The 112,129-nt window shown below is 69.0% G+C and carries 105 protein-coding genes, 2 tRNA genes and 2 pseudogenes (1 of these 109 cut by a window edge); 29 read left to right on the top strand and 80 right to left on the bottom strand.

Features of this window, described 5'->3' with window-relative positions; genetic code table 11:
* The 3 genes in view from F1599_RS16590 to F1599_RS16580 are tightly spaced (at most 50 nt apart) and all read left to right on the top strand, a layout consistent with a single transcriptional unit that may run on beyond the window.
* Positions 1-8, top strand: the final stretch of a protein-coding gene (locus F1599_RS16590) for a branched-chain amino acid ABC transporter permease (RefSeq protein WP_150083797.1). The gene continues 868 nt to the left of window position 1, outside the view; 8 of the gene's 876 nt are visible here — the last part of the coding sequence; its start codon lies beyond the left edge, outside the window; the stop codon is at positions 6-8.
* Positions 5-2,683, top strand: coding sequence for a branched-chain amino acid ABC transporter ATP-binding protein/permease (locus F1599_RS16585; protein ID WP_150083796.1), 2,679 nt, complete (start codon positions 5-7; stop codon positions 2,681-2,683). Before F1599_RS16590 ends, F1599_RS16585 begins: the two co-directional genes overlap by 4 nt.
* 50 nt (positions 2,684-2,733) lie before the next feature.
* Positions 2,734-4,284 (top strand): gamma-glutamyltransferase family protein, encoded by a 1,551-nt coding sequence (locus F1599_RS16580; RefSeq protein ID WP_150083795.1) that lies wholly within the window; start codon positions 2,734-2,736, stop codon positions 4,282-4,284.
* Between the two features lie 16 nt (positions 4,285-4,300).
* Here the strand turns inward: F1599_RS16580 and F1599_RS16575 are convergent, their stop codons facing one another.
* From F1599_RS16575 to F1599_RS16560, 4 genes are all read right to left on the bottom strand, one after another.
* A complete protein-coding gene (locus tag F1599_RS16575) occupies positions 4,301-4,735 on the bottom strand; it encodes a RidA family protein (protein ID WP_223819723.1) in 435 nt (144 codons plus the stop codon).
* A 155-nt stretch (positions 4,736-4,890) separates the two neighbouring features.
* Positions 4,891-6,024 carry a DSD1 family PLP-dependent enzyme gene (locus F1599_RS16570; protein WP_223819697.1) on the bottom strand — a complete coding sequence of 378 codons (1,134 nt, stop codon included), beginning with the start codon at positions 6,022-6,024 and terminating at the stop codon, positions 4,891-4,893.
* 41 nt (positions 6,025-6,065) lie between these two features.
* Positions 6,066-6,515: a Bug family tripartite tricarboxylate transporter substrate binding protein gene (locus F1599_RS16565; protein ID WP_223819696.1), complete on the bottom strand. Its 450-nt coding sequence runs from the start codon at positions 6,513-6,515 to the stop codon at positions 6,066-6,068.
* Positions 6,516-6,579: 64 nt separating this feature from the next.
* Positions 6,580-7,278 carry an HAD family hydrolase gene (locus F1599_RS16560; RefSeq protein WP_395896143.1) on the bottom strand — a complete coding sequence of 233 codons (699 nt, stop codon included), beginning with the start codon at positions 7,276-7,278 and terminating at the stop codon, positions 6,580-6,582.
* A 97-nt stretch (positions 7,279-7,375) separates the two neighbouring features.
* Here F1599_RS16560 and F1599_RS16555 point away from each other — a divergent pair, with 97 nt between their 5' ends.
* Entirely contained in the window at positions 7,376-8,380 is a 1,005-nt protein-coding gene (locus F1599_RS16555; RefSeq protein WP_223819695.1) for a LysR family transcriptional regulator, read from the top strand.
* A gap of 126 nt (positions 8,381-8,506) precedes the next feature.
* Here F1599_RS16555 and F1599_RS16550 read toward each other — a convergent pair whose 3' ends face one another.
* Together F1599_RS16550 and F1599_RS16545 are read right to left on the bottom strand one after the other, a co-directional pair.
* On the bottom strand, positions 8,507-8,755 hold the full coding sequence (locus tag F1599_RS16550; RefSeq protein WP_149316114.1) for an RNA recognition motif domain-containing protein: 249 nt from the start codon (positions 8,753-8,755) through the stop codon (positions 8,507-8,509).
* Positions 8,756-8,915: 160 nt separating this feature from the next.
* Entirely contained in the window at positions 8,916-10,058 is a 1,143-nt protein-coding gene (locus F1599_RS16545; RefSeq protein WP_150083792.1) for a CaiB/BaiF CoA transferase family protein, read from the bottom strand.
* Between the two features lie 157 nt (positions 10,059-10,215).
* Here F1599_RS16545 and F1599_RS16540 point away from each other — a divergent pair, with 157 nt between their 5' ends.
* Positions 10,216-10,887 (top strand): nitroreductase, encoded by a 672-nt coding sequence (locus tag F1599_RS16540; protein WP_150083791.1) that lies wholly within the window; start codon positions 10,216-10,218, stop codon positions 10,885-10,887.
* Between the two features lie 15 nt (positions 10,888-10,902).
* Here F1599_RS16540 and F1599_RS16535 read toward each other — a convergent pair whose 3' ends face one another.
* The 5 genes from F1599_RS16535 to F1599_RS16515 form a co-directional block, all read right to left on the bottom strand.
* Positions 10,903-11,721, bottom strand: a complete 819-nt coding sequence (locus F1599_RS16535; RefSeq protein WP_149316117.1) for an enoyl-CoA hydratase — start codon at positions 11,719-11,721, stop codon at positions 10,903-10,905.
* A gap of 78 nt (positions 11,722-11,799) precedes the next feature.
* Positions 11,800-13,215, bottom strand: a complete 1,416-nt coding sequence (locus F1599_RS16530; RefSeq protein ID WP_149316118.1) for an aldehyde dehydrogenase family protein — start codon at positions 13,213-13,215, stop codon at positions 11,800-11,802.
* Entirely contained in the window at positions 13,212-13,997 is a 786-nt protein-coding gene (locus F1599_RS16525; RefSeq protein ID WP_149316119.1) for an enoyl-CoA hydratase/isomerase family protein, read from the bottom strand. Before F1599_RS16525 ends, F1599_RS16530 begins: the two co-directional genes overlap by 4 nt.
* A 139-nt stretch (positions 13,998-14,136) precedes the next feature.
* Entirely contained in the window at positions 14,137-16,260 is a 2,124-nt protein-coding gene (locus F1599_RS16520; RefSeq protein ID WP_223819694.1) for an acetate--CoA ligase family protein, read from the bottom strand.
* A 47-nt stretch (positions 16,261-16,307) separates the two neighbouring features.
* Complete coding sequence (locus F1599_RS16515) at positions 16,308-17,309, bottom strand: Bug family tripartite tricarboxylate transporter substrate binding protein (RefSeq protein WP_149316121.1); 1,002 nt, start codon at positions 17,307-17,309, stop codon at positions 16,308-16,310.
* Positions 17,310-17,476: 167 nt separating this feature from the next.
* Here F1599_RS16515 and F1599_RS16510 point away from each other — a divergent pair, with 167 nt between their 5' ends.
* From F1599_RS16510 to dkgB, 5 genes are all read left to right on the top strand, one after another.
* On the top strand, positions 17,477-18,406 hold the full coding sequence (locus tag F1599_RS16510; protein WP_149316122.1) for a LysR family transcriptional regulator: 930 nt from the start codon (positions 17,477-17,479) through the stop codon (positions 18,404-18,406).
* An 82-nt stretch (positions 18,407-18,488) separates the two neighbouring features.
* A complete protein-coding gene (locus tag F1599_RS16505) occupies positions 18,489-19,418 on the top strand; it encodes a LysR family transcriptional regulator (RefSeq protein WP_150083790.1) in 930 nt (309 codons plus the stop codon).
* Positions 19,419-19,700: 282 nt separating this feature from the next.
* Positions 19,701-20,144: a LysR family transcriptional regulator gene (locus F1599_RS16500; RefSeq protein ID WP_150083789.1), complete on the top strand. Its 444-nt coding sequence runs from the start codon at positions 19,701-19,703 to the stop codon at positions 20,142-20,144.
* An 89-nt stretch (positions 20,145-20,233) separates the two neighbouring features.
* Positions 20,234-21,118, top strand: coding sequence for an oxidoreductase (locus tag F1599_RS16495; protein ID WP_150083788.1), 885 nt, complete (start codon positions 20,234-20,236; stop codon positions 21,116-21,118).
* A 253-nt stretch (positions 21,119-21,371) separates the two neighbouring features.
* Positions 21,372-22,181, top strand: a complete 810-nt coding sequence (dkgB, locus tag F1599_RS16490) for a 2,5-didehydrogluconate reductase DkgB (protein WP_149316126.1) — start codon at positions 21,372-21,374, stop codon at positions 22,179-22,181.
* A gap of 70 nt (positions 22,182-22,251) precedes the next feature.
* On the opposite strand, the gene F1599_RS16485 is transcribed toward dkgB, so the two are convergent.
* The 3 genes from F1599_RS16485 to F1599_RS16475 all read right to left on the bottom strand — a co-directional run bounded on the left by F1599_RS16485 (position 22,252) and on the right by F1599_RS16475 (position 26,626).
* Positions 22,252-23,700 (bottom strand): nucleobase:cation symporter-2 family protein, encoded by a 1,449-nt coding sequence (locus tag F1599_RS16485; RefSeq protein WP_223819693.1) that lies wholly within the window; start codon positions 23,698-23,700, stop codon positions 22,252-22,254.
* Positions 23,701-23,927: 227 nt separating this feature from the next.
* Positions 23,928-26,153, bottom strand: coding sequence for a xanthine dehydrogenase family protein molybdopterin-binding subunit (locus tag F1599_RS16480; protein WP_150083787.1), 2,226 nt, complete (start codon positions 26,151-26,153; stop codon positions 23,928-23,930).
* Positions 26,150-26,626 (bottom strand): (2Fe-2S)-binding protein, encoded by a 477-nt coding sequence (locus tag F1599_RS16475; protein ID WP_149316128.1) that lies wholly within the window; start codon positions 26,624-26,626, stop codon positions 26,150-26,152. Before F1599_RS16475 ends, F1599_RS16480 begins: the two co-directional genes overlap by 4 nt.
* Before the next feature lie 108 nt (positions 26,627-26,734).
* On the opposite strand from F1599_RS16475, the gene F1599_RS16470 reads away from it, so the two are divergent.
* On the top strand, positions 26,735-27,853 hold the full coding sequence (locus tag F1599_RS16470; protein ID WP_190286382.1) for a LysR substrate-binding domain-containing protein: 1,119 nt from the start codon (positions 26,735-26,737) through the stop codon (positions 27,851-27,853).
* On the opposite strand, the gene F1599_RS16465 is transcribed toward F1599_RS16470, so the two are convergent.
* The 9 genes from F1599_RS16465 to F1599_RS16425 all read right to left on the bottom strand — a co-directional run bounded on the left by F1599_RS16465 (position 27,828) and on the right by F1599_RS16425 (position 40,926).
* Complete coding sequence (locus F1599_RS16465; protein ID WP_150083785.1) at positions 27,828-29,009, bottom strand: zinc-dependent alcohol dehydrogenase; 1,182 nt, start codon at positions 29,007-29,009, stop codon at positions 27,828-27,830. The two genes, F1599_RS16470 and F1599_RS16465, sit on opposite strands and share 26 nt — an antisense overlap.
* 157 nt (positions 29,010-29,166) lie before the next feature.
* Complete coding sequence (locus F1599_RS16460; protein ID WP_223819692.1) at positions 29,167-31,578, bottom strand: CHASE2 domain-containing protein; 2,412 nt, start codon at positions 31,576-31,578, stop codon at positions 29,167-29,169.
* Entirely contained in the window at positions 31,568-33,316 is a 1,749-nt protein-coding gene (locus tag F1599_RS16455) for a FecR domain-containing protein (RefSeq protein WP_149316131.1), read from the bottom strand. The genes F1599_RS16460 and F1599_RS16455 overlap by 11 nt, the downstream gene beginning before the upstream one ends.
* Positions 33,306-34,010, bottom strand: coding sequence for a response regulator transcription factor (locus F1599_RS16450; RefSeq protein ID WP_149316132.1), 705 nt, complete (start codon positions 34,008-34,010; stop codon positions 33,306-33,308). Before F1599_RS16450 ends, F1599_RS16455 begins: the two co-directional genes overlap by 11 nt.
* A 157-nt stretch (positions 34,011-34,167) precedes the next feature.
* Positions 34,168-35,601 carry an exopolysaccharide Pel transporter PelG gene (pelG, locus tag F1599_RS16445; RefSeq protein ID WP_150083784.1) on the bottom strand — a complete coding sequence of 478 codons (1,434 nt, stop codon included), beginning with the start codon at positions 35,599-35,601 and terminating at the stop codon, positions 34,168-34,170.
* Positions 35,601-37,511 carry a GT4 family glycosyltransferase PelF gene (pelF, locus tag F1599_RS16440; protein ID WP_150083783.1) on the bottom strand — a complete coding sequence of 637 codons (1,911 nt, stop codon included), beginning with the start codon at positions 37,509-37,511 and terminating at the stop codon, positions 35,601-35,603. Before pelF ends, pelG begins: the two co-directional genes overlap by 1 nt.
* Before the next feature lie 2 nt (positions 37,512-37,513).
* Entirely contained in the window at positions 37,514-38,653 is a 1,140-nt protein-coding gene (locus F1599_RS16435; RefSeq protein WP_150083782.1) for a lipopolysaccharide N-acetylglucosaminyl transferase, read from the bottom strand.
* On the bottom strand, positions 38,646-40,127 hold the full coding sequence (locus F1599_RS16430; RefSeq protein WP_223819691.1) for a PelD GGDEF domain-containing protein: 1,482 nt from the start codon (positions 40,125-40,127) through the stop codon (positions 38,646-38,648). The genes F1599_RS16435 and F1599_RS16430 overlap by 8 nt, the downstream gene beginning before the upstream one ends.
* A gap of 46 nt (positions 40,128-40,173) precedes the next feature.
* The gene (locus F1599_RS16425) at positions 40,174-40,926 is read right to left on the bottom strand and encodes a hypothetical protein (RefSeq protein WP_150083781.1); all 753 of its coding nucleotides are present in this window, start codon (positions 40,924-40,926) and stop codon (positions 40,174-40,176) included.
* Positions 40,927-41,360: 434 nt separating this feature from the next.
* Here F1599_RS16425 and F1599_RS16420 point away from each other — a divergent pair, with 434 nt between their 5' ends.
* Positions 41,361-42,671, top strand: coding sequence for a GGDEF domain-containing protein (locus F1599_RS16420; protein WP_190286381.1), 1,311 nt, complete (start codon positions 41,361-41,363; stop codon positions 42,669-42,671).
* Between the two features lie 210 nt (positions 42,672-42,881).
* On the opposite strand, the gene F1599_RS25930 is transcribed toward F1599_RS16420, so the two are convergent.
* Genes F1599_RS25930 through F1599_RS16405 form a run of 3 tightly spaced genes read right to left on the bottom strand, consistent with a single transcriptional unit; the run spans position 42,882 to position 46,245 of the window.
* Positions 42,882-43,817 carry a c-type cytochrome gene (locus F1599_RS25930; RefSeq protein WP_190286380.1) on the bottom strand — a complete coding sequence of 312 codons (936 nt, stop codon included), beginning with the start codon at positions 43,815-43,817 and terminating at the stop codon, positions 42,882-42,884.
* A complete protein-coding gene (locus F1599_RS16410) occupies positions 43,814-45,583 on the bottom strand; it encodes a GMC family oxidoreductase (protein ID WP_150083779.1) in 1,770 nt (589 codons plus the stop codon). The genes F1599_RS25930 and F1599_RS16410 overlap by 4 nt, the downstream gene beginning before the upstream one ends.
* Positions 45,580-46,245, bottom strand: coding sequence for a gluconate 2-dehydrogenase subunit 3 family protein (locus F1599_RS16405; RefSeq protein WP_223819722.1), 666 nt, complete (start codon positions 46,243-46,245; stop codon positions 45,580-45,582). Before F1599_RS16405 ends, F1599_RS16410 begins: the two co-directional genes overlap by 4 nt.
* Between F1599_RS16405 and F1599_RS26285 the strand changes: the two genes are divergently transcribed.
* From F1599_RS26285 to F1599_RS26620, 3 genes are all read left to right on the top strand, one after another.
* Positions 46,199-46,465, top strand: coding sequence for a hypothetical protein (locus F1599_RS26285; RefSeq protein ID WP_223819729.1), 267 nt, complete (start codon positions 46,199-46,201; stop codon positions 46,463-46,465). The genes F1599_RS16405 and F1599_RS26285 overlap by 47 nt on opposite strands.
* Positions 46,466-46,535: 70 nt before the next feature.
* Positions 46,536-46,925, top strand: a complete 390-nt coding sequence (locus tag F1599_RS25925) for a hypothetical protein (protein ID WP_190286379.1) — start codon at positions 46,536-46,538, stop codon at positions 46,923-46,925.
* Positions 46,926-47,022: 97 nt separating this feature from the next.
* Positions 47,023-47,262 carry a hypothetical protein gene (locus F1599_RS26620; RefSeq protein ID WP_223819690.1) on the top strand — a complete coding sequence of 80 codons (240 nt, stop codon included), beginning with the start codon at positions 47,023-47,025 and terminating at the stop codon, positions 47,260-47,262.
* On the opposite strand, the gene F1599_RS16395 is transcribed toward F1599_RS26620, so the two are convergent.
* A complete protein-coding gene (locus F1599_RS16395) occupies positions 47,241-48,086 on the bottom strand; it encodes an oxidoreductase (RefSeq protein ID WP_150083778.1) in 846 nt (281 codons plus the stop codon). The genes F1599_RS26620 and F1599_RS16395 overlap by 22 nt on opposite strands.
* A 419-nt stretch (positions 48,087-48,505) precedes the next feature.
* Here F1599_RS16395 and F1599_RS16390 point away from each other — a divergent pair, with 419 nt between their 5' ends.
* Together F1599_RS16390 and F1599_RS16385 are read left to right on the top strand one after the other, a co-directional pair.
* Positions 48,506-49,570 (top strand): AraC family transcriptional regulator, encoded by a 1,065-nt coding sequence (locus tag F1599_RS16390; protein ID WP_150083777.1) that lies wholly within the window; start codon positions 48,506-48,508, stop codon positions 49,568-49,570.
* A gap of 227 nt (positions 49,571-49,797) precedes the next feature.
* Positions 49,798-50,690 (top strand): annotated as a pseudogene (locus tag F1599_RS16385) (SDR family NAD(P)-dependent oxidoreductase).
* Positions 50,691-50,724: 34 nt separating this feature from the next.
* On the opposite strand, the gene F1599_RS16380 reads toward F1599_RS16385, so the two are convergent.
* The 6 genes from F1599_RS16380 to F1599_RS16355 all read right to left on the bottom strand — a co-directional run bounded on the left by F1599_RS16380 (position 50,725) and on the right by F1599_RS16355 (position 56,404).
* Positions 50,725-52,104 carry a type II toxin-antitoxin system HipA family toxin gene (locus F1599_RS16380; protein ID WP_149316143.1) on the bottom strand — a complete coding sequence of 460 codons (1,380 nt, stop codon included), beginning with the start codon at positions 52,102-52,104 and terminating at the stop codon, positions 50,725-50,727.
* Between the two features lie 11 nt (positions 52,105-52,115).
* Entirely contained in the window at positions 52,116-52,397 is a 282-nt protein-coding gene (locus F1599_RS16375; RefSeq protein WP_187829061.1) for a helix-turn-helix domain-containing protein, read from the bottom strand.
* A 237-nt stretch (positions 52,398-52,634) separates the two neighbouring features.
* On the bottom strand, positions 52,635-53,009 hold the full coding sequence (locus tag F1599_RS16370; protein ID WP_150083775.1) for a hypothetical protein: 375 nt from the start codon (positions 53,007-53,009) through the stop codon (positions 52,635-52,637).
* A 158-nt stretch (positions 53,010-53,167) separates the two neighbouring features.
* Positions 53,168-54,118: a Bug family tripartite tricarboxylate transporter substrate binding protein gene (locus F1599_RS16365; protein WP_223819689.1), complete on the bottom strand. Its 951-nt coding sequence runs from the start codon at positions 54,116-54,118 to the stop codon at positions 53,168-53,170.
* 182 nt (positions 54,119-54,300) lie between these two features.
* The gene (locus tag F1599_RS16360; RefSeq protein WP_150083774.1) at positions 54,301-55,587 is read right to left on the bottom strand and encodes an alkyl sulfatase dimerization domain-containing protein; all 1,287 of its coding nucleotides are present in this window, start codon (positions 55,585-55,587) and stop codon (positions 54,301-54,303) included.
* A 100-nt stretch (positions 55,588-55,687) separates the two neighbouring features.
* A complete protein-coding gene (locus tag F1599_RS16355) occupies positions 55,688-56,404 on the bottom strand; it encodes a TetR family transcriptional regulator (protein ID WP_150083773.1) in 717 nt (238 codons plus the stop codon).
* Positions 56,405-56,650: 246 nt separating this feature from the next.
* On the opposite strand from F1599_RS16355, the gene F1599_RS16350 reads away from it, so the two are divergent.
* On the top strand, positions 56,651-57,805 hold the full coding sequence (locus F1599_RS16350) for a porin (protein ID WP_150083772.1): 1,155 nt from the start codon (positions 56,651-56,653) through the stop codon (positions 57,803-57,805).
* Between the two features lie 20 nt (positions 57,806-57,825).
* On the top strand, positions 57,826-59,175 hold the full coding sequence (locus tag F1599_RS16345) for a DUF1254 domain-containing protein (protein ID WP_223819688.1): 1,350 nt from the start codon (positions 57,826-57,828) through the stop codon (positions 59,173-59,175).
* A gap of 37 nt (positions 59,176-59,212) precedes the next feature.
* Here F1599_RS16345 and F1599_RS16340 read toward each other — a convergent pair whose 3' ends face one another.
* The 3 genes from F1599_RS16340 to F1599_RS16330 all read right to left on the bottom strand — a co-directional run bounded on the left by F1599_RS16340 (position 59,213) and on the right by F1599_RS16330 (position 62,784).
* A complete protein-coding gene (locus F1599_RS16340; protein WP_223819721.1) occupies positions 59,213-59,704 on the bottom strand; it encodes a GAF domain-containing protein in 492 nt (163 codons plus the stop codon).
* A 122-nt stretch (positions 59,705-59,826) separates the two neighbouring features.
* Positions 59,827-60,804, bottom strand: a complete 978-nt coding sequence (locus tag F1599_RS16335) for a Bug family tripartite tricarboxylate transporter substrate binding protein (protein ID WP_149316149.1) — start codon at positions 60,802-60,804, stop codon at positions 59,827-59,829.
* 150 nt (positions 60,805-60,954) lie between these two features.
* Positions 60,955-62,784 carry a gamma-glutamyltransferase family protein gene (locus F1599_RS16330; protein WP_150083771.1) on the bottom strand — a complete coding sequence of 610 codons (1,830 nt, stop codon included), beginning with the start codon at positions 62,782-62,784 and terminating at the stop codon, positions 60,955-60,957.
* Between the two features lie 243 nt (positions 62,785-63,027).
* On the opposite strand from F1599_RS16330, the gene F1599_RS16325 reads away from it, so the two are divergent.
* Complete coding sequence (locus F1599_RS16325; RefSeq protein ID WP_150083770.1) at positions 63,028-63,969, top strand: LysR family transcriptional regulator; 942 nt, start codon at positions 63,028-63,030, stop codon at positions 63,967-63,969.
* Between the two features lie 131 nt (positions 63,970-64,100).
* Here the strand turns inward: F1599_RS16325 and F1599_RS16320 are convergent, their stop codons facing one another.
* From F1599_RS16320 to F1599_RS16310, 3 genes are all read right to left on the bottom strand, one after another.
* Positions 64,101-64,508 (bottom strand): VOC family protein, encoded by a 408-nt coding sequence (locus F1599_RS16320; protein ID WP_149316152.1) that lies wholly within the window; start codon positions 64,506-64,508, stop codon positions 64,101-64,103.
* Positions 64,509-64,631: 123 nt separating this feature from the next.
* The gene (locus tag F1599_RS16315) at positions 64,632-65,078 is read right to left on the bottom strand and encodes a VOC family protein (protein ID WP_149316153.1); all 447 of its coding nucleotides are present in this window, start codon (positions 65,076-65,078) and stop codon (positions 64,632-64,634) included.
* On the bottom strand, positions 65,075-65,374 hold the full coding sequence (locus F1599_RS16310; protein ID WP_150083769.1) for a hypothetical protein: 300 nt from the start codon (positions 65,372-65,374) through the stop codon (positions 65,075-65,077). The genes F1599_RS16315 and F1599_RS16310 overlap by 4 nt, the downstream gene beginning before the upstream one ends.
* A gap of 54 nt (positions 65,375-65,428) precedes the next feature.
* On the opposite strand from F1599_RS16310, the gene F1599_RS16305 reads away from it, so the two are divergent.
* Complete coding sequence (locus tag F1599_RS16305; RefSeq protein ID WP_149316155.1) at positions 65,429-65,887, top strand: fumarate hydratase; 459 nt, start codon at positions 65,429-65,431, stop codon at positions 65,885-65,887.
* A gap of 281 nt (positions 65,888-66,168) precedes the next feature.
* Entirely contained in the window at positions 66,169-66,441 is a 273-nt protein-coding gene (locus F1599_RS16300; protein ID WP_149316156.1) for a hypothetical protein, read from the top strand.
* A 106-nt stretch (positions 66,442-66,547) separates the two neighbouring features.
* Here F1599_RS16300 and F1599_RS16295 read toward each other — a convergent pair whose 3' ends face one another.
* Positions 66,548-67,090: an Lrp/AsnC family transcriptional regulator gene (locus F1599_RS16295; protein WP_223819687.1), complete on the bottom strand. Its 543-nt coding sequence runs from the start codon at positions 67,088-67,090 to the stop codon at positions 66,548-66,550.
* A gap of 160 nt (positions 67,091-67,250) precedes the next feature.
* On the opposite strand from F1599_RS16295, the gene F1599_RS16290 reads away from it, so the two are divergent.
* On the top strand, positions 67,251-67,601 hold the full coding sequence (locus tag F1599_RS16290; RefSeq protein WP_150083768.1) for a hypothetical protein: 351 nt from the start codon (positions 67,251-67,253) through the stop codon (positions 67,599-67,601).
* 159 nt (positions 67,602-67,760) lie between these two features.
* Here F1599_RS16290 and F1599_RS16285 read toward each other — a convergent pair whose 3' ends face one another.
* The gene (locus tag F1599_RS16285) at positions 67,761-68,594 is read right to left on the bottom strand and encodes an IclR family transcriptional regulator (protein WP_150083767.1); all 834 of its coding nucleotides are present in this window, start codon (positions 68,592-68,594) and stop codon (positions 67,761-67,763) included.
* A gap of 237 nt (positions 68,595-68,831) precedes the next feature.
* Between F1599_RS16285 and F1599_RS16280 the strand changes: the two genes are divergently transcribed.
* On the top strand, positions 68,832-69,812 hold the full coding sequence (locus tag F1599_RS16280; RefSeq protein ID WP_149316159.1) for a Bug family tripartite tricarboxylate transporter substrate binding protein: 981 nt from the start codon (positions 68,832-68,834) through the stop codon (positions 69,810-69,812).
* A gap of 64 nt (positions 69,813-69,876) precedes the next feature.
* On the top strand, positions 69,877-72,285 hold the full coding sequence (locus tag F1599_RS16275) for a cytochrome P450/oxidoreductase (protein WP_150083766.1): 2,409 nt from the start codon (positions 69,877-69,879) through the stop codon (positions 72,283-72,285).
* A 132-nt stretch (positions 72,286-72,417) separates the two neighbouring features.
* Here the strand turns inward: F1599_RS16275 and F1599_RS16265 are convergent, their stop codons facing one another.
* A complete protein-coding gene (locus F1599_RS16265) occupies positions 72,418-73,440 on the bottom strand; it encodes a LysR family transcriptional regulator (protein WP_223819686.1) in 1,023 nt (340 codons plus the stop codon).
* Between the two features lie 211 nt (positions 73,441-73,651).
* Here F1599_RS16265 and metE point away from each other — a divergent pair, with 211 nt between their 5' ends.
* Positions 73,652-76,009 (top strand): 5-methyltetrahydropteroyltriglutamate--homocysteine S-methyltransferase, encoded by a 2,358-nt coding sequence (gene metE / locus F1599_RS16260; RefSeq protein ID WP_150083765.1) that lies wholly within the window; start codon positions 73,652-73,654, stop codon positions 76,007-76,009.
* Between the two features lie 242 nt (positions 76,010-76,251).
* Here the strand turns inward: metE and F1599_RS16255 are convergent, their stop codons facing one another.
* Both F1599_RS16255 and F1599_RS16250 read right to left on the bottom strand, forming a co-directional pair.
* Positions 76,252-77,697, bottom strand: coding sequence for a DUF1254 domain-containing protein (locus F1599_RS16255; RefSeq protein WP_150083764.1), 1,446 nt, complete (start codon positions 77,695-77,697; stop codon positions 76,252-76,254).
* A 248-nt stretch (positions 77,698-77,945) separates the two neighbouring features.
* A complete protein-coding gene (locus F1599_RS16250; protein WP_150083763.1) occupies positions 77,946-78,584 on the bottom strand; it encodes a type III secretion system chaperone in 639 nt (212 codons plus the stop codon).
* 225 nt (positions 78,585-78,809) lie between these two features.
* On the opposite strand from F1599_RS16250, the gene F1599_RS16245 reads away from it, so the two are divergent.
* On the top strand, positions 78,810-79,544 hold the full coding sequence (locus F1599_RS16245) for a response regulator (RefSeq protein ID WP_223819685.1): 735 nt from the start codon (positions 78,810-78,812) through the stop codon (positions 79,542-79,544).
* A 62-nt stretch (positions 79,545-79,606) separates the two neighbouring features.
* Here the strand turns inward: F1599_RS16245 and F1599_RS16240 are convergent, their stop codons facing one another.
* The 30 genes from F1599_RS16240 to F1599_RS16095 all read right to left on the bottom strand — a co-directional run bounded on the left by F1599_RS16240 (position 79,607) and on the right by F1599_RS16095 (position 103,888).
* The gene (locus F1599_RS16240; RefSeq protein ID WP_150083762.1) at positions 79,607-80,194 is read right to left on the bottom strand and encodes a hypothetical protein; all 588 of its coding nucleotides are present in this window, start codon (positions 80,192-80,194) and stop codon (positions 79,607-79,609) included.
* A gap of 6 nt (positions 80,195-80,200) precedes the next feature.
* Positions 80,201-80,815 (bottom strand): hypothetical protein, encoded by a 615-nt coding sequence (locus F1599_RS16235; RefSeq protein WP_149316166.1) that lies wholly within the window; start codon positions 80,813-80,815, stop codon positions 80,201-80,203.
* A 95-nt stretch (positions 80,816-80,910) separates the two neighbouring features.
* A complete protein-coding gene (gene sctE, locus F1599_RS16230) occupies positions 80,911-82,374 on the bottom strand; it encodes a type III secretion system translocon subunit SctE (RefSeq protein ID WP_187829062.1) in 1,464 nt (487 codons plus the stop codon).
* Positions 82,375-82,508: 134 nt separating this feature from the next.
* The gene (locus F1599_RS16225; RefSeq protein WP_150083761.1) at positions 82,509-83,147 is read right to left on the bottom strand and encodes a SycD/LcrH family type III secretion system chaperone; all 639 of its coding nucleotides are present in this window, start codon (positions 83,145-83,147) and stop codon (positions 82,509-82,511) included.
* A gap of 28 nt (positions 83,148-83,175) precedes the next feature.
* Complete coding sequence (locus tag F1599_RS16220) at positions 83,176-83,799, bottom strand: hypothetical protein (RefSeq protein ID WP_150083760.1); 624 nt, start codon at positions 83,797-83,799, stop codon at positions 83,176-83,178.
* Positions 83,800-83,846: 47 nt separating this feature from the next.
* A complete protein-coding gene (locus tag F1599_RS16215) occupies positions 83,847-84,248 on the bottom strand; it encodes a hypothetical protein (protein ID WP_149316170.1) in 402 nt (133 codons plus the stop codon).
* Positions 84,249-84,415: 167 nt separating this feature from the next.
* Positions 84,416-84,679 carry an EscE/YscE/SsaE family type III secretion system needle protein co-chaperone gene (locus tag F1599_RS16210; RefSeq protein WP_149316171.1) on the bottom strand — a complete coding sequence of 88 codons (264 nt, stop codon included), beginning with the start codon at positions 84,677-84,679 and terminating at the stop codon, positions 84,416-84,418.
* Entirely contained in the window at positions 84,679-85,902 is a 1,224-nt protein-coding gene (sctD, locus tag F1599_RS16205; protein ID WP_150083759.1) for a type III secretion system inner membrane ring subunit SctD, read from the bottom strand. The genes F1599_RS16210 and sctD overlap by 1 nt, the downstream gene beginning before the upstream one ends.
* 7 nt (positions 85,903-85,909) lie before the next feature.
* Positions 85,910-87,415 (bottom strand): EscC/YscC/HrcC family type III secretion system outer membrane ring protein, encoded by a 1,506-nt coding sequence (locus F1599_RS16200; protein WP_150083758.1) that lies wholly within the window; start codon positions 87,413-87,415, stop codon positions 85,910-85,912.
* Complete coding sequence (locus F1599_RS16195; protein WP_150083757.1) at positions 87,412-87,843, bottom strand: hypothetical protein; 432 nt, start codon at positions 87,841-87,843, stop codon at positions 87,412-87,414. Before F1599_RS16195 ends, F1599_RS16200 begins: the two co-directional genes overlap by 4 nt.
* A 101-nt stretch (positions 87,844-87,944) precedes the next feature.
* Entirely contained in the window at positions 87,945-89,468 is a 1,524-nt protein-coding gene (locus tag F1599_RS26615) for a lytic transglycosylase domain-containing protein (protein WP_395896293.1), read from the bottom strand.
* A 41-nt stretch (positions 89,469-89,509) separates the two neighbouring features.
* Positions 89,510-90,898 carry an EscU/YscU/HrcU family type III secretion system export apparatus switch protein gene (locus tag F1599_RS16185; RefSeq protein ID WP_150083756.1) on the bottom strand — a complete coding sequence of 463 codons (1,389 nt, stop codon included), beginning with the start codon at positions 90,896-90,898 and terminating at the stop codon, positions 89,510-89,512.
* A complete protein-coding gene (sctT, locus tag F1599_RS16180; protein WP_150083755.1) occupies positions 90,895-91,686 on the bottom strand; it encodes a type III secretion system export apparatus subunit SctT in 792 nt (263 codons plus the stop codon). The genes F1599_RS16185 and sctT overlap by 4 nt, the downstream gene beginning before the upstream one ends.
* Positions 91,687-91,956, bottom strand: coding sequence for a type III secretion system export apparatus subunit SctS (gene sctS, locus F1599_RS16175; protein WP_149316177.1), 270 nt, complete (start codon positions 91,954-91,956; stop codon positions 91,687-91,689). It abuts the gene before it with no gap.
* Positions 91,953-92,603 carry a type III secretion system export apparatus subunit SctR gene (gene sctR, locus F1599_RS16170; RefSeq protein ID WP_150083754.1) on the bottom strand — a complete coding sequence of 217 codons (651 nt, stop codon included), beginning with the start codon at positions 92,601-92,603 and terminating at the stop codon, positions 91,953-91,955. The genes sctS and sctR overlap by 4 nt, the downstream gene beginning before the upstream one ends.
* Before the next feature lie 81 nt (positions 92,604-92,684).
* The gene (gene sctQ, locus F1599_RS16165; protein WP_150083753.1) at positions 92,685-93,929 is read right to left on the bottom strand and encodes a type III secretion system cytoplasmic ring protein SctQ; all 1,245 of its coding nucleotides are present in this window, start codon (positions 93,927-93,929) and stop codon (positions 92,685-92,687) included.
* Positions 93,916-94,464 (bottom strand): hypothetical protein, encoded by a 549-nt coding sequence (locus tag F1599_RS16160; RefSeq protein WP_150083752.1) that lies wholly within the window; start codon positions 94,462-94,464, stop codon positions 93,916-93,918. Before F1599_RS16160 ends, sctQ begins: the two co-directional genes overlap by 14 nt.
* Positions 94,461-94,856 (bottom strand): hypothetical protein, encoded by a 396-nt coding sequence (locus tag F1599_RS16155; protein WP_150083751.1) that lies wholly within the window; start codon positions 94,854-94,856, stop codon positions 94,461-94,463. The genes F1599_RS16160 and F1599_RS16155 overlap by 4 nt, the downstream gene beginning before the upstream one ends.
* A complete protein-coding gene (locus F1599_RS16150; protein WP_223819684.1) occupies positions 94,856-96,178 on the bottom strand; it encodes an EscN/YscN/HrcN family type III secretion system ATPase in 1,323 nt (440 codons plus the stop codon). Before F1599_RS16150 ends, F1599_RS16155 begins: the two co-directional genes overlap by 1 nt.
* Entirely contained in the window at positions 96,165-98,225 is a 2,061-nt protein-coding gene (locus tag F1599_RS16145) for an EscV/YscV/HrcV family type III secretion system export apparatus protein (protein ID WP_190286378.1), read from the bottom strand. Before F1599_RS16145 ends, F1599_RS16150 begins: the two co-directional genes overlap by 14 nt.
* On the bottom strand, positions 98,222-98,440 hold the full coding sequence (locus tag F1599_RS16140) for a hypothetical protein (protein WP_150083750.1): 219 nt from the start codon (positions 98,438-98,440) through the stop codon (positions 98,222-98,224). Before F1599_RS16140 ends, F1599_RS16145 begins: the two co-directional genes overlap by 4 nt.
* Entirely contained in the window at positions 98,437-98,805 is a 369-nt protein-coding gene (locus F1599_RS16135) for a hypothetical protein (RefSeq protein ID WP_149316183.1), read from the bottom strand. The genes F1599_RS16140 and F1599_RS16135 overlap by 4 nt, the downstream gene beginning before the upstream one ends.
* A gap of 126 nt (positions 98,806-98,931) precedes the next feature.
* Complete coding sequence (locus tag F1599_RS16130) at positions 98,932-100,023, bottom strand: TyeA family type III secretion system gatekeeper subunit (RefSeq protein ID WP_190286377.1); 1,092 nt, start codon at positions 100,021-100,023, stop codon at positions 98,932-98,934.
* Positions 100,020-100,952 (bottom strand): hypothetical protein, encoded by a 933-nt coding sequence (locus F1599_RS16125; RefSeq protein WP_150083748.1) that lies wholly within the window; start codon positions 100,950-100,952, stop codon positions 100,020-100,022. The genes F1599_RS16130 and F1599_RS16125 overlap by 4 nt, the downstream gene beginning before the upstream one ends.
* Positions 100,949-101,569 carry a type III secretion system domain-containing protein gene (locus tag F1599_RS16120; protein ID WP_149316186.1) on the bottom strand — a complete coding sequence of 207 codons (621 nt, stop codon included), beginning with the start codon at positions 101,567-101,569 and terminating at the stop codon, positions 100,949-100,951. Before F1599_RS16120 ends, F1599_RS16125 begins: the two co-directional genes overlap by 4 nt.
* Positions 101,562-102,302, bottom strand: a complete 741-nt coding sequence (gene sctJ, locus F1599_RS16115) for a type III secretion system inner membrane ring lipoprotein SctJ (protein WP_149316187.1) — start codon at positions 102,300-102,302, stop codon at positions 101,562-101,564. The genes F1599_RS16120 and sctJ overlap by 8 nt, the downstream gene beginning before the upstream one ends.
* The gene (gene sctI, locus F1599_RS16110; protein ID WP_149316188.1) at positions 102,299-102,625 is read right to left on the bottom strand and encodes a type III secretion system inner rod subunit SctI; all 327 of its coding nucleotides are present in this window, start codon (positions 102,623-102,625) and stop codon (positions 102,299-102,301) included. The genes sctJ and sctI overlap by 4 nt, the downstream gene beginning before the upstream one ends.
* A gap of 19 nt (positions 102,626-102,644) precedes the next feature.
* A complete protein-coding gene (locus F1599_RS16105; protein ID WP_150083747.1) occupies positions 102,645-102,953 on the bottom strand; it encodes a DUF1039 domain-containing protein in 309 nt (102 codons plus the stop codon).
* A gap of 2 nt (positions 102,954-102,955) precedes the next feature.
* A complete protein-coding gene (locus F1599_RS16100) occupies positions 102,956-103,174 on the bottom strand; it encodes an EscF/YscF/HrpA family type III secretion system needle major subunit (RefSeq protein WP_150083746.1) in 219 nt (72 codons plus the stop codon).
* A gap of 6 nt (positions 103,175-103,180) precedes the next feature.
* The gene (locus tag F1599_RS16095; protein WP_190286376.1) at positions 103,181-103,888 is read right to left on the bottom strand and encodes a helix-turn-helix transcriptional regulator; all 708 of its coding nucleotides are present in this window, start codon (positions 103,886-103,888) and stop codon (positions 103,181-103,183) included.
* A 780-nt stretch (positions 103,889-104,668) separates the two neighbouring features.
* Between F1599_RS16095 and F1599_RS16090 the strand changes: the two are divergent.
* Together F1599_RS16090 and F1599_RS16085 are read left to right on the top strand one after the other, a co-directional pair.
* A pseudogene (locus F1599_RS16090) lies at positions 104,669-105,328 on the top strand (response regulator transcription factor); the annotation flags it as partial.
* A 236-nt stretch (positions 105,329-105,564) separates the two neighbouring features.
* Positions 105,565-106,944 (top strand): sensor histidine kinase, encoded by a 1,380-nt coding sequence (locus F1599_RS16085; protein WP_150083745.1) that lies wholly within the window; start codon positions 105,565-105,567, stop codon positions 106,942-106,944.
* A 164-nt stretch (positions 106,945-107,108) separates the two neighbouring features.
* On the opposite strand, the gene ampC is transcribed toward F1599_RS16085, so the two are convergent.
* From ampC to F1599_RS16060, 6 genes are all read right to left on the bottom strand, one after another.
* Positions 107,109-108,293, bottom strand: coding sequence for a class C beta-lactamase (gene ampC, locus F1599_RS16080; RefSeq protein ID WP_150083968.1), 1,185 nt, complete (start codon positions 108,291-108,293; stop codon positions 107,109-107,111).
* Between the two features lie 332 nt (positions 108,294-108,625).
* Positions 108,626-108,702, bottom strand: a tRNA-Arg gene (locus F1599_RS16075).
* Between the two features lie 74 nt (positions 108,703-108,776).
* Entirely contained in the window at positions 108,777-108,917 is a 141-nt protein-coding gene (locus F1599_RS25915; RefSeq protein ID WP_190286375.1) for a hypothetical protein, read from the bottom strand.
* A 123-nt stretch (positions 108,918-109,040) separates the two neighbouring features.
* Positions 109,041-109,577: a hypothetical protein gene (locus F1599_RS16070; RefSeq protein ID WP_150083744.1), complete on the bottom strand. Its 537-nt coding sequence runs from the start codon at positions 109,575-109,577 to the stop codon at positions 109,041-109,043.
* Positions 109,578-110,485: 908 nt separating this feature from the next.
* Positions 110,486-110,572 (bottom strand) — tRNA-Leu (locus F1599_RS16065).
* Positions 110,573-110,675: 103 nt separating this feature from the next.
* Entirely contained in the window at positions 110,676-111,983 is a 1,308-nt protein-coding gene (locus F1599_RS16060) for an amidohydrolase family protein (protein ID WP_150083743.1), read from the bottom strand.
* Positions 111,984-112,129: the final 146 nt, after the last annotated feature.

Raw genomic sequence — 112,129 nt, 5'->3', positions numbered from 1 at the left:
AGGTATGAGCGCGCGTCCCTCCCTCGTGGCCAACACCGGCACGCCGCTGCAGATTTCGGCTTTCGCCCTGGCGCTGCTGGGCGCCGCGGCCGCGGCCCTGCTGCTGAATGGCTACTTCGTCTTCGTGATCGCGGGCGTCGCCATGCTCGCGATTTGCGGCGTCGGCCTGAACCTGCTGATCGGCCTGACCGGGCAGATCTCGTTCGGCCATGTCGGCTTCTACGCGATCGGCGCCTACAGTGTCGCGATCCTGACCGGCCAGGCCGGCTGGAGCTTCTGGCCGGCCTGGCTCGCGGGCACCGCCATTGCGGCGTTGGCCGGCGCCCTGCTCGCGCTGCCGGCCCTGCGCGTCAAGGGGCCCGGCCTGGCGATGATCACCATCGCCTTCGGCTTCATCGTCGAGCACGGCGCGGTCGAATGGCGGGCGCTGACCGGCGGCCAGAACGGGCTGATGGGCATCGCCCAGCCGACCCTGCCCGGCGTCGACGGCGGCGAGCGCGCGCTGACGCTGATCGCGCTGGCGGTGCTGGCGGTCTCGCTGGCGGCCTATGCGCGCATTGCGCGCGGCAGCTGGGGCGCGGCGATGCGCGCGGTGCGCGACAGCGAGACTGCGGCCGCGTCGATCGGCATCGAGCCGCTGCTGGTGCGCACGATGGCCTTCGCGGTCTCGGCCGCGCTGGCGGGGCTGGCCGGCGGCCTGTTCGCGCCGATGCAGGGCATGGTCACGCCCGGCATGTTCTCGTTCCTGCAATCGATCCTGTTCGTGCTGGTGGTCATGATCGGCGGTGCAGGCACGGTCGCCGGTCCGGTGATCGGCGCGGTGGTGGTCGGCATGTTGCCGGAGTTGCTGTCGAGCCTGGAGAACCTGCGCCTGCTGTGCTTCGGCATGCTGCTGCTGGTGGTGCTGTGGGTCGCGCCGCAGGGCATCGTCGGCGTGGCGGCGGGACTGCTGCGCGGGCTGCGGCGCCAGCGCGGCGCAGCCGCGCCGGGGGATGAGCCAGCCGAGATCGCGCTGCCGATGCGCGAAGCGGCCACGCGTCGCGCGCTGGTGGCCGACGGCCTGTCGATGGTGTTCGGCGGCGTGCGCGCGGTCGACGGGCTGTCGTTCACGGTGGCCGCCGGCACCGTGACCAGCCTGATCGGCCCGAACGGCGCAGGCAAGTCGACGGTACTCAATATGCTGTCCGGCTATTACCGGCCGCACGCGGGCGGCCGGCGGCTCGGCGACGCGGCGCTGCCCGCGCGCGGCGCCTGCCACAGCGCGCGCCACGGCATCGCGCGGACATATCAGACCTCGCAGCTGTTCGGCGGCATGAGCGCCGCCGACAATGTCGCGCTCGCGCTGGGCGGTGGGCGCCTCGGCCCGCTGCTCGGCACCGCCGGCTTCACGGCCGCCGCAGTCCGCGAACGGGCTCGTGCGCTGCTGCGGGCCTGCGGCTATCGCGGCGACCCGGATGCCAGTGCCGCCGATCTGGCCCACGTCGACCGCAGGCTGGTCGAGATCGCGCGTGCGCTGGCCACGCAGCCGGCCGTGCTGCTGCTGGACGAGCCGGCTGCCGGCTTGTCGCGCGAGGACAAGGCCAGCCTCGGCCGGCTGCTGCGCCGCATCGCCGACAGCGGCATCGCCGTCGGCCTGGTGGAACACGACATGTCGCTGGTGATGGAGGTATCGGACCGCATCGTGGTGATCGATGCCGGCCAGCGGCTGGCGGTCGGCACGCCGGCCGAGGTGCGGGCCGATCCGGCGGTCCGCCGTGCGTATCTGGGCGATGCGAGCGTCGGAGATGCGGTCGCCGGTGAAGCGGACGCCGGCGCACCGCCGCGCCAATATCGCGACGTCGCCGGCGCGGAACTGCTTGGCGTCAACGCGCTGCGCGCCGGCTACGGCGCCGCCCCGGTGCTGCACGACGTCGCGCTGCAGGTGCGCGAAGGCGAGATGGTGGCACTGCTCGGCGCCAATGGCGCGGGCAAGTCCACGCTGATGCGGGCGCTGTCCGGCCTGCACCGCCCGGTGCAAGGCGGCATCGCGTTCGACGGCGTGGATCTTGGCGGCATCGATGCGGCCCGCATCGCGGCGATGGGCCTCGTGCTTGTCCCCGAGGGACGGCAGGTGTTTGCCGAACTCTCCGTGCTCGACAACCTGAAGCTCGGCGCCTTTCCGTCCGGGCGCCTGCGCCGCGGCGAGATGCAGCGCCGCATCGAGACGATGTTTGCCCGATTCCCGCGCCTGCGCGAACGCCAGCACCAGCGCGCCGGCCTGCTGTCCGGCGGCGAGCAGCAGATGCTGGCCATTGCCCGCGGCCTGATGTCGCAGCCGCGCATGCTGCTGCTCGACGAACCGTCGCTTGGGCTGGCGCCCAAGGTCATCGACGAGCTGTTCGCCTCGCTGGACCGGCTGCGCGAGGCGTCGATCACGATCCTGCTGGTGGATCAGATGGCGGCACTCGCGCTGGCACTGGCCGACCGCGCCTATGTGCTGGAGGAAGGCCGCGTCGTCGCCAGCGGCCGCGCCGACGTGCTGGCGCGCGATGCGGCGCTGGTGCAGGCCTATCTCGGCGGCGATGGCGGCGATGGCGGCGATGGCAGAAATGACGGCGATCGCGGCGATGTGGCGAACGGCGGCGACGACGCCAGCCGCGCCACCGGGATGGCCCACGCCGCCCCGCAAGCGGTGCAGGCCTGATGGCAGCCGCCCCGCTTCCTCCCGCAGGCCCCGCACGTTCCCGCACGGGCATGGTCACCAGCCCGCATGCGCTGGCCAGCGAGGCCGGACTCGAAGTGCTGCGCGCCGGCGGCAATGCGATCGAAGCGGCGATCGCAATCGGCGCAGCGCTGTCGGTCACCTACCCGCACTTCACGGGCCTGGGCGGCGATGCGTTCTGGGTCATTGCCGACGGCGCCGGCGACGTGCGCACGTTGTCCGGCATCGGCCAAGCCGCGGCAGCACCGCCCGCCTTCGATGGGGGCATTCCCTCGCGCGGACCCGCCGCCGCGCTGACCACCGCCGCCACGGTCGACACCTGGGATCGCGCCTATCGGATCAGCCGCGACAAGTGGGGCGGCACCACGCCGTGGGAAGCGCTCTTCCAGCGCGCGATCGGGCATGCCGCCGATGGATTCCCCGTGACGCCATCGCAGCGCTTCTGGCAGGAATTCCGTGCCGGACAGTGGAGCGACTGGCCCGGCTTCGCACGCGTGTTTCTGCCCGAGGGCCGCATGCCCGAGGTCGGCGAGCGCTTCCGCCAGCCGCAGCTGGCGGGCAGCCTGCGCCGGATCGCCGAGCACGGCGCGCGGGACTTCTACGAGGGAGAACTGGCGTCGCGCATTGCCACCGGGCTGCGCGAGACCGGATCGCCGCTGACGGCTGCCGATCTCGCCGCCACGCGGGCCCGCGAGGAAGCGCCGCTGACGGTGCCCTATCGCGGCGGCGAACTGGTCAGCCTGCGCCCGCCGACGCAGGGCGTCACCACGCTGCAGATCATGGGAATACTCGACCGCTTCGATGTCGCGGCGGTCGCCGAAGGCAGCGCCGACTACTACCATCTGCTGGTCGAAGCGGTGAAGCAGGCCTTCATCGAGCGCGACCGCCACGTCGCCGACCCGGAGTTCGTCAACGTGCCGGCGGAGGCAATGCTGTCCCCCACGCATCTCGACAGGCTGGCCGCGGCGATCCGGCCCGACCGCGCGCTGCCGTGGCCGCACCGCTTCCGTACCGGCGACACCGTCTACCTCGGCGCGGTCGACAGCCAGGGGCGCTGTGCCAGCGTGCTGCAGACCGTCTACTTTGACTGGGGCAGCGGCGTGGTCGCCGGCGACACCGGCATCCTGTGGCACAACCGCGGCGCGGCGTTCAGCATCGAGCCCGGCCACCACAACGCGTTGCGGCCGGGCAAGCGCCCCTTCCATACGCTCAATCCCGGCCTCTATCTGCGGGACGGCCGCCCGGCCCTGCTCTACGGTACCCAGGGCGCGGACGGTCAACCCCAGACGCTGGCGGCGGTGCTGACACGGATGATCGACTACGGCATGGATCCGCTGGCGGCGCTGTCCCGCCCGCGCTTCCTGCTGGGCCGCACGTTCTCCGACACGCGCGACACGCTCAAGCTCGAGGCCGATGCCGGCGATGCGGTGATGGCGGAGCTGGCCGCGCGCGGCCACGAGATCAGCCCGATCCCGGCGCAGAGCCCGCTCGCCGGCCATCCCGGCGCAATCCGCATCGAGGCCGACGGCACCATCGTCGGCGCGCAGGATCCGCGCAGCGACGGCATGGCGATCGGCTGCTGACGCGTACCTGTCGCGTTCAGCGCAGGACCAGCGGCGGCGACAGCCTCTGCTGTACCGCCGCGGGATGCACGGCGACCGCCTCCACCTCGGCCAGCACGCCGTAGTGCAGCGCCGGCACCGGCACCACCGCGCGCGCCGGGCGCGCGTCGCCCAGCACCTCGCGGTAGACCGCGTCGAACGCCGGCCAATGTTCGACGCCGGCCAGGTAGACGGTGACCTTGAGCACGTCCTTCCAGCCGCAGCCGCCCGCAGCCAGCGCGGCCCCGGCATTGCGCAGCGCCAGCGCGGCCTGTTCCGCCAGCGGCAGATCGGCGCGCGGCTCGCCCTGCGCGTTCAGCGGCAACTGGCCCGACACGAAGACGAGGCCCAGGCCCGTGGCGACGTGCGAATAGTGGCCGCGTGGCGTCGCCAGTGCGGGAACGTCGGGATAGGCGACAGGCTGGCCGGCGATCGCGGCGGCGTTCGGCGTCGCGCTCGGGGTCGCATTCGGAGTCGCGCTCGAAGTCGCGCTGGGAGCCGCACTCCGGGTCGCACTCGGGGTAGCGCTCGGGGTAGCGCTCGGGGTAGCGTTCGGCTTCCCCTTCGGATTCGTGCCCGCCATCGCGCTCACCATCCACTGAAGCGCGGCCACTGCGCCTCGACAACGCCGCTGCCCGCCACCACCGTGTAGGCGCCGTGCTGCGCGGCCGTCGCGCAAGCGTGGTTCGGCAGGATGCGCAGCAGCGTGCCGACCGGCAGCATCGGCGTCGCGACCGGATCGGTGCGATGGCTGACGATGCCGTGCTCCTGATTGGCGTCGACCATCACCAGATCGGCCAGCGGCTTGCCGTCAAGATCGCAGACCAGGCCATAGCCCTGGTCGACCGGCTGCTTCGCGGTCCCGCGATCGCGCGACATCGCCATCCAGCCCGCATCGGTAATCAGCCAGCCCTTCTCGCGCTGATGGCCGATGACGGTGCACAACACCGACAGCGCGATGTCCGAAGTCTCGCAAACGCCGATGCCGTTCATCACCAGATCGAAGAACACGAACACCCCGGCCCGCACCTCGGTCACGCCATCGAGCGAACGCGCGTAGTGCGCGGTCGGCGTGCTGCCCACACTGACCACCGGCGCCGCATGACCGGCCGCGCGCAGGCGCTGCGCGGCCCGGACGGCGCCGGCGCGCTCCTGCTCCGCCAGCGCCTCGATCGCCGCGGCCGAGCGGCAGTTGTACGAATCGCCCGCATGCGTCAGCACCCCGGCGAGCCAGGCGCCCTGCCCTTCCTTCCCGTCCAGCGCCGCGCCGATCTCCAGCAGCACCGGGTCCTCCGGCTTGACACCGGAGCGGTGGCCATCGGTGTCGATCTCGATCAGCACCGGCACGCCGAGCGCGCGCTCGCGGCAGTAGGCGGCGACCGCGGCGGCCGCCTCGACGTTGTCGAGCAGCAGCGTCATCCGCGCCCCGCGCCGTACCAGCTCTTCGACATGCGGCAGCTTCGACGGCACGATGCCGACGGCATAGAGAATGTCTGTCCAGCCGTGCTCGAGAAAGTGGCCGGCCTCCTTCAGCGTCGACACGGTGATCGGCGTGCCCGGCGCGCCGATGCGCGCGGTAACATCGGCCGACTTGTTGGTCTTCACGTGCGGACGCAGCGCGACGCCAAAAGGCGCGAGCCGATCGCGCAGCCGCGCGATATTGCGCTCCATCTTCGTGCGGTCGAGCACCAGCACCGGCGTTTCCAGTTCATGCAGTGTCATGGGGTTCCTTGCTTGCCTTGTCGGCATCACGAGATCGGCATTCATCGCTCAATCGAGCTGCACTGATTGAAGTCGTTGACCGGCAGGTCGCGCTTGACCAGCAGCAGCACCGGCGCGGAGCCGACCAGCCCCAGCGGCTCGAAGTCCTTGCGCGCGTCGTACAGCGGCTTGCGGTACAGGATCATGTTGGCTGCATGGGTCCCGATGGTGCCGAAGCCGATCGTGTAGCCATCGGCCGGCGCGCGTGCGAGCTTCTGCATGCCGATCGAACCGCCGGCCCCGCCGACGTTCTCGACGACGATCGACGTGCCCAGCCGCGGCGCCATCTTCGCGGCGACCGCGCGCGCCAGCGCATCGCTGGGCCCGCCCGCGGGGAACGGCATGATCAGCGTGATCGGCTTGCTCGGCCAGTTCGGCGTCTGCGCCGCGGCCGGCGCGGCGGCGGCGCCGAGCGCGCTCGCCAGCAGCGCGGCAACAATGGCGAATTTCATGGTGTCTCCTCCAGATCGGCCCAATGGATCAGCCGGAAAGATCGGTCCCGACAGATCGGCCCGATCAGCCCTGCGCCGGCGACTTGATGCGTGGCGCCGCGGCAAGCTCCAGCACCGGCAGGATGCTGGGCCCCTGCTGCAGCGGCGCCGGTGCGCCGTCCGGCAGCGCCAGTCCCACGCGGTTATGCCAGTAGGTGTCGAGCCCCACCGCCGAGGTGCCAAACAGGTCGAAGCCCGAGCCCGCGACGAACAGCGTGTTGGCCGGCTCGGCACCGAGTTCCTGAAGCGCACGCCGATACGGCCGCGGATCGGGCTTGTAGCAGCCGGCGCGTTCCGAGGTCACCACCACGTCCATCGGCACGTTCAGGCGTTCGGCAGCCAGCCGGCCCAGGCGCTCCGAGCAGTTGGTCACCACGCCGAGCCGGTGCGTCGCGCGCAGGTGCTCCAGCACGTGCGCGGCGCCGCTCCACAGCGACAGCTCGGTCCAGCGTTCGTCAAGCGCGTCGGCCATCGTTGCCGGCAGCCCGGTCTCGACCGCGGCCTCGCGCACCAGCGTTTCGTACGGACGATAGGCGCCGCAGGCATAGGTGCGTTTCAGATAGGCGGCGCGCCACGCGCGGCCCGGTGCTTCGCCGCCCGCCACGCTGTTCCACAGCGTCCAGGAATCGAGCAGCGCGGTCAGCAGGTCGAACAGCACGACATCGTATTGGCGCGCGGGGTTGGCCTGGCGTGGTTTGCTTGGTTCGCTTGGTTCGCTTGTCATGGTGCGGCCCCGGTTGGAATCGATGCCACAGTGTAGGTGCGGCCCGCCGGCGGGTGGTTAATGGCATAGAATTTCTTAATTCACCTCCGGGTTAATAATGATGACGCTGAACATCGACGACCTGCGCTTCATCCTGGCGCTGGACCGGCTCGGCAGCCTCGCCGCGCTGGCGCGCGAGGAGAACGTGACGCCGCCGGCCGTGACCAAGCGGCTCAGCCAGCTCGAGGCGCGCCTGGGCATCCGGCTCGCGCTGCGCACCACGCGCCGGCTGCAGCTGACCCACGAGGGCCATCTGCTCGCCCAGCACGCGACCGGCGTGCTCGAGCAGATGCAGGCCATCGAGGAAGCGCTGCGGCAGCGCAGCCAGGCGGTGGCCGGCAAGCTGAAGGTGCATGGACCGTTCGGCTTCGGGCGCCGCTATCTCGGGCCGCTGCTGGCGCAGTTCCAGACCACGCATCCCAATCTCGAGGTGCAGCTGTACCTGTCGGACAACCTGATGCTGCCGCGCCAGCCGGTGCATGGGCGCGATGCCTTCGACGTGCTGGTCAGCATCGGCGCGATACCGGATTCGCGCTGGGTCGCGCACCGCATCGCACCGAACCGCCGCGTGCTGTGCGCCGCGCCCGAGTACCTCGCCAAGGCGCCGCCGCTGCAGCGTCCCGCCGATCTGACGCGGCACGCCTGCCTGGTGCTCAGGGAGAACGACGAGGACGTGACGCTATGGCGCTTTGCCGGGCGCGACGGCGGCAAGGAGGCTGGAAAGGAGCTGCGCAAAGGCAGCGGCAAGAGCGCCGCCGGCACCGATGCACGCGAACACACCGTGCGGGTGCGTCCGATCATGGAGAGCAACGACGGCGATGTCGTCCATCAATGGTGCCTGGCCGGCAAGGGCATCATGGCGCGGTCGGAGTGGGATGTGGCCGACAGCCTCGCCTCGGGGCGGCTGGTCGCGCTGCTGCCCGGCTACCGGCTGCCGGACGCCGACGTGATGGCGCTGGTGCCGCAATCGCGGGTGGCGTCGACGCGCACGCGGCTGTTCGTCGAGATGTTGCGCAAGGCGCTGGGGCCGCGGCCGCCATGGCGCAACGGACGACGGGGCTGATGCAGCGCCGCGCGGGGTCTGCGGTCCTCCGCAAGGCGCGTATCACTGCTCCATCGCCGGGCAGTCGCAGCTCGGTCGCTCCTCAGTCCCTGCTTAGTCGCTGCTTAGTCGCTGCTTAGTCGCTGATTAGTCGCTGCTCTGGTGCGGGACCAGATGCAGGCGCATCACGCCGCCTTCGAAATATTGCCCGTCGAACTGGCGGAGCAGGCCCAGTGCCGCGACGAGGTCCATGTCGAAGTCCACCCATGCCCAAGGCTGCTCGGGGTCGCCATCGCGCATGATTTCCACCGAGCGCACGGGCGCATAGGGCGCGAACTTGTCGCGCAAACGCTGTTCGGTGATCTCGCGGCGCAGGCCGCGAATCAGCACCTGCATGTCGGTCTCCTGGGGGCATGGCGCGGCGGCCTGCATGCCGCCGGGGCGGTGCAGGATGTTGGCCTGGCCACGAGACCACTATAGATGTTCGCGCGGGATCCGGCTTGCCGCCGGGCCGGCGAGGCGGGCCACGGCGGCGGCCCTCCGGGCCCATGCCGGGTCAGATCACGCCATCGCCCTTCAGCGCGGCAATCTCTTCGGCTGCAAAACCCCAGTCGCACAGCACGGCCTCGGTATCCGCACCGGGCGGCGATGCCGGCGCCGGTTTGGCCGGCGCCGTGCGCGAGAAGCGCGGCGCCGGCGCGGGATGGGTCACGCCGTCGACGTCGATGAAGGTTTCGCGGGCGCGATTGTGCGCATGCGCGGGCGCCTCGTCCCAATCCAGCACCGGCGCGAAACAGGCATCGCTGCCTTCCATCAGCGCGCACCACTGGTCGCGCGTGCGCGTGCGGAACACCTCGGCGAGCCGGTGCTTCAGCTGCGGCCAGTCGCGCCGGTCGCCCTGCGTGGCAAAGGCCGGATCCTCGATGCCGCACAGCTCGATCAGCTTGCGATAGAACTGCGGCTCGAGCGCGCCGATCGCGACATATTTGCCGTCGGCGCAGGCATAGGTGCCGTAGTACGGCGCGCCGCCGTCGAGCAGGTTCTCGCCGCGCCGGTTGCTCCAGCGGCCGGCCGCCTTGAAGCCGTACATCATGGCCGACAGCAGCGCGGCGCCGTCGGTCATCGCGGCATCGACCACCTGCCCCTTGCCGCTGCGCTGGCTCTCCAGCACCGCGCAGACCACGCCGAAGGCCAACATCATCGCGCCGCCGCCGAAGTCGCCGATGTAGTTCAGCGGCACGACCGGCGGCTCGTCGGGCAGGCCGATCGCATGCAGCGCGCCGGTGATCGCGATGTAGTTGATGTCGTGGCCCGCCGCCTGCGCCAGCGGACCGTGCTGGCCCCAGCCCGTCATGCGGCCATAGACCAGCCGCGCATTGCGCGCCAGGCAGACGTCCGGTCCCAGGCCCAGCCGCTCCATCACGCCGGGCCGGAAGCCCTCGATCAGCACGTCGGCCTGCTCGATCAGCCGCAGCACCGTCTGCGCCGCGCCCGGCTGCTTCAGGTCGATCGCCAGCGAACGCCGGCCGCGCGCGGTCACGTCGAAGCGGACGTCCTCGGGCAATACGCCGGCGCCGCGATTGGGCCGGTCGATGCGAATCACCTCGGCGCCCATATCGGCCAGCATCATCGCGCAGAACGGCCCCGGCCCGAGGCCGACCATCTCCACCACCTTCAGTCCATGCAGCGGACCCGCCATGCCTGTCTCCCGTTGTCGTGGTATCGTCGGACGCCAACTTACCATGCAATGCCACGCGCCGCGAACGCGCGCCCCGAGGGCCCTCGGCGCCCCGAACGCCCCGAGCGAGCGCCGACGGACCCGCCGGCCCCGCGCCAGCCACGCACGAGAGGAGACCATGAACGTCAGCGAAGCCATTGCCACGCGCCGCTCGATCCGCGGCTTTCTCGACAAGCCCGTGCCGCCGAAGGTGATTCGCGAGATCGTCGAGAAGGCCGCGCGCGCCCCGTCCGGTGGCAATCTGCAACCCTGGCATATCCAGGTGGTCGGCGGTGCCCCGCTGGACGAACTGAAGGCCATCATGCGGCAGCGCGTGGTGGAGGAACCCAAGGGCGAGCCCGCCGAATACCACATCTATCCGCCCGAACTGGTGTCGCCCTATCGCGAGCGGCGCTTCCAGGTCGGCGAGGACCTGTACGGCCATCTCGGCATTCCGCGCGAGGACAAGGCCGCGCGGCGCCAGCAGTTCGCCCGCAACTTCCAGTTCTTCGGCGCGCCGCTGGCGCTGTTCTGCACGGTGGACCGCCGCATGGGCCCGCCGCAATGGTCGGACCTCGGCATGTATCTGCAGAACGTGATGCTGCTGCTGCGCGAGGCGGGCCTGGACAGCTGCCCCCAGGAATGCTGGGCGATGTATCCGGAAACGATGCGCCGCTTCCTCGGCACGCCGCCCGAACGCATGCTGTTCACCGGCATGGCGATCGGCTACGCGGATCCGGACGCCCCGGCCAATCGCCTGTATGCGCAGCGCGCGCCGGTGGAGGAGTTTGCGCAGTTCATCGGCATCTGAGCCCCGGCACGCGGGCTAGTTTCCGGTGAAGCGGGCGGGCCGGCGCTCGATGAAATGCGCGACGCCCTCCTTGAAGTCCTCGCTCTGGATGCTGGCATACATGGCCTCGTTGGCAACCCGCGTCGCCTCGGCCAGGTCCTGGAAGGGCACGGCCCACAGCTGCTGCTTGATGACGCCGATCGAACGAGGGGACACATTGCGCGCCAGGTCGTCGGCATACGCGAGCGTCTCCGGCAGCAGGCGCTCCGGATCGTAGAGCCGGTCGACCAGCCCGATCCGCAGCGCTTCGGCCGCCGGCACCTTGCGCGCCGAGTACAAAAGGTCGGCGGCATGGCCCGGCCCGACCACGCGCGGCAGCATCCACGCAATGCCATGCTCGGCGATCAGGCCGCGCCGCGCGAAGGCGGTGCTGAAGCTGGCCTGCTCGCTGGCAAAGCGCATGTCGCTGTAGAGCGCGAACACCAGCCCGAGCCCGGCAGCGGGACCGTTGATCGCCGCGATGATCGGCTTGCGCATCGCCGGGAAATAGCCGTAGCGCGTCTGGTAGTCGGCGCGGCGGTTCATGTCGAACGGCCGCATCCATTGCGCCGCGCGGATGTCGCCCGGCGGCAGCACCTCCAGCTCCTCGATGTCCATGCCGGCACAGAAGCCACGGCCGGCCCCGGTCAGCACCACGACCCGCACGGTGTCGTCGCGGTCCAGGTCTTCGATTGCCTGGCGCAGCTCGCCCTCCATCACCCTGGTCAGCGCGTTGAGCCGCTCGGGCCGGTTCAGCGTCAGCACCGCGACATGCTTGCCCTCGCCGGCGCGCGTCAATTCGATTTGTGTTGCCATGATGTCCTTGTCCTTCGCTGCAAGCTCTGCGATCCCGCTGCAAGCGCACTTCCAATTCACTGCGATCTCGGTTCCAGTTCACTGCAACTGGATGGCCTTGGGCTCCAGGAATTCCTCGAGGCCGAAGCGGCCGCCTTCCCGCCCCACGCCCGACAGGCCGAAGCCGCCAAAGGGCGCCAGCGGATTGAAGCGCGCGCCATTGACGTCGACCTGGCCGGCGCGCAGTTGCCGCGCGACCGCCTCGCCCTCCGCATCGCTTGCCGCCCACACCGTTGCCGCCAGTCCGTAATCCGTGCCATTGGCCAGTGCCACGGCATCCGACGGGCCGTCGTGGCACAGCACCGCCAGCACCGGTCCGAAGACTTCCTCGTTGGCCAGCCGGCTGTCGCGCGGAACCTGGCCGAACACGGTCGGCGCGACGAAATACCCGCGCGGCGGTACCGGCGCGGCGCTGCCCCCTGCGATCCGGTCGAAGCCCGCCTGCTCCGCTTCGGTGACGAAGGCCAGCACGCGCTCGCGTTGCGCCGCCGACAGCAGCGGCCCGATGCGGGTCTCGGCATCTTCCGGGTCGCCCAGCGTCATGCCTGCGGCCTGCCGGACCAGCAGGTCGCGGCACGCCGCGTAGTCCTCGCGCGGCACGATCAGGCGCGTGGTGGCGCTGCAGGTCTGCCCCGCGTTCAGCATGCAGGAGGCCAGCGTCGCCTTGACCGCGCGTGCCAGGTCGGCGCCGGGCAGCACCACCGCGGCCGACTTGCCACCGAGCTCCATCGACAGCCGCTTCATGTCGACGGCGGCAATCGCGGCGATGCGGCGGCCCACCGCGGTCGAGCCGGTGAAGGACACCATGTCCACATTGGCGTCCGTCACCAGCGCCTGCCCGGCGGCCGCGCCGCCAAGCACGACATTGACGACGCCCGCAGGCAGTCCGGCCCGCTCGATGGCTTCGATCAGCCGGACGGTCGTCGCCGGTGCCAGCTCCGACGGCTTGAGCACCACGGTGCAGCCGGCCAGCAGGGCCGGCGCCAGCTTGCCGGTGATCTGGTGCAGCGGATAGTTCCACGGCGTGATCGCCGCGACCACGCCGACCGGGTCCAGCACGATGCGCGAATGGTCGATCGCATGCTCGAAGGCAAAGCCGTCGGCCAGCGCCGCGGTGGTACGCCAGGCTGCGACGGGAGCGTCCACCTGGATCCGCTGAGAGAGCTTCAGCGGCATGCCGACCTCCCTGGCGATCTCGCGCGCCAGCTCCGCGCCATGCTGCTCCAGCGCGTCCGCGATCGCGCGCAGATAGCCGGCACGTTCCGTTGGCGCAAGGGCCCGCCATGCCGGCAACGCGCGCCGCGCCGCCTGCGTCGCGGCGGGTACGTCGGCGCCATCGCCCAGCACGACCGTGACGATCGGCGCCTCGCTGGCCGAGTCGTGGACGGTGACGCGCCCGGCCGGCGTGACCGGCACGCGCGCCCCATCGATAAAGTGCTCGCCGAGCTGTCTCATGATGTCTCTCCGCCGTTGTTCGCCTTGTCGCCATCGCGCTTGCGCAGGAAGGCGGCCATCACGCGCTGCGGCTCGCCATCGGCATAGCATTCGAGCTGGGCGCGAATGCCGGCCACGCAGGCCTCGTCGAATCCCGGCTGCGACATCGCGCGCAGCCGCTGACTGGACAGCCGCATCGCAGTCGGCGGCAGCGCCGCAAGCTGTCGCGCCCGCTCCATCGCCCTCGCCATCAGCACCTCGTCGTCGTGCAGCTCGGTGACCAGGCCGATCTCGAAGGCGCGCTGGCCGCTGATCAGCTCGCCCGACAGCGACAACTGCGCGTTGTGGGTATGGCCGACGTGCAGCGTCATCAGATACGAGCCCACGATGCTGGCCAGGCCGGCCTTGACCTCTGGCTGGCCCCAGCGGCTTTGCGGCGTCGCGATGCGCCAGTCGGCGCACAGTGCCAGCTGGAACCCCGCGCCGGCGGCCACGCCGCGTACCGCGGCCACGCACGGCTTGTCCAGGTCGCGCACCGCCTGGTACATCGCGCGCTGGCGCTCCAGCCACGGCACGAGCTGCTGCCATTGCATGGCCGCCGCCTCGTCCAGATCCTGGCCGGCGCAGAACGCGCGGGCGCCCGCTCCCGTCATCACCACGACGCGCACCGCCGGATCGCGATTGCATTGCGCGAGCGTGTCGATCAGCCTCGTTCGCAGCGCGTCGTCGACGGCATTCATCCGATGCGGACGGTTCAGCGTCACCAGCGCCACGCCGTCCTCCACTGCCGCGGTCACTTCCATCGTTGCCCTCCTGCGCGGCACGTCGTGCGTGCCCGATACGCTTCCATGGGTCCTGTCATTGCCTCACTCAATGCCGAACTCATTGCCGCACTCATTGCTGCACTCAACTCCGCACGCATTTCCGCACTGATCGCCGCGCTCATCGCATCTCCACGACGGCGTCCACCGCCATCGCGCCCTGCCCCGCCGGCATCACCATCAGCGGATTGATGTCCACCGACATCAGCGTGCCGCCACAGGCCATTGCAAACTCGCCCAGCGCCACCGCCGCGTCGGCAAGTGCGTCCAGGTCCAGGGGCGGCATGTCGCGGTAACCATCGAACAACGGCGCCACCCGCAATCGCCGGCATGCCTCGCGCGCCGCCGCCAGATCGAAAGGGGCCAGCAGCGTGACGATGTCCTGCCGCAGTTCGAGCAAGGTGCCGCCGTCGCCGATCATCACCAGGGGGCCGAGTTGCGGGTCGACCGTCACGCCGAGCGCGAACTCGTGCGTGCCCTTGACCATCGGCGCGACCAGCACGCGCGGCCCGTCGACGCCAAGTTCGGCCAGCTTGCCGAGGCATGCGGAGGCCGCGGCCCGTACCTGTGCCGCGCCGGCGAGCCGCAGATGCACCAGCCCGTGTTCGCTCTTGTGCGGCACGCTGGCGGCACAGCCCTTGACCACCACGGGCGCGTCGCCGGCCGCCAGCGCCGCGGCGGCCTGTACCGCCTGCTCCGGCGTTTCGCACAGGCGTTGCGGGACCACCGGGACGCCGTACCGGCCCAGCAGCGACAGGCTGGCGTACTCGTCGAGCAGGCCGGTGCCGGCACCTGCGTCGGCCGGGTGCCCCGCCACGTTGCCGAGGGCATTGCCGCGTGCATCGGCACCTTCGGCGCGCGCCGCCGCCTCCATCAGCCGCCTGTGCATCGCGTACTGATGCAACGCGGCGATGGCGTCCGCCTCGGTGACATACGTCGGCACGCCGCGGCGGTCGAAGGCGGCCCGCACGCTGGCCTGCGGCGCGCTGACCACCAGCGGCCTGGCATGCGCGTCGACAAAGCCGGCCGCATCGCCCGCCAGCGCCTCGACGTCGTAGCCGGGCCCCGCCACCGGAATGCCGATCATCACCATGTTGGCGCCGGGGTCGCTGCCCAGCGCGCCGAGCGCGCGCGGAAACAGGTCGCCCTGCCCCAGCAAGGCGGCCGTCATGTCCAGCGGATTGGCGGCGGTGCCGAAGTCGGGCAGCACCTGGGCCAGCGCGTCCTGCGTCGCGGGCGCGAGATCCGTCAGCGGCAAACCGGCCCGCTCGGCCAGGTCGGCGGCCATCACGCCGACGGCGCCGCTGTGGCTGATCACGACGGTGCGGCCTAGGCCGGGATCGTGCCCCTGCAGATACAACGGCGCGGCGCGCACGAAGGCCGCGATATCCGGAGCGCGCCAGATGCCGTGGCGCGCGAGGAACGCATCGATCGCGGCATCGTTGCCGACCATCGCGCCGGTATGCGAGGCGGCCGCGGCCGCGCCGCGCTTGCTGCCGCCGCTCTTGAGCACGACGACCGCGGCGCCGCGGCGGCGCGCGATCGCCGCCGCCGCGGCAAGCCGGGCGGGATCGGACAGCGATTCCAGATAGATCAGAACCAGCCTCACCGCCTCGTCGGCGGCCACCGCCTCGGCCATCGCGCAGGCATCGAGGTCGGCATCGTTGCCGGTGGCGACCAGGTAGCGCACGCCGAGGCCCGCCTGCCGCAGCAAGGCATACGGCATCACGCTCGCGGCACCGCTCTGGCTGACGATCGCGATCGGCCCGTCAGCGGGCGCCACCTCCATGAACATCGTGCTGAAGTTCAGCACCGCGCCGCTGGCGAAGTTGGCGGTGCCCTGCGCGTTCGGCCCGACGATGCGCATGCCGCCGGCATGGGCCGCGGCAACGAGCTCGTCCTGCCGCCGGCGCCCGGCGTCCCCGGTCTCCGCGAAGCCGGAGGCCATTACCACCGCGGCGCGCACGCCGGCCGCGGCGCACCGGCGCACCTGTTCGAGCGCAGCGTCGCCTGCCACCGCGATGACCGCGGCGTCGGGCGCCGTGTCGAGCGCGTCCAGGCTCGGATAGGCGCGATGCCCCTGGATCTCGTCGCGGCCGGGGTTGATCGGATAGATGCGTCCGGCGAAGCCGTAGCGACTCAGATAGTGGACCGGCCGTCCGCCGACCTTGTTGGGATTGTCCGAGGCGCCGATCACGGCGACGGAGCGGGGACGCAGCAGCGCGTCGATGATGGAAGCATTCACGGCAGCAGAGAGGATTGGCATCGAGGGAAGGGGCGGCGCGCGGCGCGCTAGTCGACGGTCGCGCCGGACGCCTTGATCACCGCCGACCATTTCGCGGTATCGCGCTGGATCAGGCCGGTGAACGCTTGCGGCGTGCCGGGCAAGGGCCTGGCGCCGAGTTGGGCGAGCTGGGCGCGCACCTCCGGCTGTGCCAGCACCTTTTGCAGATCGCCGTTGAGCCGGGCCAGCGCGTCGGGCGGCGTGCCCTTCGGCGCGGACAGCCCGAACCAGATCGTCACGTCGAAGCCCGGCAGGCCAGACTCGGCGATCGTCGGCACCTTCGGCAATGCCTCGGAGCGGGCCGGCCCGGTGACGCCGAGCGCCTTGACCTTGCCGGCGTTCAGGTATTGGACCTGGCTCGAGACCGTGTCGAACATCATCGAAATGCGGCCGCCCAGCAGGTCGGTAAAGGCCGCGCTCGAGCCCTTGTAGGGCACGTGCACGATGTCGATGCCGGCCATCGACTTGAACAGTTCGCCCGACAGATGGTTGGAACTGCCGTTGCCGGCCGAGCCGAACGTCAGGCTGCCCGGCTTGCGCCGCGCCAGCGCGATCAGCTCCTGCAAATTGCCCACGCCCAGCGATGGCGGCACCACCAGCACGTTCTCGGTCGCCGCCACCGAGCCCACCGCATCGAACGCCCTCAGCGGATCGACCTTCATCGTCCTGTACAGCGACGGATTGATCGCCATCGTGCCGGTGGTCGAGAAAAACAGCGTGTAGCCGTCGGGCGTTGCCGCGGCGGCGGCTTCGGTGGCGATGGTGCCGCCGGCGCCGCCGCGGTTGTCGATCACCACCGGCTGGCTCAATTGCTGGGACAGCCGCTGGCCGATCAGCCTGGCCATCGCATCGGTGGGTCCGCCGGCGGGGAACGGCACCACCAGGCGGATCGGCTTCTCCGGGTAGGCCCCCGCGGCGTGCACCGGCGGCACGGCGGCCAGCGCGGTCAGGCCCAGAGCCGTGATCAGGGCGGTGGCCAGCAACGGTCGCCGGCGGGCAATGGAAGTCATGACGGGTCGTCTCCTTGCTGTGTTCATTCCCCGCTCGGTTGGCAGGGATGACCGCAGTGTAGGGACTGGGGCCGCTTTGCATAAGCGTAGAATCCGCTATACCTGTTATCACCCAATTGCATGGGCCAGCGCCCGGCGCCGCAGCCTTACCGGGGCACACTATGGCGATGAATCTGAAGCAACTCGAAACGCTGGCGCTGGTCGCCGAGCTGGGCTCGCTGTCGCGCGCCGCTCGCACGCTGGGCGTGGCGCAGTCCTTGGTCAGCCGCGGCATCGGCCAGCTCGAGGCCGAATGGGGCGACCGGCTGTTCGAGCGCACCGGCCGCGGCGTGGTGCTGTCCGAGTTCGGCCGGCGCGTGATGCCGCAGGTGGAATTGCTGCTGGCGCAGTCGGCGCGCCTGCGGGACGAGATCAAGGACAGTGCCGGCGTGCCCTCGGGCGTGGTCAGGATCGGTGTGTTGTCATCGATGGCGCGCCAGCTGGTGGCGCGCCTGTTCGAATCGCTGCGGGCGCGCGCTCCCGGCGTGCGGCTGCATTTCACAGAGGGCTTCAGCGGACAGCTCGACGAGCAGCTCGCCTCCGGGCGCCTCGACATCGCGGTGATCAGCCGCTATGGGCCCGCCGCGCGGCAGGACGAAGACGTGATGGGCCAGGTGGCCACATACCTCGTCTGCGCTGCAGGACACCCGCTGGCGCGGCGGCGCCGCATCGCCCTGCGCGAGCTGGCGGGCCTGCCGCTGGTGCTGCCGCCCGCGCCCAACGGACTGCGCTCGATCCTGGACCAGCATGCGCGCCAGCTCGGCATCGCGCTCGACATCGTCCTCGAGGTCGAATCGCTGGCCACGATGAAGGACGTGGCGATGGGCGGGCATGCGATGACGATCCTGCCGCTGCTCGGCGTCGACGAGGAAGTGCGCGACGGCCGCCTGGCCGTGATCGAGATCGTCGAGCCCGCGCTGCCGCGCACGATCGCGATCGTCCTGACCCGCCATCACCCGTTGTCGCGCGCGGCGCGGCTCGTGCTGGCCGAACTGCATACTCTGGTGCCCGCGCTGTTGCCGGGCACGGCGCAGGCGGGCCGCCGCCGAACCGGCTGAGGATGGCGGTCGCAACGGCTCGTCCGGTTGCGTAACCGATCGGCGCTATCATGGCGCCATTCTCAACCTCCGGTTGCCGATCATGGACAAGGCCCGCGTCCTCACCCTCTTCATCGGCGTGGTACGCGCCGGCAGCTTCCGCCGCGCGGCGGTGGAGGCCGGCGTCACGCCGCAGGCGGTCAGCAAGGCAGTGCGCACGCTGGAGTCCGACCTCGGCGTCCGCCTGCTGCACCGGACCACGCGCAAGCTCAGCCTGACCACCGAAGGCGCACGGCTGTTCGAACTGGCCGCGCCCGGCATGCGTCAGCTCGACGAAGCGCTGGAGCAGATCCGGAGCAGCCGCAGCGAGGATGACGGCATGATCCGGCTGACCGCGCCGCCCTCGCTGGGCAGCCGCGTGCTGGTGCCGCTGGTGCACGGCTTTCGCACGCAGTATCCGGGCATCGTGTTCGACGTGGTGCTGAGCGACCTCTTCACGGACCTGGTCGAGGCCAGGATCGACGTGGGCTTTCGGGTCGGCACCAGTCCGGGCCAGAACCTGGTGGCGCGGCGGCTGTGCGATGTGCCCATGGTCATCTGCGCGGCGCCGGACTATCTCGCCCGGCACGGCGAGCCCACCACCCCCGATGATCTGCTGCGGCACCAGTGCACGGGCTTTCGCCGCCCATCGACCGGCCGCATGGTGCCGTGGGAGCTGCAGATCGACGGCAACCTCGTCTACCAGGAAGTGCCCGCGGTCGCGAGCTTCAACGACCTCGAGGCCGAGGTCGAGGCCGTGCGCGCCGGCATGGGCATCGGCCAGCTGGCGGCGTACATGATCCACGGCGACCTGGTCAGCGGGCGGCTCAAGCCGGTGCTGACGGACTACAGCGCCAGCAATATCGGCCTGTACATGTATTTCCCCCATCGCACGCAGATGCCCACGCGCGTCCGCCGCTTCATCGACTTCGTGGTGGAGGCCAGCCGCGGCGCCGAGCAGTCGCTGTCGCGGCTGGCGGGGCTGGCTTCCTGAGGCCGGTGCCGGCAAGCGGTGATCGGCGGCCTCTAATCGGTCAGCGGCAACCGTCAAGCGGCAACCGCCAACCGCTAACCGGCAACCCGCAATTGGTACCGGGAGATTCACAACTTCCGGTTGCTTCTGAGTCGGCATTGCCCGCTCTAGTGCCACAGTCGCTCCCCACCTAGATTGGTCTCAACGGCGGCTGCATTGCGAAACCCCGGCAACACCGGGGAACGCGCCGCAGCCACCGTCCCTTATCGAAACCGATCGAGACCATTCTTCAGGAGCGACATCATGATTGCCCAATTCACCCGCATCTTCGTTCCCGCCGCCGTTTCGCTGGTGGTCAGCCTTTCGCTGCAGAGCGCGAACGCCGCGCCGATCGACAGCACGCCGGCCAGCACGGCCGCACGCAGCCACGACGTGTTCTCGGAGGGACTGCGCCAGGGGGCATTCAATCCGTACTCGGAGGGCGCGCACGGCAATGGCCGTGCCCGCATCGTGGCGGCGCGCGCGCATGACGTGTTCACCCAGGGACTGCGCGATGGCCGCTTCGACCCGTACTCCGAGGGCGCGCGTGGCGCAGGCGGGAATGCGCTGGTTGCCGGCATGGATCGCAGCGGCGTGTCGGCCCCGCCGGCCCGGCAGTTCGATCCGTACTCCGACGGCGCCCGCACCGTCGACGGCGATCCCCGTGCACGTGGCGCGGCGCTGACCGGCGTAACAGCCTTCGTGTAAAGGCCGCGCTGCGCCGCCAGGACACGTACCGCCGCACACACCGCCCTATTGCCAGATCTTTTTTCAGCATGTCTCAAAGGAGAATCACCATGTCCGCCAACATCACCATCCCCGCCAACATCGCCGCCAACGACAGCAAAGTCTGGTTCATCACCGGCGCCTCGCGCGGCTTCGGCCTGGAGCTGACGCGTGCCGCGCTGGCCCGCGGCGACCGCGTCGTCGCCACCGCGCGCCGTCCGGAAACGATCGCCGCCGCAGTGGGCGAGCATGCAAACCTGCTGAGCGTGGCGCTGGACGTCACCAGCGAAGCGCAGGCCATCGCGGCCGCCGAGGCCGCGGTCGCACGCTTCGGCCGCATCGACGTGCTGGTCAACAACGCCGGCTACGGCCTGCTCGGCGCGGTGGAAGAAGCGTCGGCAAAGGAAGTCGAGCAGCAGTTCGCCACCAATGTGTTCGGCGTGCTGGCCGTAACCCGCGCGGTGCTGCCGCAGATGCGCCGCCAGCGCAGTGGCCACGTGATCAATATCTCGTCGATCGGCGGCTATGCGGCCTATCCCGGCTGGGGCGTCTATGGCGCGACCAAGTTCGCGGTGGAGGGCCTGACCGAGGCGCTGGACGCGGAACTCGCGCCGTTGGGCGTGCGCGCCACCGTGGTCGAGCCGGGCTTCTTCCGCACCGACTTCCTCGACGACAGCTCGCTGGTGCGCGTGCGCTCGGAGATCGGCGCCTACGCCGAGACCGTCGGCGCGATGCGTGGCCACATGGCCGCCGCCAATCACCAGCAGCCGGGCGACCCGGTGAAGCTGGCCGCCGCGCTGCTGGCGCTGGCCGACAGCGAGACGCCGCCGGTGCGGCTGCCGCTGGGCTCGGACACGGTGGCACGGATCGCGGAGAAGCACCGCAAGGTCGAAGCGGAACTGTCGGCATGGCGCGCGCTGGCGGTGTCGACGGACCATGACGACGTGCGGGTGTGATTGCGCAGTCCTGGCATACCACTGCAGCGTCGGTGCCGCCCCTTCCCTCTCCCGCAAGCGCCGCACGCGGGAGAGGGATCGCCTCGCCAGCGCAGCGGTCCCGCTCCAAGCGACCGCAGCGGCCTGACATCAAGCCCGCCACCCTTGATCGGCAGGCAACAGTCATTTGACGGTCCGGGGCTGTTTCCTCCGCGCGTTCCGCCCGACAATGCCCGGAATCCGCAATCCTGACCCCGAATTCCTGGAGCTCACCATGACGCAGACCATTCCCGCCTTCGGCCTCGGCACCTTCCGCCTGACCGGCCAGACCGTGATCGACTCGGTCAAGAACGCCCTGTCGGTCGGCTATCGGCTGATCGATACCGCGCAGATCTACGGCAACGAGGCCGAGATCGGCCAGGCCATCGCCGAAAGCGGCGTCGCGCGCAAGGACCTGTTTCTCACCACCAAGATCTGGACCGACAACCTGGCCGGCGACAAGCTGATCCCGAGCCTGAAGGACAGCCTGGCCAAGCTGCGCACCGAGCAGGTCGACCTGACGCTGATCCACTGGCCGTCGCCGAACGGCGCGGTGCCGCTGCCCGAATACATGGCCGCGTTGGCCGAGGCCAAGGCGCAGGGTCTGACGCGGCTGATCGGCGTGTCGAACTTCACGGTGTCGCTGCTGGGCCAGGCCATCGATGCGGTCGGCGCCAGCGAGATCGCGACCAACCAGATCGAGATCCACCCGTATCTGCAGAACCGCAAGCTGGTCGACTATGCGCGCGGCCAGGGCATCCACCTGACCTCGTACATGACGCTGGCCTACGGCAAGGTGGTGCAGGACCCGGCGGTCCAGGCCATCGCGCAGGCGCATGGCGCCACGCCCGCCCAGGTGGCGCTGGCCTGGGCGCTGCAGCAGGGCTTCGCGGTGATCCCGTCGTCGACGAAGCGCGAGAACCTCGCCAGCAATCTGCAGGCGCAGCAGCTGCGCCTGACCGACGACGAGATGGCGAAGATCGCCACGCTCGATCGCGGCGAGCGGCTGGCCAATCCGGAAGGCATCGCCCCCGCCTGGGACTGAATCCCTTCAGCGGTATTTCGGTCGTCCCCGCGTGCACGGGGACGACCCCTCCCGGTGTTCCCGTCGCCGTTCAGCGGCTGGGCTGCAGCGCGTCATCCGTTCCCTGCCCGCTTCCCTGCCCGTTTCCCTGCGTGCTTCCTTGCGCGTCTCCTTGCGCGCTTCCCCGCGGCGCCGCATGCGGGTCGCCGCGCGGCACGCCGTTGAACAGCCGGTTCAGCAGCACCGACAGCACGCAGGCCAGCAGGATACTGCTGTGCATCAGCGGCTGCAGCCACCTGGGCAGATGGTGGAACAGCGTGGGGGCGAAGGTCGGCAGCAGCGAGATCGCCAGCGTCGCCGCGACGATGTAGACGTTGTGCCGCTGCGATTCGAAATCGACTCGCCCCAGCGTGCGCACGCCCGCCGCGGTGACCACGCCGAACATGAACAGCGCCGCGCCGCCGAGCGCGGGCAGCGGCACCGAGGCCACCACGGTCGCCATCTTGGGAAACAGCCCCAGCACGCACAGGATCACGCCGGCCGCCACCACCACCCAGCGGCTCTTGACGCCGGTCACCACCAGCAGCCCGATGTTCTGGCTGTAGATCGTGTACGGAAAGCCGTTCAGCGCGCCGCCGATCACGCTGGCCAGGCCGTTGGCGCGCAGGCCGTCGGTCATCTCGCGCGGCGTCAGGGTCTTGCCGACCACGTCGCCGGTGGCCAGGAACAGGCCCATCGACTCGATCATGATGATCACCATCACCACCACGATGGTGGCGACCGCGAGCGGATCGAACACGGGCCAGCCGAAGTAGAACGGCCGGATCACGTCCACCATCGGCGCCTCGGCGACGCCGGCGAAGTCGACCATGCCGAAAGGGATCGCCACCAGCATGCCGGCCGCCAGCGCCAGCAGCACCGAGACATTGGTCCAGAAGCCCTTGAGCCAGCGGTTGATCGCCAGGATCAGCGCAAAGACGAAGCCGGCCAGCGCCAGGTTGTGCGGCGCGCCGAAGTCCGGCGCGCCCTTGCCGCCGCCGATCCAGTTGACGCCGACCGGGAACAGCGACAGCCCGACCACCATCACGATGGAGCCGCCGACGATCGGCGGGAAGAAGCGCACCAGCCTGCCAAATACCGGCGAAATCAGCATCGTCAACAGACCGCCCGCCATCACCGCGCCGATCACGGCCGGCAGCCCGAGGCCGGGATTGGTGGCGATCACCAGGATCGGCGGGATCGCGCTGAAGGCCACGCCCTGCATCACCGGCATCCGCACGCCGATGCGCCAGAAGCCAGCCGATTGCAGGATGGTCGCGATGCCGCAGGTGAACAGGTCGGCGTTGATCAGCACGGCCACCGCTTCCTTCGGCAGCTTCAGCGCGGTGGCGATGATCATCGGCACCGCGATCGCGCCGACATACATCACCAGCACATGCTGGAAGCCCAGCATCAGCAGCGGCCCGGTGGCGGGTACCGCATCGACGGGCGCGCGCGCCGGCGGCACGGTGTCACGCACCGCGTTGTGTTGCGCTTTCATGGGGGTGTCTCCTTCCAGTTCTCGCTGTGGTTGTTGTGCTTGTTGTGCTCGCTGTGGTTGTTGTGCTTGTTGTGCTTGTTGTGCTTGTTGTCGTGGTCGTGCCGGCGTGCCGCGGCGGCGCCGGTGCCGGCATAGCGTGGGATGCCGCATGGGGGGGCGCGCCGGTCCGACGCACGGCAGCGGCGGCCGTCGAAACGACGCCCGCCACCGTGCTCATCGTTCGCGGTTCAGGCGAAGCGGAACGGCGTCGCGCGCAGGCGCTTGCCGGTCGCCGCGAAGATCGCGTTGCCGATCGCCGGGACCACCGGCGGATTGGACAGTTCGCCGACGCCGCTGGGCGCCCTGCCCGACGGCGGCATCAGCTCGATGTCCAGCCGCGGCGCATCGGTGATGCGCACCACCGGATAGTCGTGGTAATTGCTGATGCGCACGGTGCCGTGGTCGATCGGCACCTCGTTCATCATCGCCGTCGACACGCCCCAGTACAGCCCGCCCGCCAGCTGCTGCCGCACCGAGCTGGGATCGACCGCCAGCCCGCAGTCGACCACGCAACTGAGCCTGTGCACCGTGATCGCGCGCTCCTTGACCTCGACCTCCGCGACCACCGCGATATAGCTCTTGTAGCCCTGATAGGTCGCGATGCCGAGTCCGCGGCCGGGCGCCGAAGCCCGCGGCCAGCCGGCCAGCGCCGCGGCACGGTCGAGCACCGCCAGATGCTCGGGCCGCTCGCGCAGCAGGCGGCGGCGATAGGCGAGCGGATCCTGCCCCGCCGCGTGCGCGGCTTCGTCGATCAGGCTCTCGATCGCGAAGACGTTGGGCACGTAGCTGACCGCGCGCCACCACCAGATCGGCAGCTTCGGCTCGACCCGCACCCACGCCAGGTCGAGCGTGCCGATGTCGTAGTAGAAGTCGTCGCGCATCGCCTCGGTGCAGCTCGGATCGACCGGCACCTTGGCAAGGAACCCGGGGTCGTCGGGTTCCTTGATCGACGGCGTCACCGCGCGCAGGCTGAAGGCGGCGATGCCGCCGTCGCGATCGAGCGCGGCGCGCGCCTTGTGCACGCTGGCGGTCTGGTAGAACAGGCCGCGCATATCGTCCTCGCGGGTGTAGATCAGCTTGACTGGCTTGCCGACGCGCCGCGAGATGTAGGTGGCCTCGAGTATCTGGTGCATGCCCTCGCGCGCGCCGAAGCTGCCGCCGGCCTCGGTCAGATGGATCCTGACCTTGTCGGCCGGCACGCCGGCGATGGTCTGCGCCGCCTGCGCGCAGCGCGACGGCACCTGGATGCCGCCCCAGTATTCGACGATGCCGTCGTGCACCCACGCCACCACGCTCAGCGGTTCCATCTGCGCGTGGGCCTTGTAGGGCATCGTGTAGACGCCTTCGACGACCTTGTCGGCTCTTTCGAAAGCCGCCGCGGCATCGCCCTTGACCTTGCTCTTGAGGCCGGCATCGTCGACATGCCGGGCCAGCTCGCGCAGCGCACCCTCGGCGCTGAAGTCCGCCATGTCGCTGTCGCCCCACTGGACCTTCAACGCCTGGCGCGCGCGCTGCGCGGCCCAGAAGTGGTCGGCGACGATGGCCACGCCGGGCTGGCAGGCGCCGTTGTCCGGTACCGCCGGGCCCATGCCGGGACGGAAATGCGCGATCGCCGCGGGAATCTCGGTCGCGAACACATCGCGCACGCCGGGCATCGCCTTGACCTCGGCCGCATTGAACGACACCACGCTTGCATTGATCACCGGCGGATGGACCACGATCGCGGTCAGCATGCCGGGCAGCTTGATATCGACCGCGTACTGCGCGCGGCCGGTCAGCTTGTCGACGACGCGATAGCTGCTGCGCTCCTTGCCGATCAGCACGAAGTCCGCCGGCCGCTTGAGCGCGACTTCCTTCGGCACCGGCTGCCGTGCCGCGCCTTCGGCGAGATCCCCATAGCCGAGCCGCCGCGAGCCCGAAGCATCGATCACCATGCCGTTGCTCGTGCGGCAACTGGCCGGATCGACCCGCCAGCGCTGCGCGGCCTCGGCGACCAGCATCGCGCGCGCGGTGGCGCCGGCGCGCCGCAGCGTGGTCCATTCGAGCGGCACGCTGGTGCTGCCGCCGGTCGCGTGCATGCCCCACAGCGGATGGATGTAGATCTGCGCCAGCGGATCGTCCGGCTGCACCACGCGCACGCGCGACCAGTCGGCATCGAGCTCCTCGGCCAGCATCAGCCCGAGCGCGTTCTTGACGCCGGTGCCGCTGTCGAACTTGTGCACGACCAGCAGCACCTCGCCCTGCGGCGTGATGCGGACCCAGGCGTTGGGGGCGAAGGCGGCGCCATCGGCGGGGGCGCCCGAGGACGATGCCCCGGCGGCGGCGCCGGCCGCGCACACGCCGCCGGCGCTCAGCTCCAGCATCAGGCCGCCGGCCAGCGCCGCCCCGCTCATCAGGAAGTCGCGCCGCTTCATGCCGGCCTCCCGCTGCGCAGTTCGGCCGCGGCGCGATGGATCGCGCGCCGGATCCGGTCATAGGTGCCGCAACGGCAGATATTGCCCGCCATCGCCGCATCGATATCGCTGTCGCTGGGCTTCGGCTTCCGCGCCAGCAGCGCGGCGGCGGACATCAGCTGCCCCGACTGGCAGTAGCCGCATTGCGGCACGTCCTCGGCCTGCCACGCGCGCTGCAGCACGTGCAATGCATCGGGCTTGCCCAGCCCCTCGATGGTCGTCACGCGCTTGCCGGCGACGCTGGACAACGGGGTCTGGCAGGCGCGCACGGCCTGCCCGTCGACATGGACCGTGCACGCGCCGCACAGGCCCATGCCGCAGCCGTACTTGGTGCCGGTCAGGTCCAGCTGGTCGCGCAACACCCACAGCAGCGGCGTATCCGCGGGGGCGTCCACCCGACGGCGGGCGCCATTGACATCGAGCTTGGTGGTCATCGTGGTCTCCTCGGCCGCCCCTCTGGCGTGGACGGATCAGGGAAAGCCTAGGTGTCGCCCAACCATATGTGAAATATGATTTCGGAATCCAATCCATACGGATCGCATATGGATCTCCGCCAGCTGCGCTATTTCATCGCGGTCGCCGAGGAAGGCAACTACAGCCGCGCCGCCGAGCGGCTGCATATCTCGCAGCCGCCGCTGAGCCAGCAGATCAAGTCGCTGGAGGGCGCGCTGCGGGTCACGCTGTTCGAGCGCGGCCGGCATGGCGCGCGGCTGACGCGGGCCGGCGAGGCGCTGCTGACGCGGGCGCGCCGCATCGTCGACGACTGCGAATCGGTGGAACGGCAGGTGCGGCGCGTCGCCGAAGGGCTGGAGGGCTATCTGCGCATCGGCATCATCAACTCGGTGATGTACGGCCCGTTGCCGCTGACGCTGCGCCAGTTCCAGCTGCGCAATCCGGGCGTCGAATGGACGCTGCACGAGCTGCTGCCGGACCAGCAGTACGAGGCGCTGGCGCGCGGGCGCATCGACGTGGGGTTTTCGTGCAGCGCGGCGGCGCGCAGCGACCTGCGCTCGATCCTGGTCTATGCGCAGCCGTTGATGGTGGCAATGGCGGCCGACCATCCGCTGGCCGGCGCGCCACGTGTCTCGCTGCGGCAGCTGTCCGGCGACGCCTTCGTGCTGCTGAACATGCAAAGCCCGATGATCCGCAATGTGCTGGCCGCCTGCCTGCGCGAGGGCTTCGAGCCGCGCGTGATGCACGAGTCGATCGACCCGGAGACGGTGCTGGGGCTGGTGGGCGCCGGCGTCGGCGTCAGCGTGCTGCCGGCCTCGCTGTCGGCCACGCGGCGCGACGATGTCAGCTACGTGCCGCTGGCCGCGCGCGGGCTCGACGCCGACCTGCATGCGACCGTGCGGCGCGAGCATGCGCTGCCCGCGCTGGAGCGCTTTCTTGCGCTGCTGGAGGACGTCACGCGGGACTGGCACCGCGAGGTGTTCGGCGACGGCGCGGCGCCGGGCGGTGGAGGCTGGCCGTCGGCGGGGAAGCGGGACGCCAGGGGCGACGGCAAGCTCGATTTCGAGCGCGATAGCAAGCGCGATAGCAAGCGCAGTATCAAGCGCGATAGCAAGCCCGACAACAAGCGTGACGTCCAGCGCGACGCCAGCAGCAACGTCGGACCCAACGTCAAACGCAAGCTCAAGCCGGCGTCATCACCACCTTGATGCAGCCGTCGTGCTTGTCGCGGAAGGTCTCGTACATCGACGGCCCTTCCGCCAGCGTGACGCGATGCGAAATCACGAAGGTCGGGTCGATCTGCCGGTCGATGATGCGCTGGAGCAGATCGTCAGTCCAGCGATTGACGTGGGTCTGGCCGGTACGGATCGTCAGGCCCTTGTTCATCAGCGCGCCCATCGGGATCTTGTCGACCAGTCCGCCGTAGACGCCCGGAATCGATACGATGCCGCCGGGCCGGCAGACATAGATCATCTCGCGCAGCACGTGCGGCCGGTCGGTCTCCAGCATCACGGCCTGCTTGACGCGGTCGTAGATCGAATCGAGCGAGCGCGTCGCATGCGCCTCGAGCCCGACCGCGTCGATGCACTTGTCCGGCCCCTTGCCCTGCGTGATCTCGTTGAGCGCTTCCAGCACGCTCTGGTTCTCGAAGTCGACCAGCGTCACGCGGTCGGGGCCGAGCTGCTGCGCCATGCGCAGGCGCTCGGGCACGCGGTCGATCACCACCACCTGCTTCGCCCCCATCGGCAGCGCCGACAGGATGCAGAACTGGCCAACCGGTCCCGCGCCCCAGATCGCGACGATGTCGTCGGGCTGGATGTCGCATTGCGCCGCGGCCTGCCAGCCGGTCGGCAGGATGTCGCCGAGAAACAGCACCTGTTCGTCGCTGAGCTCGGCCGGCACCTTGACCGGCGCCACGTCGGCATAGGGCACGCGCACGTATTCGGCCTGCCCGCCCGCATAGCCGCCGGTCAGATGGGTGTAGCCGAACAGCCCGGCGGTGCTATGGCCGAACATCTTGTCGGCCGCCTCCTTGTTGCGGTTGGTGCGCTCGCACACCGAGAAATTGCCGCGCCGGCATTGATCGCATTCGCCGCAGATGATGGTGAACGGCACCACCACGCGGTCGCCGACGCGCAGCCGGCGGTTTTCCGCGCCGACCTCGACCACCTCGCCCATGAACTCGTGGCCCATGATGTCGCCGTGCTCCATGCCGGGCACGAAGCCGTCATACAGGTGCAGGTCCGAGCCGCAGATCGCGCAGCTGCTGACGCGGATGATGGCGTCGCGCGGGTGCTCGATCACGGGATCGGGAACGGTGTCGTAGCGGATATCGTGCTTGCCGTGCCAGCAAAGGGCTTTCATCGCGGGCTCCCCAGGGAAGAGCGGCACGCCAGTCGCGCCGCATGGGGCGGGAATGCAAGCGCTGTTCCACGGGGATGGCAAGCGGTCGTGCGTCGCGAAGTCTCCCTTCGGTGGCACCGGGCGGCGCGATTCTTACATGTGGGGGAAGAACTTTCACTCAGCCCGGCAGCGCGATCGTAAAGGTCGTGCCGCGGCCCGGCGCGCTGTCGACGCCGACATGGCCGCCGTGCCGCTCGATCACCGTCTTGACGAACAGCAGCCCCAGACCGCTACCTTCGCGCACCGGACGGCCCTCCTCCTGCAGCCGGCTGAACGGCTGGAACAGGCGGGCCTGCTCCTCGGGCGCGATGCCGGGCCCCTGGTCGGAGACCGACACCATCAGACCGCCATCGCTGCCGTCGTCGTGCCGCACGCGGCCGGCGCGCACGGTGACGGTGCCGCCCGGCGGGCTGTACTTGACAGCGTTGTCGATCAGGTTGGAGACGGCGCGCATCAGCAGCGCCGCTTCGCCGTACAGCATCATCTCCTCGTTGCCGGTCTGCACCGCGACGGTCACGCGGCGCGCCTGCGCCAGCGCCCACAGCGAATCGGCGGCGTCCATCAGCACCGTGGTCAGGTCGACCTCGGCAAAGCGCAGATGCTGCGATTCGGCGCGCGCGAGCTGGATGAAGTCGTCGGCCAGCGCCAGCGTGCGGCCGGCGTGGTGGCGGATCCGTTCGAGCAGCACCGGCGGCTCGAGCGCGCGCGCCGGGTCGGCCTGCAGTTCGACCAGCGCCAGGATCGACGCCTGCGGCGAACGCATGTCGTGCGAGATGAAGCGCAGCGTTTCCTCGCGCTGGCGCTCGGCCAGCCGCACCTGCGTGATGTCGATGAAGCTGATGCTGAAACCGGCGACCTCGCCCGCGTTGCCGCGCAGCGGCGCACCGCGCAACAGCATCGCGCGCTGGTCGTGCGTCTGCAGCTCGACGCCGGCGCGCTCGGCGCGCGTCGGCGCCGCGCCGTTGTCGGCGGCGCGCCTGAGCCGATCCCAGTAATCGAGCCCGCCTTGAGGCGGCGCGAAGATGTCGGCGACCAGCGTATCGAGCAAGGGCCGCGCCCCGCCCTCGGCATTGAGCGAGGACAGCAGCCGCGGCGACAGCGCCACCGCGCCGGCATTGGCCAGCAGGATGCTGCCGTCGGCATCGCAGATCACGGTGGCATCGGGCAGGTTCTCCAGCCCGTCGGACAGCAGGCGGCGCAGGTCGCGCTGCCGCGTGATCATCCGGTACAGCGCGCTCATGCGCGTGTCCAGCGTGCCGCCGGCCAGCGGCGGCGCGCTCTTGCCGCCCGGCAGCGCCGGCTCGCGTTCGAGCCGCGCCACTTCGGCCGACAGGAAGGTCAGCGCCGATTCCTGCCGCCGCCAGCTCCACAGCGGATAGAACACCAGGCAGGCCAGGATCGCCGGCACCGGCGAAAACCACAGCCGCTCGAAATGCATCAGCGCCACGCTGGCGGCGAACAGGCCGACGATCACCGCGGCGCTGACCAGCAGCGCGTCGCGCGGCGACATCAACAGCGCTGCCAGGCAGGCGAGCAGCACCGGCAGCAGCGTCAGCGCCCAGTACCAGGCGCGCTGCACCGGCACGATGCCGTTGTTGTCGAGCAGCGCCTGCGCGGCGTTCGCCAGCAGCTCGACGCCGCTGATGCCGGCACCGTTCTTCGACAGCGGCGCGGAGAACATGTCGCCGAGCCCCGTCGCGCCCGCGCCGACCAGCACCAGCTTGTCGCGGAACAGCTCGGGCGAAATGGCGCCGCTGAGCACATCGATCGCCGACACCGTGCGGAAGGTGCCGATCGGTCCGGCGAAGGGGATACCGAGGCGATGGCGGCGATGCCATTCGCCGGCGAGCGTCTCGTCGACCGGCACCTGCCGGTAGCTGTCCAGCGGCCGCTGCGGCTGCCCGAACTGCACCAGGCGCACGACGAAATGGTCGAGCATCTGTCCCGGCAGGCCCTCCTGCAGAAAGAGATGGCGGGCGAGCCCGTCGACGTCGGTGGCGATATTGATATGGCCGACGTCGGCGCCGAGCGCGGGCAGCGGATAGCTGAGGCGATAGCCGTCGCGCACCGGCTCGGCCAGCGCGGGAATGACCACGTTGCCGGCGCGCGCCATGCTGACCGCCAGCGCCTCGTCGTCCTCGGGATGGCGCCAGTCCGGCTCGACCAGCAGCACATCGAGCCCGATCACGCGCGCGCCGCCGTCGGCCAGCCGATCGACCAGCCCTGCCAGCAGCGAACGCCGCCACGGCCAGCGCCCGACCGCAGACAGCGACTCATCGTCGATCGAGACGATCAGGATGTCGTCGCGCGGCGCGTGCTGCTGCGCGGCGATGCCGATGTCGTAGACGGCCAGGTCCAGCCGCTGGCTCGCGCCGAAATCCGCGCGCACCGCGGCCAGCACCATCACCAGCATCGTCAGTACCAGCCATTCGATCAGCGTGCGCCGATGAAAGCCGGCAATCAGGCCGCTGCCCGCGGCCGTGCGCAGCTGGGTGCGCAATTGGGGCAGGCGAATGCGGCTACCCGCCACGGCGCACACTGCCGCTGGCAGTACCGATCGGAGCCCCCGTGCCGTCGCGCAGATGCTCGTGGACTTCGATGCGTTGCGGGGCCGAGAACGGCGACTCGCTGCCATCGCGCTCGATGCGGGCGACCCGCACGTAGTAGACGCCGGCCGGCGGACGCGGCAGCGCCGCGGTGTCCGACTCGATGCGCTGATCCTGCAGGGGCCGGGCAAAACCCGGCTCGTCGGCCAGCTGCACGCGGTAGGCCAGCGGCGCGAAGGCCTCGGGCTGCTGCGCGGCGCCCCAGCGCACGCGCAGCGCGCCGCCGTTGTCCTCGACGACGCTGACGCCCGGCGCCGGCGGCAGCAGGCGGAACGCCACCGGGGCGCTCCATGGGCCCGCCTGCCCCTTGGCATCGATCGAGCGCACACGCCACCACCAGTTGCCTGGCGCCAGCGTCTGCTGCGTGCCTGCCTCGCGGGTGTTGCCGTGCGCGGCCAGCGTGCCGAAATCGGCGTCGGAGGCGATCTCGAAGCGGTATTCGGCGGCGCCGTCGACCGCCGCCCATTGCAGCTCGGCCACGGTGCCGTGCACCGTGCTGCGCGGCGCCGGCTCGACCGTATAGGGTGCCGGCGGATTGAGCCGAACCGTCAGCGGCGCGATCGCTGCGTTGCCCGGAATGCGGTTCCGGTCGATGGCGCGCACCTCGAGATAGGCCGGGCCATCGGGCAATCCGGTCAGCGCAGCGGCCGCCGGCGTGACCGTGGCGGCGAAGACGGCTTCGGTACGCTCGGGGTCGCGCGTCACGCGAACCAGGTAGCCGATTGCCCCCTTGACCGGTTGCCAGCCCACTTCGGCCTGGCTGGCGTAGATCGGCTCCGCCGGCACCGCGCTCAGCGTCGGCGCCGCCAGCAGCGTGTACACCGCGGCGTCCCCCGCACTGCCGACGGCCACGCCGTGGCCCGCGGTGACCATGCGCTTGGCGCGCCGCGCGCGCACCGCCACGGTTCCCTCCAGCACGGCGCTGCGGCTGGCGCGCCGGCCCGCGTCGTCCGGCTGGCCCGCATCGACCGCGTAGCGGGTGCCGCGCACCCCGGTAACCATCATCGGCGTGCGGATCTCGAAGCGGCCGACGCCGGTCCCGCCCGGCGCGACGCGCGACTCGATGCCGCCACGATCGACCTGCATCACGGTATCGCCCAGACCCGTGCCGGCAAACACCCGCAGACGCTTGACCTGCAGCCGCGTGTTCGCCGGTATCGCGACGCGGGTGCCGTCGGGCAGCTCGAAGGTGACCAGGCCATCGGTACCGGTTTGCAGCCAGGCCGCCTCGTCAACGCGCATGCCGGGCCGCAGTGCGGCGCCGTTGGCGTCGGCCTGGCCGACCACCGACACCACGCGCGCGCTCGCCACCGTCACCGGAATGCGCGCGAGCGGAATGCGGACCTGGGTGCCGATCGGCAGCCGGTACGGATCGGCGACGCGGTTCAGCGCCTTCAGCTCGCGCCAGACGTCGGCGCGGCCGGTATAGCGCTGGGCGACCCAGAACAGCGTGTCGCCCGGCTCGACCTGATGCAGGAAATACTCGCCATCGGCACCGGCCGGGCCTGCCTGTGCCGGCGCGAACGCCAGCAGCGCCCATGCGGCAACCGCGGCCCTGGCCACCGTGACAGCCGTGGCAGCCGCGGTGGCCGTGGTGGTCGCCCTGACCCCTGTAGCCGCACTGGCCGCGGTGGCCGTCACCACCCCACCCTCACGCACCATCGGTGGGCTCCGCGCAGCGCTCGAAACGATAGCCGTAGGAATACACCGAGGCGAGCCGCACGCCGTTCTCCGGCCGCAGGCCGAGCTTGATGCGCAGCCGCGACAGATGGGTATCCAGCGTGCGCGAGCTGGCGCCGAGCGAGCGGCCCCATACCGCCTGCTCGACGACGTCGCGCGGCAGCAGCCGGTCCATGTTGCGGAACAGGTAGAGCGCGAGATCGAACTCGCGCGGCGCGATATCGACCTCGACGCCGTTCAGGCTGGCGGTGCGCGCCACCGGATCGAGCCGATAGGCGCCCACCACGATGGCCTCGTTGGCCGGGGTGGACGGATAGGTCCGGCGCAGCAGTGCGCCGACGCGGGCCAGCAGCTCGCCGCGCCGCACCGGCTTGATCATGTAGTCGTCGGCGCCGCCGGCCAGGCCCATCACGATGTCCTCTTCCAGCGATCGGCTCGTCAGGAACAGGATCGGCGGGTACTGCCCCGAATGCAGGCGGACGTGGGTCACCACGTCATAGCCGCTGATGTCGGGCAATTGCCAGTCCATCACCAGCAGATCGTAGGAGCGCTCGCGCATCGCGCGCAGAAAGGCCTTGCCGCCCGAATAGCTGTCGCAGGCATGTCCGGCGCTGATCAGGATCTGCTGGATCAGCTCGGCCTGGCTGGGATCGTCTTCGACCGATGCGATATTCATGTTCTTCTCAGTGACTGGTCGGTTCGCCGCTTGCCCGGCACGGCGACGCGGGCAGGCGTGATGGGATGAGTTCGGTCAATGCAATGATGTGTCGAATTGTAACTGCGTCGGTCACCATACCGCGCTCCACCGCCTTATCTTCGCCGCCCGATTCGCATTACTGCAACATATAAGTTTCATATTCCAGGCGCTCGAGCCGGCGGTCCAGCAGCACCAGCGCGATCGCCACCACGATCAGCGCGGCGAACGCAAAGCCATAGCCGTACCACGCCGGACCCAGCGCCAGCGTCATCTGCGTCAGCCCGACGTTCAGCGCCACGAAGGCGGCCCCGAGCAGCAGGATTTCGCGGCGCCGGTCCAGATGGAAATAGACGCTGAGCGTGGCGAGCAGCACCACGTAAAGGCCCGCGCCGACCACGTCGACGTGCAGCAGCGGCAGGTACAGGTCGGCCATGCCGAACAGCGCCAGCAGCGGCCGGCCCAGCGCGAACAGCAGCAGCGCGGCGATCGCCAGCAGCTTGACGACTTCGTACAGGCCCAGCCGGACGGCCCGCACCATGGCGTCGCGCGCCGCCTCGATCCGCTGCAGCGAGCCGCCGCCGCGCACCGCGTCGGCGAAGGCATCGTAATGGGCGACGAACTCCCGTTCGATGCGCAGCGCGAACGCCGCCATCGCCGGCACGACGGCCAGCCAGGCCAGAAACACCGGGACGTCGTAGATCGCCGAGGCATGCAGCGGCCCGATGACGCGCTGCCCCGTGCCGGCGTGGTACCAGAACTGCAGCTTGTCGGCCCAGAGGCCCAGCGGGTACAGCAGGCCGATCGCCATCAGGCTCGGATGGCGATGGCGCCGGGCAAACAGCTCGAACGACAGCAGGCATGGGTTGCTGTCGCTGCGGTCGCTGCGGTCGCTGCGGTCGCTGCGGTCGCTGCGGTGATGGCGATGGTAGAGATAGCCGCGATGGATCGGTATCGCCGTGCCGGCGAGCAACACCAGCTCGCCGATCACGAAGGCGCCCAGCAGCCCCTCCAGGCCGAAGCCGCGCAGCGCCAGCGCGGCAAGCGCCGCCACCGCATAGCCGGCCACGAAGGCGCAGGCGATCGCGCGGTACTGCTTCATGCCGGACAGAAAGGTCACCGCGATCCAGACATGGCACATCAGCACGAAGCCCGCCAGCATCAGCGCGCGATACCACGCCGATTGCTGCGGGAACGCCCACAGCGCGCACGCCGGGCCAAGCAGGCCGGCCAGCACGGTGACCACCAGCCCCACCGCATGCACGCCCGGCAGCACCGCCTCTGCGCGATCTTCCCCGAGACGGCCCGCGGCGTAGCGGACCAGATGAAGCTGCAGCGGTCCGGTCAGCATCAGGCTGACCGCGATCAGATGGATCGCCGATACCTGGAACTGCACGGCCTGCGCGTCCGGCAATCCCGTCGGCAGCCGGAGCACGCCGATCAGCAGAACGCCCGCGATCGCCAGCACCCAGGCACCGCAAGCGAGCACGCTGGCGAAGCCGTAGGCCTGCAGCGTGCCGCCAACGCGATTGCGGTCCCGCAAGCCGCGCAGGAAGAAAGTCAGGTCCACCATCATGGCGCTCCCGCGAAGGGGCAACGGCCGGCCGGCAGCCGTTCGCCGGCCGGATTCGACATGGTCGCCGGGGACAACGCCGGCCGGCCCACGCCGGCACGTCCGCCCGCGTCGGCGTGCGGTTTCGCTGCGAGATGCTGGTACAGCTGCCGGTAGCTGGCCACCATCGCATGCTGGGTGTAATAGCGCTCGGCGCGCACGATCGCCGCGCGCTGTGCGGCACGCCACCGCTCGTCATCGCCGAGCAGCGCGACCGCTTCGCGGGCCAATGCGCCGGGATCGGCAATGCGCACCACCGCGCCCGCCGCGCCCAGTGCCATGTCTTCGTCGCCGACGCCCTCGATCAGCTCGCGGCAGGCGCCGACATCGGTGGCCACGCACGGCACGCCGGCGGCGAACGCCTGCAGCACCGCCGGCGGCAGCGCCTCGCTGATCGAGCTCAGTACCAGCACGCCGACCTGCGGCAGCAGCTCGTCGAGGCGCCGCGGGCCGAGGAAGCGCACGTTGCCGGCCAGTCCCAGGCCTTGCACCAGACCGCGGCATTCGCGCGCGTATTCCGTATCCTCGTCCTCGGCCCCGGCAATCCACCCCTGCGCATCGGGACACTGCCTGACCACGGTCAGCATCGCGCGGATGAAGGTCTTGACGTCCTTGCGCGGCACCACCCGGCCCGCCAGGCACAGTACCTGCGGCACGCGCTCCGGCCGCTGCGCGCGCAGCGGCGCCAGCGCGGGCAGATCGATGCCGTTCGGGATGGTGCGCGTGCGGCTGGCCGGCGCGCCGTCCCGCACCTGCCCGCGGCGGTTGCCTTCATAGAGCGCGACGATCTCGTCCGCCGCCTCGTAGCAGACGCGCCCCAGCGATTCGAAGAAGCGCAGCCACAGCTCGCGGCAATAGTCCGTTTCCGGGACATCGTGCTCGACGGCGTTGCCGCCGCGGCGATGCTGCGGGTCGCGATAGGGGTTGTCGCGCTGCCAGCGCGACTGGAACCAATCGATGCCGTGCTCGCGCGCAGGGATCGCGTGCTGCGACACCAGCAATGGGCGATCATGCCGGTAGCGCAGCATCGCCCCGAGCAAGCCGGCATAGCCGGTCGATGCCGCGTGGTAGACGCGCGCCGGCATCAGCGTCGCCGCGATCCGCGCCAGCCGCCACAGCGGCCGGTGCATCGTGCGTACGCTCCAGAAGTAGTCGGAGAACGAGGTGTCGGTGCAATGGCGGCGGTACTGCTCGACGATCATGTCCCAGGCGGGCCGGCTGTGCAGGAAGGCGTGTTCCGACAGCCGGCCCTCCTTTCCCTCCTTTCCCTCCTTTCCCTCCTTTCCCTCCTTTCCCTCCTCGCCCTCCTCGCCCTGCGCGTCCATCAGCGCGTTGATCAGCTCGCGCATCGCGGCGCTTGCCTGCACGTGTCCGCCGTTCGGGTTGTTGACGCCGCCGGCGCCGTGGCTGCCGCCGACGCCGTTAATACCCTTGCCGCGCTGGCGCAGCAGATCGTGCAGGCGCGCCCCATCGGCGAAGGCCTGTGCATCCGCCCGCTGTCGCGGCACCGTGGCGGCCGGTTCGTCGTCATGCAGGCAATGCGTCTCCAGATGCAGGACATTGTCCGGCAGCGCGACCGCCATCTCGCCGCAGGCCTCGCGCCGGTCGCCGATCACGACGACCGCGAAGGTGGTCTGCGGGAAGGCCCGGATCATCCGCTCGGCCCATCCCGGCGCGGCTGCCCTCGCGAAGGGATGGCTGCCTTCAAGCAGCAGCGCAATATCGACCTGCGCGGCCCGCGCGCCCCCCGTAACCCCGGCGCGCCCCGCGCGCCTCGCGTCCGGCGCGGCGGCGTGAGCAGTTGGCGCGGGGGCTGCTGCGAAGGGCGCGTTTGGCGTGTTCGGCGCGTTTGGCGTGTTCGGCGCGGTCATGCTCATGATGTCCAGTAGCGCAGCACGGGCTGAAGCTGCGGCAGCGCCGGCAGCGACGCGGCCTGGCGCAGGCCCTGCATCGCGGCCCTGGTCGCCGCGAAATCGCCCTCCAGATAGGCCGCCTCGGCCAGCAGCGGCCAGGCGCGCTCGCGCGGAAAGCCGAGCGCGATGGCACGCTGCAGCGCGGCGCGCGCGGCGGCGGGATCGCGGCGGGCCAGCGCCAGCCGTCCGCGCAGCTGCCACAGGCCGGCCGCCGGGCTCGCCACGCCGGAACCGTCGGCGGCGCGCACGTACAGCGTCGTCGCGCCCGGCGCCTCCGACAGTGCCTGCAGCGCGGCCTCGGCGTGGCGGTCCGCCTGCTCGAGCGTGTGGCCGCGCACGTCGCCCTGCGCGAGGTTCTGGTAGACCAGCTCCCAGTGCAGCTGCGCCAGACGTTCGTGCGCCGCGGCCCGGCCGGCCGGATCGCCGTCCGCCAGGGCGTGCAGGCAGTCCTGCGCCTGGAGGATCTGCCGCGTCAGCCGCTGCTCGGCGGCGTCGAGCATGCCGTAAGCCAGCAGCCTGACGTCCTCGACGCTGTCCTCGAGCAGCGCGCGCAGCAGCGGACCGGTGCTGCGCGCCGGCATCGCCTCCAGCCCCGCCAGTGCGGCCAGGCGGCGCATATCGGAAGCGGCGGCGTTGGCGGCGCCGGCCCGCAGCAGGCCAGCTGCGCGATCGCGATCGTCGCCGGCGTCCGGCCGATTCGCCGGCCGATTCGCCGGCCGATCAGGAACGCAGGCCCCCATTGCGCCCGCGAACTCGGGCAGCGCCACGGAAGCCATGCCGCCGATGGCCGGCGTACGATGCCCGAGCCTGGCCAGCGCCATGCCGGGCAGCACGACCAGCAGGCCGCCCAGCGGAACCAGCGCGCCGGCGACGAACAGATGCGCCGACGTCGTGCGCGAGGCCACGCGGGACGGCATGCGAACGTGCCGGGACAGCAGGCGCTGCAGCGGCATCGCCAGCAACGCGGCCGCCAGCGCCTGCATGCCCAGATACGCCAGCAGCGCGCCGGTTGCCTCGGTCGCGCCGTTGCCGTGCGGCAGCACCGCCAGCGCGGCCAGTTGCACCGCGCCGCCGGCGACGGCAAGCAGGGCCTCAAGCATCGTCGCTCCCGGACAGCCCCCGCGCGGCGCCGCCCTGGCAGCGCTGCAGCAGGCGGCGCAGCGGTTCGGGATCGCCATCGGCGGGCACCGGCAGAGTATGGATGCCGATCCGTCCCCGTTCGAAATCGATGCCGAACTGCGCCTGCAGCATCCGTTCGATCCGCAGCAGATAGCCGGACGCGGCCTCGCCATCGGCCAGCGGCATCAGCGTCGTCAGCACGCGTTGCGGGCCGCCCTCGCAGGCCCACCCCAGATCGAGCGCGCGGCGGCTGCGCACGGCCTGTTCGAACCAGTCGGCGCTGTGCTCGTCGGCGCCGAAGGCCAGCGCGACGACGGTGCTGGCGATGCCTGCCTCGCGCCGCAGTCGCGCCAGCCGCGCATAGTCCAGCGCGAACTCGTGCGGGCAGTCGGGCAGCACGCGCTCGACCGCGCGCGCCGCCTCGGCATGCTCGACGCCGTCGGCGTAATAGCCAAGCAGCACCAGCAGCAGTTCGAGGTTGTCGTGATGCAGCGCGAGGAACGGCATGCGCTCGATGACCAGCACGCCGAGCAGGCGATCGGGACCGGCCAGTACCGGTGCCACGGCGAGGTAGCGGCTGTGCACGCCATCGCCGCCAGCGCCGCCATCAGCGCGGCGATGCGCCAGCTGACGGGTCTGCAGACAGCGCCGCAGCAGCGGATCGCCGGCATCGAGCCTGCAGCCCGGTCCGACCGTCGCCGCGGCTTTCGGCAACACCCGCTCGCCGTCGCAGGGATACAGCGCCGCGGCCTCGAGCTGACAGGCCTGCGCGGCCAGTTGCATCATCGGTACCGCCGCGGCCAGGGGCCGGGGCGGCAAGCGCTCGCCGCGTACCGCCGCCGCCAATTGCGGCTCGACCCCGGCCTGCTCGGCGGTCGCCATGCGCAGCCGGGCCAGCGTATCGCGCAGCGTGGTGGGCCGGGCCAGCAGATCGCTTTCGAGCCGAGCATGCGAGATGCGCAGCAGATAGTGTTGCCTGGTCAGCGCCGCCAGGCGTTCGTCGAGATAGCGGTGGATCGAACGCTGGCGCGCCAGCCGGCTGGCGCAAACGTCGCCGAACTGTCCGGCCAACAGCACCAGCAGCGTGCCGCCGATGAAGAACGGTCGCGGAAACGCCCCGGCCTGGGCGCCGATCCGGTGGAACAGGAACCAGCCGCCGAGCAGCATCAGCGCCGCGCCGATGCCGGCCAGCGTGCCGTAGCGCAGCGCCAGTACCAGCGGCAACAGCCAGGCCCAGGGAAAGCCCAGGTCGAGCAGCAAGGGATTGCCGGGCATCGCCGCATAGCACAGCGCCATCGCCGCGGTCATCAGCACGGTCAGTTCCAGCACGGCGCCGCGGGTATTGCCGGCGCCCATGGCGGGCGCCAGCCATGCCGCACGGACATCGTCCGCCCGGTGGATCGGACCGATCGTGCCCGCGGCCGCGCGCCGGTCGCCCATCGCCGTTGCACTCATTCGCTTCTCCGGATCCAACACTTGCCTGCTGTCAGCGTGCGCGGCATCAACCGCGCACCCGCCGCGGGTTCTCCTGCGCTTCACGCCATTCGGACCGCACCGGGGCGACCGGGTGACGACGCCCGGCAAGGGCGGCGTGCGCAGGCTTCGGGCACGCGAGGGCGCGATAGAAGGCGACTTCCAGATCGTCGGCGCCGAGCGCGCGCGCCTGCGCCGCGAAGGCAATCAGGTCCGAAGGCGCTGCCGGCATGGCCGCGGCCTGCCGCAGCAGCGTGCGCTGCTCGGACCGATACCGCTGGCGGGCCGGCATGTCGGCCGCGGCGGCATTGGCCCGTTGGCGCGCCACATCGAGCCGTGCACGCAGCATCGGCAGCGCGACCTCATCGGTCACGGAGGAATCTATTCCGGCCAGCAGCGTTTCGGCGTCCTCCAGCCGGCCCTCGCGCGCAAATTGCTCGGCCAGCTCCGCCACCAGCGCGGCATCGGGCGGCGAGACACGCAGCCAGGCCCGCAGATAGTCGAGCGTCGCTCCATCCATCGAGCGGCCCGCATGCAGCCCTTCGCCGAGCAGCCGCTCGCGCAGCGGCTCGCGCGGGAACATCAGCGCGAGACAGATCGTCACCGCGGCCACGATGGCGGTGGCGAACGCCGGAGGCAGCAGGCGTTCGCGCGGCGCATCGGCAGCGGCTGCGGCCGCGCGATCCGCGCGCGCGGCATGCAGCCCGCCCACCGGGGGCGTCCCGGTGGCGCCGGCCCCCGACGTCAACGGCCCCTTGCGTGCCGCGTCTTGCTTCCCCATGGTTTCCCCGTTTTGTTGCCTCGACGACGCGGCGTCGTCGCTCCCCCGGCCCGGATATGAATCTTGTAACTACGAGCCGAATCCTAGCGAACGGTACAAAAAGGGAATGTCAACAATTGTCAAACGTGGCATGCCGCACACGCGCGGTTCGACGCAATCAGTAGAATCACCATCAACAAAAAAGCTACACACAAGCCGTGCCTCGATGCGCGGCCTCGCTGCGGGACCGCGATTGCATCTGGGATCAGGCTGCGCCCATCTGGGCGCCGACAACACAGAGCCATGCCACGGACCGCAGCTTCGGGAATGTCGACGGCGTCATCCGGGTCAAGCTCTCTGACATGAATTCGCGCTGCGCCGGCCATGCCCGCGCGCGCATTGCCTTACACCACTGGCGTCGCGATCCGCTCGCGCGCCGACAGGGAGACGATTGCATGTCGCCGGATTTACCCACTGCCTATCTGACGTTGCTGGTGCTGTTCGCCAGCACGCTGGGCATCTCGATCGGCCTGCGCTATGGCGCCGCGCAAGCGGGCCACCGTGCGCGCTGGACCGACGCCCATGCGCTTGCCTCGCTGGGCGGCATGGCGCTGGCCCTCGGCGCGATCGCGCCGGCGCCGCTGTGGGCCGTACTGGCACAGTCGCTGTGCCTCGGCGCCCAACTGATGCTGGTGCGCGGCCTGGCCGCGAGCGGCATGGCGATGGCCCCGCATCATCTGCGTGCGATGGTGGCCGGCGGCGTCGCCTCGGTGGCGCTGCTCGGGCTGATCGCCACGGTGCAGGATGCCGTGATGGCCGAGCGCGCGATCCGCACGCTGGGCCACGCGATCACCGCGCTGGTGGTCTGGCAGGCGCTGCGCCTGCTCAACCGCGAGCGCCGCTCGCATACGATCGCCCATTCGCTGGTATGGGTCGCCTGCTGCGCGCAACTGGCGGCGCAGGCCCTGTGCCTGGCGCTCGCGCTGGCCGCCGGCGGGGCTGGTGCCTGGAGCACGCTGCGGCCCGACGAGCCGGGCATGCTGGCCCAGGCGCCGCTGCTGCTGATGCTGATCGCGGTGCTGTCCGGCGTGGTCGGTTTCACGCTGCTGAGCGCGGAGCGTCAGCTGGCCGAGCAGCGTGCGCGCGCCCGCCTCGATTCGCTGACCGGGCTGTTCCATCGCGGCGCGCTTGACGACGCCGCGATGACGCTGGCCGCCGAGGCCGCCCGTACCGGCAAGCCGCTGTCCTGCCTGGTGATCGACGTCGATCGCTTCAAGCAGGTCAACGACCGCGCCGGCCATCAGGCGGGCGACCAGGTGCTGAAGCGGATCGCCGAGACGCTGCGCCGCGCCTGTCGCGCCAGCGACGTGGCGGCGCGCTTCGGCGGCGAGGAGTTCTGCCTGCTGTGCCCGAACACCGGCGAGGAGGAAGCCGTGCTGCTGGCCGAACGCATCCGGGCACGCATCGCGGCCATCGCACTGCCGGAAGACATCGGCGGGCATGCCAGCGTCAGCATCGGCATCGCGCTGGCGCAGCACGCCGGCGATGCGCGCCGCAGCTGGGAGCGTCTGTTCGCCGAAGCCGACCGCGCGCTCTATCGCGCCAAGCGCGAAGGACGCAACCGGGTGATTCACGCCGCCGCGGGCGCCGGTATTGCGGCCAACGCGGCCAATGTGGCCAACGGCGCGAATGCCGCCAACGCTGCCAACGAGGCCGCCGAACCGGCCGCGTGGAGCGTGGCGTGCGGCGTGTCGGTCAGCGGCTGAGCGCGACCGAGCGCGACCGAGCGCGGCTGAGCGCGACCGAGCGCGACCGAGCACGACAGAGCACGACAGAGCGCGACTGAGCGCGGCTGCGCGCGGCGGGCGCGCAGCCCGACGCGCGCTACGACGCCCGTTGTCCCTCGCTCCTTCGTCACCGCACCTTCGCTGCGGACCGCTGCCCTGGCAGCGCCGCAGCAACGCGCCGGCGGCGCCCTAGCGCGCCCCGCCCTGCGCGTAGAAATTCGCCAGCGCGCGGGCGTCCGCTTCGCCAAGCCGCTGCGCGATGCCGCGCATCGCGCCATCGTCGTCGTTGTGGCGGCTGCCGGTGCGGAACGCATCGAGCTGCTTGGCCAGATAATCCGCGGGCTGCCCCGTCAGGCGCGGCAACAGGAAGCCCTGTCCCTCGCCTTCCACGCCATGGCAATTGGCGCAGGCCGGCAGCGCGCGCCCGTTGTCGCCGGACGCATGCAGCGTCAGGGCCGCCGATTGGCCATCTTCGGCCAGCGTCAACGACGGTGCAGGCTGGGCCGCGTAGTAGCGGGCCACCGCCGCCACCTCGTCGTCCTTGAGCGCCTTGGCGATCGGCGCCATCACCGGATCGACGCGCCGGCCCTCGCGATAGTCGAACAGCTGCTTGGCCAGATACTCGGCGGGCATGCCGACCAGCGACGGAAACGCGCCGGCCGGCACCGCGGCGCCCGCCGCTCCCGGGGAGCCTCCCGTGGCATGGCACGACACGCAGGCCATCGCCCCGGCGCCATTGCCGCTCGCGGCGATCGTCGCGCCGCGCTTGTCGGCGTTCTTGTCCTCGCTGTTGCCGGCCTCCTTGCCCGCGTCCTTGCTGGCCGCGAGCAACGCCCGCGACCACGCCGGTTCCTTCGGCAGGAAATCGGTCGAGCGCCGCACCGCCGCCTCGCTTGCCGCAGCCGCCGGGCCGGCCGGCGCCGATGCCGCGCCGGGCGCCGAAGCCTGGCCCGTTGCGCCGGGGGACGACGACGCCTGGCGCGGCTGCGGCCTCGGCGCAAACAGATCGGGCCAGACCTGGAACAGCAGCCCATACAGCGGAAAGGAGCCGATGCCGATCACCATGGCGCCCACCCACCACGTCGCGCGGCCGCGCTCCGCTTCCACTTCGTTCGGCGTGTTCATGTGATCAGCTTCCCTGGCGCCTTGACGTAGTCGCGCTTGACCGCGTCAACGATCCAGTACGCGGTGGCGCCGACCGTTCCGGTCGGGTTGTAGTTCGAGTTCTGCGGAAACAGGCAGGCCCCGGTGACGAACACATTGGGCACGTCCCAGCATTGGCCGAAGCGGTTGACCACGCTGTTGGAGGGATCGCTGCCCATCGCCGCGCCGCCGTTCAGGTGCGTCGACTGATAGCTGGTCGCGGTGAATGGCCGCTTGCGCGGCCCGGGCTCGGTGGCGACCACCCCGCGCATCGCCTTGCCGATCTGGTCGCCCTTCGCGGTCAGGAACGCCGACAGCTTGATGTCATTGTCCGGCAGGTCGTAGGTGATGCGCAGCAGCGGCTGTCCCCAGGCATCGCGATAGGCCGGATCCAGCGACAGATAGCCGCCGCGCGTGGGCATCGCCGAGCCGGTGATGGTGATCGACGCCGAATGGTTGTAGTAGCGGCGCACCGCCTTCTTCCATTCGCTGCCCCAGGCCGGCGTGCCCTTCGGCGTCGGGTGGTAGCCGATCGGCGCGCCGCTGACCACCTGGATCTGGATATAGCCGCCGCCGACGAAACCGAGCGGCCCGTGATCGAAGTTGTCGGCGCTGAAATCGTCGATCGTCACGGCCGCCGCGCCCGCGCCCATGAAGGGGTTGATATGGGTCCGTTCGTCGAAGAACAGGTTGACGCCCGAGGTGGTCTGGTGCGTGTAGTTGCGGCCCACCACGCCCTGGCCCGTGGCCGGGTCGTAGGGCTTGCCGATGCCCGACAGCAACAACAGCCGCACGTTGTGCACGCTGAACGCGCACAGGAACACCATGTCGGCGGGCTGGAAGAACTCCTGCCCGCTGCCATCGACATAGGTGACGCCGCGCGCGAGCTTGCGGTCCTTGTCGAGCTCGACGCGCAGCACCTGCGCCCCGGTGCGCAGCGCGAAGGTATCGAGCTTCATCGCGGCCGGCAGGATGCAGACCTGCGGGGAGGCCTTGGCGAAATGCTCGCAGCCGAAGTTCGAGCAGAATCCGCAGTAGACGCAGGCGCTCATCGGCAGCCCTTCGGTATTGACATAGGGCCGCGTCGACAGCGCCGATGGCTGGATATAGGGGTGATAGCCCAGCTTTGCGGCCGCCTCGCCGAACAGCGCCGAGGCGTGCGCGACCTTCATCGGCGGATTCGGATACGGCCGCGAGCGCCACGGCTCGAAGGGATTGCCGCCCGGCTGCACCTTGCCCTTCAGGTTGCCGGCATAGCCCGAGGCGCCGATCAGATAGTCGAAGCGGTCGTAGTACGGCTCGAGCTCGTCGTAGCTCAAAGGCCAGTCCTGCGCGGTCAGGTCCGCCGCGAAGATGCCCTTGCCGTAGCGGCGCTCGTAATGGCTGCGCAGCTTGAAGTCGGTCGGATCGAAGCGATAGTAGGCGCCGGACCAGTGATTGCCCGAGCCGCCCAGGTGCGTGCCCGGGTAGGCGAACTGCCAGCGCCGCATCGGCAGGGCGGTCTGGCTGGTGTTGTTGCGGAAGGTGAAGGTTTCGGTGGCGGTGTTCTGATGCAGCGCGTGCCGCCGCGTATAGCGCAGTTCGTCATGCACCGTCGGCGCCTGGAAGTCCGGAGAGGGCCACCGCGGCTCGCCGCGTTCGAGCATCACCACGCGATGTCCGGCGGCGGCCAGTTCCTTGCCGATGACCGAACCCGTCCAGCCGCCGCCGACGATCACGGCATCGACACGATCGAGGGTCTTGCTCATGGCCGCCCTCCCTTCGGTGCCGATGCGCCCTTTGCCGGCGACGATGCGTGCGAGCCGCCATGACCGGCGCCGTGCATGGTCCCATGCCCCGCGGCGCGCGCCATCGCGATCGACATCGGCGGCCGCACATAGGCCACGCCATGGCGCTCGATATCGTTGGAGTAGCTGGCATAGACGCCGGGGAAACCGACCAGCTTCCAGCCCGCCATATTGCGATTGCCGCCATGGATCGGATCGCCGAAGAAGCCCTCCATGGTGCCGTCGAGCAGCATCTGGAAGAAGACCTTGCCGGGCAGCGTGCCCAGTTCGATCTCGCTCTTCTCCAGCGCCGTCAGCAAGGCATCCTGTTCACGCGGCTGCAACTGCGAAAACGGCTTGCCGCCATGCCGCTTCGCGCTGACCTCGTCGATCGCGGCCAAACCCGTACGAAAGGCCTGCGCGGGCGTCAGCGCGAGCTGATAGCCCTGCTCCGGTGTGCCGGCCTGGAAGGGTCCATGACGATAGAAATGGTCCCCGCCGCCCCAGGCCCCAGCCAGCTGCCGATCGAGAAAATCGGTCACGCCCGCCTCTCGTGCGCCCGGCCCCAGTTCGTCGTTCGGAATCAAGCGGGAAACGATGGCATCTACGGTAATTCTTTCGCGCGCATTGAAAAAATGGGACACGCCACCCGGATTGGCCGCCGCCGCGCTGGCCGGGCCCGGCGGCGCCGCCAGCGCACTATCGCCGACCAGTCCCGTTGCGGCGGCTCCGGCCGGCAACCCGGCCCCGAGGGCTTTCAAAAGCGTGCGCCGCATGGGCGTGAAGGGTTTCGTCATCGCTGCGCTCCTCGAAAAACCGCAGTCGATGCAAGAAGCGTGGCAAGACCACGCCGGGATCACCTGATATGGCGGATCCGCGCCCCTGGTACGGCCGTTGCCTTCGTCCGATGGGGGATGACTATAGGAGCCATACCATGACGAAGCGAAACTGGATTTCCGTTGCAACCTTGAGCGTCGCCATGCTGGGCGGCCTGGTGGCCGGCTGTAACCGCGGCGGCGACGATGCCGCCACTACCGACAGCAGCGCGGCAAGCGCGCCGATGGGCCCCGTCCCGAGCGACACCACCGGCAGCGCGGGTACCGGCACGGGCACGGGTACCACCGGCACTGGCACTGGCACCACCGGTTCGACCGGCACCAGCGGCACCACGGGCACCACTGGCTCGGCCGACACCACCACCGGCGCCACCGGCACCACGGGTACCGGCACTGCTGGCTCGACGGGTACGGGCACGGGCACCGGCGCCGCCGCGGGCTCGGGCGGCAGCACCGATACGCGCACCGGCGCAAGCGCACCGCAGTAAGTTCCGCAGCAAGCCCTGAACGCTGGCGGACCCGCCGGCAACCCTTCCCCCTCTCTCCTCGGCCCCTCTCCTGCTCGCGGGAGAGGGGCGTTCGTTCGTGCTCGGGGCGCGTGGGCCGTGCGGCCGCGATCGCTGCGTTGGTGATCGCTGCGTTGGTGATCGGTGCGTTGGTGATCGGTGCGTTGGTGATCGCTGCGTTGGTGATCGCTGCGTTGGCGATCGCTGCGTCGTCGACGCGGCCGCACCACGTCACCCCGCATCGCCACGCCGCCTGGGCGTGGGCAGCATGATCGGCCGAGGCCGCAAGCGCCGTCCCTACGCCGCCTGGGCCGCATGATCGGTCGAGGCCGACAGCGCCTTCCATTGCTCGAGCTCGGCGCGCGCGGCATCGAGCTTGCCGCCGATATAGCCGATCGCATCGGTGCCGGCCGCGAAGCGCAACGGCGCCTGCGGCACGGCGGCCAGCTCGACGATGGCCCGCGCCAGCTTGTCCGGGTCGCCAGGCTGCCGGTGGCTGTAGTCATCATAGCCTCCGCGCAATGCCGCCGATGCCGACACGTAGTCGGGAATGGCCTCGGCCCCGTAGCGTACCGACGAGCCGTCGAGGAAATCGGTGCGGAAGAAGCCCGGCTGCACGATGGTGACCTGGATGCCGAAGCGCGCCACCTCCAGCGCCAGCGACTCGGAGAAGCCCTCGACCGCGAACTTGGCCGCGCAGTAGATCGACGCGCCTTCGAAGCCGACCATGCCGCCGATCGACGACAGATTGAAGATGCGGCCGGCGCGCTGGCGCCGCATCACGGGCAGCACCGCGCGGGTCACGTGCAGGGTGCCGTGGACGTTGGTGTCGAAATGCTTCAGTACATCGTCGGCGCTGTTCTCCTCGAACATGCCCAGCTGGCCGTAGCCCGCGTTGTTGACCAGCACGTCGATGCGGCCGAAGGTCGCCACGGCGCGGTCCACCGCGTCGCGCGCCTGCGCCGGGTCGGTGACGTCGAGGCGCAAGGCCAGCAGACGCTCGCCGTGCCCCGGCAATGCCTGCTCGATGCGCAGCGGATCGCGTCCGGTCGCGACGACGTTGTCGCCGGCATCCAGTGCCGCCCTGGCGATGCACGCGCCGATGCCGCGCCCCGCGCCGGTAATGAACCAGGTCCTGTACATGCTGAACTCCCGAAGTGTGGATCGATGGACTGTCGGCCTTGCCGGTGTACCGCAATGGCGCACGGCGACGACATGCGGCCATGGTAGGCAGCGTGCGCGGGCGCCCGTTAGACCAAAACTCGGCAGCGCTTGCCTGATTCTCCTGAGCGGTGCGTTGGCGCCGTCCTGCGCTCCCGCGGGCCCTTGTCCGCGCGCTACACTTGCGCGCATACCGGCCTTGCCCCTGTTCCTGGCCTCCAAATGGCGCCTGCGCTAACTGCACAGCACGATGATGCAGCGGGCGTAGAGCGATTCGGCGCCTTCATCCCGCGCCTGCCTGGCCATCGCTTCTGACGACCATGTCCGTCCCCTTCGATCCAATGCCAACGTCGCCACGACCACACGAGCCCGAGCATGCCCGCCGCCAGCGTGAAGAACGCATGGCCGCACTGATCGGCCGCCTCGCGCCGGCGGAGGGATATACGATGTCCGCGCTCGACGCGGTCAAGTTCCTGCGTGCCAACGGCCCGCTGCCGCGCACGCCGGTGCTCTACGATCCCTGCATCATCGTGCTGTGCAGCGGGCGCAAGCGGGGGTTCTTCGCGGGGCGCGAGTTCGTCTACGACGCCCAGCATTTCCTGGTGCTGTCGCTGCCGATTCCCTTCGAGTCGCAGACCGAGGCCTCGCCGGAGGACCCGATGCTGGCGATCTCGATCCGCGTGGACCTGGGTGTGCTGGCCGAGCTGGCGTTGTCCGTGCCGGCATCGGCGTTGGCATCATCGGGGTTGGGGACACCGGCAGCGTCGGCCTCGGCGTCGGCATCGGCGTCGGCATCGGCGTCGGCATCGGTGCCGGCATCGGTGCCGGCATCGGGGTCCGGGTCGGCGTTGGAGTTGGCGTCGCGGTCGGGTGCGGCGCCGGCGCCGCAACCCGAGGACGCGAGACCCGCCGAGGTAGCAGGCATCCAGTCGACGCCGCTCGACGACCGGCTCGGCGACGCCGTGGTACGCCTGCTCGAAGCGCTGACCTCGGACATGGAGGCCGCGGTGCTGGGCCCAGCGATCCTGCGCGAAATCTATTTCCGCGTGCTATGCGGCCCCCAGGGCGCGGCGCTGCGCGCGTCGCTCGCCTACCAGAGCAACTTCGGCCGCATCGGCAAGGCGCTGCGAATGATCCATGCCGGCTACGACCAACCGCTGTCGGTCGACACGCTCGCCAGCGCGGCGGCGATGAGCGTGGCGGCCTTCCACGCGGCCTTCAAGTCGGTCACCGGCACCTCGCCGCTGCAGTACATCAAGGCCACGCGGCTGCACAAGGCCCGCATGCTGATGATCCAGCAGGGCATGAATGCGTCCGTGGCGGCCAGCCGCGTCGGCTATGAAAGCCCGTCGCAGTTCAGCCGGGAATTCAAGCGGTTCTTCGGCCGCAGCCCGATCGACGAGGCCCGCGTGATGAAGGAAGCGATGGCGCTGCGCACGCGCGTGGATTGGGCGCGCGCCGCCTGAGCGCTTGCGCCCGGCGGCTGCGGCGCTCGCAGCGCCGGCAGCGCCTGCGGCGTTCGCGCGCAGCGGAACGGTCGCAATTGAGCGGTCGCAATTGCACGGTGCCATTGAACGGTGCCATTGAACGGTGCAATTGAGCGGTCGCAACTGAAGGCCGCAACTGAACGGCCGCGGCGGAGGGCCCGCGCCGCGGATCAAGAGAATCAGGCAAGCCCGCCCGAGTATTCGGCATGGGCTTGCGCGCCCCGCCTTCGTACAGTGATGGCAAGCGATGGCATCGAGCGCCGAGCGGCGTTTTCCCCGGGAAATGCCGCATCGAACGCGCGCCGTCGCGAATCATCCCACCTTCACTGTACGGAGTACCAATCATGACTGCACAGCAAGACCAGCGCGACCTGGAAGGCCGCGTCGCCATCGTGACCGGCGCGGCGGGCGGCGTAGGACGCGCGACCGTCGAACTGCTCCACCGCCGCGGCGCGCGCGTGGTGGCCGAGGACATCAAGAACGCGGTCACCGAACTGGAGATCGACGGCGAGATCGTTGCCCTCACCGGCGACGTGTCGCAGGAAGCCACCGCACGCGCGGCCGTGGACACGGCGATGGCGCGCTTCGGCCGGCTCGACATCCTGGTCAATAACGCGGCCCGCATCATCAACCGCACGGTCGCCGAGATGACCGTCGACGAATGGGACCAGATCCTCGCGATCAACGCGCGCGGCATGTTCGTGCATGCCCGCGAAGCGCTGCGCGCGATGATCCCGGCCCAGCGCGGCGTCATCGTCAACGTCGGCTCCTACGCCAGCGTGGTCGCGCTGCCGACCATCGGGGCCTATGCGTCGTCCAAGGGCGCGGTGGCACAGCTGACACGGGTACTGGCGGCGGAAAACGGCCAGCATGGCATCCGCGTCAATGCGGTGGGTCCGGGCGATATCGTGACCGGCATTCTGGACGACCAGATGCCCAACGGCCGCGAGTTCCTGGCCGAGCACGGCAAGAACAACCTGCTCGGGCGCGCGGCCCAGCCGAGGAAATCGCCGAGGTGATCGCCTTCCTGGCGTCGGACAAGGCCAGCTTCGTCACCGGGGCGCTGGTGATGGCGGATGGGGGGCATACCGCGGTTTGAGCGAGCCATGCCGGCGGCGCGGCGGTACGGCGCGTCAAACCTGCGAAGGCTCGTGCCGCCGCATCAGGGACTGGACCAGCGGGTGACCCTGGAAATGCTCCAGCAACCTTGTCTTCTGCGGATCCGTCAGCAGCGAATCCTGGATCATGGCTGGCCAGCGAGCCGCCGCTGCCGCAACGGTATGACGGATCGCCGCCGCTGCCGGCTTCTCCGGGATGCCCAGCTCGGCGCAGAATCGCCGGAGAACGGCCGGCCCAATGCCTGGCTTGGCAGCCTTGCCCTGCCGCGCGTCGCTCACCGACATGCGCGGCTTCTCGTTCAGAGCGGGAGGCAGGATGTGCAGCGCATGCCCGGTACGGCGGTTGTACGCGGAATAGCCGACGATGTCGTAGGCCGGCGGCAATTCCGGCGTGCGACCGTCGGGATAGTAGATGCCAATGTTCTTCAAGTGCATGTCGGGATTGCCCAGCATCTCGTTGACGACGATGCGCCGCAGCAGTTCATGCACGGCCGACTCGCCGAGCGACGGGAATTCCATCATCACGCCCGCCACATCGAGATAGCTTGCGCCCAGGTACTTCTGCTCTGGCATGACTTCGAGAATCTGCGCGAAGTCTTCGCAATGAATCCGCCCTTGCGGCGTGCGGTCATAGCGAATCACAGCGAGGAAATTGGTGCGGCTGTCGGCATCGCCAAGATCGTAACCATGCTCCACCGCCAGGGCCTCCAACGGGGCCAGGTGCGCTTCGGTGACATTGACTCCGGCTGCGCCGGCAAGCCGCAGCGACAGTTCCTCGAGCTCGGGCAACAGCGGCTGCCCGACTACCGGCAGCTTGGCGATGATGTGGGTGTCCTGCATCTTGGTCCGGCCCACATATCGCCCGCCCTGCCGGATGACGCCCACCTTCGGCTGCACCCCTGACAGCGAGACGCCGTCGTCCATCGGGTCGGCGGTCACCGACATTTCGACCGAGTCGGCATCCTGCGTGACATAGTGAGCCAGCTCGTCGCGCGTCAGTTCAAGAGGCCGCGCGTGGACGTTGCCCGGCAAATCCTTGCCGCAGGCCGCGAGCATCTCGAAATGGTCCTTCGGGTCGCAACCACGCTGCGCGGCGACATGATCGCGGAAAACCCCTTCGGGCAGCAGGTTCTGGAAGAACGCGGGCAGCAGCCAGCCATTGGAAGGGCTGAAGCGTCCGTTGAATAACGTTGAGCCGACGTCGGCCCACAGCGCCCGCTGCGCTTCGCGTTCGCGGGCCAGCATCGACAGGGAAACCACCGGCGCATCGCGCATGGCGGCAAATGCCTCGTCGGCCACGAAGCGATTGACGACCTGAGCATCGCCGAGCGCGTACTGGAACAGCACGCCTGCCCGAACCTTGCCGATGAAGATACCGACTGCTTTGACGTTCATGAATTGCCTGCCTAGGACTTGTCAGCTTCCGTCTTGCGCGCCGCAAGACGCTCCCGCGCCGCCTGCACGCGAGTCTTGACCGCGGGCGCTGTCGGCGTGAACGCGCCGTCCTGAGCCAGGCCGGCTGCCGCGCCCTTCGGCACGATGGCCAGTTCGTAGCCAAGGCGATCGAGCACAGCGAGCAATGTCGTGACTTTATAGTCATCTTCTCCGCTCAGCATGGAGGTAACCGTGCGGCGCGACAGACCGGTCCGCGCCCCGAGCTCGCTCTGCGTCAGCGAGAGGGCCTTCATGCGGGTTCGGAGCAGCGTGGCGATGTCAGGCAATGATCGCATGGTACTAAAGTAGTATATTTTCGAAAAATCATACTTTATTGCTCACTCGACGTCAAAAAAATGAGCAGCAAAGTAGGATAACTGTGCTTTATCCTACTTTACTGCTCACTGCGGCAGCGGCTCGATGTCGCCAGCCAATGGCTGGCCTGGCATCAGAAGCAGGTGCCGCCAGGCACCGCCGTACGAAGCTCGGCCTCACCCGCCGATATGCGGCCGATCCGACTGCATTCGGTCGCCTTGTTCATCCGGCGGCGATACCTGCTCGTTCATCACCTCGTTCGGGGTGGGGGCGGGCTTGTCGGCGGGTTTTTCGCCCGGCTTGCCGCCCTGCTTCTGGCCTTGCTGCCCTTGCTGCGCCTGCTGAGCCTGGTGAGCCTGCTGAGCTTGCTTGCCCTGCTCCGCCTGCGTGGCGCCGCCGGCCGGGGTGCTTTCCGACGGCATCGTATCGGCCTCGGCGGCCGGGTTCTGCCCACGTTCCTGCGACAGCGGGCCCTTCTCCGGTGTCAGCGACTCGACGGACTGCGGGGCCACGGGATTCGGAATCCCTGAAGATTTGTCCTTCATGCGCATCTCCGTTTGCAATGGGTAGCGGGTCGGGCCTGCAGCACGCCGCGACAGCGTGGCGCTGCGCCCCCTCCCATGGCGGACGCAAGACACATACCCGGACACACGCCCGGACACACGCCCGGACACATACCCGGACACATGCCCGCCCCATGCGTGCGGATTCAGTCCACCGTCACCCCATTGGCCCGGATGATCTCCCCCCATACCTTGATGTCCTCGCGGATCGTCGCCGCGAACGCCTCGCTGGTCTTTGCCGGCGGATTGGCCATGTTCATCAGCGCGAAGCGCTCGCGGATCTGCGGGTCGCCCAGCATGCCGTTGATCTCGGCGTTGAGCCGCTTGACGATCGGCGCGGGCGTGCCGGCGGGCGCAAACAGGCCGTACCAGCTGTTGGTATCGAATGGATAGCCCTGCTCGCGCATGGTTGGCACCTCGGGCGATACGGCGCCGCGGCGGCTGCCGCTGATCGCCAGCGCGCGGATCTTGCCGGAGCGGATCAGCGGCAGCGACGACGAGGTATCGACGAAGGCCACCTTGATCATGCCGCCCTGCAGATCGTTCAACACCTGTCCGACCGCCTTGTAGGGGACGTGGCGCATGCGCAGGCCGGCCTGCATCTTCAGCGCCTCCATGGTCAGGTGTCCGCCCGAGCCGATGCCCCAGGAGCCGTAGTCATAGGCATCGGGCCTGGCCTTCACGGCCGCGACGAACTCGCGCAGATTGCGTGCGGGGAAATCCGGCGTGACCACCAGGAAGTTGCCGCCCTCGCCCACCTGGGCCACCGGCGCCAGATCGCGCAGCGCGTCGTAGGGCAGCTTCGGCTGCAGCGTATGGTTGATAACGATCGACGCCGCATAGGTGAACAGCAGCGTATAGCCATCGGGCGCGGCCTTGGCCACGGCATCGACGCCGATGATGCCGGTCGCGCCGGGCTTGTTGTCCACCACCACGGTCTGCCCCAGCCGCTTGCCCAGCCGTTCGGCGATCACGCGCGCGAACAGGTCGGTGCCGCTGCCGGCCGAGGACGCGACCACCAGCCGGATCGGCCGCGACGGCCATGTATCGCTGGCCCATGCGGGCCCGGTGGCGAGCGGCGCGGCCACCAGGGCCATCAGTGCCAGCAGCGTTTGCCGCCGGCGGTCCGGCGACGCGAATGCACTGGCGCTACCGTTCGCGCTCTTGTCCGCCCTTTTATCCGCCCTCTTGTCCGCCCTCTTGTGCGCTCCCTTGTCTCCGCTCTCGTACGCGCTCTCGCAGGCGCTCTTCCTGTCGATCGACATCGTCCGTCCTCTCCTTATCGTTGGCTGAACGGGTGGCGCTCACCGCGTTCGATGCTGTCGGCGCAGGCCTGATAGAGACTGCGCGATACATAGCTGGCCACCTGGCGCGAACGCTGGCGCAGCCACCCGGCCTTCAATTCGCGCGCCTGCCGCAGCGTCGGCGCATCGCCCGGCGCGCCGGCAAGCACGTCGATCACGTGCAGGGCCAGCTGGATCTCCCCCTTGTCGGCGAGCCCCTGCGCATGGCGGATCAGCGCGTCGTGATCGCTGACCGCCTCGGCGATCTGCGCGGCGGCCTGCTCAGGCGGCGCCGGATGCAGCGAGGTCGCGTTGCGGTCCCACCAGCCGTTTTCCGCGCGGTAGATATCGCGCGCGATATAGCTGGGATCGCCGTAGCTCGGCCGCATCCAGGGCTTGCCGAACAACTCCTCGGGATAGCGCAGCGCGGCCAGCATCTCGCGCTCGTCCATGCCCTGGTTGATCAGCCGGATCACCTCGTCGTGCAGCCAGTGCAGCGCGCCTGCGGTGTGGCGCAGCACCTCGACCGCCTGCGCGCCGCACAGGTCGGCGCCGAACTCGCGCACCACGCGCTCGGGCTCGAGCGCGGCCAGGTTCTCCAGCGTGCGGGCCCAGCGCGGCGCATCGCGCAGCGTGCGCAGCGGCGTGCCGATGTTCGGGATCGAGTCGATCACGGCCGGGCCGCCGTACAGGATGCGCGATTCGGGCAGCCAGACCGCGAGCGCGTCGTCGGTCTCCGACGGCGCCCACAGCAGCTCGGCGCGGCGCGGTCCGGTGCCGATGGTCAGCCCCTGCGCGAAGGTTTCGGTCGGCGCATGCTGGCTCAGCTTGCCGGCCAGGCGTCCACGCGGCTGGCGGAACTGCACCTCGGCCAGCGCCTCCTGCAGCGGCATGGTGGCGCGGTAGCGCGCCTGCCGGGGCAGCACGTTGGCATGGGCGATCACGCGGGGCGCGGGGTCGCCGTGCTCGGCGCAATGCGCCAGCCACAACGGCAGCCCGCTGTTGTAGCCGAGATGGCCGTGGCTGAAGACGATGGCGGCGATGGGCAACGGAGTCACGCTGCGCAGCGCGTCGATCATGCCGCGCGTAATGGCGCCGCCGGGACCGGCATCGACCAGCAGCAGCGCATCGCCATCGGCGGCGCCGGACTGCGCGGCGGTCTGCGTGGTGATCTGCGCGACGAAGGACTGGCCTTGGCCGTGCAGCTTCCAGACACCCGGGGCGACGGTCTCGACCCCGTCGCCGGTGGCCAGCGCGGCGGGGCGCGCTTCGAATTCCTGCATGCGAACGACTCCTGTGACAGAACGAAGGACGAGCGCCGCCCCGCTCCGCCCGGGAGCGTCATCGTGGGCAACGCCAGGGAAAAAAGACCGGTAGGACCGGCTAGCGCCGGCCGACGCGGGAACTGACCGGCGCGCTCAGGCTGGCCGCGCAGCAGTCGATCAGTTCGGCCAGCGGCGGCTCGCCGCCGCGGCGGCCCTGGTCGCGATACCAGTGCGCCAGCGAATAGACCACGGTGTCGTTGAACCAGGTCAGCCGCAGGTTCATGACCTCGCGCGGTATCTCCGGGCACAGCGCGAACACCAGCTTGCGCACGCGCACCAGCGCCGAGACCGCGTCGCGTTCGACCAGCCCCTTCTTCAGCAGGTTGGGACTGAACGTGGTCTGCGCCAGCACCTGCAGGTAGTGCCGGCCCCAGTCGGTATCGCGCACCGTGTCGGCCAGCGGCAGGATGGTGCACTCGACCACCGCGTGCAGATCGTTATCGCGGCCCTCGGCCGCCAGCCGGTCCAGATAGCGATGGCGAATCACGTTGATCTGGTGCAGCCGCCGGTTCAGCAGATGGCTGACCAGCGCCTCGCGCGAGCCGAAGTGGTAGTGCAGCGCCGAGCGGTTGCGCTGGCCGCTCTCCAGCACGATCTGGCGCAGCGGCACCTGCTCGACGCCATGCTCGGCGAACAGGCGCTCCGCGATCTCCAGCATCCTGGCAGCGGTGCCCGGCACGGCGGCCTCTTCCTCGGCAACCGGCGCCGCCACCTTGCGCCGTCCCGCCGTCTCGGTGTCCTCGCCGATCACCGAGCGAATCTGTTTGAGCTTCATGCGTGCGATCCGCAATGTCCCCGCGACCATCGCGAGGTTTGCTGTCAGCATAGACGCGTCGCGCCGTTCTAATACTAGGGATTAACCCGAGAAATCGGACGTCCTCATGACGCGAACGTGCGCCTCGGGGTAATCCCCAGATTTTCGAATCGCCATGCGGCGCTATGGTGTTCCGGACCCGCGTAATACCACGTATTAAACGCTGCGGGCCACGAAGAACATCGCAAGACACGGAGGAGACACGGCATGAAGGGATGGTGGATCACGGCGGCGGCCGCCGGCCTGATGGCGCAGGGCGCGCATGCGCAATCGTCGGTGACCTTGTATGGCGTGGTCACCGCCAGCCTGCAGTACGTCAACAACTCGCAGAACGTCAGCGGCGGCGTGCTGGCGCCGGGCAGCGGCTCGCGCACGATGCTCAATTCGTCGGGCATCGCGCAGTCGCGCTTCGGCCTGCGCGGCACCGAGGAACTCGGTGGCGGCGTGCAGGCGCTGTTCGTGCTGGAGAACCAGTTCAACACCGACAACGGGCAGATGGGGCAGAACGCGATCTTCGGCCGGCAGGCCTTCGTCGGCCTGAAGAACGAGCTGGGCCGCATCACCTTCGGCCGGCAGTACACCTCGTCGTTCCTGGCACTGGGCAGCTTCACGCCGGTGGCCTACGCCCCCGAGTTCGAGCCGGTGGTCGGCATGGCCGGGCCGAACTTCCGCGAGAACAACATGGTCCAGTACCACGGCAAGTTCGGACCCTTGTCGCTGCACACGCACTGGTCGTTCGGCGAGCGCACCGGCAGCCTCGCCGCCGGCTCGGCCTACGGCATCGGCGTGTCGTACTACACCAACGGCTTCGGCGTGGCGGCGGCCTACGACGAGGTCAAGACGCTCAATGCCGCGCAGGCGTCCGGCGCCTCCGGCTCCAGCGACTACGGCCGCGACATGCGCGCCTTCCTGGCCGGCAGCTACGAGATCGGCGCGTTCAAGTTCGTCGCCGGCTACCGCTGGGGCAACTCGGTGGCGCCCGGCGAGGGCACGCCCACGCTGCTGCCGCACCGCGACGACATGTACTGGGCCGGCGTGCACTGGCAGACCACGCCCGCGCTGCGCCTGAGCCTGGCCTACTACTACGACGACATCAAGCGGGCCGATATCGGCGGCGCCAGCGTCAATCCGGTCAATCCGCAGCAATACCTGGCGCTGGCCGACTATCGGCTGACCAAGCGCACCGATGTGTTTGCCGGCGTGATGTACGCGCGCAATGCCTCGCTGAACTGGGACAACATCGGCTATCTGCCCAACGGCCAGTCGGTCGGCTACGCGCCGGCCACCTCGCAGGTCTATTACAAGCGGCCCGATGCCAAGGGACAACTCGGCATCTCGCTGGGCATCCGCACCATCTTCTAGCAGCCACGATAGCAGCCACGATGCAAGCCATGGAAAACACCACCACCGATCCCGCCCTCGCCGCGCGCCTGCGCGAGGCCTTCATCTATACCTTCCCGGTGCACGATCTCGCGCAGGTGCGCTGGCAGATCACGCAGAACCCGCAGAACCGCAACCGCGTGCCCGTCAACGGCCTGCTGCATTACCGCCGGCTGCTGGACCATCGCGCCCGCACCGTGACGCAGCCCAACAACGACACGCTGTATTCGCTGTCATACCTGGCCTTGCACGGCGGACCGATGCTGCTGCGGCTGCCGGACATGGGCGAGCGCTACTACAGCGTGGCGCTGCTGGACATCTTCACCAACAACTTCGCCTGCATCGGCAATCGCACGACCGGCTCGGAGGCCGCCGAATTCCTGCTGGCGGGGCCCGACTGGTCCGGCGACGCGCCAGCCGGCGCGCGGCTGATCCGCTGTCCCAGCAACGATGTCTGGCTGCTCGCTCGGCTGCTGGTCGATGGCGAGCACGACCTGCCGGCGGTGCATGCGTTGCAGGATGCGATCCGGCTTGAGCCGGTGGGATCGCGAGTTGGAACGCAAGTTGGATCGCAAGAAGGACCGCAAGACACCGGCGGCAGCGGCCTGCTGGAGACCGTGCCCGACGAGGCCGATCCGGCCTGCTATCTGGACCTGGTCAATGAGGTGCTGGGCCGCAATCCGGTGCCGGACGACGAACGCGAGCTGGTGGCGAGTTTTGCCGAAGTCGGCATCCGCCCCGGGCATCGCCATGCCTACGGCGACCTGCCGACGCCGATCCAGCAGGCCTGGCGCGCGATGCTGCCGGCGCTGCGCAAGGAACTGGCGCGCACGCCGGGCTTCGGCAATGGCAGCGAATCGGGTCCGTGGCAATCGGGCCCGGACCATCTGGGCAATTTCGGCAAGGACTACACCTATCGCGCCCATGTATCGCTGATCGGCCTGGGCGCGCTGGAGCGCGCCGAGGCCATCTACGCCACCTGCGTCAACGATTCGGCCGGCGAACGGCTGGACGGTGCGCGGGCCTACCGGCTGCATATCCCGCCGGCGATGCCGGTCGACGCGTTCTGGTCGCTGTCGATGTACGAGTTCGCGCCCGACGGCCGGCGCTTCTTCACCGAGAATCCGATCGGCCGCTATACCATCGGCGACCGCACGCCGGGACTGCTGGTCAATGCCGATGGCAGCATCGACCTGTGGCTGCAACATGCGCGGCCCGAGCCGGCACGCGAGGCCAACTGGCTGCCGGCGCCGGCCGGCCGCTTCTCGCTGACCTTGCGCTATTACCACCCGCGAGAGGCGCTGCTGTCGCGGCGCTTCCAGCAGCCGGCGCCGGAGCCGATCGAGACCTGACCCGCGTCGCGCGCCGGCTGAGCCTGCCGCCCGAGCGCTAGCCCGCTTCGCGCGCCGGCCCGGCCTGACGGGCGTGGCATTGCGCCACCGCCGGCGCGGCCAGATCGGCGAGCCGGCGCAGCGTCTCGACCTCGTCGGCCTGCCACGCAGACCTCGGGCTGAGGTAGTTGAACGTGCCGATGCAGCGACCCCGCTCGCCGATCGGTACATTGACCACTGCCCTCAGCCCGAGCGCGCGGATCGTTGCGATATCGTCGAACACCTCGGCCAGCGCCGCGTCGCCTTCGCCGACGAAGACTTCGGTGCGCTCCAGCAGCTGCCGCGTCCACGGCGTATCGCCCTTGCGCTTGCTGCCGCCGACCGGATAGGCGGCGGGATCGCTGGACCATTGGCGCACCACTTCCCGGGTGTCCGGGCGCCACAGATTGATCGTCAGCAGGCCGGGGCCGAGCAGCGCCAGCGTGGCGTCCCCGACCGCGTCGAAGAGCGCGGCGCCGTGTTCGGCCTGGCCTGGCGCGGCCCGATGCAGGGCCTCATGCTCGACTTCAAGCGCGGACTCCAGCGCAGCCGCCTGCTTCGCGGTCAATCGTTGCCGCAGCGCAGCCAGGGCCGCCAGCGCGGCGTCCTGCGGATTGGATGCTTCGCTCACGCTCACTCCGCGCTGATCTTCAGGTCGCGGATCAGCTTGCCGTAGCGGTCGGCATCGCGGCGCAGCACCTGGCCGAACTGCTGCGGCGTCGACGTGGTCGTCTCCACGCCGATCGCGTCCATCTTTGCCTTGACCTCGGGCAGCTGCATCACCTTGTTGATCTCGGCATTCAGGCGCGTCACCAGCGCCGGCGGCATGCCGGCCGGGCCGAAGGCGCCATACCAGACCGCCAGCTCGTAGCCCGGCACGGTCTCGGCGACGGTCGGCACATTGGGCAGCAGCGGCGAGCGCCTGGCCTCGGTGACGGCCAGCAGCTTCAGCTTGTTGGCCTTGACGTGCGGCAGCGTCTGCGTGCCGGCCGAGAACAGCAGCTGGGTCTGGCCCGCGACCGTGTCGACCACGGCAGGCGCCCCGCCCTTGTACGGCACGTGCAGCATCTCCACGCCGGCCATCTTCTCGAACAACACCGCGCTCAGATGGTTGGTCGAACCTGGACCGGCGCTGGCGTAGGCCAGCTTGCCGGGATTGGCGCGCGCGTAGGCGATCAGTTCCTTGACGTTGTTGGCCGGCACCGACGGGTGGACCACCATCGTGTTGGTGACGTAGGCCAGCAGGCCCAGCGGCGTGAAATCCTCGACGCCGCGGAACGGCATGTTCGGCATCAGCGCCGGGTTCATCGCATGCGTGCTCATCGAGCCGATCAGCAGCGTATAGCCGTCCGGCTTGGCGCGCGCGACCATGGCCGAGCCGATATTGCCCGATGCGCCTGGCTTGTTGTCGACGATGACCGGCTGCCCCAGCGAGCGCGTCAGGCGTTCGGACAGCACCCGCGCCAGGATATCGGTCGAACCGCCCGGCGCCCACGGCACCACCAGCGTGATCGGCTTGGTCGGATAGTCCTGCGCCGCCGCGGCGCCTGCGGCGCAGCACAGCGCCAGCGCGGCCACCCCGCGCAGCCAGCTTCGAATCGTCGTCTTCATGGTCGTTTTCCCCCGTTTGTCATGCCGGACGCACCGCGCGGCCGGTCTGTCGTTCTATCGTTCTGCTGGTCTGCTGGCCTGGCGCTCTGCCGTTCCATCGTGCCGTGACATATCGGCGCCTGCACGGGCCATGCCGCGGCATCCCCGCTCTCAGCGTCCCACCGCATAGCCCTGCATGCCGCGCGGATTCGCACCGGCGCGCAGCACCAGCCGGCCCTTGCCGTCGCGCTCGCGAGAACACGCCGACATCCGTCCCTCCGACCACGGCTCGCCGATGCGCAGCTCGTGGCCGGCATCGCGCAGCGCGTCCAGCGCCGCCTGCGGAAAGCGCGACTCGATGCTGAGCCGGTTCAACACCGTCTGGCGCGGCCAGAACGAGCCGGGGAAGTGGTCGATGTGCCAGGCCGGCGCGTCGATCGCCTGTTGCAGATTCATGCCGTGCACCGCGTGGCGCATGAAGAAGGCCAGCGACCATTGGTCCTGCTGGTCGCCGCCCGGCGTGCCGAACACCATATAGGGCTCCCCGTCGCGCAAGGCCAGCGACGGCGACAGCGTGGTGCAGGGCCGCTTGCCCGGCGCCAGCGAATTGGGCAGGCCCGGCTCGAGCCAGGTCATCTGCAGGCGCGTATTGAGCGCGAAGCCCAGCGCCGGAATGGTGGGGCTCGACGACAGCCAGCCGCCGGACGGCGTCGCCGCGACCATATTGCCGTCGCGATCAATCACGTCGAGATGACAGGTGTCGCCGACGAAGATCTCCTTCTCGGCCCATTGCTGCACCGGCGGCAGCGCGGCGAAGGTCGGTTCGCCGACGCCGAAGCGCGTATCGGCGCTGGCCAGCGTGCGCTCGGCCGCGTCGAGATCGGGCAGGCGGGGTGCGCGGCCGTCGACGGTGCCGGCCCGCATCTCGCGCGATGCCTGCGCGCCGATCAGCTGCGCGCGCGATCGCAGGTAGTCGGCATCGAGCAGGCCCTGCGCCGGCACGTCGGCAAAGCGCGGATCGCCGTACCACGCGAGGCGGTCGGCCATCGCCAGCTTGGCCGCCTCGGCGATCCGATGGACGAAGCCCGGCGACGTCGGTTCGTGCGCCTCCAATCCGGCGTGCCGCAGCATGCCGAGCTGCTGCAGGAAGGCGGGGCCCTGGCTCCAGACGCCGCACTTGGCGACCGTATAGCGGCCGAAATCCAGCGTCAGCGGCGCTTCGACCTCGGGCTGCCAGCACGCCATGTCCTCGTAGCGCAGCAGGCCGCGATGGCGCTCGCCGGTGGTGTCTCGCACCTGCTGCGTGCGGCAATAGGTATCGATCTCGCGCGCGACGAAGCCGCGGTACCAGCAGTCGAGCGCGGCATCGATCTGCTTCTCGCGGGTGGCGCCGGCCGCGTGCGCCTCTTCGACGATGCGCTGGTAGGTGCGCGCCAGCGCGGGCGTGGCATGCAGCGAGCCCGGTGACGGCACGCGGCCATCGACCAGCCACACGTCGGCCGAATCGCGCCATTCGCGCTGGAACAGTTCGCGCACCGCCAGGATCGCCTGCGAAATACGCGGCACCAGCGGAAAGCCGTCGCGCGCATAGGCGATCGCGGGCGCCAGCACTTCGGCCAGAGACCACGTGCCGTAGTCGCGCAGCATGGTCAGCCACGCGCCGAATGCGCCGGGCACGGTGGCGGGCAGCAGGCCGATGCCGGGCATCAGTTCCAGTCCCATCGCGCGCATCGCGGCCGGGTCGGCCAGCGCGGGGGCCGGACCCTGGCCGCAGATCGAGCGCACGGCGCGCTCGCGTTCGCTCCATAGCAGGATCGGCGCTTCGCCGCCGGGGCCGTTCAGGTGCGGCTCGACCACCTGCAGCACGAAGCCGCCGGCCACCGCCGCATCGAAGGCATTGCCGCCGCGCTCGAGCACGCCCATCGCGGTCTGCGAGGCGAGCCAGTGGGTCGACGAGACGACGCCGAAGGTACCGACGATTTCCGGGCGGGTGGTGAACATGCTGGTTTCCGAAGGCGATCTGGGTGGGTGGGATGGGGCAAGCGATGGGGCAAGTATAGGAAGATCGAATAACCAGAACGCACGATTGCTTTATTCTTCCATTCCGGATTGGTTATACGACTGGCGCGTGACCGGCTGCATGACCGGCTGCGTGACCGGTTTCTCGACCGGCTGCGCGACTGATCGCGCGACTCCCGGAAACCCGCCCTTCGCCATCCTTCCCCCCTCCTTCGTCCCTTTGCCATGCCTGCCTTCGCCGACCGCCTGCAGCACAACCTGATATCCCGCCTGCGCCTGAAGCAGCTGTCGTTGCTGCTGGCATTGGAGCGGCATCGCTCGCTGTCGCGCGCGGCCGCCGAGCTGAACCTGAGCCAGCCGGCGGTGACCAAGGCGCTGCGCGAGATCGAGGAGATCTTCCTGACGCCGCTGTTTCATCGGTCACGCGCGGGCCTGGAAGCCACCGAGACCGGTGCCGCCGTGCTCGCGTATGCGCGGCTCGCGCTGGCGGACGCGCGGGCGCTCGGCGACGAACTGGCGGTACTCGATGCGGGACTCGGCGGGCGGCTGCGCATCGGCGTGATTCCGTTCATCGCGCCGGCGGTGCTGGACGCGGCTTGCTCGCATGCCCTGAGCCAGCAGCCGCGCATCGCGGTGCTGGTGCGCGAGGGGACCACCGACGAACTGGTCAGCGCCCTGCGCGCGCACGAGGTCGATTGCGTGATCGCGCGCTCGTTCTATGCCGCGGGGGAAGACATCGTGCAGGTGCCGCTGTATCGCGAGGAGCCGACGCTGGTGGTGCCGACGCGCGCCGCGGCGCGGCTCTCGCGCGGCGCGCTCGACTGGGCGCGGCTGGCCACGCTGGACTGGATCATGCCGCCGCCGCAGACGCCGACCCGCCGCACCATCAATACGATGTTCGCGACCGCGGGCGTGGCGCCGCCGCTGCCGCTGGTGGAAACCTATTCGATCAAGACCATCGCCACGCTGCTGCGCACGCAGCCGCGCGCGATCACGATCGTGCCGCGCGCGGTTGCGGTCGAACTGGCCAATGGCGGGGGCGCGGCCCTGCTGCCCCATGCCTTGCGCTGGGACCTGCCGCCCGTGGAGGCGATGTGGCTGCGCCGCGCCCAGCACAGCGGGCCGCTGATGGCGCTGGTGACGGCGCTGCAGGCGGCGAGCGGTTGAAGCGGTCGCCAACGGTCATCGCCCACGCATCCTTGCCGTCTGTCAGGGCCTGTCGTCCCCGCGAAAGCGGAAGCCCGGCCGCTTTCCGGGACGCTGGAATTCCCGCCCTCGCGGGAACGACGTGCTGACGACTACGACTGCTGCGCCGCCTCCGGCTGCATGTAGAACACCTCCCACAGATGGCCGTCGAGGTCTTCATAGCCGTGCTGGTACATGAAGCCGTAGTCCTTCGGCTCGTTCGGCGTGCGCGCGCCCGCCGCGACGGCCTTCGACACCATGTCGTCGACCGCGGCGCGGCTGTCCATCGACAGCGCCAGAATGACTTCGGTGCTGCTGCCGGTATCGCAGATCGCCTTGCCGGTGAAGGTCTTGAAGAAGTCCTCGACCAGCAGCATCACGTAGATCTGGTCCGACACGATCATGCAGGTGGCATTGCGGTCGGTGAATTTGGGATCGAAGCGATAGCCGAGCCGCGTAAAAAAATCGACCGAGCGGTCGAGGTCCTTGACGGGCAGGTTGACGAAAATCTGGGTCGCCATCGAGGTGTCTCCTGGTTTTGAAATGGTTCTGAAAATGGTGTTCGAAATGGCGCAGACGGTAATGGCACGGGTTCCGGAACCGGATTCCGGATCCGGAAAACTGGCGGATTCAATCGTCCGCGCCTACGACGTACTGACCCACGGATCATAACTGCCGATCGTCCACAGATGGCCTTCGAGATCGAAGCAGCTGAAATCGCGGCCGCCATAATCCTGGTCCTTCAACTCGAGCACGATCTGCGCGCCCGCCGCCTTGGCGCGCGCGAATACCGCGTCGGGATCGGGCACGACCAGATAAATGCTCTGGGTCTGTCCGCCGCCGACTTCGTCCGGCTGGCGCATCAGCTTGCCATACGGCGAATCGAGCACCGAGCCCAGCATCACCATGCCCTTGCCGTAATTGAGTTGCGCATGCGCGATGGTGCCGTCGTCGTTCTCGACCACCAGATGCCGCGTGAAACCGAAGGTATCGCACAGCCATGCAATTGCGGACGGCGCATCGCGATAACGCAGGCACGGAATGGCGGTACTGCCGGTGCTGCCGGCGGCGCCGGAATGGGTATCGGTCATCTCAATCGCTCCTTGCGCGGCGGCATCGCCGCATCATCGGTTCGAAAATCGTCGGTTCGAAAATCGTCGGTGCCGAAATCGTCGGTGCCGAAATCGTCGGTGCCGAAATCGTCGGTGCGAAATCGTCGGTGCCGAAATCGTCGGTGCGAAATCACCGCTTCGACGTCACCGATTTGAAACCGGATCGCCCCGCGCCGCGAACGGCGGGCGCCGCGCGGCAATCCCCTAGGCAGCATAGACGATCGCATCGCGCGCAAAAGCGCTACACGATGCGACGAGAACGTTTCTTCGTACACGTGTGACCGGTTATACTCCGCGCTCCATAAACCACATTTCGGGTATATAGAACAATGGCCGTTGCCAACAAGAAAAGCGCGCCGCGCGCAGTGAAGTCCGCCAAGCCGGCGGCACCGACCAAGAAGGCCAGCGTGCTGGCACGCGAAGCGCAAGCCGCGAAGAAGCGCCTGCTGAAGCTGCGCGCCGACACGAAGAAGGCGATCGACGCCGCCAAGCGCGAAGTCGCGCAGGCTGTCGCCGCCGCCAAGCTGGCACTGCAGGCCGAGAAGCAGGCCGCGAAGGACAAGCTGGCCGCGCAGAAGGAAAAGGCGAAGGCAGCGAAGGCCGCCAAGTCGGCGAAGAAGCCGGCCGGCGCCAAGACCGCCGCGCCGAAGAAGGCCGCCGCACCGAAGGCTGCTGCACCGAAGGCCGCCAAGCCCGCCGCCAAGGTCGTCAAGGCACCGAAGAAGGCCGCACCGAAGGCCGCTGCAAAGACGAAGCCGGCTGCCGGCGTCGTCGCCAAGGCTGCCTGAGCGCCGCCGCCCCTGCTGCCATGCCCTCGCTCGAGGGCTGCATCACGGCACCGCGGCGATCGTCCGATCGCGCGGTGCCGACCCTCCCGCCGAGGGGCTACCGATTTGGGGGTAGCCAAGGCCGGCCCGATGTGCCGATAATCTGCTTTCTTCCGGCATCACTTTCTTGCGTTAAATCACTTTGCGTAAATCGCTTGCGCTCATCGCAGTGAGCCTTGGCGGCGCTTTTGCCGCACGCTCGCACGATGTCCCCGTGCAAACGACACCGAATGGGAATGGCAATGAAGGAAGCCCTGCAACGTTGTCCGCTGTGCACAACCATCACGGAAGCATCGGCGCGCCCGCGCTCCTATGGGCAATGGATGCGCTATCAATGCCGCAACGACGATTGCGGCCCGAGTGAAATCAGCACCAAGGCGCGCTCGCATCTGCGCCGCGGCGAACGCCAGGCGGAACTGCGCAGCGTGGCCAAGTCGTGTCGCCATAACGGCGCGCGGCTGCGCATCGGGTACGACGGGCCGACCGGCGAGTTCCAGCTCGAAGTGGTGGAGTAAGCGGAAGCGAGAACGCGCGAAACGCAGCGCTTACGATTGCGTCACGGTTGCTTCACCGTTTCCCAAGGGTTGGCTCGAGGTTCGCTTAGGGTTCCTTCAAGGTGGCTCAGGGTTCCACCGACGGCTCGCGCTTCATGCAACGCAGCACGAAGGTCGAGCGGCTGTGCCGCAGTCCGGGCAACTTGTACAGCTTGTGGCGCAGGAACTCCTCGTAGCCTTCGGTGCCCGCTACTGCCACCTTGATCAGATAGTCATACTCGCCGGTCAGCAGGTACGCCTCCATAACCTCGGGCAGCTGCGCCAACGCGCGGCCGAAGCGATCGAGCATGTCGTCGTCGTGCCGCTCCAGCGTGACCTCGATCAGCACGGTGTCGGGCAGGCCAAGCGCCTTCTGGTTCAGCAAGGCGGTATAGCCCTGGATTACCCCGGCCTCTTCCAGCGCGCGCACGCGGTTCCAGCATGGCGTGGGGGACAGGCCGACCTGCTCGGCCAGCTTCAGATTGGACAGCCGGCCGTCCCGGCGCAGCGCGCGCAGGATGCGGCGGTCGGTTTCGTCGAGCTTCGGGGACAGCCTGGTGGCGGACCGGGGAGCGGGACTCGTCGTGGCAGCCGCCGTAGGAGTGGTCGCGGGGTTCGTCGGATCGGTCATCGGAATCGGTCAAATCGGTCGGAAAAGAAGATTTCTCTACATCATCGACAGATACTAGCCGATTCATTCTGATCTGAGTCAGCACAGCAGAATATTAAGAAGCACATTCTGCGGACCGGCTGGTAAATTCACTACATCTTCACTGCCACCGGTTGCCGTCATGTCCGCCCAAGTCTCGACCCCCGCCCTGCAACTCGCCCTGCTGCTCGACCAGCACGATCTGATCGGCGCCATCGAGTGGACGCTGGCGACGGCGCGCCGCACCGGCCTGGGGCTGGCCGCGATGACGCTGGTACCGAGCGCCCTGCCCGGCGCCGATCAATGGCTGCGTTTGTCGGTGACGGCGGAGGAGCCGGCGCTGTTCTCGCTGTTGGTCAAGCGCCTGGAAAACGGCGTCGATGTGCGCGAAGTCGCGGTCGTCGAGGAATCCCTGGGACAGCCGGAGCCGACGGCCGCCCGGCGCCGCGATACCGCGACCGCGGCCTCGCCGGCCGCCGCGCCGGTCCACTGACCGGCCTTCAGCCCCCGCCTTCAGGTCCCGCCTCAAGTCCGCCGCCTGAAGTCCGCCGCCTTGAGTTCGCCGCCTTGAGTTCGCCGCCTTGAGTTCGGCGCCTTGAGTTGGCCGCCTTCAGGTCCCCGCCTTCAGTCCGCTGCCTTCCGGACCGAGCGATCAGGCCGGCTCGGCCAGCAAGCCGTGGCCGAGCCGCTGCGACAGATCGGCCGCGGCCGCCTTGATGGCCGCCGCGACCGGCCCGTCGAGCCGGCCGTCAAAGGTGGCCGCATTACCCAGCGCCGTGATCGCCAGCACGATCCGGCCGTCCCGATCGAAGACGGGCGTGCTGACCGAATCGACGCCTGCCAGCAGATCGCCATGGACGCTGCCGATCGTGCTGGCCCGCACCTGCTCGCGCAGCTGCGCCACCTCGGCGGCGTCGCGCGGAAAGCGCGGCGGCTGCAGCGCCGCGCGCGCCTGCAGCTCGGTCTCGAGCAGCGGCGCCGTCACGGCCGGATCGAGGAAGGCGGTGAACACGCGACCGGTTGCCGACGACAGCAACGGCATCACCGAACCCGGCCGCACATTGACCGTGACCGGCCGCAGCGAATCGCGCCACTGCACCACGGTGGGCCCGTGGTTGCCCCACACCGCCGCCAGCACCGTTTCGCCGGTCGACGCACACAGATCGTCGAGCACCGGCGTCACCAGCCGCAGCGGATCGAGCTGTGCGAGACAGGCCAGTCCCATCCGCAGCGCATTGCGCCCCAGGCTGTAGCGGCCCGCGTCGTCCTGCTCGACATAGCCGCACTTGACGAAGCTGGCCAGGTAGCGGTGCGCCTTGGCCGGATGCATGCCGGCGGCCAGCGCGACGGCTTTCAGCGGCATCGGATGGAGCGAGCCCAGCAGCGCGTCCAGCACCGACAGCCCGGTCTCCAGCGCCTGTACGCCGGCACCACCGCGCTCGCCGTTGCCTTCCCCGGCCTCCGATTCGGTTCGCTGATTGGCCATATCCGTGGCTCCCGCCTGTGCGCCTGCTGCGTTTGAAATTACGTATGGCGTAATGCTAGCACGCACAACGTAATTTTCCCTTGACAGCCGTCCGGCCGCCAATTACTTTTGGCATAACCGCATTACGCCTGACGTAATTCCATCGACGCCATCGGGCGTACGCGGCCACAAGAGGACGGACCACCGTCCCATCACGATTCGGCGGCGCGCCGCCCATCCCCGCAGAGGAGACAAACAATGAGAAAGATCTCGTCGATGCTGGCGCTCGCCGGCACGATGCTGACCGCCCTGGCGCTGGCGCCGCAAGCCGCCGCCCAGAGCTTCCCCAGCAAGCCGATCCGCTGGATCGTGCCCTATGCCGCCGGCGGCGGCTCGGACTTCCTGGCCCGCACCATCGGCCAGCAGCTGTCCGCCAATATCGGCCAGCCGGTCGTGGTCGAGAACAAACCCGGCGCCAACACCGCGATCGCCGCCGCGGAAACCGCGCGCTCGCCGCACGACGGCTATACCGTGATGTCGGCCGACAACGGCACGCTGGTCTTCAACCCCGCGCTGTACAAGACGCTGAGCTACAACCCGACGCGCGACCTCGCACCGGTCTCGCTGCTGGGCAAGTTCCCGATGATCCTGGTGGTCGGCGCCAACGCCGAGTTCAAGGACGCGCGCGACTTCCTCGCCAAGGTCAAGGCCGCGCCCGGCAAGGTCAGCTACGCCTCGGCCGGTGCCGGCAGCCCGCACCATCTGGCGATGGAGCTGCTGAAGGAACGCGCCGGCCTGCGCATGGTGCATATCGGCTATCGCGGCGCGGCGCCGGCGCTGCTCGACGTGGTCGGCGGCCAGGTGCCCGCGATGATGACCGACCTGGCCGCGGGCGCCGCCTTCCTCAAGGCCGGCAAGCTGCGCCCGCTTGCGGTGGCCAATGCCACGCGTCTGCCGCAGTTGCCCAATGTGCCGACCTTCGCCGAGATCGGCCTGCAGGGCGTCGAGGCCGCCGCGCTGGTCGGCATGGTCGCGCCGGCCGGCACGCCGCCCGACGTGATCGCCAGGCTGCAGACCAGCGTGGCCGCGGCGATCAGGCAGCCCGAGGTCAACCGCAAGCTGGTCGACTTCGGCGTCGAGCCCGTCGGCAGCACGCCCGAGCAGTTCGCCGCGCTGCTGCGCAGCGAGACCGCGCTGTGGCACAAGCTGATCCGCGACCTGAATATCACGCTCGAATGAGCCCGGCGGGCGGGGCGGGTTTGCGGACCCGCCCGCCGCGCCAACCCGTTGCAGAGGATCGATCATGAGCGAACGCACAGAACCGGCTCGCGCGCAGGGATGCCCGTTTCACAGCCAAACGCATGGCCAAACGCATGCCCAGGCGCATGCTCCGGCCCCTGCCGACAGCGGCGCCGCTGCCCAGCCGTTGTTGAGCCCGACCGGCTGTCCCGTCAGCGCGCGCGCCGCGGACTTCGACCCGTTCGAGGACGGCTACCAGCAGGATCCGCCCGACTACGTGCGCTGGGCGCGCGAGCAGGAGCCGGTGTTCTACAGCCCCAGGCTCGGCTATTGGGTCGTCACCCGCTACGACGACATCAAGGCGATCTTTCGCGACAACCTGACCTTCAGCCCATCGATCGCCCTGGAGAAGATCACGCCGACCGGCGACGAGGCCAACGCGGTGCTGGCTTCCTATGGCTACGCGATGAACCGCACGCTGGTCAACGAGGACGAGCCCGCGCACATGCCGCGCCGCCGCGTGCTGATGGAGCCGTTCACGCCCGAACAGCTGCAGCATCACGAGCCGATGGTGCGCCGGCTGACGCGCGAATACGTCGACCGCTTCATCGACGACGGCAAGGCCGACCTGGTCGACCAGATCCTGTGGGAGGTGCCGCTGACCGTGGCGCTGCATTTCCTCGGCGTGCCCGAGGAGGACATGGACCTGCTGCGCAAGTATTCGATCGCCCATACGGTCAACACCTGGGGTCGCCCAAAACCGGAGGAGCAGGTCGAGGTCGCGCACGCGGTCGGCAACTTCTGGCAGCTCGCCGGGCGCATCCTCGACAAGATGCGGCAGGATCCGTCGGGCCCGGGCTGGATGCAGTACGGCATCCGCAAGCAGAAGGAATATCCCGACGTCGTCACCGACTCCTATCTGCATTCGATGATGATGGCCGGCATCGTCGCCGCGCATGAGACCACCGCCAACGCCAGCGCCAATGCGATCAAGCTGCTGCTGCAGCATCCCGACGCCTGGCGCCAGCTGTGCGAGGACCCGAGCCTGATCCCGAACGCAGTCGAGGAATGCCTGCGGCATAACGGCTCGGTCGCGGCATGGCGGCGGCTGGCCACGCGCGACGTGCAGATCGGCGGCGTCGACATCCCGGCCGGCGCGAAGCTGCTGATCGTGACCTCGTCGGCCAACCACGACGAGCGCCACTTCGCCGACGCCGACCTGTTCGATATCCGCCGCGCCAATGCCAGCGACCAGCTGACCTTCGGCTACGGCGCGCACCAGTGCATGGGCAAGAATCTGGCGCGGATGGAGATGCAGATCTTCCTCGAGGAATTCACGCGCCGGCTGCCGCATATGAAGCTGTCGGAGCAGAAGTTCACCTACGTGCCGAACACCTCGTTCCGCGGCCCCGAGCACCTGTGGGTCGAGTGGGACCCGAGCCAGAACCCCGAACGGCGCAACCCCGCGCTGCTGCAGGCGCGCACGCCGGTGCGGATCGGCGAGCCGTCCAGCCATGCGATCAACCGCACCGTGGTGGTCGAACGCGTGACGCGCGTGGCCGACGACATCGTGCGGCTGCGGCTGGTATCGCCCGATGGCAAGCCGCTGCCGCGCTGGTCGCCCGGTTCGCATATCGATGTCGAATGCGGCAATACCGGGGTGTCGCGCCAGTATTCGCTGTGCGGCGATCCCGCCGACACGCAGGCCTTCGAGATCGCGGTGCTGCGCGAGACCGAGAGCCGCGGCGGCTCGGCGTGGATCCATCGCGAACTGAAGGCCGGCGACCGGCTGCGCATCCGCGGACCGCGCAATCATTTCCGGCTCGACGAAAGCGCGCGCCGGCTGATCCTGATCGCCGGCGGCATCGGCATCACGCCGATCAGCGCGATGGCGCGGCGCGCGAGGGAACTCGGCATCGACTACCAGCTGCACTACTGCGGCCGCGGCCGCGCCTCGATGGCGCTGCTCGACGAGCTGGCGGCGCTGCATGGCGAGCGGCTGCACGTCTACGCCAGGGACGAAGGCGCGCGCGCCGACCTGGGCGCGCTGCTCGGCCAGCCCGATGCCGCGACGCAGATCTACGCCTGCGGCCCGGCGCGCATGCTCGACGCGCTGGCCGCCTGTTGCGCGAGCTGGCCCGAAGACGCGCTGCGTGTCGAGCATTTCACCTCGACGCTGGGCGCGCTCGATCCGAGCAAGGAGCAGGCCTTCGAGGCAGAGCTGAAGGACTCGGGCATCGTCGTCACGGTGCGGGCCGACCAGACCCTGCTCGCCGCGCTGCGTGCCGCCAACATCGACGTGCAGAGCGATTGCGAGGAAGGGCTGTGCGGCTCCTGCGAAGTGCGCGTGCTGGCGGGCGAGATCGACCACCGCGACGTGGTGCTGACGCGCGCCGAGCGGGAAGCGAACGGCAAGATGATGAGCTGCTGTTCGCGGGCAAAGTGCGGGCAGCGGATCGTGCTCGAACTTTGAAGGACCGGGGCGGGGCGGCGGCGTTCAGCAGCCGGTTCAACCACCGGGTCTGCCGCCGGTTCAACCACCGGGTCAGCCGCCGGTGCCGCGGCCGGTTCAGCCACCGCGCCAGCCGTCCGTTCGGCTGCGCGTTCAGCCGCCCTCTGCGCCTCGCTTGACGCCTGCCTTGACGCCTCCCTCGACGCCTTCCCTGGCGCCTTCCCTGGCGCCCTCCTTGCCGCCCCGGCCCTGCGCCGCTTCATCGGGCAACAGCTCGATGCCGTCGAGGTCCCGCGCGCAGGTCTCGCGCACGATCGCGACGAAATCCCGCGCGAACGGCCGCTCGGCCAGCGCGGCCGGCATTGCCGCATACAGCTCGCTCCACAGCCCGCCCGCGCCAATGCGCTTGGCCAGCACGTAGTCGTGGTCGACGTAGTTCTTGACGCCCCAGTTCGGCAGCGCCGCGACGCCGCGCCGGCTGGCGACCAGCTGCAGGATCGCCACCGTCAGCTCGGCCGTGCGGCGCTGCAGCCGGATGCCGGCCGGCTCCAGCACCTCGCGGATCAGGTCGATGCGCGGCTCCGGCACCGGATAGGTGATCAGCGTCTCGCCCTCCAGATCGGCCGCCTCGATCCGTCGCCGGTTTCGCAGCCGATGCTCGTTGGCGATCACCGCCAGGATCTCGAAGCGGAACAGCGGCACCACGGCCAGGCCCCGGCGCGTCGGCGGCAGCGAGCCGATCACCATGTCGGCCCGCCCCTCGGCCAGCAGCGCCAATGGATCTGCGTGAAAGCCCGCCACCAGGTCGACCTCGACCTCGGGCCAGCGCGTGCGGAATTCGTCCATCACCGGCATCAGCCAGTCGAAGCAGGTGTGGCACTCCAGCACGATGCGCAACTCCCCGCGCGTATCGCCCTTTAGCCGCTCCAGGTCGCGCTCGGCCGCGCTGATCGACGCCAGCACCTCGCGCGACAACGCCAGCAGCCGCTCTCCGGCCGGGGTAAAGCGCAGGCCGCCGCGGGTGCGGTCGAACAGCGACAGGCCGTAATGCGATTCGATCGCCTTGATCTGATGCGACAGCGCGGACTGGCTGACATGGACGCGCTCGGCCGCCGTGGCGAGCTTGCCGGATTCGGCGATGGCGACCAGCGAACGGAAATGGCGGACCTCGATCATGGTGTCGTTCCTGGTTTCGTGCCGGGTTTCGTGCCGGGTTTCGTCCGTACCCGACTGTGGGCGGTCAAGGAAAGGCTCGGGACGCCGGCCCGCCCGCGCCCCGCACGCCAGCCGCCGATATGAAACCAATTCATATTTTGTTTAAAACATATCACTTGATTCATTCTACCCGCCGCCGGACACTGAGCGCCACTTTGTTTTGGAGCGAGAGATGGCACGCACGCATATTCCGGGGTTCCCGCGCATCGGCGCGAAACGCGAACTGAAATTCGCCCAGGAGGCGTTCTGGCGCGGCGAGTCCAGCGAGGCCGCGCTGCGCGAGTGCGCCGCCGGCCTGCGCAAGACGCACTGGCGCCAGCAGGCCGACGCCGGCCTCGACCTGGTCGCCGCGGGCGACTTCGCCTACTACGACCAGATGCTGGGCATGAGCGCCCTGCTCGGTGCGCTGCCGGCACGCTTCGGCTTCGACCCGCGCACGCTGACGCTGGCGCAGTACTTCGAGTTGGCCCGCGGCAATGCGGCGCAGCCGGCGATGGAAATGACCAAGTGGTTCGATACCAACTACCACTACCTGGTGCCGGAACTGGGCCCGGACACGCGCTTCGATGGCGGCGTCGACTGGGTGTTCGACGAGATCGACGAGGCGCTGGCGCTGGGCCATCGCGTCAAGCCGGTGCTGGTGGGACCGGTCACCTGGCTGTGGCTGTCCAAGACCCACGTCGCCGGCTTCGATCGCCTGACGCTGCTGCCGAAGCTGGCCGCCGCCTACCGCGACATCCTGCAGCGGCTGCGGGCGCGCGGCATCGAATGGGTCCAGCTCGACGAGCCCGCGCTGTGCCTGGAGCTCGACGACGCCTGGCTGGACGCGTATGACACGGCCTATGCCGCGCTGGCCGACTGCGGCGTCAAGCTGCTGCTGGCGACCTACTTCGATTCGGCGGCCGAGCACGCCGCCCGCGCCGCAGCATTGCCGGTGCACGGCTTCCATCTCGATCTGGTGCGCGCGCCGCAGCAGTGGCAGGCCTGGCGCGAGGTGCTGCCGGCCAATGCGGTGCTGTCGGCCGGCGTGATCGACGGCCGCAATATCTGGCGTGCCGACCTGCGCGCGATTCTGGCGCAGCTGGCGCCGCTGCACGCCGAACTGGGCGACCGCCTGTGGCTGGCGCCGTCCTGCTCGCTGCTGCATGTGCCGGTGTCGCTCGCACCGGAGACGCGCCTCGACCCCGAAATCCGCGGCTGGCTGGCGTTCGCCACCGAGAAGCTGGACGAACTGAAGGTGCTGGCGACCGCGTTGAACGACGGCGAGGCCGCGGTGGCCGACGCACTGGCCGCCTCGGATTCCGCCCAGGCCGGCCGCCGGGCGTCCCGCCGCGTGGTCAACGCCCAGGTCCGCCAGCGCGTTGCCGCGGTGACGCCGGAGATGGCCGATCGCCGCAGCCCCTTCGCGCAGCGCATCGCCGATCAGCGCGCCGCGCTGCAGCTGCCGCCGCTGCCGACGACCACCATCGGCTCGTTCCCGCAGACCGCCGAGATCCGCCAGACCCGCGCGGCCTTCAAGCGCGGCGAACTGGGCGCGCTGGCCTACCTGCAACGGATCCGCGCCGAGATCGAGGACGCCGTGCGCCGCCAGGAGGCGCTGGGGCTGGACGTGCTGGTGCATGGCGAGGCCGAGCGCAACGACATGGTCGAGTACTTCGGCGAGCAGCTGTGCGGCTATGCCTTTACCGAATTCGGCTGGGTGCAAAGCTACGGCTCGCGCTGCGTCAAGCCGCCGCTGATCTATGGCGACGTCTACCGTCCCGAGCCGATCACCGTCGATACCGCCCGCTATGCGCAGTCGCTGACCGACCGGCCGATGAAGGGCATGCTGACCGGCCCGATCACGATGCTGCAATGGTCGTTCGTGCGCGACGACCAGCCGCGCGCCGACACCGCGCTGCAGCTGGCACTGGCGATCCGCGACGAAGTGGCCGATCTCGAACAGGCCGGTATCCGCGTGATCCAGATCGACGAGCCCGCGTTGCGCGAGGGCCTGCCGCTGCGGCGCGCAGACTGGGACGGCTACCTGCAGTGGGCGGTGCGCGCCTTCCGCATTGCCGCCGCGGTGGTCCGCGACGATACGCAGATCCACACCCATATGTGCTACGCCGAGTTCAACGACATCCTGCCGGCGATCGCCGCGCTCGATGCCGACGTGATCACGATCGAGACCTCGCGCTCGGCGATGGAGCTGCTCGACGGCTTTGCCGCGTTCGACTATCCGAACGAGATCGGCCCCGGCGTCTACGACATCCATTCGCCCCGCGTGCCCAGCGTCGAGGCGATCGGCCAGCTGCTGGTGCGCGCTTGCCAGGTGATTCCGCCCGAGCGGCTGTGGGTCAATCCCGATTGCGGGCTGAAGACGCGCGGCTGGGCGGAGACCGAGGCGGCGCTGCGGAACATGGTGGCCGCGGCCCGGCAGTTGCGCGAGAGGCTGGCGGCGGAAGGCGCGGCGGGCTTGCGGCGGCAGCCGGTGGCGCTGGAGCGTGCTGCCCATGCGGGCGGGCAGTGCGATTGCGCGGCGCATTGAACGGCGCATTGAACGGCGCATTGAACGGCGGATTGATCGCGCTTTGATCGCGCTTTGATCGGCGGGGTGTGCGCGATCGAGGCGCGGCATCAGAGGCCGGCTGCCAGGCTGGCAATGACAAAGGGGGCGGCTCCAGGCCGCCCCCATTTTTTGCACCGTCAGCGCTCGGTTGGCGCTCGGTTGGCGCTCGGTTGGCGCTCGGTTGGCGCTCGATTAGCGCTCGGTTGGCGCTCGATCTGCGCTCAGTCCGCGCCGACCTTCCGTACCGGCGGCGCGCTCCAGTTGCCGTCCAGCGCCGTCGGCTGCGGCCAATACAGCCGCAGCATCAGGTTGAACGGACCGTCGGGAGCCGGCAGCCAGTTGGCGGCCTGTGCCCGCGGCGGCCGCGCATGCTGGACCACGATCTCGACCGAGCCGTCGCGGTTGCGCCGCAGGCGGTCGCGGCTGCCAATGGCATAGCGGTTCAACGGGTTGGCCACGACGTCCTGCGCCTGGTCGTACAGCGACAGCGACCAGAATGCCTTGGCCGGCGGCAGCGCGCCCTTGTCGAAGCGGATCACGTAGCGATTGGCGCCGTGCAGCGGCTGGCCGGTGGCGTCGGCGTTCGCGCGGAACACCATGGTGTCTTCGCCGAGGCTGGACCCCAGCGCCAGCCAGGCCGTGGCGGCGCGGCGGTCGTAGTCGGTGCCATAGCGGCCGGCGTCCTTGCGCGACAGCCAGGCGCCCGACGCCGCCCCTTCGCCGCCGCGCGCCAGCGCAACGATGCGGGCCAGCGCCCGCGTCGCGCCGTCCTGCAGCGCGCGCGCCGTTTCCGGCTCGAGCACCGTGGTCGAATACGGGGCGCCGGGCTCGATTCCCAATGCCCGGACCTTCCGCATCATGCCCTCGTCCGCCGTGGTCGGCGGGTTGGCGGGCAGCAGCGCGGCAAAGCGGTTGAAGAACGCCTGCGCGTCCATCGCCGCGACCTGCTCGACCGGGGGCGTCTCCAGGTCGACCGCCGCCGGCGGGATCGTCGGCACCGCCGGCAAGGCGCGGCGGCCGTTCGGCCAGGCGGCCAGCGGCGTCAGACGGTAGCCGTTCTGCAGCCGGTGCGCGGCCGGCAGATCCTGCCTGCCGTCAACCTGAATATGGAGCGCCGCCCAGGCCATCGCGGTTGGGGAGCGGATCTCGCGCACGCCGGCCGGCAACGCACCGGTCCAGTCCGGCCCGACGATCGCGTAGTTGCCGCGCTGGGTCCCGGTGGTCCGCTTGCCCAGCGCCGAGAAGACGTTGGACCAGCCGTCGAGCAACTGCATCGTGTAATAGCGGCCCTGGGTGTCCGGCACGCTCAGCACCACCGGCCCGCGCGACAGATCGAGCCAGGCGATCGAGGTCAGGGTGTCCGCGTCGGGGCTTGCCATGTCCGAGGCGCCGGGACGCGGCGCGCCGCGCTGGTGGACAAAGGTATTGACCGCCGTCCGCCCCGCCGCGCCGGCCGAGGCCCGCGCCGCCATCACCTCGCGCGTGACATCGGTCAGCACGAGCGGATAGGCGTAGGTATAGACTTCGACGGCCAGCGCGCGGGCGTCGTCCCGCGTCGGTTGTACTGCCGCCCGTAGCGGCGACTCGTCGGGCGGCACCGCCGCGCACCCGGCCAACAGCGCGGCGACTCCCGCCGCGCCCGCCACTAGGCGTATCCACTGCATCATTTCCCGTTCCTTCTTGTGCGGCTGTCCCCGGGGCGAATGCCGATCCGGGGTGCCTTCTTTTCCGACCAGAATGATGGATAGCCTGGGCCAGGATTGTCAATCGACAGTGTGGCGCCGGGACGCCGCCGCCGGTCGATCTTCGCACCGTGCACCGACGTTCGCCGCCAGCGGCGGGCCAACGGGCCAACGGGCCAACGGGGCAACGTTCAACGGCCAGCGGTCAGCGGTCAGCGGTCAGCGGTCAGCGGTCAGCGGTGATGCAGATGAGGGTGGTAGCGCGGTTCCGTCCCGGCCGGCTTGGCCGGGGCCTTGGCACCGGGCTGACCGGTGCCCGGCGACGCAGGCTTTGCGCCGGCAGGACCGGCGAGACCAGCGGGACCGGCGGGACCACCGAGGCCGGCCGGCCGGCCGGCCAACGGACCGGCGGGAAGCTCGTGGCCGGCCCTGGTTCCGGCCTGGTCGTCCTGGCCGCCCTCCGCACCCACACCGGCCACGCGCGCCGACCAGTCCTTCTGCATCAGGATGAAGTTGCCCAGCAGCGTCTCCAGCACCGTGCGGTCGATCTTGGCGAGCGGCATGGTCTGATGCAGGATCAGCGTGCCGGACTGCGGCTCCAGCCCCAGCGCGGCACCGTGGTCGCGCAGCGGCTCGACGCCGGTGGCCAGCATCTCCCTGACCATTTCGCGATCGAGCCGCTCCGGCAATTCTTCGGCGATCAATCCGACCAGCACCAGATTATGGTTGTCGTCATCGCGACGGAAGGTGATCGGGTACTCCTCGTCGACGCGGATATGGCACAGGCCATCCTCGTCGAACGCCATTTCGGGAATCCCGATCGATTCGCCGAACTCCGCCAGCAGGCGGTCAAAGCCATCCAGTCTGTTCATGTCGCGCTCCAGTCGCGTTCGTTCACACCTCGATCCATGGCATCGACCGGCTTCGATGCCGCGCGTCGATGCTGCCGGTCGCCGGCCCTCATTTCCATCTCATCGTTCCATCATTTATTGCTCATTGTCGCTACCTAGACTGGCGCCATCCTGAACCGAGGGCCATCGAGCCAACACCTGGCATCGGACGCAACTCGGATTCCGGCATAGTCTTCGGAGCAACACATGACTATCCAAACGTTGAACGGCCTTGCCGTACTGCCGCGCCTGGTGCAATCCGCACGCCGCCCCATCACCGGTCACCTGTCCGCCACCCGCGTCGTGCTGGTCGACGATCACGCCGTGATGCGAGAGGGCCTGAAATCGCTGCTGACCAAGGCCGACCCGACCGTCGACATCGTCGGCGAAGCGTCGGACGGACACGGTGCCGTCCACGCCTGCCTGCAGTTCCATCCCGATCTGATCCTGATGGACCTGCAATTGCGCTCCCTCGACGGGGTCGACGCCATTGCGACCATTCGCCGCAGATGGCCCAGCATTCGCGTGGTGGTACTGGCCGGCCTGCATTCCGAGAACCGCGCGGCCGCCGCGCTGCGCGCCGGCGCGCACGCCTACGTCCTCAAACGCAGCAACCTGGAAAAACTGATGGCGGCGCTGCACGCCGTCCGCCAGGACATGGCCTATCTCGATCCCGACATCGACCTCGAACAGGTGGACGCGATGCGCCGCACCGAGGGGGACGACGGCGGCCATGTGGCCGCCGCCGGACTGACGCCGCGCGAGCGGCAGATACTGAAGCTGGTCGCCGAAGGACATACCAACCGGCGTGTGGCCGAGCGCCTGTCGATCAGCCTGAAGACCGTCGAGACGCATCGGATGAACCTGATGCGCAAGCTCGACGCCCACAATGTCGCGGACCTGTCCAAATGGGCGCGACGGCTTGGCCTGATCGACGTTTGATCGGGCGTCCACGGTCCGGGCCATGCCGACCGGACCCGTCCTTGCCGTAGCGGCCCGCGGCGTCATGGCTGTACCGGCCGCCCTTGCCGTGGGCCGCCCCGCATCCGATACCGAACCTGCACCATGCCCGCGATGTCATGCGGCTCGCATTGCGCGCCCAGCTGGCGATAGACCGACAACAAACGCCGGCCAAGCTGCTGCTCATCGACATCGCTCGCGTGGCCCTCCGTCAACGGCACCAGCCCTTCGACGACCTCGACCTCCGGTACCGATCGCTCGATCGCATGGATCAGCGATACCAGTGTGCGCATCGCCCCGCGGAAGTCGCCTGGGGCGCTCGTGGGATCCGACGAACCCGACGAACCCGACGATCCAGACGATCCAGACGATCCAGACGATCCCGAGGAATCCGATACGCCGGACTCGTCGTACGCCGCGATATCGCAGATCAACAGGGTGCCCTGCTCGAAGCGGTAGATCAGCTCGAGCCGGGCAAACCGCACGCGGCGCCCCAGTTCGAATGCCGACTCGCCGAGATAGGCAATGTCGGGCTGCAGGCCGCGAGACAGCAGAAATCCGGTGACCGGATCCGCCGGCACGGCGATCGCGGCCTGCGGCGCTTCGCTGTCGGAGTGCTTCGGCGCAGCCACGATCGATTACCGCGGAGCGACCGTGGCCTTGATGGCCGCGATCATTTCCTGTGTCAGCTGACCAGCCTCACGCAGATATTGATCGTGATGCTGATCGGCGTTGTCGCGCGCCTTGCCTGCGTCGCGCGCCGCCGAGTCCGAGACGTTGCGGGCGAGGTCGGCATGAATCTGCGCCTCCTCCGCCTTGCCGCGCGTACCGGCAGTCACGGTCTGGCCAATGGCGTTGCCGATACCGCTGGCCGGCGTGCCAAGATGCGACCCCATTTCCACACCCATGCCGTAGCCCAGGGGAGTCTTCAAGCCGATGATGCCGCCGCCAATGCCGCAGGCCATGCTGAAGCCGCCGGTAACAATCCCGGTCACGCCGGTCGCCACCTCGGCCTTCTTGCGTTGGTCCTTCGCATCGATGGCCCGTTGGTAGGCCAGCTTCTGCAGATCCGCCACGTTCTTCTCGAGCGCCGCGTGGCACTCCACGTAGGTGTTGTACAGCTTCCTCATCAAGGCCTGAAATTCGAGGATCATGGCCTGCGTCGACTTTGTCTCGCTGCTGCGGGCCGACGCTTCCGGGACGGTAATCGGCTGCTGCGTCGCGACGCTGGCCGAATTGCTGATGGTGTTCATCGTTGCTGCTCCTGTGAAATCGCTTCCGCGATGTCGGCGGCGACCTGCCGATGCAGCGCCACCGCCCGCTTCTTGATCGGAACGACTGTTGGCACTCAAACGCCGGCCGTTACGGCCTGCAGTGCCACGTCGCGAATCTCGCCGATTGCGTTGGTGATGTTTTCGGTATTGTCGATATGGTCCTGGGTGACCCGTTCGAGCGCGTTCCTGTTTTCCTTGATCTGTCGGCCGATCAGATCGATCAGAAACTGCAGCATCATCGCGTGGATCATCATCCGTTCGATCTCTTCCTTCTTGTTGGCGCCTTCGACGCGAAGCGCATTGACGGTGATCTGCTGTGCCGCCGGCGCGACGACTCGCGCCGTTGCCGATGCCGCCTCCAGCGCGGCCGTGAAGTTGACCGCCGCGCGCACTGTCGCCAGCGTCAGCTGCTTCTTGACCTGGTCGATGAAGGTCGACTGGATGACCTCGGTCGTCAGGCCGCGCATCTGCTTGGCGGCCTGCCACAGCGACTGCTCGACCAGCTTCTGCACGGCCTCATTGGTGAACGACCTGGCGAATGCCTCCGCCAGCTTCTGGCTGCCGCCCGCAACCCGCAGGGAGTTGCGCAGCTGCACGGCGACATCGTCGACCATCGTCTGGGCGATGTTCTTGACCAGCTGCGATGCGGCTTCGGCAGCGTCGCCGCCTTTCTCCATCGCATTGACCAGCGTCACGCCAACCGAACTGATTCGCTTGCCGCCCTGCTCCACGCCGGTGGTCAGCAGTTCGCCGGCTGCCGTGCCGAGGATCGCATTGGCCGCCTTGGCGATCCTCGCCACCGAGACCACGCTTGCCAGGCCGGCCACCACGCTCAGGCCCATTTCCCATTTCGCCAGCTCGTCGATATGGTGTCGAAGCTTGCCGGCAAGCTCCGGGTGAGCCATCTCGATGGTCTGCAGCGTGCATTTGGCCAGCCCGACCAGACCAGCCGCAAGGTCGATGGCCCCCTGGGGTTGCCCGGTGGCGATCTTCAGCGCGCCGGTCACGACCTGCGCGGCGGCCATGGCCCAGTTCAGCACCAGCCCCAGGACCTGCCCCTTGCCGGCCTTCTGCTGCATCTGCTTCTGCTTCTCGGCGGCCTCCTGCTCCTTGCGCTGCTTTTCCTCGATGGCCGCCATTTCTTCCTTGCGCAGGGCAAGGGTGTGGTCGAGGTTGGCCTTCATCATTTCGGCCGTGAAGATCCCGCTCTCGACCTGCAGTTCCATCAGGACCGCCTCGGGATTCAGCGCGCGCCGATAGAAGGCGTGCATCGATTCGGTCGCGCCGCCCAGGTCGCTCAGCGCCAGCTGAACGGCCTTTTCGTCATGCTTCGAGGCCGCCTTCGCGGCACGAAACGCGCCGGACAACACGTCCATGACGCTGCCCCAGGCGCGCTCGGCGGTGCGCCGGTCGACCTCGCGCAGCGCCGGCGGCGGTGGCTTCAGCAGCGAAGCGGCAAAGGCCGCGGCTCGAGCGACCTGGTCAACCTCCTCGGCCTCCTCGACCTCCAACGCCGAAGCCGGCAACATGGCCGGCATGGCAACGCGCGCTGCCGCGCTGCCACGAACCATGCCGGTCCGGCCGGGTCCGCTTGCCTCCCACTGCGTATCGAGGCGATCCTGCCTCTCCCCGCCGGGAACCAGCCCGACGGGCTGTAGTGCATTGGCACCGATCATTGTTTTCCTCCTTCCATTCGCGCGCTCTCTGCGGCCGGCGGGGTTGCCGGCGGCAGGGCCTGAAACGACTGCAGCGACTGCAGCGATTGTTCGGCGAGACCGCGCAGTCCCTGGTATGTGGTCTGCTCCCCGCACCAACCGATCGCGGCCGAATAGGCTTGCGCCGCCTTCTGATACTCGCCGCACAACTGCAGGCTGACCCCGGCCAGGTAGGGTGGCTTCGGTTCCCACATGCGCAATTGCGCGCAGCGCGTGAAGCAATAGATCGCCTCGTCGTGCCGATGCAGCTTCTGCAGGCTCAGCCCCAGCGACAACCAGTAGTCGTAGCCGTGCGGGTCGATCGCCGCCAGCGCAAGGAAGAGCTGCCGCGCACCCTCGTGGTCGTCTGCCTCGTACCGCTGGCAGGCGTACGTGTACAGGACCTCCAGCGCGGCGGCATCGAGCCCGAACAATTCGCGCAGGCTCCCGCCCTCGGCGAAGTAGCGCTCGACGTCCCGCTGCGCCGCGTTCTGCGCGATCGGCTCGATCGGCTCGATCGGCTCTGCCGGCGCCGGATCGCGATCGCCGTCGGCGCGGCCGGCGCCGGCAAGCGGCGCCGCACCGGATGGACTTGCCTGCTTCAACACGCGTTGCACGGTGCTCTCCCCTGGCTGGCTTGCGCGATCAGACCTTGGACGTGATCTGTTCCTTGATGCGCTTGACCATGTCGATCAGCGACGTCAGCAGTTGCTGGACCACTTGCAGCAGGCTCAGCGCAATATTGGTCTGCTGCATGTACTGGCTGTTCATGTCGGTGTACTCGGTCTTCTTGATGTCCAGGCTCCCAATGGCGGTGCGCAACTGGGCGGCCGAGTACTTCTGACTCGCAAATTCCTCGAAGCTCGCGTATTTGCGGGGAAAGACGCCGTCGATCTGCAGGTTGTTGTCCCACATGTAGCGGGCGACGTCGCTCGGCAGCGTGGTGGTCTTGTTCGGATCGGAACCGATGTCCTTGTCGATGGCGATCTGGGTCGCGTTCTTCAGCTTCTCGATCGCGCGCGCCGTTTCGTTGTTCCACTTGTATTCGTCCATGCGCGCGCCGACCTCGAGCCGCTGGTTCTCGATCGCCTGGAACATCAGCGCGAAGCAGGCGGAATCGGTGACCGGCTTGGTATCGTAGTTACGCGGAACGAGCAGCCCGCCGACCAGCGGCGCGGGCTCGGCGGTCGTCAGAGGCATCTCCTTGACAGGCGCGTCGGTCTGCAGCAGCAGTTCCGGATTGGGTCGCGTTTGTATATGTCCAGCCATTTTTCTACTCCAATTCAATATTCAAGATTCAAAACAGGAGGGCCTCGTCATGCAAAACGGCGCACGCGTTTCTTGGGCTTTTCCGCCGTGCTCCCGGCGCGAGGCGGCACCGGAGCGGTTTGTTGTTCCTCCCCGCGCGCACCGAACACCTTTTGCTTGTAGCGCTCGATTTCGCGGCGGTCCTGCGCGGCGCGCAGGTTCATTTCCTTGATCATGGCCTGCAGCTGCTCCATCCGGCCCTGTATGTCGTCGCCGTTGTTTCGGCTCGCATCCAGGAAGGCGGCCAGCGCGGCCAGCTCTTGCGCGGCCTTGGGATCCCTGGTCGCGCGCACCTGCAGATCGTCGATGCGCCGTTCGATCTCGGCCCAGTCGTTCATCTCCTTTTGCAGCGTTGCGCGCAGACGTTCGAGGGTTTCCACGGCCTGCTTCCACAATTGCTCTTCTTCCATCTTGCTTCTCCATTCGAAGCCCGTTGTGATGACTCTACGGATCAAGGCTTCATGAATCTATTGAAAAATCCGGGGTGCTAAAGCATTTGGTTTTCGTTCGGGTATTGCGCCAAGGCGTTTGCGGTCACGGATCATTGCAATGCCATTCGGGCCGCTTCACGCAGCGCTCAAGCGCGCTGCGCCGCCAGCCGGCGCCATACCTTGTCGACCGTGCGCGTGCCCGCCAGACAGAGCTCGCGCATCGCCGTCAATCGGACGAAGGCCTCCGGCGTCTGCGGCGCGCGCAGCTGTGCATCGATGCTTCGGCGCGCGCGCGCCAGTTCGGCGCGCAGCTGCTTGCGCAGCGCGCCGTCGCTGTCCTCGGCCAGGCGGCACTCGATCTCGGTGCCATACAGGGCGGGGGGCGGGGTGTTGGATGAAGTCGGTTCCATCAAAGCTCCAGCGGTAGATGCATCAGCTCGCCCTCGCGCTCGAGGTCGATGCCGTTGCGGTCCAGATGCACGATCACGTGGCCCGCCGGCAGCCGGCTTCCCGTCTTCAGGCGCGTGCCGTTGGCCAGATCGAGAAAGGCCAGCTCGCCGCTGCCGCCGAAGCTGACCACCGGCGCGGGGAAGATGCCGGTCTGGATCGACCGGGTCGGGATGTTCTGGAAGATGACCTTGGGGGCGTCCGGATGCGAGCCCGCGAACGCGTGCGTGACCGCCGACAGGCTGCGCTGTGCGCCTTCATCGAGCACGCCGGTGATCAGGATCAGGTCCTTCTCGCGCGCGACGCTGAGCCGCCCGATCAGGCCCGCGTCGCGCAGCATGCCGATCAGCGTCTTGACGCTGGTGCCGACCGGGTCCTCCACCGACCACCGCTGCAATCCCTGCATCGACGACAGCATCGACACCGCGCGGCGCCAGCGCGCGTCGGCATGGAGGGTGCCCTGGATGACCACCGTGCCGACCGCCGGACCGGGCCGCACCCGCGCCTCGCCGAAGCCGTGCAGATTCAGCACGGCCTGCACGTTGCGCACCAGTTCGTCCTGGCACAGGGTGTCGTCGCGATACGGCTTGCCGTGCTCGCGCAGCCTGTCGACCAGTGCGTTGCGCGCATTCGAATCCAGACAGCTGCCGGCCAGCACCATCATCCCGTCCTGACGGGTGGCAACATCGATGCCCTGCTGCCGCGCCCGCTTGCGCCACTCGGCCAGCCACTCGTCGCGATCGACCACCGCGCTGTCCGGCTGCAGCATCCCGTACGCCCAGATCGCCGCGCCCGCGCTGCCGGACATCAGCAGCACCAGGCCGGCGTACGCCAGGACGGTCGCCACCATGCCGCGTCGCCCGTCTCGCCGGGCCGGTACCTTGCGCTCGGGCAGCGGCCGATCGGCATTCCCGACCAGCAGCGCGAGGCCGCCGATGTCGACGACCTTCTCCAGCGGCAACGGGACGTCCGCCGGCTTCGTCGGCACGCCTTCTATCCATACCGGCACCTCAGTGCGCAGCAGCACGCCCTGCCCGGTGCAATCGAGCACGGCGCGCCCGCCGCCCTCCAGCATGGCGTCAAGGTCGGGATCGGCGCCGCCGATGGTGAATTCGCCCTCGGGCAAGCGCAGCCGGCGTCCGGCCAGCGGCCCGCTGAGGATCTTGATCTGGTATCGGTATTTCATGACCACTTCAGTTGAGGGCGTGCGGTTCGGCCTTGATCAGGAACAGCCGCACGACGCTCAGGTTCTCTCGGGTCTCGTTGCGGAACAGGCCGCCGACCAGCGGCAGGTCGCCCAGCAGCGGAATCTTGCGTTGGCCCTGGCGCTGCTTCTCCTCGACGAAGCCGCCCAGCAGCAGGCTTTGACCCGGCCGCAGGATGGCCTGCGTGGCGATGCCGGAGTTGCGCACCTGGGGCAGCTGCTCGATGTTGTTGGCCGGCGGCTCCTGCCGCCCGTCCTGGATGTCGAGCGTCAGCATTACCTCCTGCTCCCCGTGCATGTCGATCAGACGCGGGGTCACGCGCAGCAGCGAGCCGGCCGCGACCGAGGCCAGCTCGGCGACCTTGTTGCCCTGCAGCTTGGTGTAGAAGGTAATGTTGCGGTCGAGCACCGCCTGCACGTTGTTCAGCGTCACCACCGACGGGCGCGACAGCACCTTGGCCCTGGAGTTCTGCTCCAGCGCATTGATGCGGACGAAGAAGTCGGCGGTGTTGCTCAGCACCGTCGAGAAGGTGCCGTCCGTGGCCGCGGCATTGCCGGCGTTGAAGCTGATGCGCGACTTGCCCAGGCCGACGCTGCCGCCGATATCGAGGCCAAGCTCGCGCATGTCGGCGGCGTCCACGTCGATGATCGCCACCGAGATCTCGATCTGTCGCGGCCGCTGGTCCAGCTGCTTGATCAGCTCCGCGTACAGCGGGATGTTCGCCGCGCGGTCGCGCACGATCACGGCGTTGTTGCGGGCATCCGCCGAGAACGTCGGCTGCGTGCCGGAGACCGGTACCACCTGCCCGCTTTCCGTCGGCGCCGGAATCGCACGGCTGCGCACCATTTCCCGCAGCTCGGTGACCACGCCGGGAATCACGACCTGCTGGTCGCGGTAGGTGTAGGCGCCATCGACCGCCGAGGCATAGCGCAGCGGGAAGACCTGCACGACCTCCTTGTTCTGGGTCTGGTTCAACGTCTTCTCGTCGAGATCCTTGGCCAGCTTGCCGATCCTCTGCACGCAGACCGGGACGCCGAATACCTCGACCGCATTGAAATTGCTGACCGGCCGCACCGAGCAGGTACCACCCTTGAACACGCCGGCCTCGCGCAGGTACTGCGCCAGCTCGCCGGCATCGAGATAGGACGGCGTCAGGACTTCGGTCCTGACCTCGCCGGCCTTGTAGGCGTACAGCACGCGGCCGTCGAAATACCAGGCGAGGTTGTACAGCTGCGCCAGCTGGTCGAGCAGGCGTTCCGGCTGGCGGCCCTCCAGCGTGCCGACGAAAGTGTCGTTGACGTCCGGGCTGACGATCACCGGCACGCCATAGTTGGCGCCCAGGTCGCGCAGCAGCGCGGCGACCTTCATGCCGCGCGAAGACACTGAGAACTCCGGGCCCGACAGGCCCAGCGGGCCCGATGCCGCCCGCGCCTCGACGGCGAATACCAGCGCCGCGGCGAGAAACGTCAGCTTGCCCAGCTGCAATGCATTCATATCAGTCTTCCAATATCCGAACCCGGTCCGGTCGCGGCAGCGCGCGCGCTTTCCGTCAGCCGCCGGACCAGCGCCAGTTGCAGCGCAAGCCGTTCTTCCAGTTGCTTCGCTTCGATATCGTGGTCGTAGCGGTGCCACAGCAGCCACGCCTTGCCATCGCTGGCCAGCGCGTCATCGGCCGCGGCCGGCGTTGCGGCCAACGACAGCGTCGCGTCGTCGAGCCAGCCTTCGGGCGGCTCGGCGCCGAGCTCGAGCAGCAGGCCGATGCACAGTCCCGCCTCGAGGCACCACGCGCTGGCCGGCACACCGCCGACCTCGATCTGCGAGGTCGGTCCATTGGCGGCGAGCACCGCGACGCCTGGACAATCCATCAGCTTGCGCAACCAGGCGCCGGCACCGCGCTGGCCGAAAGTGGACGGTGGGTTCATCGACTCATCATCTGGCACGGAGCGCGACGGCGTGATCCGGTCATGACCTGAAAGCCGTGCGCCGGCGCCGCGCGGCGGCGGCATGCTTGATGGCACCGTCATCAGACCGGTCCCGCGCGTACCGGCTCGGGGGCCGGCAATCGCGTCCAGGTCGACGCCTCGACGGGCGCGTCCGTCGCCATCGCCCGTACCGTGGCAGCGGTCCCGTTTGTTGCCGCGCGCGTCGGCGGCTGCGAGCTGGACGTCAACAGCGCGCCGATCCAGTTCGATACGGTCCGCAGCGTCGCATCGGCCTGCTGGCGTGCCGCGGCGTTGCTGCCGGCCCTCGCCGGACGGCCCGCCTTCGCGCTGCTGCCGTCGCCGGTGCGGCTCGCGATCGTGCCGGCGGCTTGCGCATCGGCCGTGCCGCCGTTGCCGGGGGCATTGGTGCCCGCCGTCGGGGCAGCCGGCAAGGGCATTTGCGCTGTTCCGGGCGTCAGGCCGAGGTGCGCCAGCACCTTGCTGACGTAGCCCTGCGTCTCGGCAAAGGGCGGAATGCGGCGGCCATACCTTTCGACCGCGCCCTCGCCGGCGTTGTAGGCCGCCAGCGCCAGCGTCAGGTCCTCGTCGAAGCGGTTCAGCAGCCAGCGCAGATACTGCGTGCCGGCGCTCAGATTGCTGCGCGGATCGCGCAGATCGGCCGCGCCGAAACGTCGCCCCGTCGCGGGCATTACCTGCATCAGGCCGACCGCGCCTTTCGGCGAGCGCGCCTGCGGCTGGAAATTGGATTCGACCTTGATCACCGCCCTGACAAGATGCGGCGCGACATCGTGCCGGCGCGCGACCTCTTCGATCAGATCGTCGTAGGCCGATGCCAGCCGTGCGTTCGGCGGGGCGAGCGCCAGTTGCGTGTGGCGCGGGCGCGTTGCCCCCCGCGCGGCGGTCACGACTTCCCCCGCCATGCCGCCATCGCGCATCCCCTCGCGCATTCCCTCGCGCATCGCGTCGGGCCGGAAGGCGACGGTGCGCGCGCGCGGTGCCGTGGAAGCCGGCGATCGCGCCTCGGCCGACGCAACCGCGGGGTCGACGGTCGGCGCGATGGCATCGAGACCGAGCACGCGGGCGTTGTCCTGGCCCATGGCGCGTGCCGCATGGCGGGCCAGCGTGCTGAGCGCCAACTGTTCGACATCGGGGCGCCCGTGGACGGCGCGTCCGTCAGCGGGGCCCCAGTGGCCGGAGCGTCCGTCATCGGCGCGTCCGTCATCGGCGCGCCCGTCATCGGCGCGCCCGTCAGCGGCGCCACGCGAACCACGGGAGCCGCGAAGTTGCGCTTGCGGTATTGCGGTCGACGAAGCGGCCCGCTCGCTGTCCACGATGGCCCGGGCCTCCCGCTCTGCGGCGCTCCGCACGCCCCAGATATTGCCGGCCGCGGGGTTCACCGCTTGCGGCACGGCGGGCACCATCGCGGGTGCCGGTGCCGGGGCCGGCACCGGGGCCGGGGCCGGTGCCATGGCCGGCGCTACGGGCGGTGCCACGGCCTGCGCTGCAGCCTGCGCTGCCGATGGCGCGGCGTCGTCGGCGTGTGCGGCGCCTGCCGCCAGGCCGCCGACCAGGGCGATCACCGGGACCGCCGTTATCGTCCTCATCACGAAACGCTCTCCAATGGGGGACCGTCCCTGGCACCGGCCTAGCCATCGGCCGGGCGGCGGGGATCGGGTCGTGGGTTGCGGCCGGAAGCGCCGCGGGGGTGGACGCCGCCGTCGAGGCCTGGCGTGGAGCTGTCGTTGTCGTTGTCGTTGTCGTTGTCGTTGTCGTTGTCGTTGTCGGTGTCGTTGTCGGTGTCGTTGTCGGTGTCGTTGTCGGGGTCCGGGTCCGGGTCCGGGTCCGGGTCCGGGTCGGGGTCGGCGTCGCCGTGGGTGTCGGTGTCGCTGTGGGTGTCCGCGTCGCTGTCGCCTTCCGTGTCCTCGCCGACGTCCAGGTCGTCGTCCGAATCGTCATTCAGCTCGTCATCCACGTCGTCATCGCCGATGCCCTCCTCCGCCTGCCTCATCTCGTTGACCAGGCTGAGGATCTCGGCGACCGGCTCGAACAGCTCGGCGGGAATGTAGTCGCCAACCTCGGTACGCGCATGGAGCCGGCGCGCGACATAGACCTGCTCGACCATCGGCACGCCCGCCTCCTCGGCGATCGCGATCATTTGCAGCGCACGCGCATCGACGCCCTTCTCGATGACCTGGGGCAGCGGCGTCTCGCCGGCCACGAAGTACAGGCAGACCGCGACATGGGTCGGGTTGCGCACCACCGCGGTGGAACGCTTGACGTTGGCCGCCATGCTGCCGCTCTGGATATCGCGATGGATCTCCTTGCGCTTGTGCTTGATATGCGGGTCGCCCTCGGTGTTCTTGAATTCCTTCTGGATCTCGTCGCGGCTCATCATCAGCTGCTTGGTCAGGCTGCGCTTCTGGAACGCCAGATCCGCGATGGCGAACACCACGTAGAACAGCACCAGGATTCCCCACAGCCAGCCGATCAGCACACCGGTGACCCGCAGCCCGCACTCGGCGCCGCACAGCGGCAGGAACTGGAAGGAATAGAGGTAGCGCTTGATCAGCAAATAGAAGGCGATGCTCAGGATCGACACCTTGAGCAGCGACTTGCCGAACTCGAACAGCGAACGCAGCGAGAACAGCTGCTTCGCGTTGGTCAGCGGGTTGATGCGCTCGCCTTTCGGCTTGATGAACTTCGGCGCGAACAGCGGGCCGATCTGCGACATCACCGCGCCCACCGTCGCCAGCACGAGCACGATGGCGACCGGCGCCAGCAGATGCAGCATCAGCGTGCCGGATACCGTCGCCACGCGCCACATCGCCACACGCAACGGCTCGCCGGTGCTGGCGATCGCCACCTCGATGATGTTCTGGAAGGCGTCGACGATGTCCTCGCCGCGCACCCAGAAGTAGCCGAGCAGCACGGCGAGCTGGATGCCGGTGGCGATCTCCACGCTCTTGGCGATCTGGCCTTCCTCGCGCGCATCGCGGATCTTCTTCGGCGTCGGCTGTTCGGTCTTCTCGGTCATCGCATGGTCCCGAGCAGATTGGCCACCACGCCGCCGAACGCATCGAAGCGCTGCTGGAAGGCACCCACCGCGTAGCTCATGCCGATGGCCAGCACGAACAGCGCCAGCGCGCTCTTAATCGGCATCGCGACAAAGAACACGTTCAACTGCTGCGCCGAGCGATTGACCAGGCCGAGCGCGGCATCGATCAGCACCATCACCACCAGCGCGGGCAGCGCGAAGCCGATGCACAGCTCCATCATCAGTTGCCACTGATGGGCGATAAAGCCCGGGAAGCTCGCCGACAGATGCCAGCCGCCGAGCAGCGGCATGCTCTGATACGAGGCATAGAGCGCGGTAAGCATCGCGTTGAAGCCGCCGCCGACCAGAAACAGCACCGCGAGCACCTGCGTGAACAGCACGCCGAACACCGACGACTGCTCTTCCAGCATCGGGTTCAGCACCGAGGCCATCGAGGTGCCGCGCACGGTGTCGATCACGGTGCTGGCCATGTCGATGGCCCAGAAGGGAATGGTTGCGCAGAAGCCCATCACCAGCCCGATGGCGAACTCCTGCATCACACGCAGGGCCAGGGCCGGCAGCGACAGTTCGGACAACTGCGCGGCAAAGGGCGCGGCCTGCGCGAGCTGCATCGGCAGCGCGGGCAGCGCCATCACCAGCACCAGCGCATTGCGGATCAGGCCGCCCCCGAGCGCGCGCGCCGAGAACATCGGCATCAGCACCAGCATGCCAAGGGGGCGCAGCATCGTCAGTGCGAGCGTCGGAACGATATGCTGCCAGCCGTCCACCTATTTCCCCATCACGGAAATCTGCTCGAACGCCATGTTCGTATAGCCGATCAGCGTGGCGCCCATCCAGTGATAGGTCATCACCAGCGTGACGCAGACCGCGATCAGCTTCAGCAGGAACTGGATCGTCTGGTCCTGGACCTGCGTCAGTGCCTGCACCAGGCTGACCAGCACACCGACCACCGACGCCACGACGACCACGGGCAGCGACAGGATCAGCACCAGCCACAGCAGGTTGGACGCCAGCTGCGCAATGATTTCGTTGCTCATAGGTAGGACTGGATCAACTGGCCGAGCAACTTCTCCCAACCGCCGATCATCACGAACACCAGCAGCTTGATCGGCAGCGAGATCGTCACGGGAGACACCATCATCATCCCCATCGCCAGCAGTACATTGGAGACGATCAGGTCGATGGCGACGAAGGGCAGGTAAAGCAGCAGGCCGATCTTGAAGGCCTCCACCAGCTCGCTGACGGTGAAGGCCGGGATCAGCACCACCAGCGAATCGTCCGGAATGCGATTGCGGTAGGGCTCCGGCCACATCTTCTCGCCGATGTCCATGAAGAAGCGGACCTGCTGCGGACTCGCCTTGCCCTTGATGAACTCGCGGTAAGGCTCGAGCACCCGGGTTTCGACCTGGCCGAACAGATCCGGCGCCTCCATCCTGACCGGATTGGCCTTCAGGTTGTCGCTGATCGCCATGCCCACCGGCGCCATGATGAACAGCGTCAGCACCAGCGAGAGCCCGTAGATCGCCATGTTCGGCGGAATCTGCTGGATGCCGAGCGCATTGCGCAGCGTGGACAGCACGATCGAAATTTTCAGGAAGGCCGTGCCCATCACGATGAAGAGCGGCAGCAACGACAGCGCGAACAGCAGCAGGATCAGCTGCAGAGGATGATCGGCAAGCGACATGATCTGGTCCGTGGGTGAGCGATCATTCTCGGCATGGCCGGTGAACGCCGGCATCGGGCCCATGCCTGAAATCGCCGGCCTTCACTCGATCCGCATCACCAGCCTGTCGCCCACGCGCAGCAGCGTGCCGTGGGCGATCGCCTGCCCCGAGACCGTCAGCGTGACCCGGCCGTGGCTGGCATGGGCCAGCTCCAGCATCTGCCCCGTCTGCAACTCGCGCAGCGTATCGAGGGACAGCGACAGCCGCCCCACTTCGGCCACCGCGGTCAGCACGATGTTGTCGTCGTCCAGCGGGCTGCCGCGCAGCGTGACGTCCGTCTCTTGTTCCATGCCGGTTTCCTCATTGCATGCGTATTCGATATGCCAGGCGCCGTGCGCAAAGCACGCCAGCGCCAGCGGGCGTTCGGCGACCAGCCAGGCGTGGCCGTGCTCGATCGCCGCGGGGCGCTCGAGCACGACGCCGTCGCCGGGCATCAGCCGGGCGAGTTGCGCGCGGCTCAGGCGTGCCCATCCGGCCGCGAGCGCGACCGGGATCGGCGGGATCACCAGCGGCGGCCGGCGGTCTTCCATCGTTTGTGCCAGTGCGGCGATCCACGATTCGGGCCAGTCCAGCAGGCGCAGGTCGAGCTCGGCATCGGCGCGGCACAGCGTCAGCGTGGGCGCGATCGCACGCACGCAGCTGCCAGGCTCGGCGGCGCAGAAGTGCGGCGCGCCCAGACCGGCCTGGCGGGCATGGTGCTGCAGCGGCGACAGCGTCCACTGGCCCAGCAGGCCGAGCAGATCGGGCGGGATCTGGTGGGAGCGCTGTACCGCCAGCCGCGGCGCCAGCCATTCGCACCAGGCGTCGGCGTCGGCCCAGGCGCGGACACGCTGCCCGTCGATCGACATCGACATCACCACGCCGTCGCCGCCGCAGGGCTTCAGGTCGAGCACGATCGCGCCGGCTTCGGCTTGCGCTTCGGTATCGCTGGTGTCGCTGGTGTCGCCGGTGTCGCCCATGCCGCCGATGCCGTGGCCCCAGCCGTCGCGGTCTGCTGCGTGAACGTCGGTGTGAGCGCCGGCGTGAGCGCCGGCGTGGACATCGGCCAGCGGATCGCCGCCGAACGCATCGAGCCGCCGGATCGGATCCACCAGCGGGTCCATCAGCGGGTCAATCGGCGGATCGGCGGTGCCGAGACGATCCAGCGCCTGCAACGCGTCCAGTCCCTCGCCGCGGGCGCTGCCGCCCGCGCCAATACGCCGCCCGCCGGCTGCGGCACTGGAGCGGCCAGGGCCGATTGCCCGCGCCAGTTCCAGCTCCTGATCGCTCCATTCATCGAGTAGCATCGGCTACCTCCAATCGAATCACTTCACCGGTCTGCCTGGCCACCTCGTCGCTCAACGACGACTTCGCTTCGACCAGGCGCTTGTGCTGCTGCCGGTTCAGCGGCCGCAGCGTGACGACGACCTGCCCCGCATGCAGCGACGCCTGCAGCTCCATGCCGGCCCATGCCCCCTGCGTGAAGCGGACATGCATTGCATTGCCGTTCAGGCGCGTCTGCGTACCCGGCGCAAAGCGGTCGGCTTCGACGTCGCCGGGCGCGGTGGCCTCGGCGCGGCCGGCGTCCTGGCCACCGCAGGCGACCGCTGCAGCCGTTGCCGCCGACTCTGGCCGCGCGCCGCCGAGCATCGACCACCATGCCGGCGGCAGGAACGCTGGCGTCCCAGTGGGCTCCGCTTCCTCGGCGCCCCGCTCCCGGGCTCGCCTGCGCTTGCGCATCGCCGCATCGAACTGCGCCGACTGCTCCGGCTCCACCTTGCGGCGCTCGTCGCGATCGCGGCCGCCCTTGCCCGGGACGCCGCCGACGGGAGACACACTCATCGCTGCTCCTCCATTAGCGCAGCCAGCTTCTCCTGGCCGCGCAGGTTCTCCTTCAGTGCCCGCGCGGTCTGCGCCGCCTGGGCCCGGCAATCGGCGATCTGCTCGGCGAGCTTGCGCAGGGCAGCCTGCAGCTGCTGTTCGCGCTGATAGAACTCGGCGAACTGGCGCTTGAGCTTGTGGAAGTCCCGCGGGTCGACCGCGTGCTCCGTCTGGTTGGCGGCGCGCCACTGGGCGCGCAGATCGGCCTGCTCGGCCTTGTGCGTGTCGGACTGCTGCCGGCACTCGCGCATGTCCGCCTCGATGCGACGGGCGCGATGGCGCAGCACGCCTTCCCGGCAAGTCTTGATGGTGCGCAACTGATCGAGCATCTGCGCGGTGGTGAGCCTGGCCATCACCCCTCCACGACCTGTCGCAGCTGGCGCAGCGTGCCCTGGTAATCGGCGCGTTCGCCGGTGCCCTGGCACAGGAATGCCTCCAGCCCGGCGCGGCGGTCCAACGCATCGTCGGCCTCGGCGTCGTGACCGCGTTCGTATTCGCCGACGCGCACCAGCAGTTCGATTTCCTTGTACTGGGCCAGCAGCCGGCGCGCCTTTCCGGCCCACTGCCGATGTTGCTCGCTGGTGACCTGGTGCATCACGCGACTGATGCTGGCCGGGATATCGATGGCGGGATAGTGGTTCTTTTCCGCCAGCTCGCGGGACAGCACGATATGGCCGTCGAGGATCGAGCGGACCTCGTCGGCGATCGGCTCGGTCATGTCGTCGCCCTCGACCAGCACGGTGTAGATGCCGGTGATGCTGCCGCTGGCGGCGCAGCCCGCCCGCTCCAGCAGGCGCGGCAGGCGCGCGAACACACTGGGCGGGAAGCTGCCGGCGGCCGGCAGTTCGCCGGCGGCCAGCCCGATCTCGCGGCCGGCGCGCGCGAAGCGCGTCAGCGAATCGACCATCAGCAGCACGTTCAAGCCCTGATCGCGAAAGTACTCGGCGATGGTGGTCGCGGTGTAGACCGCCTTCAGGCGTTCCAGCGCCGGCCGGTCCGAGGTGGACACCACCACCACCGAGCGCTCGCGCGCCTCGGCCGTCAAGGTCTGATCGAGAAACTCGCGGACTTCGCGCCCGCGCTCGCCCACCAGCCCGAGTACCACCACGTCGGCCAGGCTGCCGTCGCAGATCATGCCGAGCAGCGTGCTCTTGCCCCCGCCCGCGGCGGCGAAGATGCCGATCCGCTGGCCGCGGCCGCAGGTCAGCATGCCGTCGATCGCCCGCACGCCAAGCGGCAGCACCTGATCGATCAGCGTGCGCGTCAGGGGATCCGGTACCGCCGCCTCCAGCGCGCGCGTTTCGCACGCCGACGGCACCGGCGGGCCGCTCATCCGGCGGCCCAGGCCGTCGACCACCGAGCCGATCAGATGCGGCCCGACCGGAATACGATGCTCGGTGCCGAGCGGGCGCACCAGTGCGCCGCAGCTCATGCCGATCGGCTCGGAGAATGGCGACAGCAGCGCGATCTCGCGTTGCAGGCCGACTACCTCGGCCTGCATATCCGCGCCGATCAGGCAGAGCTCGGCCAGCGCGGCGTCGGGCAGGCTGGCCTTGATCAGCGTGGGTCCGATTTCGACCACCCGGCCGAAGCGCTCCACGCCATCGTCCAGCGCGGGCAGCGTCAGGCGGCCCGCCACCTCGGAGACGATCGCGTCGACGTCAGGCATACGCATCGTCGTACTCCCCGATCATGTCGATATTGCCGAGCACGTGCAGTTGCACATCGTCGCCCAGCTCCTGGTACGACAACACCGGCACGCTGAACAACTCGCGCTCGAGGAACTTGCGCAGGAAGCGGCGCACGTCGATGGCGGTAACGAGCGCACCCTCCATGTCCTCGCGTCCGGCGATGCCGGCCTTGATGCGCGCCACGATGGCCTCGATCTGCTCGCCCTGCAGGGTCGAGTAGGCGCCGGCGGCGGTCTGCCGCACCGAGTCGCGAATCATGTTCTCGATGCCGTCGCCGATCAGCCAGACGTTGATCCGCCCTTCGCCGCGCGTATGCCTTCCGACGATCTGGCGGCGCAGCGCGACGCGGACGTATTCGGTCAGCATCACGGTCTCCTTCTCCTTCGGCGACCACTCGATCAAGGCCTCGAAGATCGTGCGCAGGTCGCGGATCGAGATGCCTTCGGCCACCAGCCGCTGCAATACCTCCGAGACCTTGCTGATCGGCAGCTGGCGCTGCAGCTCCTTGACCAGCTCGCCGTAGCGCGCCTCCATCGCGTCCATCAGGTAGCGGGTTTCCTGCACGCCGATGAATTCGTCGGCGAAGCGGTCCACGGTCAGCGCGGTGGCGTACGACACAACCTGCGATCCGGCGAGCAGCGACAGGCCCGACTGCGCCAGCGAGCCCTGGTGCTCGGGCGCGATCCATTGCAGGGTCAGCCCGCCGAACGGCAGGTTGTCGACGCGCTCGGCGATCGGCATGGCGCCGGTCTGCCGCGCCAGCAGCAACCGCCCTGCCGGCATGGCGACCTTCAGCACCGGCTCGCTGTACAGCAGCACGCTGAAGCTGCCGGCCGGCAACCCGGCCTCGGCGACCAGCTCGATCCTGGGCAGCGCGATGCCGAGCCGCTCGAACTTCTGCCAGCGCAGCGCCTCCAGCGCCTCGGCGAGACCCGGCAGCGCCGCCACATCCTTGGCCATCTTCAGCGACAGCGGCTCCGCGCCCGGCGTCATGCGAGTCTCGCCATCGCCGTCGGTGACCGCACCACCCTGATCCGCCGTATTGGCAGCGACCGATCTGGCGCGGCGGCGCGCATAGAACGCGACCAGTCCCAGCAGCACGCCCAGCGGCATGAAGATCAACGCGGGAAAGCCCGGCACCAGCGCGAACAGCAGCAGCACGCCGGCGGCGATCATCAGCGCGTTCGGCTGGCGCGAGAACTGGTTGACCAAGTCCTGCGCCAGGTTCTCGCGCTTCTCGCCGGGCACGCGCGTCACCACGATGCCGGCGGCGATCGAGATGATCAGCGCCGGGATCTGGGCGATCAGGCCGTCGCCGATCGACAACACCGAGTAGACCGCGAGCGCCTTGCCGACGCCCATATCGTGCTGCATCGTGCCGACCGCGATGCCGCCGACGATGTTGACCAGGATCACGATGATGCCGGCGATGGCATCGCCCTTGACGAACTTCATCGAGCCGTCCATCGCGCCATACAGCTGGCTCTCCTTCTGCACCAGCTGGCGCTGGCGCTTGGCCTCGTTGGCGTCGATCGTGCCGGCGCGCAGGTCGCCGTCGATGCTCATCTGCTTGCCGGGCATCGCGTCGAGAGAGAAGCGCGCACCGACTTCCGCCACGCGCTCCGCGCCCTTGGTGATCACGATGAACTGCACCACCGTGATGATCGAGAACACGATGATGCCGACCGCCAGATTGCCGCCGACGACGAAATTGCCGAAGGCGGTCACGATTTCACCGGCGTCGTGCTGCAGCAGGATCAGGCGGCTGGTGCTGACCGTCAGCGCGAGGCGGAACAGCGTCGTGATCAGCAGCAGCGACGGCAATGCGGACAGATCGAGCGGATCGCGCACATAGATCGCCGTCATCAGCAGCAGCAGCGCGAGGCCCAGGTTGATGGCGATCAGCAGGTCGACCAGGATGGTCGGCAGCGGCAGGATCATCATGAACACCGCCACCATCAGCATGACGGCCAGCACGACGTCCTGCCGGCCGCCGACGGTGGCGAGCCAGGTACTGAGGCGCTTGATCATGGCCGTGCCCCGCGCTGTGCGCTGCGCCGTGTCCCGCGCCGTGCCCCGCGCCGTGCCCGTACGGCGCGACCGAATAAGTCTCCCAGCGCGGCGGCGGTCCGGCAGCCGACGCCGAAGGCTACCGCGTCGAGCACCAGCGCCAGTGCCAACGCGACGATCGCGGTGCTCCAGAGCGGCGCCAGCGGCAACAACAACGCCGCAAGGACGAACCTCATGCTTCCTCCTTCGTGCAGGCTTCCAGCAACCTGCGTTGTGCCCGGACCGTCCGGTACCACAGTTCCGCGCCGCTGCCGGCGGGCATCGCGCCCGATACGAACAGGCAGTCGTCGACCCGGAACACCCGCAGCGGCACACCGGCCATGCACGCGGGCGACCAGCGCGTCAGCAGCGAGCGCAGCGCCGTGTCGGCCACGTAGGGATCGACCGGCCGCATGGTGGACAGCAGCACGCGGCGGTCGCGCACTTCCATGAACACCTGGATCTCGCCGTCGCGTATCTCGACGCGGGGCTCGATCGTGATCGGCTTGACATCCATCAGCCGAAACAGCTTTTCCAGATTGCGCAGCGTTCCAATATCCATCGGTGATCCAGGCACGACCCCGGCGGCGCGAGCCACCGGACGCGCTTGCTGTCCTCATTGCGTGCTATGTCGCCATCGTGCGCGGCAGTCGCGGCACGCGGCATCGGGCGGATACCTGAAGGGGCGTCAGCCCGTGGCGTCGCCCTCGGCAGGGTCCGCGTTCTCGGCACGGTCGTTGAACTCGGCCAGCGCGGCCAGCACCTGCTGCCGGTGGTCGTCGTCGCGAAAACACGGCTCCGGCAACAGCTTGGCCAGCCGGGTCAGGTCCCGGACCAGCTTGAAGCCGCGCTCACGGCCCGGCTGCATGCCGTCGACTTCGCCGCGAATCCAGTCGTGGTAAAGCCAAGGCTGGTCGACCATGCGGATCAGCAGGCGCAAGACCGTATCGGGCTCGATCGGCGGATCGCCCAGTCCTCGCGCGATCCGGCCGCACTGCTCCTCGCATCCGAGGAAGATCAGCAGACGTTTCAGGTCGCGAACCACCGCGGCGAGCTTGATGCCCTCGGCGGCGTCGTCCTCGATGCCGCTCAGTTCGGCCCCGAGCGCACGGATCAGTACCTTGACCTTGCGCCGACGCTCTCCGATGCCGGCCAGCTGGTCCAGGAACGCCGCGATGCCCTGCTGCACGGCGTCCGCGCGCTGATACAGCGACTTCAGTTGCGACATCAGTTCCGGGGTCATCGCACCGAACTCGAGCCAGCCAAGCATGGCGAGCTCCCAGTCCCCGCTGGCGCCGAGCCGCCGCTCCAGCGCCTGCTCCAGACGGGTGCGCTTGCGCCCGGGACGGTGCTGCTCGGCCATCGCGGCGAGCAGCAAGGCCATCGCCGCCGGATGCAATTCGCTGCGTTCGATCGCGGCCAACAGGCTGTCGACGTCGTCGATGTCGCCGAACTGCTGCAGCAACTGTTCGATGCGGGGATCCTTGTTGGCTAGCAGCGACTTGGCCAGCTTGCCGACGAAGGCACGAGCCAGCAGGGCATCGTTGCGGCGATCGCCCCGCAGCAGTGCGTGCAGCTTGGAGGAGTGCACGTTGGTGAGGCCGGCTTCCTGCAGGCGGCGCGACGCGCTCAAGGCGCGCGCCGCGAGGTCCATCGCCGAGCGGGCGGGACTGACCTGCTGAGGCCCGCGGCTCGGTATGCCGCTGCCCTGGCCCGGCAGGATCGCCGGCGCCGGACCGGTCGGAATGACGGTCTTGGGACCTTGTACCTTCGGGCTCATGCTGGCCATCCTGCCGAGTCGGCATCCGGCAGACCAGGATCGCGCCGCGGCGGCGAAAGCCGACCTCTCGCGATGTCGTCCAGATCGGCAATCAGACCGTCCAGATGGTTCGCCAGAGCATCCGGGTCCTGGTCGCGGCGGCTGCGGGGGCCCGCTTCGACTGGATCCGGGTCTTGTTCGCGGCGGCTGCGCTGGCTGCCTCCCATCGCATCCAGGTCGTGTTCGCGCTGTTCACGGCGGGTGCCTTCCAGCGCGTCCGGCTTGGCCTCCGACAGGCTCGCCTCGCTTGGCTCGGCGCCAATGGCGGCCAGCAGCACAGCGAGATGACGGTCAAGATCGATGCGAAGGTGCACGTAGGGGCTGTCGATCAGCGCCTGGCCGGAAGCCAGCGCCGGCTCGGCGCTGATGGCGAATCCCGGCTCCGCCGGCAGTCGCGCCGCCACTGCCGCGACGTCGTCAGGGCACAGCCGCAAGGTGAACGCGCCGTGCGAGGACACCTCGCGCCAACGAGCGGCCACGCGCTGCGCGATCAACGCCGCGCGGTCGGCCTCGCCGGCGAAGGAGATGACCGCGTCGGCGATCACGGTCCGGCAGCGCCATTCCAGCCGCTCGGCAATGGCCGCCTCGAGCTCGCCCTCCCTCACCAGCCAGTGCAGCACGTCGGCGCAGATCGCGTCGTGGGCCGCCCGCGCCGCTGCCTCGGCGCGCTGCTCGCCTTCGGCACGTGCCTCGTCGAGGACCCGCGCCGCTTCAAGCCGGGCCTGGGCGCGGCAGCGCCTGCTGGCGAGCAGCACGGCCGCCGCACGCGAGCGATTGCGGCGAAGCACGGCGGCCGCATCGATGTATTCGTCCAGCGTTGCCGCCGGCACGACGCCGCCCACGGGCAGTTCACCGCGGACAGCGGTGATCGTCAGTCCAAAGGGATTCATAGCAGGCGTTCCAGGCGAAACAGCATCGGCAATGCAAGACCCGGCGGCGGTGTCACCAGTAGTCCGCCCGGAGGCGGCAGGCAGATCGACAGCGCCTGCCAGACGGTGCTGCCGGGCAGCGTCTGCTCCAGCCAAAGTCTGCCGAGTTCCCGCAGCCATTCGACGATCTGTTCGGGCGGGCGGCTCAAGGACGGGCGCTTGCCGTCCGGCACCAGCGCGGCGAGCTGGTCGCAACCGTCGTCACCCAGTACCGCCAGCAATTGCCGCCGATAGTCGCCGAGCAGCAGCAGTTCAGGGGCGCGCGCGGCCACCGCTCCCAGCGCGACGAGCAGCACCGGCAGCCTCGGCTCGAGGGACAGCAAGCGGCGTTGCTCGTCCGACAGCGCGGCAGGCAGCGGCATGGCCGGAAATCCGCGGCGCTGCACGATCAGCGCGTCGAGCGCGCGGCGGCTGCCGGGATGGCGGCGATAGTCGTCTCGCCACGCGTCGAGCCCGAGATAGCCCCACCACCCGCGGTGCATCACCTCGCCCGGTCGCCACGCGAGCGCATGCAAGCGCTGCACCGCCGGGCACAGGCCCTGTTGCGCGCGTGCGCCAGCCTTGGCGGCATCAGACATCGACGCTCCCCTTGCGCCGGGCGATCCAGAGCGACAGTCCCGCCATCGCGCAAAGCGCCAGCACGCCACCGGCCACTGCGGCCGCCGCCTGCGCCGGCTGCGCCTGCAACCACTGCCGCCAACGCGACGGCGGCGCCTCGGCTGCCGGTGCCTGATAGCGATAGTCTGCGGCCTGCATCACCACGCTGATCTGGTCCGACGCGATATCGGGAACGCCATCGCGGATCAGGCTGCGGATCTGCACCTCGTAGTTGGCGAGATTGAACTGCGGCGAATACTTGATGAACACCGCCGCCGACGGTGCGCCCGTCGGCTTGCCGTTCTCATCGACCTTCTGCGCGATCGACACCTTGGCGCCGATGACCCCGTCCATCGCCGAGATCATGCTTTCGAGCTGCTGCTCCTTGAGCAGCTGCATCTTGGCGCGCTCCTGCGTGGGTGATGTCACCAGCTGGTTCGACGGAAACAGGTCTTCCATGCCGAGCCGCTTGTGATGGGGGAAGCCGTTCTGCCGCAGGACCTCCACGGCATTGATGAACTCGCCCTTGTCGACGCGCAGCGTCACCGTGCCGCCCTTCTCCACCACCTTTTCCGCGGGGATATGGCGCAGCATCAGCAGGGCCAGCATCTGGTTCGCCTCGGCCTCGGCGACATTCGAGTACAGCGTCATCTTGCAGCCCGCCATGGTGGCGGCGGCGAGCATGGCCAGGGCGATCGTGCGGAAGCGCTTCATTGCATCGTCGTCAGCTTGTTGATCGATTGCGACAGCGTCCCGGCGATCTTCGCGATCAGGTCGACGCCGTTGCGCATCTCCAGCAGCGCCTGCTGTGTCCGTGTCATGGTGGCCGGATCCAGCGCGGCGTTCGCACCGACGGTCTGCACACGTGCGGAAACCGCGGCCTCCGCCTTGCGCAGGACGTCGGTGGCAATGGCCTCCGGTTTGGGTACGCGGGCGGACATCGCATCCATGAACGCCTGGATGTCGGCTGCCGCAGGCTCCTTGCCCGTGGCGGTGGCCGGCATCTGGCCGGCGACGGTGGTGGGGTCGATAGTCATGATGAAAGTCTTCGATAACTCAGTGGCGCGTCCGGGCCGACGGGGATATCACGCGCGGCGCCGTGGCGGCATCGCGCCTGGCGGCGATCAGCATCGCCAGCAGCAACGCCGGGGAATCGTTGCGCTCGCCCAGGCAGGCACGCGCCTCGACGAGCCGGCCGCTCTGCATGTACAGGTGCGCGCGGCAGATGGCTCGGTCCTGCTCGTCGTCGACCAACAGGTCGAGCGTGTCCAGAAAGACCTCGATCTCCCCGCGCAGGCGCTGATTGGCTGCAGCGAACGCGAGTTCGACCAGCAGGCGCCTGACCTCTCGCGACAAGGGCTGCATGGCTAGATCTTCTGGATGATGCCGGCGATGGTGTCGTGCATCGCCTTGATGATCGAGCTTTGCAGCGCGGTCATGTTGGTAAAGGCGGCCGTCATCTTCTGAGCCTGAATGAAGTCGATGGTCTCGCCCGTGGTCACCGCGCGCTGCAGGGCCTCCGCCATGCTGAAGCTGGCGGAAAAGATCGGCCCGTCCATGCCATCGATCAATGCGTTCAGATTCATGTCGTTCTACTCCTCGTTCGCTGCGTCGTTGATACTCTGGTGGTGCTGCCTGAGCAGCCGGGGACTGGCCTCGTAGCGGCGGCGGAAGCTGACGCTGAAATGCGCGTGGCTGTTGAAGCCGCACTCCTGCGCAATATCGGTGACCTTCATCGAGGTGAGCAGCAGCAGTTCGCGTGCCCGCTGCAGCCGGCGCTCCAGCAGCCAGTTCTTGGCCGACACGCCGAACTTCTCGTAGAACATCACGTTCAGCTTGCGCACCGGGATGCCGAGCGCCTTGGCGTACTGCGTGACCGGCCACGCGCTCATGCTGTTCTCCTCGATGAACTCGAAGAAGTCGCGGCTGCTGTCGATCAAGTGGTGCAGCAGCCGGGAGAAGTACTCCGGCTCGGTTCCCATGCAGTAGACATAGGCGAAGCGGAGCATCGCGCGCGGCTCGGCGGAACCGAGATGCCGAATCACGTTGATCGTTTCCTCCGGCACCGTGATCCGCTTGACGGGTTCGCGCCAGAATTGCGTGCCCCGTCGGTAGCGGCTCGCGAGCTCATGCAGTTCGCGGTAGATATCCTGGAAGTCCCCCGAATGGAAGACATAGGTATCGATGCCGTCGCGCGCCGGAATCGCCGTCGCATTGCCGTTGGTAAAGACCAGGCTGCATGCCGGCACTTCGTGCGTCTCGCCGTTGCACTCGATCCGGCCGGACCGGCTGAAGATCATTAGCTTGACTGCCCCCATCTTTCCCTCGAACACTCGTGCTCAGTGGCTGCATCATTCCATCGCCGGACCCGGCTACCGATCCGGTGATGACCTGAAAGACGTCGCTGTCCGGCGTCGTGAGCGATCGGTTCGATGCGTTCGATTCGATGCGTTGTACGGCGCCGGACAGCGCATCGATATCAAACCATTTATCGAATGAACTTTGAGAATTTGAGGGTCTACTCGAATCGTTTAGAGAAAGTCTTGATCGATTTCTTATAACTTCTTTCTCGCAACCCGAAATGTGAGACGCGTACGGCGGTTTGCGTGCGCGAACGCACGGTCGAAGACCTTGCGATCGCGGGTGCGGACAGCGCCAATATGCGATCACGCGCTTTGCGTTTCGACTTGATGTTGGAAAGATGCTGGATACGATGCCGGCAAAAAAAATCCGCCTGTGGCAGGCGGACAAAGCAGAGGCGGGGAGGCCGGGAACGAGTCCGACCGGCGCGAAGTGTCACCCTCCATCGCTGTGGGCACATCAGAAAATCACGCCGTATTTTTGATCTTCGACAGCGCGATCGCACGCCGAGATTCGGCCACGCCACGGCCGACAGCATCGGCGGCACCCCGATGGGGACAAGCGCCACTTCCCTCGCCGATTCCCCGGCGGTATAAGTGAAGCCGCAGCGCGCGACGTTGCGCCGCCGACGTTTCGCCGACGTTGCCCATGCACCGCGGAGCGGCACCGTGTCGATGTCGCTCCTGCTTATCTTTTACATCGCGTATCGAGCGGAAATCATGCGCATTCTCCTGATCGAGGACGACCTGCAGATCGGCACCAGCCTGATGCGCGCGCTGAAGGAAAACATGCAGTGCAGCGTCGACTGGGTGCGCGACGGCGTCGCGGGCCAGCACGCGATCGAGCAAGGCTCCTACGCCATCATCCTGCTCGACCTCGGCCTGCCGCGCATGGGTGGTCTCGATCTGCTGCAGCGGCTGCGGGCGCAGGGAAATCAGACTCCGCTGCTGATCCTGACAGCCCATGACGACCTGGACACGCGCGTGCAGGGGCTCGACGCCGGCGCCGACGATTTCGTTCTGAAGCCCTTCGAGGTTCCCGAGCTGCTGGCGCGCATGCGCGCCGTGCTCCGGCGCAAGGCCGGCTACGCGACCTCCAGCCTCGGCGACGACACCATCCGGCTCAATCTCGATACGCGCACCCTGACGGTGGACGGCCATACGGAAACGCTGTCGGCACGCGAGTTCGCGTTGATGCTGGCGCTGCTCGAACGGCCGGGCACGATCCTGTCGCGCAGTCAGCTCGAGCAAAAGATTTATGGCTGGGGCCAGGAAGTCGAAAGCAATGCGGTCGACGTGCTGATCTACTCGGTGCGCAAGAAATTCGGCGCATCGGCCATTCGCAACGTGCGTGGACTCGGCTGGACCGTTCTGCTGGGCGGCGACAAGGTCAAGCGGGATGCGGGACCGGCCGCGCCGCAATCCGGCACGCGGGATCACGGCACCGGCAGCGGTCCCGAGATCGATCCCGAGAGTGATCCCAAGCGCGATCCCGCGAGCGACGCACCGAACGACCTGCCCAACGACCTGCCGAACGGCCCATCGAACGACCCGCCGAACGATCCACCAAGCTGAATCCCGCGGCCGGCAGTCCGGCGCGTACCTGGCCAGATACCATGCCCGCCCACACCGCCCTGCACCGCAACTCGCCCCCGGCGCCGCACGCCGCGCCATCGCGCAACCGTTCGCTGAGCCTGATGCTGAGCCTGGCGCTCAGCGCGGTGATCGCGGTCTTCGCCCTGCTGCATACGACGTGGACGTACGTGCTGGCCACCTCCGAGATCCATGAACTGCTCGACCGCCGCCTGCAGGAAGTCGCGGCGCGCGTCAGCGACGACATGACGCGGGCGATCGACCCGCTGTACCTGTATCGCGACGCATCCGATGGCATCGTGATCCAGATCTGGCTCGGCGCGCCGAAGCGGACCCTTCATCCGGACAGCGACCGGATCGCCATCGGCCGCGAGGCCCCGCCGGGACTCTCGACGCAGACGGTCGACCAGGAACGGTGGCGGGTGTACTCGGAGCACGGGCCGAACTGGACCATCAACGTTGCGCAGCGCGAAGCCTCGCGCAAGCGCATTGCGAAAGACGCGGCGATCGCCAGCGCGACGCCGGCGCTGGTGATGATGCCGCTGGCGTGGCTGGCGATCTTCGTGACGGTCAGGCGCGCCCTGCGGCGGGTCGGCGCGCTGGGCGAGCGTGCGGCGCGGCTCGACATCGGCCGCCTGGAGGCGCTGCCGACCGACAAGGTGCCGCGCGAGCTGCTGCCGCTGGTCCAGTCGATCAATCTGATGATCACGCGGCTGTCGCAGTCGCTGCGCGTCGAAAAGAAGTTCATCGCCGATGCCGCACACGAGCTGCGCAGTCCGCTGACTTCGCTGCAGATCCAGGCCGACAACCTCGGCCGTACGCTGTCGGACCCGGACAGCCTGCGCGAGTACAACGCGCTGCAGCAGGTGATCGCACGCAGCACGCGCATGGTCTCCCAGCTGCTGCGGCTGGCACGGGCGGACGCCCCGCTCGAGCGCGCCTCGTCGCAGCCGGTGGCCATTCGCGATGTGGTGCCCGACGTCATCGAGATGCACCTGCCCCGCGCGGCCGCACACGGCATCGACCTCGGCGTCGAGCAACTGGAGGACCTGCAGGTGCGCGCCAACCTCGCCGATGTGCGCACGGCACTGAGCAACCTGGTCGACAACGCCCTCAAGTACACGCCCGACGGCGGCACCGTCGACCTGCGCGCCTATCGCGAGCAAGGGCTGGGCTGCATCGAAGTGCGCGACACCGGCAACGGGGTCGCGCCCGAGGCGTTGCCGCGCGTGTTCGACCGCTTCTTTCGCGCCGACGTCCACGGCACGGAGGGCAGCGGTCTTGGGCTGGCGATCGTCAAGGCGATCGCCGAGCGATACGGCGGCGATGCCAGCATCGACAACCGGGGCGACGCGCCGTCCGGTGTCATCGCGCGCGTGCGGTTTCCGCTGGCGCACCGGTGACGGTGCTGGCGTGCCGCCGCGGGGTTAGCGCGGCACGGATATCGCCACAGAGTTATCCCCGCTGAGTTATCGCCGCTGAGTTATCGCCGCTTAGTTATCGCCGCTGAGTTTTCGCCGCTGAGCTTTCGCTGCCGGGTTATCGCTGCACGGATATCGCCGCTGGGCTATGGCTTCGTTCGCTCGGCCACACGCGACAGGATCTCGTAACCGATCGTCACCCGCTGATCGACCGGATACGCCTTGTTGGCCAACAGCACGATGCCGATCCGCTTGTCCGGCACGAACGCGACATAGGCCGAGTAGCCGTTGGTCGAGCCGGTCTTGTGCAGATACGCCGGCTGCCGCGATTGCGCCGCGACGTCGATTGGGTTCGCGGCCTCGGCGCGCAGGATCGCCGCATTGCCGGCCAGCAGCTGCTGCAAGGTCGCGGGATAGCGATACTGTTCCCATATCAGGTCCTGCGTGATGGGCCCCGCGCGAAAGCGCGGCACATGGGTGCGCGCGATCGCCTGGCGCAGCGTATCGTCGATGCGGGCCCCCGGCATATTGGCTTCGATAAAGGCCAGCAGATCGCCGGACGATGAGCGGATGCCATAGGCCGGCTCCCACAGATACCCTTCCTTCATCCGGATCGGCGCATCCGTTGCGGTATAGCCCTGCGCATAGTCAGCCTGCCTGTCGGCGGGCACCCTGAAGTGGCTGTGCTTCATGCCGAGCGGCTCGAACACGATCGTGCGGATCAGCTCGCTGTACGGCCCGCCGAGACGGTTCGCCGCAATCGCGCCGAGCAGGCCGATGCCATTGTTCGAGTAAACGCGATGCGTGCCGACCGGATACGTCGGGCGCCATGCCGACAGGTATTCGACCATGCCGCTCTCGCTGTCGATCCGCTCCGGCACCGCGAGCGGCAAGCCCGAGGTATGCGTCCCGAGATGGAGCAGCGTGACCTTGTCGAAGATGCCACCTCGCAGTGCGGGCAGATGACGGCTGACCGGATCCTGCAGCGACAGCTTGCCGCTCGCCTCGGCGTAGGCCGCCAGCGTGGCGGCAAAGGTCTTGCTGACCGAGCCGATCTCGAACAGGGTTTCCTTCGTCACCGGCCGGCCGCCCTGCCTCGCGGTCTGCCCATAGTTGAAGAAATAGCGTTTGCCGTCGACGGTCACGCCAACCGCCATGCCCGGAAGCCGATGCTGCTCGATCACCGGCTTGACGGCGGCGTCGACGATCGCTGCCATCCTGAACGCATCGTCGTCATCGGCGGCGTAGGCGTTGGTCGTGGCGCCAGGCACGGCAAGCAGGCAGACGAGCGGGAAGGCAAGCAGTGAGAACAGAGGCGTCGATGGTTTCATGGCTATGCGGGGCGGGATGCGCGATGCCGGCTGCGCGCTGCGGAATTCGGGTTGCCGGCAGAATGGCATCGCATCAATCGGTATGGCGGCAGTGTAGGGAATGCCGGCAGCACCGTGTCGAGCCGCGCTGTAACGGCTGTCACCTGAGGAGGCCGTCGCATGGGAGTGCGCGGGAATCGGCGGCGATGGCGCGGCGATGCATGCTCCATCAGCGCAAAACGCGAGGCAAGGACCGGCTGCAAAGTCGGGCGCAAAGAGGGAGCGCCAAGACCGAGCGCAAAGCGCGGAGGCAAAGAAAAAGGGCTTCCAGTGATGGAAGCCCTTCGTATAGGTGGCGCGGCTGGCAGGATTCGAACCCACGACCCCTTGGTTCGTAGCCAAGTACTCTATCCAACTGAGCTACAGCCGCACGCGAGGGCGCAATTGTATCGCAGTGGCGTGGGAACGCAAGCATTTTTTGCGGGCCGATGCTTGGGCTCGCTGTCACCACCAGCAGCCACCAGCAGCCACCACCAGCCACCACCAGCCACCACCAGCCACCACCAGCCACCACCAGCAGCCACCAGCAGCCACCAGCAGCCACCACCAGCAGTCACTACCAGCAATCACTACCAGAGTCACCACCAGCGGCCACTGCCGGCAGTCACCACCCGCAGCGACCACCAGCAGCCCCTGCCGGCAGCCACCATCGGCAGTCGCCGCCGGTAGTCACGACCCGCAGTCGTCACCGGGAGGCGGCACCGATCGTCACCACCGATAGCGCGCCCCGATGATGCCGCCCGCATTGCGGCCGGTCTTGATCTTGACCCAGATCTTGACGCCGCCGCGCGTGCTGCCGTGCGCGCCGATATTGAACGAGAACAGGCCGCGCAGCAGATCGGTGTCGATGCGGGTGCCGTTGATGTTGATGGTCTTGCGGCTGCTGTCCTGCCACAGGTCGGCCTCGACGAAGGGATAGACGCCGGCCAGGCGGGTCGGCTGCGCGCCGTAGAGCCGCACCGCGAGGCCGGTCGCCCGGTCGTCCGCCGGCATCGCCGCCAGCGCGGGGTTGGGCAGGCCATCGTCACGCGGCTGATAGGCGAGCTGCACGCGGGGCTGGATCGTGACCCCGCTGCGCGGCAACACCGCGTCGAGCGCCAGCGACAGCGTGCGCACGCGCGTATCGACGAAACCGCTGGCGGAGGCGGCATCGTCGGCGTGCAGCAGCCATGCGGGCCGACGCGCGCCATCGCGTGCGTCGGCAGCGAGGGCCGCGCGAATCGCGGCCTCGGATTCCGCTGCCATTTGTGTCAGCGCGGATCGTGGGGTCGAAGACGACGGAGATGCGGCGGCCGACGATGGCGGCAATGCTGAAGGCGACGATGGCGGCGATGCGGAGGCCGACGATGGCGGCGCTGCGGAGGCCGAAGATGGCGGCGCTGCGGAGGCCGAAGATGACGGCAGCGAGGCCAACAGTACTGGCGCGGCCGACGGCGTCGATGATTCAGGAAGGGATGGCGGTGGCGCCGATGCGTCCGCCGCCGAGTGCACGGGCCGGAAGGGATCGGACCGTGCCGATGTCGAAGCCGGATCCAGCGCGGCCAACAACGCGGCGGCCTCTTCCTCGCCCAATGGCTGCCATCCGAGTACGGCATCGCTGCCGGGTGGCCCGCTCTCGGCCTGGGCCATTGCGGTCAGGAAGATGGCGACACAGGAGCCGTAGCGCCATCGGTGACAGCGGCAGGTCCTTCGATGGTTGGTGCCCACGCAAGCCCGGCCAGCGGCAACGCCGGTCTTCCTCTCTCTCGACAACAAGACCATGTCCATGGCGACCACCTTCGGGCTGATGTCAGCGTGCCCGATTTGATCTGAGCATAGGTCAAAGGCAACGCAACCGTTAGGGGCGTCAACCCGATGAAGGCCGTCCCGCGCGCGCTCCGGCAGCGGCCGCGCGCGAACACTGAAACGGCGCGCCGCGATATGGAATCAGCGGGAATCCGCAGGGATTGGCGGGACCCGGCAGCGAGACGGCAGGTCATTGCAGAGGGAATGGTGACAGCGCGGGCGGTGACGTGGCAGGAAAGCGCACGAGGGAACCACACCCGGTAGTCGCGCCGGCAAGACGCGGGACGAATGCGGACGAAACGCGGACGAAACGCGGACGAAAAAAAAGAAGGCCGTTGCGATTTGCAACGGCCTTCTCTTCAGGATTTTGGTGCCCAGGAGAGGACTCGAACCTCCACAGTGTTGCCACCGCTAGGACCTGAACCTAGTGCGTCTACCAATTCCGCCACCTGGGCTTCGTTCGCCGCTTCCGTGTCTTGCGTCACGTTTGCTGCGATGCGAAGACCGCAATTATGCAGATCCGATCGAGGGTCGTCAACACCCTCGCACAAAAAATATTTACCTCGATGCCGCAGACCGCTCCGTGGCCGTGCCGCCCACTCGGAAGTCGACCCGCTCCGGCCTGCCGGGCAGGCGCAGCGCGGCCGTGGCCGGCGGCGTGCTGGCGATGACCTTGCCCGCACGCAGCACCAGCAGCCGGGTCGCGCGCAGGCGCAGCGCCTCGACCGGATCGGCGGCCTGCAGCAGCACCAGGTCGGCGCGGCAACCGGGCGCGATGCCGTAGCCGGTCAAACCCAGGATTCTTGCCGGGGTCTCGGTGACCGCGTCGAAGCAGGCGCGCATCCCCTGCTGCCCGGTCATCTGCGCGACATGCAGGCCCATATGGGCGACCTCGAGCATGTCGCCCGAGCCAAGCCCATACCAGGGGTCCATCACGCAGTCGTGGCCGAACGCCACCGGCACGCCGGCGGCCAGCAGCTCCGGCACGCGCGTCATGCCGCGCCGCTTCGGATAGCTGTCGTGCCGGCCCTGCAGCGTGATGTTGATCAGCGGGTTGGCGATCGCGGCCATGCCCGCCTCGCGCATCAGCGGCAGCAGCTTGGACACGTAGTAGTTGTCCATCGAATGCATCGACGTCAGATGCGAGCCGGCCACCCTGCCCTGCAGGCCCAGCCGCACCGTTTCGGCGGCCAGCGTCTCGACGTGGCGCGACATCGGGTCATCGGTCTCGTCGCAATGCATGTCGACGGGCAGTCCGCGCTCGGCGGCCAGCTCGCACAGCAGCCGCACGGACGCCGCGCCTTCCGCCATGGTCCGCTCGAAATGCGGAATGCCGCCGACCACCTGCACGCCCATGTCGAGCGCGCGCTTCAGGTTGTCGAGGGCACCGGGGCTGCGCAGCACGCCGTCCTGCGGAAAGGCCACCAGTTGCAGGTCGAGATAGGGCCTGACTTGCTCGCGCACGTGCAGCAGCGCCTCGACCGCCAGCAACCGCGGGTCGCAGACGTCGACATGCGAGCGGATAGCCAGCAGGCCGCGTGCCACCGCCCAGTCGCAATACGCGAGCGCACGCTCGACCAGCGCCTGCTGCGTCAGCTGTGGCTTCAGTTCGCCCCACAGTGCGATGCCTTCGAGCAAGGTGCCGGACTGGTTCACGCGCGGCAGCCCGTACGACAGCGTCGAGTCCATATGGAAATGCGCGTCGACGAACGGCGGCGATACGAGCTGGCCTGCCGCATCGATCTGCTCGGCCGCCTGCGCCGGCAGCGCCGGCTCGACGGCAACGATGCGGCCGTCGGCAATACCGATGTCGATGCCGGTGCGGCCATCGGGCAGATTGCAGTCGCGAACGATCAGATCGAGCATGTGGGTCTCCGGGCTGTTGCCGACGTGCTTACGGCTTACGGCTTACGGCAAGGGATCGGCATTGCCCTGGCAGGCGCTGCGCCGCTGCGGGCCTCGTTCGCGGGCAACCGGCGGCGCGCCCGCCGTCGCCGTGCCGCGCGCACGCC

This window comes from Cupriavidus cauae (assembly GCF_008632125.1).
Classification (GTDB): Bacteria; Pseudomonadota; Gammaproteobacteria; order Burkholderiales; family Burkholderiaceae; genus Cupriavidus; species Cupriavidus cauae.
This window is presented reverse-complemented; position numbering and strand designations above follow the sequence as displayed.

Bases quoted from the DNA above. Each gene is read 5' to 3' on its own strand.
- F1599_RS16585 (WP_150083796.1), top strand. From the start codon at position 5: ATGAGCGCGCGTCCCTCCCTCGTGGCCAACACCGGCACGCCGCTGCAG.
- F1599_RS16580 (WP_150083795.1), top strand. From the start codon at position 2,734: ATGGTCACCAGCCCGCATGCGCTGGCCAGCGAGGCCGGACTCGAAGTG.
- F1599_RS16570 (WP_223819697.1), bottom strand. From the start codon at position 6,024: ATGACACTGCATGAACTGGAAACGCCGGTGCTGGTGCTCGACCGCACG.
- F1599_RS16565 (WP_223819696.1), bottom strand. From the start codon at position 6,515: ATGAAATTCGCCATTGTTGCCGCGCTGCTGGCGAGCGCGCTCGGCGCC.
- F1599_RS16560 (WP_395896143.1), bottom strand. From the start codon at position 7,278: ATGACAAGCGAACCAAGCGAACCAAGCAAACCACGCCAGGCCAACCCC.
- F1599_RS16555 (WP_223819695.1), top strand. From the start codon at position 7,376: ATGATGACGCTGAACATCGACGACCTGCGCTTCATCCTGGCGCTGGAC.
- F1599_RS16550 (WP_149316114.1), bottom strand. From the start codon at position 8,755: ATGCAGGTGCTGATTCGCGGCCTGCGCCGCGAGATCACCGAACAGCGT.
- F1599_RS16545 (WP_150083792.1), bottom strand. From the start codon at position 10,058: ATGGCGGGTCCGCTGCATGGACTGAAGGTGGTGGAGATGGTCGGCCTC.
- F1599_RS16540 (WP_150083791.1), top strand. From the start codon at position 10,216: ATGAACGTCAGCGAAGCCATTGCCACGCGCCGCTCGATCCGCGGCTTT.
- F1599_RS16535 (WP_149316117.1), bottom strand. From the start codon at position 11,721: ATGGCAACACAAATCGAATTGACGCGCGCCGGCGAGGGCAAGCATGTC.
- F1599_RS16530 (WP_149316118.1), bottom strand. From the start codon at position 13,215: ATGAGACAGCTCGGCGAGCACTTTATCGATGGGGCGCGCGTGCCGGTC.
- F1599_RS16525 (WP_149316119.1), bottom strand. From the start codon at position 13,997: ATGGAAGTGACCGCGGCAGTGGAGGACGGCGTGGCGCTGGTGACGCTG.
- F1599_RS16515 (WP_149316121.1), bottom strand. From the start codon at position 17,309: ATGACTTCCATTGCCCGCCGGCGACCGTTGCTGGCCACCGCCCTGATC.
- F1599_RS16510 (WP_149316122.1), top strand. From the start codon at position 17,477: ATGAATCTGAAGCAACTCGAAACGCTGGCGCTGGTCGCCGAGCTGGGC.
- F1599_RS16505 (WP_150083790.1), top strand. From the start codon at position 18,489: ATGGACAAGGCCCGCGTCCTCACCCTCTTCATCGGCGTGGTACGCGCC.
- F1599_RS16500 (WP_150083789.1), top strand. From the start codon at position 19,701: ATGATTGCCCAATTCACCCGCATCTTCGTTCCCGCCGCCGTTTCGCTG.
- F1599_RS16495 (WP_150083788.1), top strand. From the start codon at position 20,234: ATGTCCGCCAACATCACCATCCCCGCCAACATCGCCGCCAACGACAGC.
- dkgB (WP_149316126.1), top strand. From the start codon at position 21,372: ATGACGCAGACCATTCCCGCCTTCGGCCTCGGCACCTTCCGCCTGACC.
- F1599_RS16485 (WP_223819693.1), bottom strand. From the start codon at position 23,700: ATGAAAGCGCAACACAACGCGGTGCGTGACACCGTGCCGCCGGCGCGC.
- F1599_RS16480 (WP_150083787.1), bottom strand. From the start codon at position 26,153: ATGAAGCGGCGCGACTTCCTGATGAGCGGGGCGGCGCTGGCCGGCGGC.
- F1599_RS16475 (WP_149316128.1), bottom strand. From the start codon at position 26,626: ATGACCACCAAGCTCGATGTCAATGGCGCCCGCCGTCGGGTGGACGCC.
- F1599_RS16470 (WP_190286382.1), top strand. From the start codon at position 26,735: ATGGATCTCCGCCAGCTGCGCTATTTCATCGCGGTCGCCGAGGAAGGC.
- F1599_RS16465 (WP_150083785.1), bottom strand. From the start codon at position 29,009: ATGAAAGCCCTTTGCTGGCACGGCAAGCACGATATCCGCTACGACACC.
- F1599_RS16455 (WP_149316131.1), bottom strand. From the start codon at position 33,316: ATGGTGCGTGAGGGTGGGGTGGTGACGGCCACCGCGGCCAGTGCGGCT.
- F1599_RS16450 (WP_149316132.1), bottom strand. From the start codon at position 34,010: ATGAATATCGCATCGGTCGAAGACGATCCCAGCCAGGCCGAGCTGATC.
- pelG (WP_150083784.1), bottom strand. From the start codon at position 35,601: ATGGTGGACCTGACTTTCTTCCTGCGCGGCTTGCGGGACCGCAATCGC.
- pelF (WP_150083783.1), bottom strand. From the start codon at position 37,511: ATGACCGCGCCGAACACGCCAAACGCGCCGAACACGCCAAACGCGCCC.
- F1599_RS16435 (WP_150083782.1), bottom strand. From the start codon at position 38,653: ATGCTTGAGGCCCTGCTTGCCGTCGCCGGCGGCGCGGTGCAACTGGCC.
- F1599_RS16430 (WP_223819691.1), bottom strand. From the start codon at position 40,127: ATGAGTGCAACGGCGATGGGCGACCGGCGCGCGGCCGCGGGCACGATC.
- F1599_RS16425 (WP_150083781.1), bottom strand. From the start codon at position 40,926: ATGGGGAAGCAAGACGCGGCACGCAAGGGGCCGTTGACGTCGGGGGCC.
- F1599_RS16420 (WP_190286381.1), top strand. From the start codon at position 41,361: ATGTCGCCGGATTTACCCACTGCCTATCTGACGTTGCTGGTGCTGTTC.
- F1599_RS25930 (WP_190286380.1), bottom strand. From the start codon at position 43,817: ATGAACACGCCGAACGAAGTGGAAGCGGAGCGCGGCCGCGCGACGTGG.
- F1599_RS16410 (WP_150083779.1), bottom strand. From the start codon at position 45,583: ATGAGCAAGACCCTCGATCGTGTCGATGCCGTGATCGTCGGCGGCGGC.
- F1599_RS26285 (WP_223819729.1), top strand. From the start codon at position 46,199: ATGGCATCTACGGTAATTCTTTCGCGCGCATTGAAAAAATGGGACACG.
- F1599_RS25925 (WP_190286379.1), top strand. From the start codon at position 46,536: ATGACGAAGCGAAACTGGATTTCCGTTGCAACCTTGAGCGTCGCCATG.
- F1599_RS16395 (WP_150083778.1), bottom strand. From the start codon at position 48,086: ATGTACAGGACCTGGTTCATTACCGGCGCGGGGCGCGGCATCGGCGCG.
- F1599_RS16390 (WP_150083777.1), top strand. From the start codon at position 48,506: ATGGCCGCACTGATCGGCCGCCTCGCGCCGGCGGAGGGATATACGATG.
- F1599_RS16380 (WP_149316143.1), bottom strand. From the start codon at position 52,104: ATGAACGTCAAAGCAGTCGGTATCTTCATCGGCAAGGTTCGGGCAGGC.
- F1599_RS16375 (WP_187829061.1), bottom strand. From the start codon at position 52,397: ATGAAGGCCCTCTCGCTGACGCAGAGCGAGCTCGGGGCGCGGACCGGT.
- F1599_RS16370 (WP_150083775.1), bottom strand. From the start codon at position 53,009: ATGCGCATGAAGGACAAATCTTCAGGGATTCCGAATCCCGTGGCCCCG.
- F1599_RS16365 (WP_223819689.1), bottom strand. From the start codon at position 54,118: ATGGCCCTGGTGGCCGCGCCGCTCGCCACCGGGCCCGCATGGGCCAGC.
- F1599_RS16360 (WP_150083774.1), bottom strand. From the start codon at position 55,587: ATGCAGGAATTCGAAGCGCGCCCCGCCGCGCTGGCCACCGGCGACGGG.
- F1599_RS16355 (WP_150083773.1), bottom strand. From the start codon at position 56,404: ATGAAGCTCAAACAGATTCGCTCGGTGATCGGCGAGGACACCGAGACG.
- F1599_RS16350 (WP_150083772.1), top strand. From the start codon at position 56,651: ATGAAGGGATGGTGGATCACGGCGGCGGCCGCCGGCCTGATGGCGCAG.
- F1599_RS16345 (WP_223819688.1), top strand. From the start codon at position 57,826: ATGCAAGCCATGGAAAACACCACCACCGATCCCGCCCTCGCCGCGCGC.
- F1599_RS16335 (WP_149316149.1), bottom strand. From the start codon at position 60,804: ATGAAGACGACGATTCGAAGCTGGCTGCGCGGGGTGGCCGCGCTGGCG.
- F1599_RS16330 (WP_150083771.1), bottom strand. From the start codon at position 62,784: ATGTTCACCACCCGCCCGGAAATCGTCGGTACCTTCGGCGTCGTCTCG.
- F1599_RS16325 (WP_150083770.1), top strand. From the start codon at position 63,028: ATGCCTGCCTTCGCCGACCGCCTGCAGCACAACCTGATATCCCGCCTG.
- F1599_RS16320 (WP_149316152.1), bottom strand. From the start codon at position 64,508: ATGGCGACCCAGATTTTCGTCAACCTGCCCGTCAAGGACCTCGACCGC.
- F1599_RS16315 (WP_149316153.1), bottom strand. From the start codon at position 65,078: ATGACCGATACCCATTCCGGCGCCGCCGGCAGCACCGGCAGTACCGCC.
- F1599_RS16305 (WP_149316155.1), top strand. From the start codon at position 65,429: ATGGCCGTTGCCAACAAGAAAAGCGCGCCGCGCGCAGTGAAGTCCGCC.
- F1599_RS16300 (WP_149316156.1), top strand. From the start codon at position 66,169: ATGAAGGAAGCCCTGCAACGTTGTCCGCTGTGCACAACCATCACGGAA.
- F1599_RS16295 (WP_223819687.1), bottom strand. From the start codon at position 67,090: ATGACCGATCCGACGAACCCCGCGACCACTCCTACGGCGGCTGCCACG.
- F1599_RS16290 (WP_150083768.1), top strand. From the start codon at position 67,251: ATGTCCGCCCAAGTCTCGACCCCCGCCCTGCAACTCGCCCTGCTGCTC.
- F1599_RS16285 (WP_150083767.1), bottom strand. From the start codon at position 68,594: ATGGCCAATCAGCGAACCGAATCGGAGGCCGGGGAAGGCAACGGCGAG.
- F1599_RS16280 (WP_149316159.1), top strand. From the start codon at position 68,832: ATGAGAAAGATCTCGTCGATGCTGGCGCTCGCCGGCACGATGCTGACC.
- F1599_RS16275 (WP_150083766.1), top strand. From the start codon at position 69,877: ATGAGCGAACGCACAGAACCGGCTCGCGCGCAGGGATGCCCGTTTCAC.
- F1599_RS16265 (WP_223819686.1), bottom strand. From the start codon at position 73,440: ATGATCGAGGTCCGCCATTTCCGTTCGCTGGTCGCCATCGCCGAATCC.
- metE (WP_150083765.1), top strand. From the start codon at position 73,652: ATGGCACGCACGCATATTCCGGGGTTCCCGCGCATCGGCGCGAAACGC.
- F1599_RS16255 (WP_150083764.1), bottom strand. From the start codon at position 77,697: ATGATGCAGTGGATACGCCTAGTGGCGGGCGCGGCGGGAGTCGCCGCG.
- F1599_RS16250 (WP_150083763.1), bottom strand. From the start codon at position 78,584: ATGAACAGACTGGATGGCTTTGACCGCCTGCTGGCGGAGTTCGGCGAA.
- F1599_RS16245 (WP_223819685.1), top strand. From the start codon at position 78,810: ATGACTATCCAAACGTTGAACGGCCTTGCCGTACTGCCGCGCCTGGTG.
- F1599_RS16235 (WP_149316166.1), bottom strand. From the start codon at position 80,815: ATGAACACCATCAGCAATTCGGCCAGCGTCGCGACGCAGCAGCCGATT.
- sctE (WP_187829062.1), bottom strand. From the start codon at position 82,374: ATGCCGGCCATGTTGCCGGCTTCGGCGTTGGAGGTCGAGGAGGCCGAG.
- F1599_RS16220 (WP_150083760.1), bottom strand. From the start codon at position 83,799: ATGGCTGGACATATACAAACGCGACCCAATCCGGAACTGCTGCTGCAG.
- F1599_RS16215 (WP_149316170.1), bottom strand. From the start codon at position 84,248: ATGGAAGAAGAGCAATTGTGGAAGCAGGCCGTGGAAACCCTCGAACGT.
- F1599_RS16210 (WP_149316171.1), bottom strand. From the start codon at position 84,679: ATGGAACCGACTTCATCCAACACCCCGCCCCCCGCCCTGTATGGCACC.
- sctD (WP_150083759.1), bottom strand. From the start codon at position 85,902: ATGAAATACCGATACCAGATCAAGATCCTCAGCGGGCCGCTGGCCGGA.
- F1599_RS16200 (WP_150083758.1), bottom strand. From the start codon at position 87,415: ATGAATGCATTGCAGCTGGGCAAGCTGACGTTTCTCGCCGCGGCGCTG.
- F1599_RS16195 (WP_150083757.1), bottom strand. From the start codon at position 87,843: ATGAACCCACCGTCCACTTTCGGCCAGCGCGGTGCCGGCGCCTGGTTG.
- F1599_RS26615 (WP_395896293.1), bottom strand. From the start codon at position 89,468: ATGAGGACGATAACGGCGGTCCCGGTGATCGCCCTGGTCGGCGGCCTG.
- F1599_RS16185 (WP_150083756.1), bottom strand. From the start codon at position 90,898: ATGACCGAGAAGACCGAACAGCCGACGCCGAAGAAGATCCGCGATGCG.
- sctS (WP_149316177.1), bottom strand. From the start codon at position 91,956: ATGAGCAACGAAATCATTGCGCAGCTGGCGTCCAACCTGCTGTGGCTG.
- sctR (WP_150083754.1), bottom strand. From the start codon at position 92,603: ATGTCGCTTGCCGATCATCCTCTGCAGCTGATCCTGCTGCTGTTCGCG.
- sctQ (WP_150083753.1), bottom strand. From the start codon at position 93,929: ATGCTACTCGATGAATGGAGCGATCAGGAGCTGGAACTGGCGCGGGCA.
- F1599_RS16160 (WP_150083752.1), bottom strand. From the start codon at position 94,464: ATGAGTGTGTCTCCCGTCGGCGGCGTCCCGGGCAAGGGCGGCCGCGAT.
- F1599_RS16155 (WP_150083751.1), bottom strand. From the start codon at position 94,856: ATGGCCAGGCTCACCACCGCGCAGATGCTCGATCAGTTGCGCACCATC.
- F1599_RS16150 (WP_223819684.1), bottom strand. From the start codon at position 96,178: ATGCGTATGCCTGACGTCGACGCGATCGTCTCCGAGGTGGCGGGCCGC.
- F1599_RS16145 (WP_190286378.1), bottom strand. From the start codon at position 98,225: ATGATCAAGCGCCTCAGTACCTGGCTCGCCACCGTCGGCGGCCGGCAG.
- F1599_RS16140 (WP_150083750.1), bottom strand. From the start codon at position 98,440: ATGAGGTTCGTCCTTGCGGCGTTGTTGTTGCCGCTGGCGCCGCTCTGG.
- F1599_RS16135 (WP_149316183.1), bottom strand. From the start codon at position 98,805: ATGGATATTGGAACGCTGCGCAATCTGGAAAAGCTGTTTCGGCTGATG.
- F1599_RS16130 (WP_190286377.1), bottom strand. From the start codon at position 100,023: ATGAGCCCGAAGGTACAAGGTCCCAAGACCGTCATTCCGACCGGTCCG.
- F1599_RS16125 (WP_150083748.1), bottom strand. From the start codon at position 100,952: ATGAATCCCTTTGGACTGACGATCACCGCTGTCCGCGGTGAACTGCCC.
- F1599_RS16120 (WP_149316186.1), bottom strand. From the start codon at position 101,569: ATGTCTGATGCCGCCAAGGCTGGCGCACGCGCGCAACAGGGCCTGTGC.
- sctJ (WP_149316187.1), bottom strand. From the start codon at position 102,302: ATGAAGCGCTTCCGCACGATCGCCCTGGCCATGCTCGCCGCCGCCACC.
- sctI (WP_149316188.1), bottom strand. From the start codon at position 102,625: ATGACTATCGACCCCACCACCGTCGCCGGCCAGATGCCGGCCACCGCC.
- F1599_RS16105 (WP_150083747.1), bottom strand. From the start codon at position 102,953: ATGCAGCCCTTGTCGCGAGAGGTCAGGCGCCTGCTGGTCGAACTCGCG.
- F1599_RS16100 (WP_150083746.1), bottom strand. From the start codon at position 103,174: ATGAATCTGAACGCATTGATCGATGGCATGGACGGGCCGATCTTTTCC.
- F1599_RS16095 (WP_190286376.1), bottom strand. From the start codon at position 103,888: ATGATCTTCAGCCGGTCCGGCCGGATCGAGTGCAACGGCGAGACGCAC.
- F1599_RS16085 (WP_150083745.1), top strand. From the start codon at position 105,565: ATGCCCGCCCACACCGCCCTGCACCGCAACTCGCCCCCGGCGCCGCAC.
- ampC (WP_150083968.1), bottom strand. From the start codon at position 108,293: ATGAAACCATCGACGCCTCTGTTCTCACTGCTTGCCTTCCCGCTCGTC.
- F1599_RS16070 (WP_150083744.1), bottom strand. From the start codon at position 109,577: ATGGCAGCGGAATCCGAGGCCGCGATTCGCGCGGCCCTCGCTGCCGAC.
- F1599_RS16060 (WP_150083743.1), bottom strand. From the start codon at position 111,983: ATGCTCGATCTGATCGTTCGCGACTGCAATCTGCCCGATGGCCGCACC.